This window comes from Agromyces arachidis (assembly GCF_052805135.1).
The window spans coordinates 1-111,389 of sequence record NZ_JBRBDK010000007.1 but is presented as its reverse complement, the minus strand read 5'-3'; the positions used below and the strand labels follow the sequence as shown (position 1 = coordinate 111,389).

The window sequence follows — 111,389 nt, the reverse complement described above, 5'->3', positions numbered from 1 at the left end:
GTGAGGATCCGGCGGAACCACGGATCCTCCCGTCCGCGGCGGACGCCGTGCACGACGTCCGCGTCCGTCGCGAGAGCGGCGCGCACGGCGCGGGCGAGGTCGATGCCGTGGAACTGGCCGTCGCCGTCGACGTGGACGATGAGGTCGGGCTCCAGCGCGAGGCCGGCCCGGTATGCGGCCAGGGCCGTCGGCCCGTGCCCCCGGTTCGCCTCGGCCTCGATGACGGTCAGGCCCAGAAGGCCGGCGGCCAGGTCGCGGAGCACCTCGACGGTGGCATCCGTCGACCGGTCGTCGACCACCACGAGGTCGAGTCGGGTCGCCAACGGCGACAGGGCACGGTGCAGCTCGTCGAGGAAGCCTGGGAGGCCCTCGGCCTCGTTGTAGGCGGGCATCACGACAGCGAGATGGTCCAGGTCCACGCAACCTCCCGGCGGCTCGGCTGCGCGGAAGGGGCGCAGGCTCGTGGAGTAGCGTAGTCGAGGTGTCCCACCATGCTCGATGGCGTCGCCTGGCCGGTCTCGGCGCGCGGTTCCTGACCGTCGGCGCGATCAGCACCCTGATCGAGATCGCGGTGTTCAACCTGCTCTACCTCGGCCTCGGCGTCGACGTCGTGACGTCGAAGATCGTCGCGTCGCTCGTGGCGCTGGTGAACGCCTACTTCGGCAATCGCGAGTGGACCTTCCGCGACCGCGGCGGGCACTCCCGGACGGTCGAGATCGTGCTGTTCGTGGTCGTGAACGCGGCCTGCACGGCGCTCGGAGCGCTCATCGTGTGGGGCGGCGTCATGGTCGCCTCCGCGCTGCTGGGCCGCGAGGCCGGTCCGTTCGCCGTCAACGTCGTGAACCTCGCGAGCATCGCCGTCGTCGTGGTCGTCCGGTTCCTGCTCTACCACTACGTGGTGTTCCGCGGGGTGCGGGCCCCGCGCGTCGAGCGCGTCGGTTCCAACTGACCGGCGGACGGGCGCCGAGGCCGACGCGCGCGCACGGGTCCGCGTCACTCCCCATGACCGCCGCGCGCGGCGGCGCTCGAGTCGGCCGGGCCGCGAGGGTCCGAGCGCGGAAGTGACCCCCTTCGGGGGAGGGTAACCGAGGATTACTCAGCAATACGATCGGCACAGGTCGGTTCGCGACCCTCTGGGGGGAGGGGTCATGTTCTGCATGCTGCGAGGACGGCGCGCCGCGAAGGCGACGCCGGAGATCCTCGAGATCCGGGTCCACGGCGTGCGAAACACGCCGCCGGCGGAGATGCTCGAGACCACGCCCGAGCGGATCATCCGCGACCGCGGGGACGACCTCGGGTCCTTCTGGCTGGGCCATCCGACACCGCCGCCGAGCCGCGGCGTGACGAGGACCGAGGCGTTCTCCTGGGGTGCGCAGGCGCGCACGGGCGGCGGAGCGCTGGCCGCCATCGGCCGGGCCGTCGTGCACGCCGGCTGGTTCCTGCTGCTGCCGTACGCCCTCGTCAACCTGGCGTACTGGACGCGGCGCATCGACCAGCAGCCGAGCGCCCACGCCCATCAGTGGGCCGGCGGGACCGGCGCCGCGACGGTGCGGGTGTTCGGACTGCTCCTCACGCTCGTCGCCGCCGCCGCGTTCTCGTCGGTGGCGGTCGACCTCATCGCCGTGCAGTGCTTCCGCGACGGCCAGGTGTGCGCGTCGCTGCCCGATGCGCTCGACGGGCTTCGCGATCTCGAACGCGATCAGCGCGCGACCCTCTTCGGCATCCTGCCCATCGCGACGATGCTCGTCCTCTACGTCATCGGGCGCAGGGGGCGAGTCAGCTTCGAGGAGCGCGTCAAGGAGTTCGGCTCGGATGTGCAGGGCGACGCCCCCGAGCCGGGCGTACCGCTTCTGGCCACCGGCGGCTTCTGGGCTCAGGCGCGCGTCGGCCCCACCTCCGAGTGGCTCCACCTCGCGGCATCCATCGCGCTGGTCCTGTTCATCCTCGCGTTCGATGCCGCATACCTCGCCGACGACACCGGATGCTGGCGCGGGGGTGAGTCCAAGATCGACGCGCAGTGCCTGATCAGCGGACTCGACCGTCCATTGCCAGCCGCCTTCGCCATCGGGTCGCTCTCGCTGCTCGCCGGCGTCGTGGTGCTCGTCGCCCTCGCCTCGCACGACCGGAGCGTCCGGCGCACCAACCGCAAGCGCGGCTTCGCCATGGCCGCACTCTCGATCGCGATCGCCGGCTACGCCGCCTGGACCGTCCTCACGTTCGCCGACGGCGGCGCACGGGTCGACGACGGACGGGGCATGCTCGGCCTCAAGGCGACGCCGATCGTGATCGTCGTCCTCGCGTTGTTCCTCGCGCTCGCCGGCATCGGTTGGAAGCGACCGAGGGACTGGCGGCGAGCGGCGAGCGGCGTCTTCCTGCTCGGCGGGGCGATCAGCCTCATCCTCAGCCATTGGGACGGAGAGCACCGCTGGATGCTCACCGCCGCGGCGGGCGGATTCGTGCTGCTGCACCTCGCCGTGGCGTTGAGCACCCCCGTCGATCTCCGCTTCCAAGCCTGGCGGGGTCACGGCGCAGCCGTCGCGATGATCCTCGCACTGTTCGCCTCGATGGCGCTCTCGAGCCTCCTCGTCCTCGGGGCCGCCTTCTGGTTGGGCACCCCGGCCGAGTCCGGCGAGGTCGTCGGCATCTGGCGGACGCCCGGTTCGGCGGCGAATGCGCTCGACATCCCCGACGCCTGGGAGCGTTTCGCGGTGCTCCTGACCGCGATCGTCCTTCTCATGATCCTGCTCGTCCTCGCAGCGCTCATCCGGAACGTCATCCGCTTCGTCGGCTTCACGCTGCCGACGCTGCGCCTGCCGGATCGCGACGAAGTCGACAACGCGAAGCTCGCCGGGGTCGATCGACCGAACCCCGCGACCTATGCCCCCCGACTCGATGGGCTCGCCGGCGGAATCCGCCGACGTGTCGGCATCCGCCGCGGCTCGCACCTCATGCATCGGGGCGAGCCCCTGTTCGGGTGGCTGGCCGGCTTCTGCGCCATCGGCTTCCTGAGCCTGTCCTCCGGGATCATCTTCGACACGGTCCGCGACGCCCTCGACGACGCGGCGCCCGGACTCCCCTCGGCCATTCGCGTCGGATCGAACGGAGTCCTCGTGCTGGTCGCGGTCGCAGCGGTCGGGGCCGTCGTGACGCACGCCGCAGCCAGCACCGAGCGACCGCTCGGCGTGTTCTGGGACGTCGTCGCGTTCTTCCCACGCGCCGGCCATCCGTTCGCGCCGCCGTGCTTCGGCGAGCGCGTCGTCCCCGAGCTCGCCGCACGCATCCGCGACTGGTTCCTGAAGGGCGACGGAGGCACCCCGCGCAGGGTGATCCTGACCGCGCACTCGATGGGATCCACCATCTGCGCCGCCACCATCCTCGCCCTCCGCGGCGAGAAGCTCGGGCACGGTCCCGACGCCGGCGACGAGATGACCGAGCATCTGGCGCTGCTGTCGTACGGCACCCAGTTGCGGGCCTACTTCAGCCGATTCTTCCCGTCGGTGTTCGGGCCCGAGATCCTCGGTGTACCCGGGCTCCTCGGGCCGTCACTCTGGCTGCGCGATCCGTGGCAACGGCAGGTGCTCGCCGAGTTCGCGAGGCCGACGCTCCCCGCGCCCCGCCACGACCGGCTGCGGACCCTCACTGGCCTGCTCGGCGCCGAGGGCACGACGGTTCCACGGTGGCGGAGCCTCTGGCGGCGCACCGACTACCTCGGCTTCCCGGTCTACGCGTACCGTGGCGACGGCAACCCGATCGATCTCGGAGCCACGGAATCGGCACCGGCGAGCTATCTCTGGCGGATCGCGACGCATAGCGACTACCTCGGCACGCCGCAGTTCCGCCAGGCGCGCGACGACCTCGTCGAGGGCCTCGGAGGACACGCGCGCCCCGAGGCGCCGGCGGTCAGTGCCGCCCGTTCAGCACGCCCCCGCTCTCCTGCAGGTAGCACACGCCGCACAACGACTCGTAGGTGACCTCGACGCCGTCGATCGCGACCTGGTCGCCGTCGAAGATGTAGCGGCCGTCGACGCGGCGACCGTTGAAGATCGCCTTGCGCCCGCACCGGCAGATGGTCTTCAGCTCCTCGAGGCTGTGCGCGATCTCGAGCAGGCGCCGACTGCCGCGGAACGCGACGGTCTGGAAGTCGGTGCGGATGCCGTACGCCAGCACCGGGACGTCGTCCAGCAGCGCGATCCGCAGGAGGTCGTCGACCTGCTCGCTCGTGAGGAACTGCGCCTCGTCGACCAGCAGGCAGCTCACGTCGCGACCGTGCGCCTCGATCACGGGGGTGCGGTGGCGCTGGAAGGCCTCGAACACCGGCTCGTCGGGCGCGATCGTGAAGTCGACCTGGCGCACCACGCCGAGCCTCGAGACGATGTCGCGGTCGCCCTTGGTGTCGACCGCGGGCTTGGCCAGCAGCACGCGATGCCCGCGCTCCTCGTAGTTGAATGCCGCCTGGAGCAGCGCCGTCGACTTGCCCGAGTTCATCGCGCCGTATCGGAAGTACAGCTTCGCCATCTACTCGAGCATCCCGTCCTCCGCCGCTCGGCGGATCAAATCGGCGCGACGGCCGGCCGGGCGGCCGACCTTCGCGTACTTGTCACGCGCGCGGCGCAGGTACGTCTTGGCGGTCTCGTAGCCGACGGCCATCCGGTCGGCGACCTCGGCCGTCGACAGCCCGTGCGCGTAGAGGGCGACGGCCCGCTGCTCGGCCGCGCTGAGCGCCGGGTCGGCGATGCCGATCGACGCCGTGGCGTCGCCTGCCGCGTCATCGGCCGGGACCGCCGGGCGGTCGCCCCGCGCCACGCGCCGGACCACCTCGATCACCTCGGCGACGGGAATGGTCTTCGGCACGAAGGCCACGGCGCCCGCCGACAGGCAGCGGGCCCGCGAATCGGCATCGTCGAGGGCGGTGACGACCACGACCTCCGCGCCGGCGGCGCGGCACGCCCTGATCCGGGATTCGATCGAGACGGACTCGGGAAGCTGCAGGTCCATCAGGACGATGTCGACGGGGAATGCCGGGTCGCGCACGAGGTCGAGCCAGCGCGTCGCCCGGACCGCCACGCTGACGTCGGCGGCGTTGTCGGCGATCCAGACGGCGATGCCGTCGACGATGACGGCGTGATCGTCGAGGATCCCGACCCGGATCGGCTCGGGGTCAGGTGTCATGGCGGAACTCCACTCGGACATTCTCCCCCGTCGACGACGACTCGCCGCGCAGCCCCACCGCCCGCGCGACGGCGACGAAGCGATCGAGGTCGCGGCGCTCCGGCGGCGTCGGCCCCGGGCGGGCCGCGATCGCGATCACGCGCCCGCCTCCGGCGACATCCGAGACGCCGACCGTGATCCATGAGGCGCGGCCGTCGTCGGCGAGCCAGGTCAGGAGGGCGGTGAGGGTCGTCCGCTGGTCGTCACGCAGCGCGCCGGCCGCCGCCGCGGGGTCGAGCACGCTCACCGGCACGCCGCGCGCGTCCTCGATCGACCGGGCGAGCTGGTCGAGCCACGTCGACTCGATGCCCGCCTTCAGCGCGCGGCGCAGCGCCTCCGCGAGGCCGCGGGCGCGGTCCGCGTCGGCGACGGTGATCCGGTCGGCGGTCATCACGTGGGCGAGGAACGGCAGGACCTCGCGGCTCAGTACCGAGACCCGGCCCTGCTGCACCGATCGGGCGATCCCGGTGTGGAGGATCGCGTCGCGCTCCAGGGCGGTGGCCATCGTCCGCCGCTGCCACGCCAGCGTCTCGTCGACCACCTTCGCCGAGTACACGGATGCCGCGGCCGTCGGGGCGAGGACCGCGACCGCGTTCACCACCGCGAACGAGAACGCCGGGGCATCGGTCTGGGCCTCGCCCGCCGCACCGACCGCGAGGATCGCGAGCACGGCCGCCGACAACCCGCCCGCGACGGCGAGGGACGCCCACGAGCAGAAGGGCGCGAGCACGAGCAGCAGGAGGCCGAGCGCGAGCGGCCCGAAGTCGTCGTACAGGTAGGCGTTGCGTCCCGCGGTGCTGAGGAACTCGGCCACCGCCGCGCCGAGGGCGAGCACGACCACGAGCCCGAGGCGCTCGACCGTGAACGGCGCCCGGCCGGGCAGCGCCGACAGCCACGCCGTCGCGCCCGCCGCGGCGACCAGCACGACGGCGACCGCGGCGGCGAACGGCGAGCCTACCTCGTCGAGGTGCCAGGCGGTGAGCGCGACCGACATCAGCGACACTGCCACGGCTGCCGCGCCGACGAGCGGCACCGCGGCGACGCCGCCCAGCGGGTCGACCTCCTGCTGCGTCATCCGGATCGTCCCGCTCACGCGTCACCGCCCGTCGGGACGGAGATCAGCACCGTGGTCCCCACGCCCGGCCGCGACCACACATCGACCCGCCCGCCGACCTGCTCGATCCGGCCGCGGATCGAGGTGCGCAGGCCGATGCGGTCCGGGGGCACGAGGGCCGGGTCGAAGCCCGCCCCGCCGTCGACGACCGCGACGGTGAGTTCGCCGTCGGCCGGTCCGATCGCGACCTCGGCCTCGTGGACCCCGGCATGCCGCACCACGTTCACGAGGCACTGGGCGACCGCGGCCTCGAGCGCGTCGCGACGGCTCGCGTCGAGCACGTCCACCGCCCCGGCGTCACCCGAGAGGCGGACGGTCACGCCCGCCTGCTCGGCGACGGCGAACGCATCGACGAACGGAGCGGCGTCGTCCTCGGGCGGAGGTCCGCCCGGATGGGGCGTCCCCGCCCGATCGTCGCGTCCGAGCGGGTCCGACTCGGGGTCGCCGGCGTGGTCGATCGCCCAGTCGCGGCCGACGATGAGCGCGAGGTCGTGGCGGATGCCCGTGCGCAGCCGCTCGGGCACGGGCCCGGAACCGGCTGCGGCGACCGCGACGAGGTGGCTGAGCGCGGTGTCGTGCAGCCGCGCGATCGCACGGAGCTCGTAGTCGTGCCGGATCGCGAGTTCGCGCGCCTGCTGGCTCGCGCGGTGCAGGCCGGCCTCGCCACGTGCCGCGCTCCGTCGGGAGATGCCGTCGAACGTGCGCGCGGCCACCACGATCACCAGCGCGGTCGCGGCACTCGCATTCGGAACCCAGTCGGCCGCCGCGGGTCCGCCCGGCTCGAGCGCGACGGCGAGCAGGCTGGCCGCCTCGCCCATGCCCCAGGCGAGCGCCGCCCAGGTGATCGCGATCCGCGACCCGATGCCCGCCCCGCCGAGCAGGATCAGCGCGATCCGGGGCAGCGCGACGATCACGTTGTTCGTGCTCTCGAAGTCGCTGCCGGGGAGCATGACGACCGCTGTGACGCCGAACGCGACTCCGGCGCCGACCACGAGCACGACGACCGTGATCGTCACGGACGGCCAGCGCATGAGCGCGACCTGGGCGACCGCCTGCACGGCGATCAGGGCGAGGACCAGCGCGGCCGAGACTCTGGGGTCGGGCACGCCCCAGGCGCGACCGTCGACGACGGATGCCGCGGCGATCGCCATGCCCGCGATCAGGCAGACGCCGGCGGCGCTGTGCCCGGCCAGCGTGATGGCCCGGCTCAGGGATTCCCGCGCGAGGTGCTCGGGGAGGCCCAGGGTCATCGTGCTCCGATCCGCTCGCGGCCCGATGCCGCTGAGGGGATTATGGCAGGCGTCAGAACAGCATCGCAGGGTTCGCCGCCGCCTCGGGGACGTCACGCGCGCCCGGACGCGCAGGGACGCGACGCGCCACGGCGGCGGACGAGGCCACGCCTCCGGTCACCACGTCTTCGCGGCCGCGCGCGAGCCCGTGCGAACGGAGCAGCGGCCGGATGCGTTCGGCGAGCCATGCGCGGTACTCCTTCGGGGCGTACGCACTCGTGCCGGGATACATGGCGCGGTATCGCGCGACGAGTTCCGGGCGCTCGCGGCCGAGCCAGTCGAAGAACCACGGCTTCACCGATCCGCGCAGGTGCAGCGCCGAGTACACCAGGTCGGTGGCGCCCGCCTCCTTCGCACGGCGGACGGCGTCGTCGAGGTGGGCGCGCGTGTCGGTCAGGTACGGGAGGATCGGCATGAGGAAGACGGAGCAGTCGAACCCGGCGTCCCTCACCGCCGAGACGGTCGCGAGCCGCGCCGCCGTCGTCGGCGTGCCCGGCTCGATCGAGCGCTGCAGTTCGTCGTCGTACACCGCGATCGACATGGCCAGGTCGACGGGGACGTGCTCGCGCGCCGCCTCGAGGAGCGGCAGGTCTCGTCGGAGCAACGTGCCCTTGGTGAGGATGCTGAACGGCGTGCCGCTGCCCGCGAGCGCCTCGACGATGCCGGGCATGAGCGCGTACCGGCCTTCGGCGCGCTGGTACGGGTCGGTGTTGGTGCCGAGCGCGACGGGCTCGCGCCGCCAGGAGGGCCGGGCGAGCTCGCGCTGCAGCACCTCCCCCACGTTGACCTTCACGATCAGCTCGCGATCGAAGTCCTCGCGCGGGTTCAGGTCGAGGTACTCGTGCGTCGGGCGGGCGAAGCAGTAGCGGCAGGCATGCTGGCAGCCGCGGTACGGGTTGATGGTCCATCCGAAGGGCACGTACGACTGGCCGGGCACCTTGTTCAGGGCCGACTTCGCGAGCACCTCGTGGAACGTCACGCCCGCGAACTCGGGCGTCTGCACCGACCGGACGAGGTTGTCGAGCCGCGCCAGCCCCGGCAGGGTGCCCTGCTGCTCGACGCCGAGCTCCTGTCCGTTCCACCTCACGGCATCATTCGAACACATGTTCGAACGATCGGCAAGCCGATCCCCCGCGCGCCCGGGTGCGCCGGCGCTCACCCGGTCACGTGCTCCGCTCCGCCGTACCACCGGAGATCCGCCGGTTCTCAGGATCCTACGCGTGGAATCGTCCTGCGTTCCGGCGGATCTCCGGCGAGCGGGCGGATCTCCGGTGAGCCGGCGGATCTCCGGCGAGCGGGGCGGATCTCCGGCGAGCGGGGCGGAGGTCAGGCGCGCGCGCCGCCGAACCTGCCCGTCAGGACCGCACCGCGGCGCCCGGCCGGGGCGAGCTCGAGCTCCTCCCCCTCCCATCGCCGTCGCAGCCAGCGATCGTGGCTCGCGACGATCACGGCGCCCGGGTAGGCGCCGAGCGCGTCCTCGAGCTCGTCCGCGAGCGCCAGCGAGAGGTGGTTCGTCGGCTCGTCGAGCAGGAACACGTGCGGCGGCGCCGCGACGACTAGCGCCAGCGCGAGGCGCCGCTGCTGGCCGATCGACAGGGTCCCGACCGGACGGTCGAGGTCGCGCGGGCCGATCAGCCCGAGGGCGGCGAGCGGCACGCGCTCAGCACGTCGCTCCCCCAGCACCCCGTCGTAGATCGAGCGCGGGCTGGCCGCCGGATCGCCGAATCGGACATCCTGCTCGAGCAGTCCGATCCGCAGGCCGCGGCGCCGCCGCACCGTGCCGCGGTCGGGTGCGATGCGCCCGGCGAGCACGGCGAGCAGGGTCGACTTGCCCGCACCGTTCGGCCCGGTGACCAGCAGTCGGCTCGAGGGGGCGACGTCGAGCCCGGCGAGGTCGAGGCGCCCCTCGACCGCGATCCCGGAGAGCTGCAGCAGCCGCGCCGCCTCCCCGTCGAGCGCGTGCGACCCCGGCGGGATGCCCGTGAAGGCCAACCGCCCCGGGGGCCGCGCCACCTGGGTCCGTTCGAGCTCGGCGAGCCGCAGTTCGGCGTTCCGCACCCGCCGCGAGACCGCCTGCTCGACGTTCTCGCGTTTGAAGTGCTTCAGGAACTTGTCCCGGTCGCGCGGGGCGCGACCGTGGGCGACCGATCGAGCCGACTCGGCCACGACGAGGCGCAGCCGGCGCAGGTCGGCCTGCTCGTCCTCGTGCTGCCGTTCCCATCGCGCCCGCTCACCGGCGCGCACCGAGAGGTACTCGGTGAACGACCCGCCGAAGACCGTGCCGACGGATGCCGCGCGCGCGAGCGCGTCGACTCCCGCGCGCGCCGGGTCGAGGTCGAGCAGCCCGGTGGCCACCCGATCGAGGAACTCGCGGTCATGGCTGGCGAAGACCACCGGTCCTCGCCAGGCCCGCAGCCGTTCCTCGAGGAACGCGGCCGCGTCGTCGTCGAGGTGGTTCGTCGGCTCGTCGAGCAGCAGGGCGTCGGGCGAGGACAGCAGCAGCGCGGCCAGCGCGAACCGGCTGCGTTGCCCGCCCGACAGCTCGTCGATCCGTCGCGAAAGACCGAGCCCGGACAGTCCGAGACCCTCGAGCAGCTCATCGCGACGCCGGTCGACCGACCAGACGTCGGCGCGTTCGGCCGCATCCAGCGCGGCCGCGTAGCGCTCCGCGGCGGCGACGTCGGGAGTTCGCGCCGACGGCCGGCTCGCGGCATCCGCCGGCGGTACGACGGCCGGGTCCGACAGCGCGAGCGCCGCCGCGTCGAGTTCGCGCTCGATGGCGCGCACCTGCGCCACCGCGGCCTCGAGGACTTCCGCGACCCGGTCCCCGGGCGAGAAGGGTGGTTCCTGGTGGAGCAGGTCCGTGCGGGCCGGGCGCGACACCCGTCCGGCGAGCACGGCCCCGGGCGGCGCGACGCCGGCGATCGCGCGCAGGAGCGTCGACTTGCCGGCACCGTTCTCGCCGATGAGGCCGAGACGCCGGCCGGGCGCGACCGTCAGGGCGAGGTCGGACAGGATGCGCCGGCCGCCGAACGAGACGGACACGCCGTCGGCGCGCAGATGGGAGGAGAAGGTGAGATCGAATGACATGAGGGCGGAACCCTTCGGGATGCCGCCCCGGGCCGCCGTGCGCCCGCGCGCTTCGGCGGGCGCGGACGACGCGTCGGACACGGCCCGACGACACGCGTGGACGGCGACGACGGCCCGGGAGCGGATGGTGGATCCCGCCGGGCATCTGCCGTCGCCCGGGTGCGCGCGAACACCGTCGCGATCAGTGGAACACGCACACCCCGGATGTCAACGGCGCCTCGGGCGCGGGACGATGGGATGTGCTCACTTCATAGCGGGGACGACTGTAGCAGACCCGCTTCGGGCCGTCGAGGGTCGAGCGCGGGCGCGGCCCTACCGCGCGGCGAGCTCCCTGCTGCCGGAGAGCTGCAGGGCGGCCGCGGTGCGCGCGAGCGAGGCCGCCGCGGCATCCGGGTCGTCGGAGAGCGAGGTGCCGAGCGACGGGATCATCTCGCGCAGCTTCGGCTCCCATTCGCCCATGCGGTCGGGGAAGCACTTGCCCATGACCTCGAGCATGATCGGCACCGAGACCGACGCGCCCGGCGAGGCGCCGAGCAGGCCCGCGATCGAGCCGTCGGCACCCGAGATGACCTCGGTGCCGAACTGCAGGATGCCGCCCTTCTCGGGGTCGTTCTTCATGACCTGCACGCGCTGACCCGCCGTGATGAGTTCCCAGTCCTCGGACTTCGCGGTGGGCATGAACTCCCGGAGCGCGGCCATCTTCTTCTCGCGCGAGGCCATGAGCTCGGAGACGAGGTACTTCACCAGGTCGAAGTTGCGCAGGCCCACCTGGAGCATCGGGATGATGTTGTGGAACCGGATCGAGAACGGCAGGTCGAACCACGTGCTCGACTTGAGGAACTTCGGCGTGAAGCCCGCGTACGGACCGAACAGCAGCGAGGTCTCGCCGTCGACGACCCGGGTGTCGAGGTGCGGGACCGACATCGGCGGAGCGCCGACGGCGGCCTTGCCGTACACCTTGGCCTGGTGCTGGGCGACGAGCTTGGGGTTGGTGGTCCGGAGGAACTGCCCGGAGATCGGGAATCCGCCGTAGCCCTTGATCTCGGGGATGCCGGAGTGCTGGAGCAGCGCCAGGGCGCCGCCGCCCGCGCCGACGAACACGAAGCGCGCCCGCACGGTCTCGGGGGTGTTGCCCACGAGGTTGCGGACCTTCAGCTTCCAGGTGCCGTCGTTCAGGCGGTCGAGCCACGTCACCTGGTGGTCGGTGCGGATCGAGGCGCCACGCGCCTCGAGGTCGCGGAAGAGCTGGACCGTCAGCGCGCCGTAGTCGACGTCGGTGCCCGACTCGATCCGCGTCGCCGCGACCTTCGCCCGACGGTTGCGCTTCTTCGCCAGCAGCGGAGCCCACTCGGCGATCGTGTCGAGGTCCTCGGTGTACTCCATGCCCTCGAACAACGGCTGCCCCTGGAGCGCTGCGACGCGCTTCTTCAGGTACTCGATGTTCGCCTTGCCGCGCACGAACGTCATGTGCGGGGTGGAGTTGATGAAGCTGCGAGGCTCGGGCAGCGCGCCCTCCTCGACGAGGTGCGCCCAGTACTGGCGGCTGACCTGGAACTGCTCGTTGATCTGCACGGCCTTCGCGGCGCTCACGCTGCCGTCGGGCGCCTCGGGCATGTAGTTGAGCTCGCAGAGCGCGGCGTGGCCGGTACCCGCGTTGTTCCAGGGGTTCGACGACTCCTGCGCCACGCGGCCGAGGCGCTCGTAGACGCGGATGGTCCAATCGGGCTGCAGCCTCGAGAGCAGGGAGCCGAGCGTGGCGCTCATGATGCCCCCGCCGATCAGCACGACGTCGACGGTCTCCTCGGAAGTCACGGGCTCCAGTCTAAGCGGCACGGGATGGACGCGCTGACCACTCGTCGTCGCACGGATGTACGCCGTGACCGGCCCTCAGAGCCCCAGCGCCTGCAGCTCGCCGTCCATCCGGCGGGCGATCTCGGCATACCCCTCGTCGTTCGGATGCAGCCCGTCGGACGCCATCCACTCGGGATGCCCCTCGAGCCACCTCGACGCGCCGTCGATGCGGTCGGCGTCGATGTCGGCCGCGGCCTCCGCGACCAAGGCGATGATGACGTCGACGGACGGCGGGCGCTCGTCGGTGTACCAGAACGGCTCGACCACGACGATCCGCGCGTCGGGAAGCTCGTCCCGCAACCGATCGAGGTCGCGTCGGATGGCGGAACGGATGTCGTCGGCCCGGTCCGGCATCGAGAAGTTGTCGTTCAGGCCCATCGTGACGAGCACGACGTCGGGCTCCGGTTCGAGGCCGACGATGCGTTCGACGAGATCGTCGCCGGGCGGCCGCAGGTCGCGGTTGTTGACGAATCCCAGTCCGTCGACGCTGGGGTTGAACTCCGCCCAGCCCCGGTCGGCGGACACGAGCGTCGACCACCGCAGCGAGAGGTCGGAGGCTCCGGTCCCGCGCGTGTAGGAGTCGCCGTAGAACGCCGCAACGGTCGCCGCCTCCCCCGCCGGGGGCGGACCTCCCGCGGCCCAGCCGTCGGCTCGGGTCGTCGTCGGCGTCCCTCCGGCGCAGCCCGCGAGCAGGGCGACGGATGCCGCGGCCAGTGCCACCACGGCCGTCCTCCGCCCGAACAGGCGGACGGCCCGCCCCGCGAGATGCGGGACGGGCCGTCCGAGTTCGGTCAAGCGGCTCAGCGACGCTTGGCGGCCGCGATGCGCGGGGCGGCGATGGCGCCACCCAGGGCGATCGCGCCGAGGCCCGCGAAGAGCAGCCAGCCGTTGTCGAAGCCGGTCTCGGCGAGCTCCTTGCCGTTGCCGTCGCCGCCACCGGCCGGCGGGGTGGTGTGCGTGGTCACCGGCGGGGTCGAGGGCGGCGTGGTCTCGGTGGTCTTCTTCTCGTACGAGAAGGAGTAGTGGCTGACGGCCTTGCCGGAGGAGTGCTCGATCTCGAGCTCCTCGACGGGCGGGTCGACCTCGAAGTACTCGGGGCCGTCGCCCTGGTTCGCCGAACCCGCCTTCACGCAGTAGCCGGTGATGACGTAGCCCTCGGGGGCCTCGATGACCACGGACTCGGGGTCACCGGTGGTGTCGATCTTGCCGGAGTCGAGGCCGTCGCAGACCTTCTCCTCGGCGACGGCCGCGACCTCGAGGTCCTCGGCGTAGGCGGGTGCGGAGAAGGCGACTGCGCCGCCGGCGAGCAGCAGCGCAGCAGCGAACACGCGGGATGACTTCATGATGGGGGCTCCTGGCGGTGGAAGATACGGTCTCGGATTGGTACTGCCCGACAGGCAGGGCGAGGTCGCGGCGGGGATTCCGGCGGCCACTGTCGGACGGATCAGCGACAGCCTATGCGTCGCGCGGACCGGAGGGAGCCCCCCGAAAGGGGACATGACCGGAGTTTTCGATCACGATTCGGTCACGGCCCATCGTCGGCCGGGTGGGACCGGCACGCGTCCTGCCCGGACGGGTCGCTCAGACCCGCGTCGGGAGCTCCGCGGCGACGAGCTCGGCGATCTGCACGGCGTTCAGCGCGGCGCCCTTGCGCAGGTTGTCGTTCGACACGAACAGCACGAGCCCGCGGTTCTCGGGCGCCGACTGGTCCTGCCGGATGCGGCCGACGAAGCTCGGGTCGGCGCCCGCGGCCTGCAGCGGCGTGGGTACGTCGCTGAGCTGGACGCCCGGCGCGTCGGCGAGCAGCTCGGTGGCGCGCTCGGGGGTGAGGTCGTTCGCGAACTCGGCGTGGATCGAGAGCGAGTGGCCGGTGAAGACGGGCACGCGCACGCACGTGCCCGCGACGCGGAGGCCCGGCAGCTCGAGGATCTTGCGGCTCTCGTTGCGCAGCTTCTTCTCCTCGTCGGTCTCGAGGTCTCCGTCGTCGACGATCGAGCCGGCGAGGGGGATCACGTCGAACGCGATCGGCCGAGGGAACTTGCGCGGCTCGGGCATGGTCACCGCCGAGCCGTCGTGCACGAGGCCGATGGCGTCCTGCTCGACGGCCGCCTTCGCCTGCTCGAGCAGTTCCTCGCCCCCGGCGAGCCCTGCGCCGGAGACGGCTTGGTACGTCGAGACCATGAGCCGCTCGAGCCCGGCTTCGTCGTGCAGCACCTTGAGCACGGGCATCGCAGCCATGGTGGTGCAGTTGGGGTTGGCGATGATGCCCTTCCGGGCCTCGGCGATCGCGTGCGGGTTGACCTCGCTCACCACGAGCGGCACGTCGGGATCCATGCGCCATCCGCTGGAGTTGTCGATCACGGTGACGCCGGCCGCCGCGAACCGCGGAGCCTGCGCCTTGGAGAGCGTGGCGCCCGCGGAGAAGATGGCGATGTCCAGGCCCGAGGGATCGGCGGTCGAGGCGTCCTCGACCACGATCTGCTCGCCCTTGAACGGCAGGGTGGTGCCGGCCGACCGCGCCGAGGCGAAGTAGCGGATCGTCGCGACGGGGAAGTCGCGCTCCTCGAGGAGGCGGCGCACGACCGCGCCGACCTGTCCCGTGGCGCCGACGACGCCGATGTTCACTCCCTGTGCCATGGTGCTCCCTCTCGTGGCGATCCAGTATTCAGGACGTGCCCGTGCGCCCGGTGCGAATGCGTCCCGGCGGCGCGGATCTGGCAGCGATCCCCTGTTATCCGGCAGTCGTTCGACGGATGCCGCGCGGCATCCGCTCGTCGGCCTAGCGACCCGTGCCCGCGTAGACGACCGCGTCGATGTCGCTGTCGAGCTCGAACGCGGTGTGCACGGCGCGCGCCGCGTCGTTCACCGAGTCGGCGCGGGTGACGACCGAGATGCGGATCTCGGAGGTCGAGATCATCTCGATGTTGATCCCGGCGTCGTAGAGCGCCTCGAACAGGCGCGCGGAGATCCCGGCCGCCGATCGCATCGCCGCACCGACCAGGGACAGCTTGCCGATCTGGTCGTCGTACTGCAGCGACTCGAAGCCCAGCGACTCCTGCGCCTCGGACAGCGCCTTGAGCGCGCGCTCGCCGTCGGACTTCGGCACCGTGAACGAGATGTCGGTGCGGCCGGTCGCCGCGGCGGACACGTTCTGGACGATCATGTCGACGTTCGCATTCGTCTTCGCGACGAGCTTGAAGATCTTCGCGGCGGCGCCGGGCACGTCGGGCACGCCGACCACCGTGATCTTGACCTGCGACAGGTCGACCGCCACTCCGGCGATGACGGACTCTTCCACAGTCTCTCCTTCGGGAAGACGCTCGGGGTCGTAGACGATCGTCCCCTCGCTGTTGTTGAACGACGAACGCACGTGCAGCGTCACGCCGTGGCGTCGTGCGTACTCCACGGCCCTGATGTGCAGGACCTTGGCGCCGGATGCCGCGAGCTCGAGCATCTCCTCGCTGGTGATGCGATCGAGCTTGTGCGCCTTCTTGACCACGCGCGGGTCCGACGTGAAGACGCCGTCGACGTCGGTGTAGATCTCGCACACGTCGGCGTCGAGCGCCGCGGCGAGCGCCACCGCCGTCGTATCGCTGCCCCCTCGGCCGAGCGTCGTGATGTCGCGGGACTCCCGGCTGAATCCCTGGAACCCGGCGACGATGACGATCGCGCCGTCGTCGAGCGCCTCGCGGAGCCGGACCGGCGTGACCTCGACGATGCGCGCGGCGCCGTGCGTGGCATCCGTGATCATGCCCGCCTGGCTGCCGGTGAACGAGCGCGCCTCGACGCCCATGCTCTTGATCGCCATCGCCAGCAGCGCCATCGAGATGCGCTCGCCGGAGGTGAGCAGCATGTCGAGCTCGCGCGGGGCGGGGATGGGGCTCACCTCATGCGCGAGGTCGAGCAGCTCGTCGGTCGTGTCGCCCATCGCGGACACCGCGACGACGACGTCGTTGCCCGCCTTGCGGGTGTCGACGATGCGCTTCGCGACCCGCTTGATGCTCTCCGCGTCGGCGACGGACGATCCGCCGTACTTCTGCACGATCAAGCTCACGTGGGCGCTCCCGGGGTGTCTGGGCCGGGGAGCTGTTCACCCGGCGCCGGAACGTCAATCATACGGCGGGCCGCATCCACGGCCCGCCATGTGACGGGCGCCGGATGTCAGCGATCGCGCTCCATGTACCACTCGGTGAAGCGGACGGCTCGCCCGTCCGGCGCGAGCCGGATGACCCAGAGGTTGTCGTACAGCTTCGCGGCGGGGTAGTCGGTGCGCCCCTGCACGACGACCAGGTCGTCGGACTCGACGAGCACCTCCCAGTCGAAGGTCCAGTCGTCGGGCTCGTCCTTCGAGTCGATCCATCCCGCGACGATGGCCTCGCGTCCGCGCATCGCGTCGGGGTCGTCGGGGCTGAACTCGTAGACGGCGTCGTCCGCGAACAGCGCGGCGATGTCGTCGGGATCGTTGGTCTCCCAGGCGCGGATGTACCCCTCGACCCAGTCCCTGCCAGCGCTCATGGGCTCCGTTGTAGCGGCAGCGCCCGGGCCCCGTCAACGGGTGGTGCGGCGGCCGCGATCGTGGTCAGCCGACGATCCGGCGGCCCTCGAACGCACGACCCAGGGTGACCTCGTCGGCGTACTCGAGGTCGCCGCCGACCGGCAGGCCGGAGGCGAGCCGGGTCACGCGGATCTCGAGGGTCGTGAGCAGCCGGCTGAGGTAGGTCGCCGTGGCCTCGCCCTCGAGGTTCGGGTCGGTCGCGATGATGACCTCGGCGACCGTGCCGTCGGCGAGGCGCTGCATGAGCTGGCGGATGCGGAGCTCGTCCGGGCCGATGCCGTCGATCGGGCTGATCGCACCGCCGAGCACGTGGTACAGGCCGCGGAACTCGCGCGTGCGTTCGATCGCGACGACGTCCTTCGCCTCCTCGACGACGCAGATCAGGCTCGCGTCGCGGCGGGGGTCGCGGCAGATCGAGCAGGTCGACTGCTCGGCGACGTTGCCGCAGATCTCGCAGAACTTCACCTTGTCGCGCACCTCGGTGAGGATCTCGGCGAGACGGGAGACGTCGAACTGCTCGGTCTGCACGATGTGGAACGCGATGCGCTGCGCCGACTTCGGCCCGATGCCGGGCAGGCGGCCGAGTTCGTCGATGAGTTCCTGGACGATGCCCTCGTACACGCGCTACCCCCGCTCGCCGAATCGCGGCGACGGCGGCGCTTCGACCTCTTCGAGGAACGTCGCGCCGAGGAGGTCGCGGACGACCGCCTCGCCGTAGCGCTGGATCGGGGCAGGACCAGACGAACCCGGAGCGGACGTGGGCGCCGGGCGGCGCCGGTCGGCCGCGCGCACCTCGTCGACGGGCTCCGGGCCCGGCTCGAACGGCGGCTCGTCATCTGGCGGCGGCGCATCGGCGTCGTCGGGCGGCGGCACTTCCTCGGCGGACGCCGGCGTCGGAGCGACCGGACGCTCGGCGAGCGCGGTCGCAGCCAGGCCTGCCCGTGCGACCTCCCGGCCCGCGGTCGTCGCGCCGTCGACGGCCGGGTCGGTCGTGGGGATGGCCACGGTCGCCCAGGAATCCACCGGGTCGGCGGCGGGCGCGCTCGCCGCCGCGGTCGTGCCGGCCGCCTCGACCCGCGAACCGCGCGAGCCGGAGGGGCCGGTGTCGCCGGTGGCGGGCGTCGCGGAGCTCGGGGCCGGCGCGTCGCCGCGCGAGTGGTCGCGCGGGGCGTCCGCCCCGCCCTCGGGCTGCCCGGGCGCCGACGGAGGCGGCGTCGCCGGGCCCATCACCCGCGGGATGAACTTGACCTGGACCCCCAGGACCTCGCCTATCGCGCGCCGGAGCAGCTCGGCCGGGCTCTGCGTGCCCGTGGCGCCGCGCAGCTCCTTCACGTCGTTCTCGCTCGGGAACCCGAGGATCAGCACGGCATCGTCGGTGCGGTAGTCGATGACCCTGGCGGTCAGCGCCGCCATCCACGCGGTGCGCTTGGTGCGCTCGAGGACACCGAGCACCTCCGGCCAGGCATCGCGGACCAGTTCGAGCGTCACCGGGCCGGCGGGCAGGGCGCGGGGCGCGGGCGCCCCGGCCTCGGACTCGGCGGGCGGGACCGGCAGCGGCGGGGCGCCGGACGCGCCGCCGGCGGGTGCGGCGGAGGCCGGCGCGGCGACGGGCTCGGTTGCCTCGGCGCGCGACGGAGCCGGCGCAGCCTGGGTCGACGCGGCCGGCCGCGCGGGCGCCGTGTCGTCTTCCGGGCGCGACGGACGCGGCGTCGTCGCGGCCGGAACGGCCCCGGCATCGGCCACGCCCACCCGGCGCTCGAGTCGCTCGACCCGGGCGAGCGCACCACGCTCGTTCGCGTCGCCGGCGGGCACCAGGACGCGGGCCAGCATGAGCTCGAGGTGGAGCCGCGGCGAGGTCGCGCCGGTCATCTCGGTGAGCGTCTGGTTCACGAGGTCGGCGACCCGCGAGAGCTCGGCCGGGCCGAAAACCGAGGCCTGCCCCGCCATGCGGGTGAGTTCGTCGGCCGGCACCCCGCGCAGCACCGCGGCCGCCGCTTCGGGTGAGGTCGCGGCGACCACGATCAGGTCTCGCAGTCGCTCGAGCAGGTCTTCCACGAAGCGGCGGGGATCCTGGCCGGTCTGCATGACCCGGTCGGCCGCGGCGAAGGCGCCCGCCGCGTCGGCGGCACCGACCGCGTCGACGACCTCGTCGAGGAGTGCGCCGTGCGTGTAGCCGAGCAGCGCGACGGCGCGCTCGTAGCCGACCGTCGACCCCTCGGAACCGGCGATCAGCTGGTCGAGCAGGGACAGCGTGTCCCGCGGCGACCCGCCGCCGGCCCGCACGACGAGCGACAGCACGCCCGGCTCGACCGAGACGCCCTCCTCGTCGCAGAGTTGCTGGACGTAGTCGAGCATCGGCGCCGGCGGCACGAGCCGGAACGGGTAGTGGTGCGTCCGCGACCGGATGGTGCCGAGGACCTTGTCGGGCTCGGTGGTCGCGAAGATGAACTTGACGTGCTCGGGCGGCTCCTCCACGAGCTTCAGGAGTGCGTTGAAGCCCTGCGGCGTCACCATGTGCGCCTCGTCGAGGATGAAGATCTTGTATCGATCGCGCGCAGGCGCGAACACGGCTCGCTCGCGGAGGTCGCGGGCGTCGTCGACGCCGTTGTGGCTCGCCGCGTCGATCTCGACGACGTCGAGCGATCCGCCGCCGGCGCGCGAGAGCTCGACGCAGCTCGGGCACGTGCCGCAGGGCGTGTCGGTCGGGCCCTCGGCGCAGTTGAGGCAGCGCGCGAGGATGCGCGCCGAGGTGGTCTTGCCGCAGCCGCGCGGGCCGCTGAACAGGTACGCGTGGTTCACGCGGTCGGTGCGCAGCGCCGTCATCAGCGGCTCGGTGACCTGCGACTGGCCGATCATCTCGGCGAAGGTCTCGGGCCGGTATCGGCGGTAGAGGGCGGTGACCACGCGTCAATCGTAGTCGCGCCGTCCGACACCGCCGCCGGGGCCGTCGACCGCGCCGCGGCGTCCGCGACGGGCCGTACGGCCCGGCCGTGACGTCGCCGGTCGGGCATAGGATCGGGGGACCGCACCGGTGCGGCCCTGCGGCATCCGCTCGCCCGGTGCACGACGACGGAGGTGGTCACGTGACGGGGATCCGCAGTGCCGAGCAGTTCGAGCGATTCCGCGAACTCCTGCTCGCCGAGCGCCGGGAGGCCGAGGAGCGCCTCGCCGAGCAGAGCGAGGGCATCACGGCGGTGCGCGAGGCGAGATCCGACGGTTCGGTCGACGACGAGCACGACCCCGACGGCCCGACGATGAGCCAGGAGTGGTCGCAGCGCACCGCGGTGCTGCACGACGTCGAGCACGAGCTCGTCGACGTCGACCACGCGCTGGCGCGCATCGACGACGGCACCTACGGCGTCTGCGAGCGGTGCGGGCAGAAGATCTCCGTCGGCCGGCTCGAGGCCAGGCCGACCGCGACGCTCTGCATCGACTGCGCGCGCAAGGTGCGCTGACGCGGCGGCTGCGCTCGTCAGTCCGCGACGACCGCCAGCGTCTGGCGTGCGATCTCGAGTTCCTCGTCCGTCGGGACGACGAGCACGTCGACCGCGGCGCCCTCCGGTGAGATCCTGCGGGATCCGCGCCCTCGCGCGGCGTTCCTCGCGGGATCGACCACGACGCCGAAGCCCTCGAGCCCGGCGAGGGCTCGGCTCCGCACGTCCGACGCGTTCTCCCCCACGCCGGCGGTGAACACGATCGCGTCGACCCGACCGAGCTGCGCGGCGTAGGCGCCGACGTAGGAGCGGATGCGGTGGGCGTAGACGTCGAGCGCGATGCCGGCCCGCTCGTCGCCCGACTCGGCCGCCGCGACGAGGTCGCGCATGTCGGCGTGGCCGCCGAGTCCGAGGATGCCGCTGCGCTTGTTGAGCAGGTCGTCGACCCCGTCGACGTCGAGGCCCGCCCGCCGCTGCAGGTGCAGGAGGACCGCGGGATCGAGGTCGCCGGAGCGCGTGCCCATCACGAGCCCCTCGAGCGGGGTCATCCCCATGCTCGTCTCGACCGAGCGCCCGCCGTCGACCGCACAGGCCGACGCGCCGTTGCCGAGGTGCAGCACGATCAGCTTCAGCTCCTCCACCGGGCGACCGAGGAAATCCGCGGCGGCCCGCGAGACGAAGCGGTGGGAGGTGCCGTGGAAGCCGTACCTGCGTACGCGATGGCGCGCGGCGACCTCGGCGTCGATGGCGTACGTGTATGCCTCCGGCGGCATCGTCTGGTGGAACGCGGTGTCGAACACGGCGACATGCGGCACCGATGGGAAGGCGCGCTCGGCCGCGACGATGCCGGCGAGGTTCGCGGGATTGTGGAGCGGGGCGAGGACCGCCAGCTCGTCGATGTTGATCTTCACGAGTTCCGTGACGACCGTCGGCTCGAAGAACCTGGCGCCGCCCTGCACGACCCGGTGCCCGACCGCGACGGGCGCCTGCGTCTCCAACGACGGGCCGTGCTCGGCGAACGCCTGCAGCATCCACGCGAACGCGGCGTCGTGGTCGGCGATCGCCACGTCGTCGCGGAACTCCCGGCCCGCGGCATCCGTGTGCGTCGCCCGGCCCGAGGGCTGGCCGATCCGCTCGACGAGTCCGGTGGCGAGCGCCTCGCCCCGCTCCACCTCGACGAGCTGGTACTTCATCGACGACGAGCCCGAGTTGACGACGAGTACCGCGGTCACGACGCCGCCGCCGCCTGGATCGCCGTGATCGCGACCGTGTTCACGATGTCCTGCACGAGCGCGCCGCGCGAGAGGTCGTTCACGGGCTTGCGCAGCCCCTGCAGCACCGGCCCGATCGCGACCGCGCCGGCCGAGCGCTGCACGGCCTTGTACGTGTTGTTGCCCGTGTTGAGGTCGGGGAACACGAACACCGTCGCCCGGCCCGCGACCTCCGATCCGGGCATCTTCGTGCGAGCCACGGCCGCGTCGGCGGCCGCGTCGTACTGGATCGGCCCGGCCACCGGGAGCTCCGGAGCCCGCTCCCGCACCAGCTCGGTCGCGCGTCGCACCTTGTCGACATCCGCCCCCGTACCCGACTCGCCCGTCGAGTACGACAGCATCGCCACGCGCGGCTCGATGCCGAACTGCGCCGCCGTCTGCGCCGACGAGATCGCGATGTCGGCGAGCTGTTCCGCGGTCGGGTCGGGCACGACCGCGCAGTCGCCGTAGACGAGGACCCGGTCGGCGAGCGCCATCAGGAAGACGCTCGAGACCACGTCGACGTCCGGACGGGTCTTGATGATCTCGAACGCCGGCCTGATCGTGTGCGCGGTGGTGTGCATCGCACCCGACACCATTCCGTCGGCCAGCCCGAGCTCGACCATCATCGTGCCGAAGTACGAGACGTCCTGCACGGTGTCGCGCGCCTGCTCGAGCGTCACGCCCTTGTGCGCGCGGCGGCGGCGGTACTCGTCGGCGAACCGGTACACGAGGACGTGGTCGTGGTTCGAGAGCACGGTCGCCTTCGAGATGTCGAGGCCGAGCCCGATCGCCCGGGAGCGGATCTCGATCTCCTCGCCGAGGATCGTGAGGTCGGCGACGTCGCGGGCGAGCAGGGTCGCGGCCGCCCGCAGCACCCGGTCGTCGTACCCCTCGGGGAGCACGATGTGCTTGCGGGCCGCGCGGGCCCGCGCGAGCAGGCCGTACTCGAACATGAGCGGCGTGACCACGTCGGTGCGCGCCACGTCGAGGCGGTCGAGCAGCTCGTGGCCGTCGACGTGGGTCTCGAACAGGGCCAGCGCGGTGTCGCGCTTGCGCTGCGACTCGGCGGCGAGCCGGCCGCGGGTGTGCGTGATCGCGAGCGCGGTCTCGTAGGTCGTCAGCTGCGTGCGGATGATCGGGAGGCCGGACTTCAGGCCCTCGATCAGGCGCTCGACCGTCTCGGAGACCGGGAAGCCGCCGTTCAGCACGATGCCGGAGATGGAGGGGAACGTGGCCGACGCGTGGGCGGTGAGGACCCCGAGCAGCACCTCGCTGCGATCGCCGGGCACGACGACGACCGAGCCCTCGATGAGCCGGGTGAGGACGTTCTCCATCGACATCGCCGCGATGACGGCGCCGAGCGCCTCGCGCTCGAGCAGCTCGGGGTCGCCGGCGTAGAGCTCGCCGCCGACCGCGTGCATGACGCTCCGCATGGACGGCGCCACGAGGAACGGATCCTCGGGCACGGCCCACACCGCGACGGATGCCGCGTCCCGCGCCGGACGTCCGTTGGAGACCGCCGCATCGGCCGCACGGCCCACCGCGCCGCGCACCGCCGCCACGACCTCGTCGATGCGGTCGGGGTCGGCACGGTTGGCGACGATGCCCACGAGCGTCGCGTGCTCGCGATCGAGCTCCTCGAGGGCGAGCTCGGTGAGCTGGGCGAGCTCGTCCGGCGTCCGCGCGTCGGTGTACCCGAGACGCTCGCTCGTGCCGCGTCCCTGCGGCACCCGGCCGCCGACGACGAGGAGCACCGGAGCCCCCAGGTTCGCCGCGATCCGCGCGTTGTAGGCCAGCTCGGTCGGGCTGCCGACATCCGTGTAGTCGGAGCCGATGACCACGACGACGTCGCAGCGCGACTCCACCGACTTGAATCGCCGGACGATGGTCGCGAGCGCGACCTCGGGGTCGGCGTGCACGTCTTCGTAGGTGACGCCGATCGCCTCGTCGTAGCCGAGGTCGATCACGCCGTCGTGCGCGAGCAGCAGCTCGAGCACGTAGTCGCGCTCCTGCGTGGACCTCGCGATGGGCCGGAACACGCCGACCCGCGTCGCCCGTCGGCTCAGCGTGTCGACCGTTCCGAGTGCGACGGTCGACTTGCCCGTGTTGCCCTCCGCGGAGCAGATGTAGATGCTGTGCGCCACGCCAGCCAGCCTATTGGGCGGCCCGGGCGCCCGGCTGGGAATCACTGGCGAGGGGCGCTCGGTTCGCGGTCCGGCCGCGCTCGGGTAGACTGTCCGAGGCTCCTCACGTGGCGCCATCCAGGCCAACTCCCCCAGGGCGGAAACGCAGCAAGGGCAACCGGGCTCTGGCGGGTGCGTGAGGGGTCCCAGGAGGATTCGCCTAGTGGCCTATGGCGCACGCTTGGAAAGCGTGTTGGGTGAAAGCCCTCGGGGGTTCGAATCCCCCATCCTCCGCCGGATCGAACGAGCGCCGCACCCGAAGGGTCGGCGCTCGTTCGCGTTCCGCGACGACCTCCGCCGCCGACCCGGCCGGGCCGCCTCCGGTCCCCCTTAATGCCGATAGCGGAGACCGTCTCGAGTACGGATCATTGACTCGATGTCTACAGCACCGACGAGCACGACGCGTGGGGACGCAGGGGACTCGTCCGTCGGTCCGGCATCGACGAGGGACGGGGGCCTCGGGGTGCTCACCCTGAGGCCCCGCCCGACCCTCGCGCGCAGCATCGGCTTCCCGGTACTCGCGCTCGCCGTGCCGTTGCTCGCGACGGTGGCGTGGGTCGCGAGCTCGCTCGGCCGGGCGGCGCTCGTCGCGACCGCGGGCGCGACGCTCGTGTTCCTCGGCCTCGCGGCGCTGACCTGGCACCGGTACCTGCGGACCCGCATCCAGGCGGGTCCGGACGGTCTCGTCGAGTGCGGGTTCTTCGGCCGCGTGCGACGAGTGGCACGGTCCGATGTCGCCGGAGTGCTGCGCATCCACACCTACCGCGGCGACACGCTCGAGACGGTCGCCCAGCTCTTCGTGGTGGATGCCGCGGGTCGCTGCCTCGTGCGGATGCGGGGGACCTTCTGGGACGACGCCGCGATGGATGCGATCGCACCGGCGCTGGGGGTGCCCGAGTGGCACCGCACCGAGCCGGTGACGCTCGCAGAACTCCGCGCGAGCGACGACGGCCTGCTGTACTGGTTCGAGGGGCGCGCGATCTCGTCTCCGATGTCGTCGCGCTGACCGCACCGGCGCGGCTCCGGCGTCCCGGCGCGAGGGCGCGGGGCTCAGGGGTTCGCGCCCTCCCGGCCCATCTTGTCCCGGGGCGCTGGCTTGACCTTCTTGGGCACGATCTCGTCGGGCGCCTCCTCGAGCTGCTGCGCGTTCGCGACCAGGGCCCGGTCGAACACGTTCTCGAGCAGCGCCGACATCCGGCTGTCGGAGTCCAGCCCGCCCACGAACGTCAGTGAACCGGCGCTGAACACGAACCCGCCGTTGGGGCGCTCCATGAACACCATCGACGAGGGCTTGGAGTGCTGGCCCTCGGCGAGCACCTCGCTGGTCGCCGCGTCGCCGCCGAGCCCGAGCCGGCCGTCGACCTCCCACCCGCTCGCCGGGCCGTTGTAGCCGCCGGCTCCGAAGGTGTCCCCCGCACGCAGCCCCGTGCCGGCGAAGAGGGGATGGTCCTGCGTGACCTTGAACGCGGCGTAGCTCCCCCACAGGCTCGGGTCGTACGCGACACCGAAGATCTGCGACTCGGGCAGCCCCGCGCGACGGTACTCGTCGCGGGCGCCGTCCGCGGCGCGGAAGGTCACGGCGTTCGCGGCGGCGTCGTACGTGACGCGTTCGTAGATGCCGTTGCCGCCAAGGTACAGGAGCCGTCCGCCTCCCTCGATCCACTGGATGAGCTTGGTGCGCATGGCCTCGGTCCAGTACTCGGGGTGGGTCGGGAGCACGAGCACCTGGTAGGCGTCCAGCCAGTCGCCGGAGACGTGCAGGTCCTGGTCCTCGTACAGGTCGTACGCGATGCCCCGCGCCGACATCCACCGGAGCAGCGTCACGTCGCTGTACCAGAGGTGGTCCAGGCGGCCGTTGGCGTCGAAGGGCACCCGGCCGTACGGGCTCAGCATGGTGAACGTGCGGCGGACGCCGCCCTGTCCGGTGGTGTACTGGTTGTGGCCGCCCCAGTGGTTGTACGACCGGTACGTCAGCGTCGGCATGAGCACGGCGATCGATGCGGTGGGCTGCGACGGCCGGACCGTGAACGGCACCTCCCTCGTCAGTCCGTCACCGGTCTGGAGCCGCACCGAGTAGAGGCCCGACGGCCATTCCGCCGGAACGTCGAACGACAGCGACACGGGCCAGTCGCAGCCCGCCGATCGGTAGTCGGACGGCAGCGTGCGGATGCCGCCGGCGAGGGTCACGGCGTTCCGCACCGTCTGCGGGGACGTACCCGGCGCGAGGCGCACGACCGAGGCCTGGTAGGTGTCGAAGCTCGTGGAGACCGCCACGGCGGCGGTGCCTCCCTGGCGCACGTCGAGCGTGGTCGCGTACCCCTGCAGGTTCGCCGTGGCCTCGAAGGTGAAGCCGCTGCCCACCTGCCGGCCGCTGCCGCTGTACCAGGCGCCACCCTTGGTGCCGGCGTTCGACCACGTGGTCAGGCGGTACGCCAGGAGCTTGTCGTCGAGGTCGGGAACCGTGCTGGTGTCGAGCTGCAGCCGGTACAGCGCCCCCGATCCCGTGCAGAGGGCGGTCTTCTGGGTGGTGTCGGACCAGCCGTTCCCGATGACCCGGCCACTCCCGCTGGCCCACTTGCTGCCGTCGTAGCGATACCACTTGAGGCTGCCGGCCATCGCGTAGATCACGCCGGAGGCGTCCGCCACGAGGTCGGTCATCACGTTCCAGCCGTTGCCGACCTTCTTGCCGCCCGTCCATGCGCCCGACCCGGCGGTGCCGTCGGTCTTCAGGTACCGGTAGTAGTAGAGGTCGCCGTTGCCGCGCACGCCCCAGATCACGCCGTCGTACCCGCCGAACAGTCGCGGGAAGATCGTGAACCCGGTGCCGATCCGCGAGCCGCTCCCTCCGGCCCAGTAGCCGGAGCCCGTGTTCCAGTCGCTCACCACGTACCGGTACCACAGCAGGTCGCCGTTGGGCTTCAGCGCGAACAGCGTCCCGTTCGACCCGCCGAGCACGGTCACGAAGCCGGCCCAGCCGTTGCCGATCTGCCGCCCGCTCCCGGAGGCCCACGAAGTGCCGGCCGTGGACCACGCCGCGTGCCGGTACCAGAGCAGCTTGCCGTCGGCCTGGATGGCGTAGATCACGCCGTTGCCGGCGCCGACCAGCTGGATGAAGCGCTGCCTGGGGTCGTACCCGCTGAGCGCCGAGGCGGCGGAGATGCCCACGCCGAGTCCTGTGCCGCCGACGATCGGGGCGGCGATGCCGAGTGCGGTACCGGCCTGCAGCACCGAGCGACGGCTCGGTCCGGACGGGTTCGCCACGGGCGAGCGGTTCGGGGTCTGGCGAGCGTGCATGGGTCCTCCTCGCCGTGACGGGTCCGGCGCGTCCCACCAGCCTCGCACTGCGACCCGCAGGTCAGGAGCCCCACGTCTGGGGGGTCCTCAGGCCGGGTGGAACGGGGAACGGTCGGCCGTCGAGATGCCCAGCAGCGGGGCGCGCGGGGTGCTCGAGCGCAGCTCGTGGAACCCGAGTCGGTCGTAGAAGGCGCGCGCGCCGACGTTGGCCGGATCGAGCCCGACGTGGAGTGCGGGCACGCCGCGCGCGCGCAGGTCGGCTCGCAGCGCGTCGACGAGCCGGCGCCCCAGGCCGCGCCCCTGGTGCTCGGGCAGCAGGTCGATGTGCAGGTGGGCGGGGTACGCGTCGAGCTCGGCGATCCGCATCCGCTCGGCGTCGCCGCCGTTGGCGACCAGCTGCGCCTCGGTGTACGCAGGGCGATGCGATGTCGGCGGTCCTGGGAACGGATGCCGCGCGCGGAACCCCGGCGCCCACTCACGGGCGTACCAGTCGATGAAGGCCGCGGTGTCGGCCACGCCGAGCACGTACCCGCCCACGCGGCCGTCGGCGTCGACCACGACGGAGGCGAGCTCGGGCGCGTACTCGACGTACGGCAGGGCGTAGACCTCGGGCATGAGCGCATCGTCGGAGTACACGCCCGTGGCATCCGCGCCCGCCGCCGCGGTCTTCAGGCACACGTCGGCGACGGCGGCCCGATCCTCAGGGCGGTAGCGACGGATCCGGGGCACGCGCGGCTCGGTCAGCGGCGCTTGGCCATGCCGAAGATGCCGGTGAGCACCTGGGTGATCGCCCGCTGGGTCGACTTGGAGCCGAGCACCTGCTCGAGCGTCGAGCGCTGCGGCGAGCGCGAGCGCGAGGACCCCGAGGTCTTCTTCAGGAGCCGGTCGTACTCGGCCTGCGCCTTCTTCTGCGCCTTCTCCTCCTCCGCGCGGATCTTCGCCTGCATCTTCCGGTATTCGGCCTCGGCCTCGGCCTGCGCCTTCGCCGCCTCCTCCGCGTCGGCGGCGGCCGCGGCATCCGCCATTCGCTTCGTCAGCAGCTCGTGCGCGGACTCGCGGTCGATCGCGGTGCCGTACTTCGCGGTGAGCGGGGATGCCGTGACGGCCTGCTCGACGACGTCGTGCGGGCTCGGCGACATCGACGCCTGCGGGGCGCGCAGGCGGGTCCACGCGACGGGGCTCGGCGCGCCCTTCTCGTTCATGACGGTGACGATCGCCTCGCCAGTGCCGAGCACGGTGAGGGTCTCCTCGAGGTCGTAGCCGGACTTCGGGTACGTCGAGACCGTCGCGCGCAACGCCTTCGCGTCGTCGGGCGTGAACGCCCGCAGCTGATGCTGGACGCGCGAGCCGAGCTGGGCGAGCACGTCGCCGGGCACGTCCTTCGGGGTCTGCGTGACGAAGAACACGCCCACGCCCTTCGAGCGGATGAGCCGCACGGTCTGGACGACCTGGGCGAGGAACTCCTTCGAGGCGTCGCGGAAGAGCAGGTGCGCCTCGTCGAAGAAGAAGACGAGCTTGGGCCGGTCGAGGTCGCCGACCTCGGGAAGGGTCTGGAACAGGTCGGCGAGCAGCCACATGAGGAAGGTCGAGTACAACGCGGGCTTGTCGGCCACGCCCGGCACCTCGAGCATGCTGATGACCCCGCGTCCGTCGGCCGCGGTGCGCAGGAACTCGGCCGTGTCGATCTCGGGCTCGCCGAAGAAGACGTCGGCGCCCTGGTCGGCGAACGCGATGAGCTCGCGCAGGATGACGCCCACCGTCGCCTTCGACAGCCCGCCGAGGCCCTCGAGCTCGGCCTTGCCGCCGTCGCTGACGAGGTACGCGAGCACGGCGCGCAGGTCGTCGAGGTCGAGGAGCGCGAGGCCGTTCTTGTTCGCGTAGTGGAAGACGAGCCCGAGGCTGGATTCCTGCGTGTCGTTGAGGCCCAGCACCTTGCTGAGCAGCAGCGGGCCGAAGCCCGAGATGGTGGCGCGGATCGGCACGCCCGAGCCGACGCCGCCGAGCGAGAAGAACTCGGTCGGGAAGCTCGCCGGGGTCCACTGCTGCCCGATGCCGGCGGTGCGCTTCAGGAGCTTCTCGCTCCCCTCGCCGGGCGTGGCGACGCCCGACAGGTCGCCCTTGATGTCGGCCGCGAACACGGCGACCCCGTTGGCGGAGAGTTGCTCGGCCAGCACCTGCAGCGTGCGGGTCTTCCCCGTTCCGGTGGCACCGGCGACGAGGCCGTGGCGGTTCGTCATCGCGATCGGGATGCGCACCGGCACCTCGGGCATCGCCTCGCCGTTCACGAGCGCCCCCATCTCCAGCGCCGCGCCCTCGAACGCGTAGCCGGCGCGGATCGCGTCGACCTCGGCGGCGTCGAGCGGGCCGACCGGCGCCGAGTCGGGAGGGGCCGCGGGTCGAGCGGATGCCGCGGCGGTCGGCGCATCCGTCGGCTGGCCCGCCTGCTGCGCGTCGAGCGCGGCCCTCGCGAGCGCCGCGGCCTCCTCCGCCTTCCGGATCGCCTCCGCCGCCTGTCGCTGCAACTCGGCCGCCGCCTTCGCCGCCTCGTCCGCCGCCTGCTGCGCCTGCTGGACCGCGTCATCCGCCATGGCGCGATCCTAGCCGCGGCATTCGTCACACGGTTGAGATCGGTTTGTTACATGCATTACATCTAGCGCGTTTGTAATGAGCGATGTAACGTGACGAGCACTCGATGACGAGAAGAGAAGAGGTCCCATGATCCCCCGCACCACCGCCACGATCGTCGCGGTCGCCGCCGCGAGCGCATGCCTCATCGCCGCCAGCCCCGCCGCTGCCGCACCCAGGACCGCCGCACCGACCGCCCCCGACGGCAGCCTCGTGCTCATCGGCGGCAACCTCAAGGAGGACGCCACGATCCTCCAGCGCATCGTCGACCTCGCCGATCCCGACGGCGTCGGCCCCGAGAAGGCGCGCATCGCGATCGTCACGGCCGCGGCATCCGCCGCGAAGACCGCCGAGGCGGCCGCCGACGACTCGCTCAACAACGCCTCGGCGAACGGGCTCTACTACTCGGCGCTGTTCGAGCAGTACGGCGCCGAGACCTACGCGGTGCCGATCGACACGGCCGTGAACTTCGCCGGCGACGCGTACAAGCCGTCGAACGCCAACGACCCGAAGGTGGCCCGCGAGGTCGCGAAGGCGACCGGCGTGTTCTTCGGCGGCGGCGACCAGATGCGCTACGTGCGCACGCTGTTCGACTGCAAGAACGCGGCCGACGAGGCGTTCACCTCGTGCTCCGACACGAAGGTCATGGCCGAGATCCGCGGCGTGCTCGACCGCGGCGGCGTGGTCTCGGGCGTCAGCGCGGGCCTGACCATCCAGCAGGGCGCCGACATGGTCACGGGCGGCGAGCCGTACCAGGCGTGGCGCGACGGCACCACGCCCGGCTACCTCGACGACGCCTCGGCGCTCGCGCACCTCCCCTACGGCGGATTCGGGTTCTTCCCCGAGGGCCAGCTCGACAGCCACTTCGGCACCTGGGGCCGTCAGGCGCGCATGATCAAGCTCGCCGACCAGACCGGTCACGACCTGGTGGTCGGCGTCGACGAGACCACCGCGCTCGTCTACGACCGCACCACCCGCCAGGGCGAGGTCATCGGCCGCAACGGCGTGTCGCTCCTCGACACGTCCGGCACGGACATCGACGGCTCGGTGGGGACCGGCACGACCTGGTCGTACCTCGTCTCCGGCGACCGCGTCGACTTCGCCACGGGCGAGATCACGCCCGGCTCCGAGCGCCGCACGGGAGCAGGCACGGATGCCGCGCCGGCGCCGGTCGCGGACGTGTGGGATTCGATCGACAACCCCGACGCGGGCGTGTACTCGCTCGTCGACCTCGGCGTCGCGCTCGTGGCATCCGTCGCCGACCGCGCTGAGGGCACCACCTACGAGACGGACCCGCAGTACCGCACGGTGCTCGACCGCACCGACGCGACGTCGTGGTGGGACGGCGGCTTCGAGGACCTCGCGATCACCATCTCCCCCGCCGCCGGCTGAGCGGGGGTCGCGCCCTGCCGCGACGACGATGGCCGGATCCGCAGGGGGTCCGGCCATCGCCGTGTCGCCGCCGGATCGAGCAGTCTCACTGCACGATCGGCAGCCCCGTGGCATCCGCGGCCTGCTGCATCGAGCCGGCGTCGGTGACCTCGAGGCCCGCCTGCTCCATGAGCTGGGTGGCCTGGGCCGAACGGTTGCCCGACTTGCAGTACACGACGTACTCGTCGTCGGCGTCGAGGGCGGGGATCTCGGCGGCGAGCTGGCCGGAGGTGAGGTCGAGGTTCACGGCGCCGTCGAGGTGGCCGGCGGCGTACTCGCCGGGCGTGCGGACGTCGACCACGACCGTGTCGGAGGTGAGCTCGATGGGCTCGGCGGAGGCGCAGCCGGTGAGGGCGAGCGCGGCGGCGCCGACGAGGGCGAGGAGCGGGGTTCGGAGCTTCTGCATGCCCCGATAATACCCCAGGGGTATCGTCTGCTAGAATCGGGGCATGGCTTCCGTGAACATCACCCACGACACCATCGAGTCCACCATCAAGGACAACGACATCGTGCTGCTCGACTTCTGGGCCGAATGGTGCGGCCCGTGCCGCATGTTCGGGCCCATCTTCGAGAGCGCCTCGGAGCAGCACACCGACGTCGTCTTCGGCAAGGTCGACACCGAGGCGGAGCAGGCGCTCGCCGCGGGCTTCCGCATCACCTCGATCCCCACGCTCGTGGTCTTCCGCCAGGGCATCATCGTCTTCGCCCAGCCGGGCGCCCTGAACGGGGCGCAGCTCGAGCAGGTCATCGAGGGCGCCAAGGCCCTCGACATGGACGACGTCCGCCGCCAGCTCGCGGAGCAGCAGGCCGCCCAGACGCAGCAGGCGTGAGCCGGCTCGCCCGATCGCTCACCGCGCGCTCCTGCGCGGTGAGCCGCGGCGAGCGCGGCATCCGCGCCGTCATCGCCGTCTTCCTCGGCGCCTTCGCGCTGGGCAACCTCGACAACCTCTGGTGCGCGATCCCCGCGGGGATCTGCGCCGCATTCCTCGCGATCGGCGCGATCACCGGATGGTGCCCCACCGACCTCCTCGCGCGGACGCCGGACGAGTCCGACGCCAACACGCTGGGCTACCCCGAGGCGAGGCAGCCGCTCGCCCGCTGAGCGCGCGTACGCTGGGCGCATGACGGATGCCCCGATCATCGGGCCGGTGACGGCGCCCGACGTGCACGTCATGTCCTTCAACATCCGTCGCCGGATGCCCGGCGCGCGCCCGGGGAGCCCCGACCGCTGGGCGACGCGGCGGCCGCTCGTCAAGCGCATCCTCGCCGCCGAGCAGCCCACGATCGTCGGCGTCCAGGAGGCGCTCGCCGACCAGGTCCACGTGATCGCGGAGGGGCTCGGTGCGCACTACCGGTGGATCGGCATCGGCCGCGACCCCTCGGGCCGCGGCGAGCGCTGCCCGATCTTCTACGACGCCCGCCGGCTCGAGCTCACCGCCTGGCGGCAGCGGGCGCTGTCGGCGACGCCCGACCTCGTCGGCTCGCGCACGTGGGGCAACGTGACCCGTCGGATCCTCGTCTCCGCCGCGTTCACCGATCGGGAGACCGGCGCGCGCATCGTCGCGTACAACACCCACCTCGACCACCTGTCGTGGCGCAGCCGCCTGCGCTCCGCCCGCTACATCGTGGAGCTCGCCGAGGCATCGCAGGCCGCCGATCCCGGCGCCGCCGTGGTCGTGACCGGCGACTTCAACGCCGACGAGCGCTCCGCCGCCTACCGCGACCTCACGGCCGACGGGAGCCTGCGCGACGCGTGGGAGGCGGCCGCCGAACAGCTGACCCCGCAGTGGGGAACCTACTCGGGCTACCGCAGACTGCGTCGCGGCGGGCCGCGCATCGACTTCGTGCTCGTGGGCCGGGGCGTCCGCGTCACGGGCGCAGCCATCAACGCCACGCGCTTCGACGGGCGCGCGGCATCCGATCACGAGCCCGTGCAGGCCGTTCTCCGGCCGCCGGCCGTCGACGCGGCCGAGGAGGGCTGATGCGCACGCTCTGGGACGGCATCCGACGACGCGCCGAAGGGCCCGGCGAGGTGACGGCCGACGTCATCCGGGTCATCGCGGCGCTGTGCATCCCGATCGCCGCCATCGGCTGGGGGCCGCTCGGAGGCGTGAGCCTGGCGTTCGCGACCGGCGGGATGGTGATCCCGCGCGCGCTGCGGCTGCGCCCGAGCGTCGACATCGCCTTCGGCATCGTCACGCTCGTCGCCGTGTGGAGCAGCGTGACCGACCTCTACGTGACGGTCCGCTGGTGGGACCTGCCGGTGCACTTCGCGCTCAACGGCTTCATCGCGGCGCTCGGGTACCTCGTGCTGCTGCACTTCCGGATCGTGGCGCCCGCCGACACGCTGCCGCGGCCGCGGCTGTCGACCACCGTCATCACCACCGCGCTCGGGCTCTCGTTCGGCGTCTGGTGGGAGATGTTCGAGTGGTACGGCAAGAACTTCATCGACAGCAGCATCTTCGTCGGGTACACGGACTCGATCGGCGACCTCCTGTGGGGCATGTTCGGGTCGCTCATCGCCGGATTCGCGATGCCGTTCATCTCCGCGCGCCCGTCGCGGGCGCGACGCGACGGCACCGAAGCGGATGGCGCCCGCGCCGACGAACCCGGGCCCGGCTCCGCGCCCGGGCGAGGCGTCAGCCGAGCCTGATCCCGACGGGCGCGCGGGACGCCCAGTCGCGCACGAGGTCCTGGCGCACGTCGACGCCCGTGCCCGCCGAGTCCGGAACGCGCAGCTGCCCGCGATGCGCCCCCTCGCCCAGCACGAACGGCTCGGTGAGATCCTCCGCGAAGTAGCGCGCCGAGGCCGACGTGTCGCCCGGGAGCACGAACCCGGGCAGCGCCGCGAGCGCCACGTTCGCCGCGCGGCCGACGCCGGTCTCGAGCATGCCGCCGCACCAGACCGGCACGTCGAGCGCGCGGCACGCGTCGTGCACGCGCAGCGCCTCGAGGAAGCCGCCCATGCGACCCGGCTTGACGTTCACGATGCTCGTCGCCCCGCGCTCGATCGCGTCCACTGCGGTCGTCACGTCGAGGATCGACTCGTCGAGGCACACCGGCGTCTCCATGGCTTCGGCCAGGCGCACGTGCGAGGCGAGGTCCTCCTCGGCGAAGGGCTGCTCGACGAGCAGCAGCTCGAACGGGTCGAGGCCGGCCAGCAGCGGGATGTCGTCGGCCGTGTAGGCGGTGTTCGCGTCGACCTGGAGCATCGCGTCGCGGCCGATGAGCTCGCGCACCGCCGCGACGGGCACGAGGTCCCAGCCGGGCTTGATCTTCAGTTTGATGCGCCGGTAGCCCGCCTCGAGGTACCCGGTCACCTCGTCGAGCAGCTCTTCGATGGTCGGCGCGATGCCGACCGAGACGCCGCAGTCCACCCACTCGCGCACCGCGCCGAAGCACTCGCCCATCGAGCGCCCCTGCGCGCGCAGCTCGGCGTCGAGGACGGCCGCCTCGAGGGCGCCTTTGGCCATGCGGTGGCCCGCGACGAACGCAAGGTCCGGGGCGACGGATGCCGCGAGCGGGACGCTCGCGATCGAGGCCGCCGCGCGGCCGCCCGCGGCATCCGTCGCCGCTGCGTCGACGTGCTGCTCGCGATCGTCGACCCAGACCCCCGCGGAGTGCGCCGGATCCTCGATGAGCACCGCCGACACGTGCCCGTCGTCACCGACCGGCGGCGCCGGGGGTCGCAGCAGCGCCGGTGCCAGGTAGCGTTCGATGACGGATGCCGCGCCGTCGACGTACTCCCCCGAGTAGAACGGGTCGCGACCCGCCACGCACTCGCCCCAGCCGTCGCCGCGGTCGGTGCGCACGCGCACCAGCAGCACCTCGCGGGCGGTCTCGCGGCCGAAGGAGGTCTCGAACGGGCGCACGAGCGGCACCTCGAGGCGGTGCAGCTCGATCGCCTCGATGCGGGGCGTGGTCTCGGTCATCGGGCCTCCCGGTCGGCGTCGTCGCGCCTCCAGTCTGCCGGACGACGTCGCGGGACGCTCCCGGCGTCCCGCCGTCAGGCCGCGCGGTCGGGGTCGTCGGCGGTGAACACGTAGTCGCCCGCCGCGTCGAGTTCCGGGCGCAGCCTGCCGTCGGCCAGTGCGGCGAATGCCTCGCGCGAGGCGCGGCGGAGCGCGGCGGCGGCGTCGGGGTCCTCCGCGCGCACGGCCTCGAAGTCGGGCACGAGCGCCAGCCCGGCATCCCCGCGCCACTCGGGCTGGGGCACCCGATCCAGCGCCCGCTCGACCCGCGGCGAGGTGAGCCGCCACCGCACCTCGAAGCGGTCGCTCCGGTCGCCGCCCGAGATCGCGTCGCGGAGCTCGCCGTAGAAGTCGGGGCGGTACGCGATCACCTCGGCGCCGAGCCGCACGAGGTTCATGCGGGCGTTGCGCCGGATGAGCGGGTCGTAGGTCCAGCGCACCTCGTCGATGCCGTGCTCGAGGCAGATCGCGCGCTGGCGCAGCTTCAGGGCGACGCCCACGCCCCGCCCCCTCGCCGCCGGGTCGACGGCGTTCATGTGCGAGTGCACGTGCAGTCCGTCGGCCCAGCCCAGGAAGCCGAGGGCCGCGCCGATCGGGGTCGCGACGGGTGCGGCGACCTCGGCGGGCTCGGCCGCGGCATCCGCTCGGCCCGGCTCGGGGACCGCGACGAGCACCGTGTTGCCGGCGTGCGCGATCGCCTTCAGCGACGCGAGGTCGACCGTGCGGCCGACCCCCCAGGTCGCGTCGAACCGGGCGAGCGCCCCGGCGAGCTCGTCGGGGCGCGCCTCGCGGGTGCGGATGCCGCTGCGCCGGTCGGCCTCGTCGGCGCGCGCCGTCGCACGGGCGAGGGTCGCGTCATCCGTCATGGCACCGGACCCTATCGCGCCGCGGCGCCCGCGCGCCCGCTCGCCGACGCCGCAGCCGCAGCCGCAGCCGCAGCCGACGGGAGGTTTCCGCGCCGGAGTGACGTACGGGAACGCACTCCAGCGCGGAAACCTCCCGGGGAGGTGAGCGCAGCGGCATCGAGGGCGAGGCGACGGATGCCGCGGGCCGGCGGCGCGCGCGGCGCGGCGCCGCGCGCGAGCGTCAGCGGGCCAGCCGGTCCTCCATGCCCCAGGGCTGCCCGTAGCCGCCGTCGGCCTCGGCGCGGGCCATGAGGTCGAGGAACGGCTTCGCGTCGAACGCCTCGGGGCCGAGCACGCCGCGGCCGGACCATGCCCCGGTGGCGAGCAGCTCGAGGGCCACCACCGGGTTCAGGGCGGTCTGCCACACGACGCACTGCGCCTCGTACTCGCGCATCGTCCACTCGTTGTCGCTCACGTGGTAGAGGTACACCTCGCGGGGCGCGCCGTCCGTGCCGGTGCCGGTGACCCAGAGCCCGGCGCACGTCTTGCCGGTCATGCGCGGGCCGATGGTGGCCGGGTCGGGCAGCGCCGCGGCGACGACGTCGCGCGGGGCGACCTCGACCGGGCCGTTCGCGCTGCGCACGCGGACCGGCGTGGTCGAGTCGAGCCCGAGCAGGTGCAGCGTCTTCAGCACGTTGATGAACTCGTCGCCGAGCCCGTACTTGAAGGTCACGCGCTTCGCGTCGACCCAGCGGGGCATGAGGAGCACCTCCTCGTGCTCGACGTTCACGCACTCGACCGGGCCGATGCCCTCGGGGAATTCGAACACCTCGGGCTCGCTGAACGGCGGAGTCGTGTACCAGCCGCGCTCCTTCTCCCACACGACGGGCGGGTTCAGGCACTCCTCGATCGTCGTCCAGATCGAGAACGACGGCGCGAAGACCTCGTTGCCCTCCTCGTCGCGCACGACGAGGTTCGCGCCGTCGCGCGTGCCGAGCTCGTCGATCTCGCTGAACAGGTGGTCGGCCGCGTAGCGCGCGAACACGTCGGAGAGCCCGGGCTCGACGCCCATGCCGACGAGCGCGAGGCGTCCGGCCTGCTCCCAGTCGTCGGCCTGCGCGAACTGGTCGTCGCCGAGCTTCACGCCGGTCTCGGCGTAGGGCTCGGACGGGTGCGGCTCGGAGAGGCTCATGGCCATGTCGAGGTAGTCGGCGCCCGCGGCGAGCGCGCCGCGGAAGATCGACGGCACGAACTTCGGCTCGACGGCGTTCATGACGTGGGTGGCGCCGTGCTCGCGGGCGACGGAGGCCACGACCTCGGGGTCGCTCGCGTCGACCTGCGCGGTGGCGAAGCGCGCGGCCACGGCGTCGCCGTGCTTCGCGGCGATCCAGTCGACCGTGCGCCGGGCACGGGATTCGTCGTAGTCGCTGACGATGAGGAGTTCGAAGAAGTCGCGGCGGGCGGCGACCTTGGCGATCGCATCGCCGACGCCCCCCGCACCGATGAGGAGGATTCGCATGCTGGGTACGGTAGCCCGGATCCGTCTAATTGTCCAGTTGGACAATCCAGTGGCGAGCGGCGGGCGGATCCGGCCGCGCCCCGCGGCGTAGACTCCGAGCAAGGGGGTGCGGATGCAGCACATCGTCGTGACCGTCAACGGCATCGACCGCTCGGACGGCCGGGTCGCCGCGCACGTGAACGCGCTCGACTGGCTCCGGGCGAAGGGTCTCACCGGCGCGAAGGAGGGCTGCGCCGAGGGCGAGTGCGGCGCCTGCTCGGTGCTGGTCGCCGCGCCCGGCGACGACGGCGGCACCGCCTGGACCGCGGTGAACTCGTGCCTGCTCCCGGCCGCCGCGCTCGACGGGCAGGAGGTGGTCACCGCCGAGGGCCTCGGCACGCCCGAGGCGATGCACCCCGTGCAGCGCGCCCTCGCCGCCGACGGCGGTTCGCAGTGCGGCTACTGCACGCCCGGGTTCGCATGCAGCATGGCCGCCGAGTTCTACCGGTCGGGGCGCGGCGACGGGTCGACGGCGGATGCCGCGGCATCCGCCCGCCCGCACGCACCTGCCGACCACGACCACGGGCCGAACGGCTTCGACCTGCACGCGCTCAGCGGCAACCTGTGCCGATGCACCGGCTACCGCCCGATCCGCGACGCCGCGTACGCGCTCGGCGTGCCCGAGGAGGGCGACCCGCTCGCCGTCCGGCGCACGCGCCCCGCGCCGGGGCCCCGGCCGACCGACGTGACCCATGACGACGAGCGGTTCGTCCGCCCGGCCGACCTCGGCGAGGCGCTGCGGATGCTGCGCGACGAGCCCGAGGCGACGGTGGTCGCCGGATCGACCGACTGGGGCGTCGAGGTGAACCTGCGCGGCCGCCGCACGCCCCTCACCGTCGCGATCGAGCACCTGCCCGAACTGCGCGAGGTGCGCGGCGACGACGCCGCGATCGAGATCGGCGCGGCCCTCAGCCTGAGCGAGGTGCAGCGACGGCTCGAGGGCCGGGTGCCCCTGCTCGACGCGCTCTTCCCCCAGTTCGCCTCGCCGCTCATCCGCAACCGCGCGACCCTCGGCGGCAACCTCGGCACCGCCTCGCCCATCGGCGACGCCGCACCGGCGCTGCTGGCCCTCGAGTCGCGCCTCGTGCTCGTCTCCGCCGACGGCGAGCGCGAGGTCGCCCTCGCCGAGTACTTCACGGGGTACCGGCAGACGGTCCGGCGCCGCGACGAGCTCATCCGCGCCGTCCGCATCCCGCTGCCGTCGGCGAACCTCGTCGCGTTCCACAAGGTGGCCAAGCGCCGATACGACGACATCTCGAGCGTGGCCGTCGGCTTCGCCGTCGACCTGGGCGACGACGGGACGGTCGCGGCGGCCCGCATCGGGCTCGGCGGGGTCGCGGCGACGCCGATCCGGGCGCACGCCACCGAGGCGGCGCTCACCGGGCGCCGATGGGACCTCGACACGATCCGCGAGGCGGCATCCGTCCTGGGCGACGAGGGCACCCCGATGTCGGACCACCGGGCGAGCGCGGAGTACCGCGCGCTCATGCTGAACCGGGCGCTGCTGAAGCTCTACCGCAGCACCGCACGCGAGGAGGTGACCGCATGAGCGAGCTCGCCGCGCGACCCGACCGCGCCGTGGTCGGCCGGCGGATGCCGCACGAGAGCGCCGCGCAGCACGCCACCGGCGTCGCGACGTACACCGACGACGTCGCCGCGCGCCGCGGCGACGTCCTCACGGCATGGCCCGTGCAGTCCGAGCACGCGCACGCCCGCGTGCGGATCGACACGGCGCCGGCGCTCGCGGTGCCGGGGGTGGTGCGCGTGCTCACCGTCGACGACGTGCCGGGCCTGAACGACGCCGGCACCAAGCACGACGAGCCGCTGTTCCCCGACGAGGCGAGGTACCACGGCCACGCGCTCGCGTGGGTGCTCGCGGAGTCCGCGGAGTCCGCGAGGCGCGGCGCGGCCGCGGTCCGCGTCGACTACGACCCGCTGCCGTCGATCATCACCATCGCCGAGGCGATCGAGCAGGGCTCGTTCCAGGGCTTCGCGCCGACCGTGCGACGCGGCGACGCGGCCTCCGCGCTGGCGGACGCGCCGCACGTGTTCGAGGGCGAGAGCGTCGTCGGCGGGCAGGAGCACTTCTACCTCGAGACGCACGCGTCGTTCGCGCACGTCGACTCCGAGGGCCAGGTCTTCGTCGACTCCAGCTCGCAGCATCCGTCGGAGACGCAGGAGATCGTCGCGCACGTGCTCGGCGTGCCCTCGCACCGCGTGACGGTGCAGGTCCTGCGGCTCGGCGGGGGGTTCGGCGGCAAGGAGATGCAGCCGCACGGGCTCGCGGCGGTCGCGTCGCTCGGCGCGGTGCTCACCGGGCGGCCGGTCCGGCTGCGGCTGACCCGCACCCAGGACCTCACGATGACCGGCAAGCGCCATCCGTACCACGCGGCCTGGCGCGCGGGCTTCGACGACGACGGACGCATCCTCGCCCTGGAGGCGACGCTCACGGCCGACGGCGGCTGGAGCCTCGACCTCTCCGAGCCCGTGCTCGGCCGCGCGCTGTGCCACGTCGACAACGCGTACTGGATCCCCGACGTCGCCGTGCACGGCCGCATCGCCAAGACGAACAAGACCTCGCAGACCGCCTTCCGGGGGTTCGGCGGGCCGCAGGGGATGTTCGTCATCGAGGACATCCTCGGCCGGGTCGCGCCCGCGCTCGGCATCGACCCGGCGACGCTCCGCGAGCGGAACCTCTACCGCCCGGGCCAGACGACGCCGTACGGCCAGGAGGTACGTCACGCCGAGCGGCTGCAGGAGATCTGGCGACGGGTGCGCGACGAGAGCGCGTTCGACGAGCGCCGCGCCGAGATCGCCCGCTTCAACGACGGCAGCCCCGACGTCAAGCGCGCGGTCGCGATCACGCCCGTGAAGTTCGGCATCTCCTTCACCTTCACGGCCTACAACCAGGCCGGCGCCCTCGTCCACGTCTACAAGGACGGCTCGGTGCTCGTGAACCACGGCGGCACCGAACTCGGCCAAGGGCTGCACACCAAGATGCTCCAGGTCGCCGCGACCGCGCTCGGCGTGCCGATCGGCGGCGTCCGCCTCGCGCCGACGCGCACCGACAAGGTGGCGAACACCTCCGCGACCGCGGCCTCGTCGGGCGCCGACCTCAACGGCGGCGCGGTCAAGCACGCCTGCGACCAGATCCGCGACCGGATGGCGGAGGTGGCGGCCGCGCACCTCGGCGGCGCCGTCGGCGACATCCGCTTCGCCGACGGGCTCGTCTCATCGACCGCCACCGGTCGCGAGATGCCGTTCGGCGAGCTCGCGGGCCTCTCCTACCACGAGCGGGTGCAGCTCTGGGCGGCGGGCTTCTACCGCACCGAGGGGCTCGGCTGGGACCCGGGGCTCATGCAGGGGACCCCGTTCAAGTACTTCGCCTACGGCGCGGCCGCAACCGAGGTCGAGGTCGACGGGTTCACCGGGGCGACGCGGCTGCGCCGCGTCGACATCGTCCACGACGTCGGCGACTCGCTCTCCCCCGGCATCGACCTCGGCCAGGTCGAGGGCGCGTTCATGCAGGGCGCCGGCTGGCTGATGCTCGAGGAGCTCCGCTGGGACGAGGGCGACGGCCCCGGTCGGGGACGGCTGCTCACCCAGTCGGCGAGCACGTACAAGCTGCCGAGCTTCTCGGAGCTGCCCGACGAGCTCAACGTCCACTTCCTCGAGCGCGCGACCGAGGACGGCGCCGTGTACGGCTCCAAGGCCGTGGGCGAGCCCCCGTTCATGCTCGCGTTCAGCGTGCGCGAGGCGATCCGCGAGGCGGTCGCCGCATTCGGCCCAGCCGGGCACGTCGTCGAACTGGCGTCGCCCGCGACGCCCGAGGCCACGTTCTGGGCGATCGAGTCGGCGCGCGGCGCGACCGGGGCCGCCGGCGCGCCGCGACCCGCGGACGCCGCGGCACCCGCCGCCGTACGGACCTGATCGGCGGCCGCATGGACTGGCTCGACGCCCTGCAGCGATTCCGGGAGGCCCGCACGCCGGCGGTGCTCGTCACGCTCGCGACCGTCCGGGGCCACGCACCGCGGAACGGAGGCGCGAAGATGGTGGTGTCCTCCGACGACGCCGTCGGCAGCGTCGGCGGCGGCAACCTCGAGGAGACGGCGGTCCGGCGCGCCCGCGAGATGCTCGACTCCGGCGCGTCGGAGCCCGAGCTGCTCACGCTGACGCTCAGCGATCGGGCGGTCGTCGACTACGGCGTGCAGTGCTGCGGGGGCGAGGTGACGATGCTGCTCGAGCCCGTGCCCGTGGTGCCGACGGTCGCGGTCTTCGGGGTGGGGCACGTGGGGTTCGAACTCGCGCGCGTCCTCGCGCGGCATCCGCTGCGGCTCGAACTGGTCGACTCGCGCGCGGAGATGCTCTCGCCCGACCGCCTCGGCGTGCCGGGTCGCACCGGGCCGTTCGCCGATGCGATCGCCGAACTCCGCCTGCACCACCTGCCCGTGCCCGAGTCGGCGCTCGCCGACCTTCCGGCCGGCGCGCACGTGCTCGTGATGACGCACGACCATGCCGAGGACCTCGCGATCTGCGACATGGCGCTCCGCACGACGGGCCTGGGGTCGATCGGACTCATCGGCTCGCGGTCCAAGTGGGCGCGATTCCGCACGCGCCTGCGCGAGGCGGGGCACGAGGATGCCGCGCTGGAGCGGATCACGACGCCGATCGGCATCGCCGGCATCCGCTCGAAGGAGCCCGCGGCGATCGCCGTGAGCGTCGCCGCGCGCGTGCTGCAGCTCGTCGAGGAGGCGGCGCGGCCCGCTCCCGCCGCGGTCAGCCCGCCGACGCGCGCTCGCGGGGCCTCGCCGGCGGGGTGACGTGCGCCTCGGCGTGCGCGCGATTGCGTTCGGCGATCACCGCGGCGCGGTCGAGGCGTTCTCGTTCGAGGCGACGCGCGAATGCCGTCCAGACGACCAGGGCGACCCCCGCACCGATGAGCGCCCCGCCGATGGTGTCGGTGACCCAGTGCACGCCCAGGTAGGTGCGGCTTACGGCCATGAGCAGCGTGTAGACGGCGCCGGTGATCCACACCCAGAGGCGCGGCACGATGATGCCGAGCGCGACGGCGATCGTCGCGGCGTTGGCGACGTGGCCGGAGGGGAACGAGCCGAAGTCCGACGCGACGAGCATGTCCTCGGGCCGGGCACGACCGAAGAGGTTCTTCAGCAGCTGCACGACCCCGGCGCTCGCCGCGGAGGCGACGACGAAGAACAGCGCCGCCCACGGGCGCCGGACCACCAGGAGGATCACGGTGATCGCGATCGGCACGACGAACACGCCGACGATCCCGCCGCCGAGCGCGTCCATGCCGAACGCGAACAGGTCGCCGATGCCGCCGCGGAGCACGAAGACGTCCTCCGCCCACTCCTCGTCGATCTCGAAGAGCGTGTCGGCCCTGAGCATGATGACCAGCCCGAGCAGCGCCGCGATGACCACCGCCGCGACGCCGGCCACGAACGGGACGAATCGCCCGACGTACTCGGTCCGCGCGGCGCGGGCCTCGGGATGGAGCTGGTCGGCGCGTGCCGCCGCCCGACCGTCGGCGCGGGCGGCGCCCTGCGCCCGCGGCCCATGGGGACGCGACTGGCTGACCTCTTCGTCGGAACGCCGCTCGCCGTCGGCCGATTCGCTCATCCCACCACGCTAGCCGCCGAACCGCGAACGACCTGAGAACGGATGCCGCGCGCCACGCGCCGTCGGGCGCGCGGGCTCAGAGCTCCCGCATGTAGAAGAGCATGCGGTAGTCGGCGCCCGGCTCGACGTTCACGAAGCCGTGCCGCTCGTAGAAGCGTCGGGTGTCGACGTCGACCTCGTCGACGTTGATGTGCATCTCGATGGCGTCGCGCTCGGCGACGGCGTCGAGGGCGGCGCCGAGCAGCCGGGTGCCGATTCCCCGGTCGCGGAGCTCCGGGCGCACGTACAGCTCCTCGAGTTGCGCGAGCGGGCCGTCGCCGTAGGGCGTCGGACGAAGGGTGAGGTAGGCGAAGCCCACGTCGTCCGCCGCCGACTCGGCGAGCAGCACGATCACGTCGTCGCGGTCGAGCAGCCGCTCGAACCGCCGCGAGAACTCCTGCGCCGAGGGGGTCGGCGACTCGAACTCGGTGTTGAAGTCGAACAGCATGCGCCCGACGATCGCCGAATCTCCGGCGGTCGCCCGCCGGATCCCGCTTCGCTCCACGTGCTCGCTCCGTCCCCCGACTGCGCGTTCGAACCAGTGCGTCCGAGCGTAGCCCAGGGTCGGGATCAGTCCGAGAGCGCCGGAACCGTCGAGGGCCGGACGAGCAGCCACACCGACGCGATCGCGACCACGGCTGCGCAGCCCATCAGCACCGCCATCGGCACCGCGGTGGCGACGCCGAAGGCGCCCGCCACCGGGGAGAGCGCACCGGCGAGCCCGAAGTTCAGGGCGCCGAGCAGGGAGGCCGCCGTGCCCGCCTCGGCACCGTGGTTGGCCAGCGCCAGCACCTGCACGGCGGGGAACGTGAAGCCGCACGCGGCGATGTAGATCCAGAGCGGGATGGCGGTGCCCCAGAACCCGGCGCCCGAGCTGTCGAGGACCACGATCGCCGCCGCCATGGCGACGTGCACGACCGTGGTGCCCGCGATGACGTACTGGGGCGGCACGGGCCCCCGGATGAGGCGGGACGAGACCTGCACGCCGACGATCACCCCGACCGAGTTGACCGCGAAGAGGATGCCGTACTCCTGCGGCGTGAAGCCGTACGCCTGCTGGAACAGGAAGGAGGAGGTCGAGAGGTAGGCGAACAGCCCCGTGAAGGTCATGCCGCCGACGAGGGCCGCGCCGAGGTAGACGCGATCGCGGAACAGCGCTCGATAGCGCTCCCGCATCGAGGCGTGGCCGGCCACGTGGCGCCGCGACTCCGGCAGGGTCTCGACGATGAGGAACGCGACGGCGAGCACGACCGCGAGGCCGTAGCCGCCGAGCACCCAGAACACGCCGCGCCAGTCCATGACCTGGAGCAGCTGCGACCCGACGACGGGCGCGATCACGGGGGCGAGACCGTTGACGAGGGCGAGTCGCGACAGCATCCGCACGAGCGGCTTGCCGCCGAAGAGGTCGCGCACCATCGCCATCGCGACGACGCCGCCCGCGGCGGCGCCGAACCCCTGCAGGAGTCGGAACACCGCCAGCCAGACGATGTCGGGTGCCAGCGCCGCGGCGACGGATGCCGCGATGTGCAGCGCCGTCGCGAGGATCAGCGGCAGCCGGCGGCCGACCTTGTCGCTCCACGGCCCGACGACGAGCTGACCGAGCCCGAATCCGACCATGGTCCCCGTGAGGGTGATCTGGATGGCGCTCGCGCTCACGCCGAGCTCGGCCTCGAGCGCGGGGAACGCGGGCAGGTACAGATCGATCGTGAACGGGCCGAGGGCCGTGAGGGAGCCGAGCACGAGGACGTACACGAGTCGCTGGCGTCGGCTGAGGAGGTCGCCGGGGTGACGTGCGGCGCCGACCTCGAGGTCGAGGTCGTCGGGCCGGACGACGGGGATGGAGGCGGTGGACATGGCGGTTCCCGGGGGCGTGCTCGAAGGGCGTGCGGAGGGCATGGCGCACGCCGTCGGGCGCCGGGCGGAGCGAACGCGGCGTCAGCGAACGCCGCGCTGGGGGATCTCGAGCGACCGAGGGCCGGCTCGAATCGATTCGACTCCACGACAGTCTAGCCCGCCGGTCCCCCTCCGCCGCAAGTCGCCACGACCTGCGCGCCCGATCGGCGGGGCCGCGTCAACCCTTGCCCGGCGCCGCTCCACGCCTGCGCCGAGCCCATGCGCAGCTCATTCGTCGGGCGTCGCGATCAGCGTGAGGAGGTTGCCGTCCGGATCGACGAGATGGCCCGCCCGAAGCCCCCAGTCCTGCCGGCGGACCTCATGGAGGCGGGGGAAGCCGGTCTCCTGCACGGGGACGCCGGCGGCCGCGACGGCCCCGGCGAGCTCATCGACGTCGCCGACGCGGATGGTGCAGCGCGAGGTGCTCGCCGCGGGATCGAGCTGCGCGTCGGGGAAGAACTCCAGCTCCAGTGCGCCCCGGCGCAGGATCATCCAGCCCTCGTCGCGGTACGAGCGGGTGAACCCGAAGCGGGCGTAGAACGCCTCGGTCGCGTCGAGGTCGCGGCACGGCAGGTTCGGGACCGTGCGGTCCCGGAGGGCGATGTCCGTCATGACCGGCATCATGCCCCGGATCTCGGACGGCGGCCAGACCGACGCCCCGAACCCGGGCGGCGACAGGACCATCGACCCGCGCGCGCCGGCCCGCGCCCGCCAGACTCGCGGCATGCCCCGTGCCCGCAACGTCGCGACGGCCGTGGTCGCCTCCCTCGCCGCGTCCGCCCTGCTCCTCCACCGCCTCGGCCGCACCTACGGCTCCACCGCAGCCGAACGGCGTCGACGACTGCCCGGCGACGAGGTCGTCTCACACCCCCGGATCGTCGCCACGCACGCCGCGACCCTCCCCGCCCCGCCCGAGCGGGTCTGGCCGTGGCTCGTGCAGGTCGGGTGGCACCGCGGCGGCTGGTACACGCCTCGGTGGGTGGACGTGCTGCTCTTCCCAGACAACTGGCCGAGCGCGAGCCGCATCCACGACGAGTTCCAGGACCTCGAGGCGGGCCACGTCATCCCGGACGGACCGCCCGAGACGATGTGCGGCTTCACCGTCCGCGAGGTCGCGCGCGCCGAGCACCTGGTGCTCGAGTCGACGACCCACCTCCCGCTCGCCTGGCGCCAGCGGGACCTCGCCCGCCTGCACTGGACGTGGAGCTTCATGCTGACGCCGGTCGACGGCGGCCACGCGACCCGGCTGGTGTTCCGCTGGCGCGCGCGAACCTCGCCGTGGTGGCTCACCCTCGGCGCCCACGCCGTGATCCTTCCGGCCGACTTCGTGATGTCTCGCGGGATGCTGCGGGGTCTCCCCGAGCGGGTGGCGACCCCCGCCGGGACCCCGTGACCCCGGCGGCGCCCCGGAGCCACGGCGTCCGGGCGCCGCTGTAGAGTCGGCGGGTGCTCACCCAGACGCCCGAGGCTGCGCGCGCCCGCCGGGTTGCGTCCCCGTCCGACGCGACGCGCGGCGCGGCGTGAGCGTCGCCGCGTACCTCACCGCGGCTACCCCGCCGCGCCTCGCCGTGGGCGGGATCACCATCGCGATCCCCGTCCTGGCGGTCGACCAGGGCGCCGGCGTCGCGGTCGGCGGGCTCCTGGCCTCCGCCGCGCTCGGACCGAGCATCGTCGCCGCGCCGATCGCCGGAGCGATGCTCGACCGCAGCCGCCGGCCCGGCGCGCTGATCGCCGCATCCGGCCTCATCATCGCGGCGGCCTACGCGTTCGCGGCGTTCCTGGGGCCGGTCCCCGCGTGGGCCGTCGCGGCAGCACTCGTCGTCGCCGGAACGGTCACCCCGTTCGTCTTCGGCGGTCTCTCGAGCTTCGTGACCGAGAGCATCCCCGACGAACGCCGCGCGTACGCGATCGACGCACTCGCCTACAACCTGGGCGCGGTCGCCGGTCCGGCCGCGGTCGCCGCAGCCGCCGCGCTCGGCTCGGCGCGCCTGGCCACGCTCGCGATGGCCGCGGCGGCGCTGCTCGGCGCCATCGGGGCAGGGCCCCTGCGGCTGCATCCCGCCGAGACGCCGGACGGCCGACCGCGGCCGTCGTTCCTCGGCACCATCGCCGCCGGGTTCCGCCACATCGCGACCCACCGGCCGCTCGCCGTGATCACCGCGAGCGGCACGCTCAGCCAGTTCGGCTCCGGCGGGCTCGCGATCGCCGCGGTCGCGCTCTCCGTCGCACGGACGGGCGACGCCGGCGAGGGAGCGATCATCGTCACGTCCTTCGCCGTCGGCGGACTGCTCGGGGCGCTGTGGAACTCGCGGCGCCCGCCGCGGCGCTCGCCCGAATGGGTGATGGGCTGGGGGTTCGCGGCCACCGGCGCGTGCACGGTCGTCGCCGCCGCCGACGTCGGGCCGGTGTGGGCGGTGATCGCGGTGGGAGCGTCCGGCCTGTTCACCGCCCCCAGCGCCGCGGCGATGCTCCTCATCCGCAAGCAGCAGAGCCCGCCGGCGCTCCGCTCGCAGGTGTTCACGGTGGGCGCCGGCCTGCGCGCCGCCGCCGCGGCCGCGGGCGCCGCCGTCGCGGGCCTCGCCGCGGGGGTCGGCGCCGAGGTGCTCATCATCGCGATCGGCGCGGTCTGGATCCTGTCCGGCGCCCTGCTCGCGGCCTACCCGGCGGGCGCCCCGGCCATCGACGGGACTAGCGGGGGACGTTCGTGAAGACGACCTGCTCGTACTGGAACGACGGGGCGGTCTGCATCGTCAGCGAGTCGGCGTCGGCCACCGACCACGCCTCGCGCCAGGTGATGGACTCGCCGGGGAGCACCGCGGTGGTCGGCGGGATGCCGACCTGACCGCCGTCGGCGCCGATGTCGATGATGCGGGTGGCCTCGGTGCCGTCCGACGAGAGCGTCGACAGCACCACCGGCTGCACGTTCTCGGACGAGTCGTTGGTGATGGTCAGCGTGAACACCAGGTCCTCCGCCTGGTCGGCGCCGGCTGAGAGATCGGACGGCGAGTACGCCTCGGGCTCCGACACCGTCATCGACACGCCGTCGTCCCAGACCATCGTGTCGCCGAACGCCAGTCCGTCGAAGGCCCCGGTCCCGGGCTCGTCGACCTCGGCGCCCTCGGTCGGCACCGGGGTGCCGAACTCCTCCTCGAGCTCCTGCTCGATCTGCTCCTGGATGACGCCCGAGTCGGCGATCTGCCCCAGGACGCCGAGCGTCACGAACGTGAAGACGAGGGCGCCGACGATCCCGCCCACGATCGACACGACGAGCGCCGTGATGGCCGGCCACTTCCGACCCTCGAGGAAGAGGGCGACGAGCGAGAGCACGAAGGCGATCGGGAGGACGATCCACGCGATGACCTGCACGAATGGAATGCACGCGAGCACGAACCCGATGCCGGCGGCGACCAGCGCGACCACGCCGAGCACGTTGACCTTGTCGGACGGCGGCGTGCCGGGGGCGCCGGGCGCACCCGCAGGGGTGCCGTACCCGGGCGACCCGGCCGGGGCGACCGCGTACTGCGTCGTCTCGGCGGCGCGATCGGTCGTGGTCCCGTACGGCAGGGTCTCGGTCCGGTCGGCGTCGGTCGCGGCCGTCGGCGCGCCGGCGCTCGCGAACGGCGCGGTGTGGTCGGTCCACCGGGTGCCGTCCCAGTAGCGCCGCTGCCCCCGCCCGTCGTCGTACCAGCCTGCGGGTGCGTTCGTGCCGTCGGTCATGCGTGCGATGGTTCCACCGGCCGGATGCCGCCGTGGGGTCGAAAGGCCCGTCGGCTCGATAGGCTGGATCGATGGCGTTCGAACCCCGCTCGATCCCGATCGACCCCGACGCGAAGGCGGCTCTGGCCGAGCGCGGCCTCGAGTACCGTCTCATCGATCCGGGCGACATCGCCTCGCTCGACGCCTGGATCGACGCCGACCACCGGGGCTTCCACCATGCGAGGCCCCGCGACGTCGGCCGCGAGTACGACCGTTCCGTGATGTCCGAGCGCCGGGTCCACGGGGTCTTCGACTCCACCATCGCCGAGCCCGCCGTCCCGGTCGCCACGGTCTCGAGCTGGCCCACCGGGCTGAGCGTGCCGGGCGGCCGCAGCGTCGACGGCTGGGCCGTGAGCTCGGTCACGGTCTCGCCCACGCATCGTCGCCGCGGCATCGCCCGCGCCCTCATGGAGGCCGAACTGGCGACCGCGAAGCGCGCCGGGGCCGCGGTCGCGATGCTGACCGTCACCGAGGCCACCATCTACGGGCGCTACGGCTACGCCCCGGCGGCGAGGTCGGCCACCGTCGAGATCGACCGGCGGCGGGCCAGGTGGGTCGGCCCCGACGCACCGGGCCGGGTCCACTTCGTGTCGCCCGAGAGCCTGCGCACCCAGGCACCCGCGATCTCCCGGCGTGCGGTGGCCCGCACCCCCGGCGAGATCGATCGCTGGCCGGGCGTGCTCGACCGCATGCTCGGGCTCGTCGACCCCGAGTCCGACTCGTCCCGGGCGCTGCGCGCCATCCGCTACGACGACGAGCACGGCCAGGCGCAGGGTTTCGCGACCTTCCGCGTGACGCGCGAGCCCAACCAGCCCGGCTGGGCCGAGTTCGACGTGCTCGCGGCGGCGACCGACGACGCGGAGCGGGCCCTGTGGCGGGTGCTCGTGGAACAGGACTTCGTCTCGGGGGTGCGCGGCCTGCTCCGGTCGGTCGACGAGCCGCTCGAGTGGATGCTGGAGGACCCGAGGGCGGTCTCCGTGCGCGACGTCGTGGACCACCTCTGGGTGCGCATCGTCGACCCGGCCGCGGCGCTCGCCGCACGGCGCTACGCCGCTCCCGGCGAGATCGTGCTCGACGTGACCGACCGGCTCGGGTACGCCGCCGGTCGCTACACGCTGCTCGCCTCGGCCGACGGCAAGGCCGTCGTGCACGTGCCCCGCGGAGACGCGGCGACCGCCGAACCGGCGCCCCAGCGCGAGCGGGCGAGGGCCCGCGCGGCCGGCGAGTCGGGCGGCCGCGCGGCGCGTGCCGCCGAGCCCCGCTCGATCCGGCTGGACGTGCGCGACCTCGCGTCGATCTACCTCGGCGGCGTGCGCCCCTCGGTCCTCGCCCGGGCGGGCCGCATCACCGAGACCTCGAAGGGCGCGATCGAGCTCGCCGACCGGATGTTCGCGTCGCCGCGGGCACCGCACCTCAGCATCTGGTTCTGATGGGCGGCCCGCCCGCGGTCACGCGGCGTCCTGCCTCGGGAAGATCACCTTCTCGACGATGATGATGAGCGAGGCGGCCACGGGGATGGCGACCAGCGCGCCCAGCACGCCGCCGAGCGTGCCGCCGGCGACCGCCGCGATCACGACGAGCGCACCGGGGACCGAGACGGCCCGGCTCATGATCCTCGGGCTCAGCACGTAGGCCTCGATCTGCATGTACACGAGGTAGTAGATCGCCGCGGCGATGCCCGTCTCGAACGACGCGGTGAGGCTGACTACGGTGATGATCACGGCACCCGTGAGTGTTCCGACGAGCGGCACCAGCGAGCAGAGGAACGCGACGAACGCGAGCAGGATCGGCACCGGCGCGCCGATGATCGTCAGGTAGATCAGGCTCAGCACGCCGTTGACCGAGGCGAGGCTCAGCTGGCCGATCACGTACCGGCCGACCGACCCGGTGATCTCCCCCGAGACCTCGAGGAACCCGTTCCGGGACGTGGCCGGGACGAACCGCGCGGCGTAGCGCTTCATCGAGTCCAGCGACGCGAGGAAGTAGAGGGTCAGGATGAGCACGATCGTGGCGCCCGTGAACCCGCCCAGGATGCCGGCGCCGACCGCGAGGATGCCGCCCGTGAGGCTGCCGATGTTCTTCGGGTCGCCGAGGAAGTCGCCGATCGAGGCGATGCCGTCCTGGATCCAGCTCGCCCCCCCGGCGAAGCCGCCGATCCACGCGACGATGTCGCTGTCCTCGATGTCCTTGACGATCTGGTCCCAGTTCTGCACGATCTCGGTGACCTGGGCCGCGAAGAGCGGGACGGCGGTCGCGATGATGCCGACGAACAGCCCGATCACGGCGACGAACACGAGCAGGATGGCGGCCCAGCGCCGCAGCCCCCGTCGCTGCAGCCAGCTCACCATCGGGTCGAGGCCGAGGGCGAGGAAGATCGCCAGTGCGATGTACAGGATGACCGTGCTGAGCTGGCTGAGGACGCCGCCGAGGAACAGTGCGACGAGCACGCCGAGGGCACCGACGAACCCCATGCGGAAGGCGCGGACGCGCACCTCGGGCGTGCCAGGGGCGGCATCGGCGGTGATCTCCGCCTGCACCGGCGCCTCGGGCTGCCGGACCGCCCCGGCGACTCGTTTCCACATATCAGCGAACCTACGCTCGCGCGTTCGCCACGCCGGATCGGCGCGCCGCCGACCCGGTCGACGGCGCGCTCAGCCGAACACCCCGGTCGCGGCCGCGATGCCGACGGCCATCGCGACGACGATGCCGGTGACGCCGACCACGAGACCACCCACGGCCAGCGCCATGCGGTTGCGCCGAGCGGATTCGTCGGCCTCCGACATGACCCGGAGCCACGACGGCGCCCGGCCCTTCCTGACCGCGCTCTGGGCGAGCATGATCCGGATGATGTCGCGCATGGTGCTGGACACGTCGTGGGCCGTGGGGCGGACAGCCGGGTCATCGGCCGTCATCGCGCCGAGGATCGCGCGCCACTCCGGTGAGAGGTGCTCCGGGATCTCCGGCGGGCGGTGGAGCCGTGCGAGCGCGGCCTCGATCGGCGTGCCGGTGTACTCGCGCTCGCCCTTCAGGGACTCGAGCAGCACCAGGCCGAGCGAGTAGATGTCGGTGGCGGGCCCGACCTCCTCGCCTCGCGCCTGCTCCGGCGAGATGTACGCGGCGGTGCCCATGATCGTGCCATGGCCCGTGAGGCGAGTACCGTCGACGAACTGCGCGACCCCGAAGTCGGCGAGCCGCGTGAGCAGCGTGTAGCCGAAGGTGGGGACCTCGGAGACGAGGATGTTCTCGGGCTTGATGTCGCGGTGGATGACGCCGCGGCCGTGCACGTAGCTGAGGACGTCGGCGACCTGCGCGCCGATGTCGGCCGCCTGGCGCGGCTTCAGCGGGCCGTCGGCGAGCTGGTGGGCGAGCGACAGGCCCTCCACGAGCTCCATGACGATGTAGCGGCGCTCGATGCCGGCGTGGATCAGGGTGCCCGCGTCGTAGACCGGCACGAGCCCGATGTGGTTGAGGCCGCTCAGCAGGTTGATCTCGCGTTCGCGGCGCTGATGGTCGGCGACGGTCTCCTCGCCCTCGCGGAACAGCTTGATCGCCACGTGGCGGCCGAGCTCGTTGTCGCGGGCACGGTAGACGTCGGCCATGCCGCCCGAGCCGATGTGCTCGAGGAACTCGTACCGCGGAGCGGTCGGGTCCGCACCCTCGTACCGGGCCTGCGCGGCGTACTCCTCGGCAGCCGTCGGGACGGGCGTCTGGGTGGGCGACGGCACGTACGGCATCGCCCGGGGATCGGTGCGCCGTGCGGGGTCGGACAGGAAGGGCGGGCCGGTCGTCGCGGCACCGTCGCCGCGTAGGGTCGGGTCGGTGCGGACTCCGACTCCGTGGACTCCGGCGGGACCCGGGCGGCGCGGTTCGTCAGGGGGTGACGCCTCGCTCATGGACGGCCTCTTCTCTTCGGCCGGGGGTGGGCCGATACCACGCCCGATGGTATCGTGGCGTCTTCCTAGTTTATCTAACTAGTTTCTTGCGAAACTGCTCAGGGGATGAGTCTTCCGAATACGGATATCCCAAGCAAGCCCGGATCTCGAGGCTTGACAGGGCACGCGCCCGATGGGCCGGGTGTGGATCAGGACGCCGAGCGGGCGGTCTCCATCTGCGACACGGTCGCAAGGCCTTCGGCGGCCGGCTCGGGGCTCGGCGCCGCGGCGGGAGGAAGCTCAGCGCCGGCGTGCTCGCTCACGCTGTCGACGGCGTCGCGCATGCGATCGAGGAAGTGCAGGACCGCGCCGGCCTCATCGGCCTCGAGCCCTTCGGCGACCTCGATCATGCGGCGGTGCATCTGACCGAGGGTCGCGCGCACCTCGTCGTCGCTCGCGATGGTCGGCGCGATGACCAGCGCCCGCCGGTCGGTGGGGTGCGGCCTGCGCTCGACGTGGCCGGAACGGACGAGCCGGTCGATCAGCACGGTGGTCGAGGCGGAGGAAATGCCGAGGTGGGCGGAGAGGTCCTTCGGGCTGACGTTGCGCCCCTCGCCCTCGCGCTTGAGCAGGAAGCGGATCGCGAGCAGGTCGGTCTCCCCCATCCGCATCGCCGTGCGCGTACGGCGACGCATGGCCGCCTCAGCCGCCCGGTAGTCGCGCAGCGCGTTGAGCACTGCGACCCCCCGGCGGGTGCGGTCGTCGGAATACCAGTACCCCGAAGCGCGCTCGTCACCCATGTTTCGACCCTACACGAACTGGTATCTAGATCGTCTAGGTATCCGCTGGGAATGGGTTGCGCCCCCGGAGCCGGGTCAGAACGACCGCTCGTACACCCACGGGAGGCGGTCCATCAGGAGTCGATGCCGCGCTCCGCCCGTCTCGTCGGCCGCCCCCGGCTCGAACGCGGCATCCTCACGCCAGTAGAGCGCCCGCCGACCCTCGCCGAAGCGGCCCGTGTACACCTGCAGCCCCGCGGCGCCCAGCGCCTCGAGTGCACCCCCGACGGATGCCGCGCCCAGGAGCCCGTGCAGCGTCACCCACGTCGGCGGATAGAGGAGCATGTCGGCCGCGGCGTGCCGCTCAAGGGCCTCCTCCGGCCGCAGCCACTCCGCCCGCACCAGTTCCTCCGCCGCGGGAGCCGGCTCGCCGTCGGGCGCGGGCGCGGCGAAGAACCGGGTGCGCATGCGCTTGGGCACGCCCTCCGGGGGGTTCCACAGCGCGAAGCCCAGCAGCGCGGCGGGGTCGACCTCGAGGCCCACCTCCTCGAGCGTCTCGCGTGCGGCGGCCCGTCGAGCCGCCGGTTCCGAGTCGATCGCGTCGCCCGCGGCATCCGCCTCGTCGACCGCACCGCCGGGGAACACCCAGGCCCCCGCGAACGAACCGCGGTCGCTCGGCCGCTCCCCGAGCAGCACCTCGACGCCGGCGGCGCCGTCCCGGAGCAGCACGACGGTGGCGGCGGAGGCATCCATGCCGGCCAGCCTAACCCCGCGACTACACTGCCGAACGTGCCATCCATCGCCGATCCCGCCTCCGCCGAGGACGTGCGCCCGCCCGCCGCGGCGACCCTCGTGCGGGCCCCGAACGCTGGGCCGATGACCCTCGACGGGACGAACTCGTGGGTGCTTCGCGCCCCCGGAGCGGAGACCGGCTCGGTCGTCGTCGATCCGGGACCGGCGGATGCCGCGCACCTCGCGCGCCTCGCAGAGGGCGGCGTCGAGCTCGTCCTCATCACCCACCGGCACCCCGACCACACCGAGGCGGTCGACGCGTTCGCCGAGATCACCGGTGCACCGGTGCGGGCGATCGACCCGGAGTGGTGCCGCGGCGCCGAGCCACTCGCCGACGGCGAGCGCATCGCCGCCGGCCGGATCGAACTCGAGGTGCTTGCGACGCCGGGGCACACCTCCGACTCGGCATGCTTCGCACTGCGCGGACCCGACCGCGCGACCCCGGTCGCGGTGCTCACCGGTGACACCGTGCTCGGTCGCGGCACCACGATCATCGCGCACCCCGACGGCGCGCTCGGCCCGTACCTCGACGCGTTGCATCGCCTGCGCCGACTGGGCGCGAGCGAGGGCCCCGTGGTGGTGCTCCCCGGCCACGGCCCCGTGCTCGGCGACCTCGAAGCGATCTGCGACGCCTACCTCGCGCACCGCGCCGAACGGCTCGACCAGGTCCGCGACGCCCTCGCGCGCCTCGGCGCGGACGCCTCGCCCGACGCCGTGACCGACGACGTCTACGGCGACGTCGACGCGGGGGTGCGGTTCGCCGCCGAGGCGTCGGTGCGGGCGCAACTGGCGTACCTGCGGGGCGAATGACCGAGGGGGCGGATGCCGCGCGGCACCCACCCCCTCCATCGCACCCGGCGGATCAGCGCTCGACCGGCTGCACCTCCTTGACGGTGCCGGTGTCGTCGACGTACTGCTGGTGCAGGTGCACGGGCTCGCTCGCGACCGCCTGGGCGCGCTTGCGCTTGCGGGCGGCGGCGGCGAGGTTCAGCAGCTCGACGAAGATGGCGAACGCCATCGGCATGTAGATGAGCGCCTTGTCGATCTTGAAGCCGAACCCGTCGGCGATGAGGAACACGCCGATGAGCAGCAGGAACGACAGCGCGAGCATCTTGACGGTGGGGTGCTTGTTCACGAAGGCGAAGATGTAGCGCGCCGCGAAGAGCATGATGCCGAACGAGAGCACGACGACCGTGATGATCACGATCATGTTCTCGGTCATGCCGACCGCGGTGATCACCGAGTCGAGCGAGAAGACGATGTCGAGCACCAGGATCTGCGCGATGACCGCGCCGAACGTGGCGGTGCCGGCACCGGTCGTGTGCTCCTCGTCGCCCTCGAGCTTGTGGTGGATCTCCGACACGGCCTTGTAGACCAGGAACAAGCCGCCCGCGATCAGGATCAGGTCGCGACCCGAGAAGCCCATGCCGAACAGCTCGAACAGGTCGGTCTTCAGCGAGATGACCCAGCCGGCGGCGAACACGAGGCCGACGCGCATGAGCATGGCGAGGGTCAGGCCCAGGTTGCGCGCCTTCGCCTGCTGCTCCACCGGCAGCTTGGCGGCGAGGATCGAGATGAAGATGACGTTGTCGACGCCGAGCACGACCTCGAGCACGAACAGGGTGAGGAACACGGCCAGGAGGTCCGGCGTGAACTCGAGTGAGAAGTCCATGGCGGACATTCTGACGTACCGGAGGGCGTCAGCGCGTATCGGTGCGGCCGTTCACGATCGGCGGCACCGCGATGCCGAGCGGATGCCGCATCCACACGTTCCCCGTCCGGCGGCGCTCGTCGCGCGTGGCGAACGTGAAGAGCTCGGTGCGCGCCCGGACCGAGCGTGGTCGGCGACCGTCGAACGGGTCGTGGGCGAGGAGCCGCAGCGTCGCGGCATCCGCTCGGAGGAGCTGCTCGAGCAGGCGCGGGAACCACTCCTCGTGCATTCGTCCGAGCGGGAGGAACCACATCAGCCAGTCGAGCCGCAGGTGATACGGCGCGAACTGCCGCGGGACGCGCTTCGGGTCGCCCGGCTTGCCCTTGAAGCCGTACTCACGCCATTCCGCCCCGGGGTCGCGCGGGTCGTCGAGCGTGCCCTCGACGATCACCTCGACGCGCTCCCTCGTCACGGTGCCGAACGCGCCGTAGGCGTTCACGAGCATGAACCGGTCGAAGCTCGCGTTCATGAGCTGGCGTCTCGAGAACAGGTTCATGAGCGGATGCCGGCTGAGCCAGAGGATCAGCGCCGCGACCGCGAGCACGATCGCGATCCACCACGGCGGGCTCGCGGCCCCTGCCGGGTCAGCGATCGCGTCGAGCGGCAGCCATGGGAGGAGCCACCCGACCACCCCGTCGCCGACCGCGCCGAACGCGAGCACGATCGTGATCCAGTTCAGCCAGGCGAAGTTGCCGGTCGCCACGAGCCACGACTGCGTCGCGATGATCACCGCCGCGGCCGCGGTGCGGACCGGCTGCGGCGCGAAGAGCAGGAACGGCACGACGAGCTGCGCGACGTGGTTGCCGATGACCTCGAGCCGGTGGAACCACTTCGGCAGCAGGTGCGCCTGCCGGCTCAGCGGGCCGGGCATCGGCTGGGTCTCGTGGTGGTAGTACAACGCCGTCAGGTCGCGCCATTCGCGGCCGCCGCGGATCTTGATCATGCCCGCGCCGAACTCGAGCCGGAACACGAGCCACCACACGAGCGCGATGGTCGGCAGCGGCGGCGGCACCTGGCTCGATCCGAGGAAGGCGACGAGGAACCCGGCCTCGCACAGCAGCATCTCCCATCCGAAGCCGTAGAACGTCTGCCCGACGCTCACGATCGACAGGTAGAGCCCCCACAGCCCGAGGAAGGCGAGCATCGGCACCCACGGCGGGCCGAGCTGGGGCAGCCCGACCACGACGGATGCCGCGAGGCCGATGCCGGCCGCGCACACGGCCACGAGCCGCGCGTCGCGATAGGCCCAGCGCCGGAACAGCGTCGGGCCGAGGTAGCCGCGCCGCCGCGTGCGGCGGAGGACGCCGACGCGCTCGCCGCCCTGCTGCTCGCGTTCGCGTGCACGGCGCTCCGCAGCCTCGACCGCGGTAAGCAGCTCGGGCACCGGCAGGAGCCCGTGCTCGCCGAGCAAGGGCCGGAACTGGTTCAGCGTCGAGGCGAACGCGACGAGGAAGAGCGCGGCGATCCCGCGCTGCAGGATCTCGCGCGCCAGGTACGCGTCGCGAGCGTCGAACCACGAGAACCAGGCGGCCCAGTCCACGTCGCCACGCTAGCCGGGCCATGCCGAGGGGCACGGGCCGTTCGGCCCGCGCCCCTCGCGGTTCGGCATGCGCCGGTTCAGGCCGGCGGATTGTCGGGATCGACGGTCTCGATCGTCTCCTGCTCGACGGGGTTGTCGGCTTCGAGGTCGTTGGCGTCGGGGTCCGGGTCGGTGTCGCGGTCGGTGTCCTCGCGCGCTCCCGGGGTCGGCTCGGGGCCGGTGTCGCCGACGCCGCCTGCGGCGGTCTGCCGTGCGTCCTGCGCCTCCCGGTCGGCGGTCTCGGGATCGAGCATCGCGTCGCCGTGCCCGCCGATGCCGAGGCCGCTGCCGACGGTGTTGATGACTCCGGTCAGGTCGGGGGTCCTGGGGTTGAGGTCGCCCGCCGGGCCGAGCCGGTCCTGGTTCTCCCACGGGTTCAGCGGATCGCTCATGTGCTTCGCATCTCCTCCTTCGATCCCGGATGCGGCGCCGGTGCGCAGCCGCGGTCCGATCGGGTTCCACGTTCCTCCGAGCCGTGCGCCCGGTCAACGGGTTGACACCCCGAGCGCCTCGCGCCGTCACGCCGATGCGCCCCGAGCCGGTCTGCTCGGGGCGCATCGGGAGGGGTCGGCGGATGCCTACGCGACGAGCGCGACGCCGGCGTTCCAGCCGACCTTCTCCTGCACGGCGAGCGTGAGCTGGAGGAAGCCCACCGACTCGAGCTCGCGGGCGCGGGCGAGCCGCCCGGCGTCGACCGCGTTCAGGCCGCCCGCGCGGACGACGTCGATCAGGGCCTGCTTGGCGAGGTCGTCGTCGCCGGCGACGAGCACGGTCGTCGGCTGCGCGCCGCCGACCGTCTTCGCGGCGAGGGTGGCGGCGAAGTTGGTGTTGAACGCCTTGAGCACGCGCGACTCGGGCAGCGCGACCGCGAGCTCCGCGGCGGCGGACGCATCGGCGGGGACGACGAGCGAGTCGAAGGTCTCGAAGTCCAGCGGGTTGGTGATGTCGACGACGACCTTGCCCGCGAGCTGCTCGCGGCGGGCCTCGACGATCCCGGCGACCGAGGGGTACGGCACGGCGAGGACGACGATGTCGCCCGTGACCGGCTCGGATGCGTCGCGGCCGACGTACTCGACGGTGTTGCCGCCCGCTGCCACGATGCCGCCGATGGCGGTGCCCATGTTGCCGTTTCCGATGATGCTGACCGTCGTCATGATGTCCTCCCCGCGTCATCCGACGCGATTACTTGTTGCGACAACCAACACTGTAGCCCTATTCAGTTGTCGCGTCAACCTTGTGTGCGAGAATAGGGGCATGACGGATGACACGCGCTGGCTCGACACCGAGGAATCCGCCGCCTGGGTGCGCCTCGTCGCGCTCACCGAGCTGCTGCCCGGCGTGCTCGACCAGCAACTGCTGAACGACGTGCAGCTCACCCACTTCGAGTACGCCACGCTGATGGCGCTCGCCGCCGCGCCGGACCGCACCATGCGCATGACGGCACTCGCCGGCCGCACCAACGCGACGCTCCCCCGCCTGTCGCACGTGGCCCGACGCCTCGAGGAGCGCGGCCTCATCCGCCGCTTCCCGTGCCCGGAGGACCGCCGCGCCACGAACGCCACGATCACCGACGCCGGGATGGCGCTCATCGACGAGGCCGCCCCCGGCCACGTCGAGACCGTGCGCCAGTACGTGCTCGACGCACTCAGCCCCGAGCAGCTCCGACAGCTCTACGAGATCGCGGGCGCCGTGCTCACCCGACTCGACCCCGACGAGCGACTCACCGCGACGGCCTGCCAGTTCAGCGAGGGCCCCGCGATCGCGCGCGCCGGCTGACCGGGCGTCGTCCCCGGCGGCCGCCCATCCGCCGAGGGCGGATCTGCCGTCGGCAGCGCCCGCCCCACGGCATCCGCTCGCGACGCAGGCTGGGGGAATGACCGATCGCGAGAGCCCACCCGTCCAGCCCATCGACGCCGAACTGACCCGGCGGCTCTTCCACGAGCGCATCATCGTGCTCGGCGATGAGCTCGACCAGGCCGGCGGCAACCGCATCTGCGCGCAGCTCGTCGCGCTGGCCGCCGACGACGCGCGCCGCGACATCCGCTTCTGGATCAACTCGCCCGGCGGGTCGGTGCCCGCCATGCTCGCCATCCACGACGTGATGCGCGCCATCCCGAACGACGTCGCGACCATCGCGGTCGGCATGGCCGCGAGCGCCGGGCAGTTCCTGCTCACCGCGGGCACGGCCGGCAAGCGCGCCGCGCTGCCGCACTCGCGGATCCTGCTGCACCAGGGCTCGGCCGGCATCGGCGGCACCGCCGTCGACGTCGAGCTGCAGGCCGACGACCTGCGTCACACGCGCGACACCGTGCTCGGCCTCATCGCCCGCTACACCGGCCAGACCGTCGAGCGCATCGCGCACGACTCCCTGCGCGACCGCTGGTACACCGCCCGGCAGTCCGTCGAGTACGGCTTCATCGACCACGTCGTCGACCGGCTCGACGAGCTGTTCCCGCTCGAGCCGCGCGCGGTCGCGGGGCTGGGGGTGTTCGCGTGAGCTCGTACGCGATCCCGTACGTCACCGAGCGGCGCGGCAGCACGGAGCGCACGCTCGACGTGTACAGTCGCCTGCTCTCGGAGCGCATCGTCTACCTCGGCACCGAGATCGACGACGGCGTCGCGAACGTGCTCATCGCCCAGTTCCTGCACCTCGCGGCCGACTCGCCGGACTCGCCCGTCAGCCTCTACGTCAACTCCCCCGGCGGCTCGCCGAGCGCGGCGCTCGCGGTGTACGACACCATGCGGCACATCGGCCCCGAGGTCGCGACGACCTGCGTGGGGCGGGCCGGCGGACCGGCGGCGGTCCTGCTCGCCGGCGGCGCGCCCGGACGCCGCGCGATGCTGCCGCACAGCACCGTCACGCTGCACCAGCCTTCGACGCAGGGCCGCGGTGCGGTGCCCGACCTGATCCTGCACGCCGACGAGGTGCTGCGGGTGCGCGCCGAGCTCGAGGCGGCACTCGCCGCAGACACCGGGCGCCCGGCGGAGGCGATCCGCCTCGACACCGATCGCGACCTCGTCCTGCCCGCGCCGGCCGCGGTCGCGTACGGGCTGGCCGACCACGTGCTCGCCGACGCGACGGCGCCCGCGCCGGTCCGAGCAGGCCGCTGACGGGCGGACCCGTCTCCCGGTGGACGCGGGCCGGCGTCAGGCGGCGAGCGCGAGCACCTGCGCCCCGGACTGCGGCGTCCGCTCCGCCAGGCGGTCGGCGACGCGCCCGACGACGGCGGCGAGGTCGAGCCCCAGCGCCTCCCCCACCGCGCCGACGACCTCGGAGGACGCCTCCTTGCGACCGCGCTCGACCTCCGAGAGGTACTGCGGCGACACGCCGGCCGCCTGCGCGACCTCGGTGAGGATCCGCGCCTGCTCGAGTCGTTCCCGGCGGAGCACCTCGCCGAGTTCGCGCCGCCAGAGCGGCCTCGCCGGTCGCGGCGTCTCCGCCTGCGGGAACACGATCACCCTGCCCATGCCGAGAGGCTACGCAGCGGACGCCGCGACCGACAGGCGGATCCGCTCACAGCAGAACGGGAGGCACCCCTCGGCGCCGGCGCCGCTAGCGTCGGAGCATGTCCGCTCCGATCGTCCGCCCTGCCCGAGTCGCCGACGCCCCCGGCATCGCCGACGTGCACTGGCGCAGCCACCAGAGCACCTACGTCGAGCCCGGCCGGGTGTCGCGCGAGGCCGTCGAGGCGTGGACCATGCGCGATCGCATCCAGGCCTGGATCGCGTACGCCGCGATCTCGGAGGGCCTGCTGCCCCCTCCCGAGGGCTTCCACGCCGTCGACGTCACCGTCGCGGTCGACGGCGACCGCGTCGTCGGCTGGGCGATCACGAGCGGCGGTCGCGACGCCGACGCCCCGCGGCCGCTCGAGCTCGAGGGCCTCTACGTGCTCGACGAGTTCCACGGCCGCGGGGTCGGCCAGGCGCTGCTCGACGCGGCGGTGGGTGACCGGCCGGCCTACCTCTGGGCGCTCGAGGACAATCCCCGGGCGCACGCGTTCTACCGCCGGAACGGCTTCGTCCTCGACGGCGGCGACAAGTGGGACGAGCGCTGGCGGGTGCGCGAGGTGCGGATGACGCGCTGAGCCCCCGGCAACGATCCGGGCGGCGTCAGAGCAGCCAGGGGTCGATGCCGAAGTCGTCGGCCCTCGGCGGATCGGGTATCGCCGGAGGCGGCGGCATCCGGCGCCGCGTCGCCGAGGCGGCGCGTGCCTGCATCGCGCCGCTCGCCCCGGTCGCCCCGGCGCCCAGGCGGACGAGGTCTCGCCGTCGCGGTCCGGTCGGGATGTCGCGCGGGAGCGAGCCGGCGGCGACGATCCAGCGCGGCAGCCCGAGCAGGTCGAGCACGCGGGCGAGCCGCTCCGACTCGTAGACGCTGTCGGTGTCGAGTTCCTCGCCGAGCACGTCGGCGAGCTCGTCGGCGGCATCCGCCCGACCGGCGGCCTCCGCGAACGCGGCCGCGTGCTCGGCGCCGAGCGGTTCGGCGAGCACGTCGCGGTCGGCGTCCCGCTCGCGCGACGGGTCGCTGGAGTACCGGCCGAGCTCGTCGCGGCCTCGCCAGGCGGCGAGCACGAGCTGCCGGTCGAGCACCACGCGGGCGACCAGCACGACCGTGTCGAGCGCCGCCGCGATCGCGCCGCCGACCTCGATCACGCCGCTGCGGCCCGTGGCGACGGTGCCGTCGCCGGGGTCGCCGAGCGCCACGGTCCAGCCCGATTCGGCGGGCGCGACCCAGCCGGTGAAGCGGATGCCGCGCAGCGCCTCGACCACGCGCGCGGTGTCGTCGTCGCGGACGATCACGGCGCCGTAGGTCTCGCCGATGGGGCCGCCGCCCTCGGGCGTGCTGCCCGGGATCGCGTACGTCACGTCGTCCTCCTCAGTACACGAGCACGTGGCTCGCGTGCGAATGGGTCACCTCGTAGCCGAGGCCCTCGTAGAGCCCGAGGGCGCCGGTCGGGTTCTCGGCGTCGACGTCGAGCGTCGAGCGCTCGAGGCCGGCGTCGGCCGCCGCCGCCAGGTGACGGGCGAGCAGGTCGCGGGCGAGGCCCCGCCCGCGATGCTCGCGCACGACGCCCACGAGTCGCACGTACGACGACGTGAAGCCCTGGCCGGGCCAGTCCTGCTCGTTGCGCAGCGCGACGACGAAGCCGACCACGCGCTCCCGGCCGCCGTCCGCGTCCGGCGCGAGCGCGAGGAACGACAGCGACGGCGCGAACGCCGACTCACGCGTCATCGCCGCCCAGCTCTCGGCATCCGTCGACTGGCTGCCCCAGTGGTCGGCGAAGGACGCGTTGCGTGCGAGCCGCGCCGACTCCGCCCACTCCTCCGCCCACGGCACCGCCCGCACGCCGTCGGGCAGCGCGCGGGGTGCGTCGATCGGGGCGGCGAGGTCGCGGGCGAGCGAACGGAAGTGGCGCGCGACGCGCATCCCGTTGCGCTCGAGGAGGGACGCGGCATCCGGCACGCCCTGCTCGACGTAGGCCATGATCCAGCCGGGCAGCCGCTCCCCGCTCTCCGCGAGCTGCTCGCGTGCCCGCGCGAGCTGCCAGCCGAGCAGCGCCCGCCCGATGCCGCGCCGCCGCCAGTCGGGGTGCACGTCGCCGAGCACGAGCGAGCGCACCATCGTCTCCCGGCCGGGCGGGCACATCACCAGCCCGTGCGCGAGCAGTCGTCCGTCGTGGCCGACGGCCACGAGCCCGTCGCGCTCGACGTCGACGTGCGGGAGGCGGAAGGCCTCGCCGAGCTCGTCACGGTGCGGGGTCCAGTGCGGGTGGTCCGCCGCCGAGACCACGGCATGCAGCTCGACGAGCGCGTCGAGGTCGGAGGGCACCGCGGGCCGCCAGTCGGCGACGTCGGGATGCGGCACGGCGGCGGGCGCGACGGTCGGGCCCACCCGCTCGGCCAGCGTCGGCGTGGTCGGGTGCTCCATGGATCGATGGTGGCACGGATGCCGCCGCCGCGTCTCCCGCGCCGGCTCAGCGGGCGACGAGTTCGAGCACCACGGCGCTCTCGGGGGCGAGCAGCGGCATCGGCAGGCCGACCACGTCGAGCACGCGCCCCGGGAGCCGGATGTCGCCCGCGGCGAACCACGGCGGATCGGCGTCCTGCACGGTGCGCACCGGGCCGAGGTCGAGCACGCGCACGTCGTAATCCGCATCGGGATCGAGTCCGGGCAGCCGCACGGCGGGCGGGAGCGCCTCCGACGGGTCGGCGAGCATCGCCACCGAGAACACCGCATGCCGCCGGTCGCCCGCGACGACGCCGTGCACGGCCTGGGCCGGGTCCGCGGCATCCGCTCGCACCACCCGGCCCGAGTGCAGCAGCCCGCGCAGGCGACGGTACTCGGCGGTCCAGGCGGCGACGGCGGCGAGCTCCTCCTCACCGGCGGTGGCGAGGTTCCACTCGATCCCGGCGCTGCCGAACAACGCCGTGGCCAGCCGGAACGAGAGCGCCGACGTGCGGCCGGTCGTGTGCGCCCGGGCGGCGCCGAGGTGCGCGCCGAGGTACTCCGGCGGCACGACGAGGCTCGTGGCACGGTGGATCCCCTGCCGTCGGACCGGGTCGTTGGTGTCGCTCGCCCATACCCGGTCGACCCGCGGGAGGATGCCGAGGTCGATGCGCGCACCGCCCGAGGCGCACGACTCGATCTCGACGCCGGGATGCGCCGCGCGCAGCCGGTCGACGAGCGCGTACAGGGCCGCGGTCTGCGCGTGGGCCGACCCGGCGAGCAGGTCGCGGTTGTGGTCCCACTTCAGGTAGCGGATGTCGTTGTCGGCGAGCAGCGCGTCGAGCCGGTCGAACACGTGGTCCGCGGCCCCCGGCGCGGTCAGGTCGAGCACGCGCTGCCAGCGCCACTCGGGGTCGCCGTCGCGGCCGAGCACCCAGTCGGGGTGCGCGCGGGCGAGGTCGGAGTCGGCGCTGACCATCTCGGGCTCCACCCACAGGCCGAACTCCATGCCCGCCGCCTGCACGCGGTCGATGAGCGGGGCGAGGCCGTCGGGCCAGACGCGCGGGTCGACGGTCCAGTCGCCGAGCGCCCGCCGGTCGTCGCGGCGGCCGAGGAACCAGCCGTCGTCGAGCACGAATCGCTCGACGCCGACCCGGGCCGCGGCATCGATCAGCGGTTCGAGCCGCTCGAGCGACTGGTCGAAGTAGACGGCCTCCCAGGTGTTCAGCACGACCGGGCGCGGCCTGCCCGCGACCGTCGACCACGAGCGCACCCAGGGGTGCAACCGGTCGGACAGCCCGTCGAGTCCGCGGGCGGAGTGCACCGCGACGGTCCACGGCGTCTCGTGGGCGCCGCCGGGCGCGAGCACGATCTCGCCGGGGGCGAGCAGCTCGCCCGCGCCGAGGGTGGAGGGCCCGAGGGCGGAGCGCTCGGCCCACAGTTCCGTGTCGCCGGACCAGGCCGCGTGGACGGCCCACACCTCGCCCGACCGATGGCCGAAGCCCGGAGTGCCGGCGGCGAGCAGGAACGCGTCGTCGTGGCCGCCACGGCCGTGGCGCGACTCCCTGGCGTGCACGCCGTGGTCGAGCCGCCGGCGACGGGGCCGCCGCTCGTCGGCCCAGAGGCCGCTGAAATCGAGCAGTTCGCTCGCGCGCGCCGGCACCGGGAGCACGGCGGCCACCCGCGACAGGCCGAGCGGGGACGATCCGCGATTGGCGATCCGGTGACGCACCCGGAGCACGCCCTCCGGCGTCAGCTCGAGTCGCGTCGCGATCGAGACGGCGGCGGCCTCGTCGGCGAGTTCGAAGTCGAGCGAACCGCCGGCGCCATCCGCCGCCCCGCCGGCCGCACCGGTCGCGCCGGTCGCGGAGACCGATCCGGGCACGAGTCCGAGGCGCGGCGCCTGCAGGGCCCGGGCCGCGGCCGGACCGTCGGCGCCCGCAGGATCGCGGAACGCCTCGAGGCCCGGCCGCCCCGACCACCCCTCGCCGAGGGTGGGCACGAGGCTCAGCCGGAGCGGCGCGTCGATGGACGACGGCGGCACGGCCGGAACGGAGACGGCGGCGACCGCCTCGAGCGCCTGCTCGTCCAGCGGTCCGAGGTCGGCACCCCAGTGCAGGACGGCGGGCACGGCCGTGCCGCGGGCGTCGACGACGACGCTGACGCCCGCGGCACGGAGGTGATGGATCACGGGGTGAGGCTACTCCGCGACCGGGATCGACTGCGCCTCGAGGGCGTCGACGGTCGACGTCTGGCCCTTCTCGAGCGCCTCCATGAGCGTGCTGCTGCCGGAGGCGGCGGCCTTGAAGCCGTCGGACACGTCAGCGTAGGTCTGCGTCATGGTCGGGCCCCAGACGAAGTCGGGGTTGACCTGCGCGGACGCCTCGGCGAACACGTCGTAGATGGCCTGGCCGCCGTAGAACTCGACGCCCTCGGTCAGGGTCGGCAGCTCGAGGCCCGCCTCGGTCGCCGGGTAGATCGCGGCCTCCTGGTTGAGGATGGTGAGCGCCTCGTCCGAGGTGTTCAGCCACAGCGCGAACTTCGCCGCCTCGTAGAGGTGGTCGGTGCCCTTGAAGACCGCGATCGACGAGCCGCCCCAGTTGCCGGCGGCGGCGCCGCCCGACTCCCACTGCGGTGCGAGCGCGACCGACCAGTTGCCCGCCGTGTCGGGCGCGCCCGACGCGATCGAGTTGGCGCCCCAGACGGCCGAGTTCCAGGTCCAGACCTCACCCGAGTTGTAGGCGTTGTTCCACTCGTCGGTCCAGGCCGGGTACGTCGACACGAGGTCGTTCTCGATGAGGTCCTGCCAGTACTCGGCCACCTGCATCGACTCGTCGCTCGTCAGCTCGACGGTCCAGTTGTCGCCGTCGTTGGCGAACCACTGCCCGCCGGCCTGCCAGACGAAGCCGGCGAACTGGTTGATGTCGGTCTGCGAGAAGTTGGTGATGTAGCCGCCGGCCTCGCGGACCTTCACGGCCGCCTCGCGGTACTCCTCCCACGTGGTCGGCACCTCGATGCCGTTCTGCTCGAACAGGTCGCTGCGGTAGAACAGCGCCATCGGACCCTGGTCCTGCGGGATGCCGTAGACCTCGTCCTCGGTGCCGAGCGAGACCTGGCCCCACGTCCACTCGAGGAACTGGTCCTGGGCCGCGACGACCTCCTCGCACGCGGCGAGGTTCTCGAGGCCGTCCTGCACGCGGAAGTTCGGCAGCGCGTCGTACTCGATCTGGCCGAGGTCGGGGGCGTTGCCCGCCTCGAGCTGGTTGAAGAAGTTCTGGTACGTGCCCGAGTTGCCGTTCGGGCCGGTCTGCACCTCGACCTGGATGTCGGCGTTCTGCTCGTTCCAGACCGCGACGGCCTCCTCGATGCCGGGGATCCAGCTGGTGAACTCGAGGGTGACGTCCTCGCCGGCGGGCTCGCAGGAGGCCGCGGCGTCGCCGCCGCCGGATCCGGAGTCGCCCGCGGCACAGCCCGTGAGGGCGAGCGCGGCGGAGGTGAGCAGGGCTGCGGTGACCGCTCGTTTCGTGTGACGCATGGGATTTCCTCTTCTCGGTGGGGTGGTCGCCCGGATGCCTCCGGGCGGGGTGCCTACTTCAGCGAGCCGGAGCCGAGGCCCGTGCGCCAGTAGCGCTGAAGCAGCAGGAACGTGATGATCAGGGGGATGATCGACAGCATCGAGCCGACGAGCACGTACGTGCGCAGCTCGGGGAACTGGTTGATCGTGGAGTTCCAGGCGTAGAGCCCGTAGGTGACCGGGAACAGCTCCTCGCTGCGCAGCATGATGAGCGGCAGGAAGAAGTTGTTCCAGATGGTCACGAACTGGAACAGGAACACCGTGATGAGCGCGGGGAACATGAGCCGGATCGAGACGGTGAAGAACGTGCGGAGCTCGCCCGCGCCATCCAGCCGGCTCGCCTCGAGCAGTTCGTCGGGCACGGATGCCTCGGCGAAGACCCTCGAGAGGTACACGCCGAACGGGCTGACCACGCTCGGCAGGAACACGGCCCAGAACGTGTCGGTGAGCTGCACCCGGCTGAACAGCAGGAACAGCGGCAGGGCGAGCGCCGTGGCGGGCACGAGCACGCCGCCGAGGACGACGTTGAAGATCGTCTCCCGACCCGGGAAGCGGTACTTCGCGAGCGCGTACCCGCACATCGCGGCGACGATCGTCGCGACGACGGCGCCGAGGCCCGCGTACAGGAGGCTGTTGAGGATCCAGCGGAAGTACACGCCGTCGCGGTAGGTGAGCAGGTCGCCGATGTTCTCGAACAGCTGGAAGTCGGCGAACCACAGCGGGTTGGTGCTGAACAGGTCGCCGCGGCTCTTCGTGGAGGCCACCACGAGCCACCAGATGGGCACGAGGAAGTACAGCGTGAAGACCGCCATGACGAGCATTGCGCCCGTGCGCGACAGGATGCTCTCGCGGGGGCCGCGCCCGGCGGGGACGTTGCCGGCGCCGCGGGCGAGGCCGCGCGGGTTGACGGCCGGCGAGGCGGTCGTGGCGTCAGGTCCGGTCGCGGTGCTCATGCGTCGGCCCCCTTCCGGCGGGTGAAGCGGAGGAACGTGAAGGAGAGGATGAACGTGGCGAGGGCCAGGACCACCGAGAAGGCGGCGGCGAGCGACACGTTCGGGATGGCACTGGTGGCGTAGATCGTCATGTTCGGCGTGTACGTGCTCGTGACGGCCGAGCTGAACGAACGGAACGTCTGCGGCTCCGCGAGCAGCTGCAGGGTGCCGATGATCGACAGCACTGCGGTGAGGACGAGCGCGGGCCGGACGAGCGGGATCTTGATCGACCAGGCGATGCGGGCCTGCCCGGCGCCGTCGATGCGTGCCGCCTCGTAGATCTCCTGCGGGATCGCGAGCAGCGTCGAGTAGATGATCAGCATGTTGTAGCCGACGAACACCCAGGTGACGACGTTCGCGATCGCCCAGAGGACGAAGTCGGCCGACAGCAGGTTGACCTGGCTCGTGAGCGCCTCGAACGGCGACAGGTTCGGCGAGTACAGGAAGCCCCACATGATCGCCGCGATGACGCCGGGCACGGCGTACGGGGCGAAGAAGGCGAGCCGGAAGAACTTCTTGCCGCGGATGAGCGGCGAGTCGAGCAGCAGCGCGAACAGCAGCGCCAGTGCGAGCATCACGGGCACCTGCACGATGCCGAAGAGCAGGACGCGCCCGACCGAGGTCCAGAACGCCTCGTTCTGGAAGACCAGCGCGTACTGCTGGAAGCCGCCGAACACCTCGGTCGCGGCGCCGTACGTGCCCTCGCGCTCGACGACGAGCATCGACTGCCACACCGCGACCCCGATCGGGATGAGGTAGAACGCCGTGAACATGACGGCGAACGGGGCGACGAAGGCGACGATCGCCCAGGGGTGCTGCACGCGACGGCGGCGCGTCGGGCGCCGCCGGCCCGTCTCCTCCTGCGCGGCGAGCCGCGAGGCGGTCGGCGTGGTCGCGGATGCACTCATGCCGCGGCCTCCTCTCTGATCACCCGGACCGCGCCCGCGGGCACCGCGAGGCGCCCGTCGACGTCGGTTCCGGTCACGAGTTCGGTGCCGCGCGCGTCGACGTCGACGTCGACGTCAGCGGAACCGTGGTTCACGACGAAGCGCCAGATGCGCTCGCCGTCGGTGCGGCGCGTGATCTCGACATCGGCCGAGGCTCCGGGGTCGGGGGCGAGCCCGGCGCGCTCGACCGCGAGCCCGACGAGGCGCCGCAGGTCGTCGCGCTCCAGGAGCGTGCCGAGGTACCACGCGTCGCCGGCCCCGTCGGCGCCGTCGCGGCGCGTGATGGCGGGGCGCCCGGCGGCGGGGCCGTCGGCGAAGCGGTCGAGCACCGCGGCATCCGTCGCCTCGAGGCGCTCGGCCCAGAGCGACGCGGCCGCGCCGGACTCGAGCGCGATCGGCGTGCCCGCCAGCACGGGCGCGAACTCCTCGACGCGGATGCCGAGCAGGTCGCGCCAGGCGCCGGGGTACCCGCCGGGCCGCACCCGGTCGTGCTCGTCGACGATGCCGCTGTAGAAGGTGACCAGGGCATGGGCACCGGATGCCACGGCCGCGTCGAGCGCGGCGGCATCCTCATCGGACACCAGGTAGAGGCCGGGCACCACGACGAGGCGGTACCCCGAGAGGTCGGCGCCGGGACGCACCACGTCGACGCTCACGCCGAGGTCGTGCAGGGCGCCGTACATCGCGTGGACCTGGTCGAGGTACTCGATCTCGTGCGTGGGGCGGTTCTCGGCGTCGGAGGCCCACCACGACTCCCACGAGAAGAGCAGCGCCACGTCGGCCTGGACCCGCGAGCCGGCGACCTCGTCGAGCGCGCCGACGATGCGGCCGAGCTCGAGGACCTCGCGCCACAGCTCGGAGTCGGTGCCGGCGTGCGGCACGAGCGCCGAATGGAACTTCTCGGAGCCCTGCAGCGAGGCGCGCCACTGGAAGAAGCAGACCGCGTCGGCGCCGCGCGCGACGTGCGCGAGGGAGTTGCGCAGCAGCTGGCCGGGCTCCTTGGCGAGGTTCACGGGCTGCCAGTTGACCGAGCCCGTCGAGTGCTCCATGAGCAGCCACGGCTCGCCGCCCGCGAGGCCGCGGGTGAGGTCGGCCGCGAAGGCGAGCTCGGTGCGCGGCTCGGCCAGGCGGTGGTCGAGGTAGTGGTCGTTGGCGATCACGTCCATGTCGGGCGCCCACGACCAGTAGTCGAGGTTGCGGATGTGGGCGGTCACCATGAAGTTCGTGGTCACCGGGACGTCGCTGTGGCGGCGGATGACCTCGGTCTCGGCTCGGTAGTAGTCGAGCAGCTGATCGGACGAGAAGCGGTGGAAGTCGAGCACCTGGCCCGGGTTGCGGCTCGAGAGCGTGAGCTTCGGGGTGAGGATCTCGTCCCAGTCGGTGTAGCGCTGGCTCCAGAAGCTCGTGCCCCAGGCGCGGTTGAGCTCGTGGATGGTGCCGTGACGGGCGCGCAGCCAGCGGCGGAAGGCGCGCGTGCTCGCGTCGCAGTGGCAGAGGGCGTTGTGGCAGCCGAGCTCGTTCGAGACGTGCCACAGCGCGACGGCGGGGTGCCGGCCGTAGCGGGCGGCGACGGCCTCGACGAGCTCGAGCGCGGCACGACGGAACGTCGGCGAGCTCGGGCACCAGGCCTGGCGCCCGCCGGGGAAGCGGGTGGTGCCGTCGGCGACGACCGGCAGGATCTCGGGGTGGCGGGCGGTGAGCCACGGCGGCGGCGACGAGGTGCCGGTGCCGAGGTTGACGCGGATGCCCGCATCGTGGAGGAGCCCGATCACCTCGTCGAGCGCGTCGAAGTCGAAGGACCCGTCGGGCCGCTGCAGCGCGGCCCAACCGAAGATGTTGATGGCGACGAGGTCGACGCCGACCTCGCGCATGAGGGCGACGTCCTCGCGCCAGACGGCGGGCTCCCACTGCTCCGGGTTGTAGTCGCAGCCGAAGGCGATGCCCTGGTGCTGGAATCGGGGGCGGGGAGCATCGGGCGCAGGACGGGCCTGCGGCGGCCGAGTCGGCGCCAGCGTCGTCGCGTGGGGGTCCACGGTGCTCCCGGTGATCGTCGTTGATTCTGTGAACGTGCACAGTCTCGCGTGGGCGAAGCGCCGCTGCGATTTCTGTGAACGTACACAGAATGGCACTGCGCGCCATCCGTGTCAACACCCCCGCGGGACTACAGTGAGTCGCATGACGACGAGGCCGGCCCGCCCCAAGCGCGCCACGGTGCACGACGTCGCCGTGGAGGCCGGCGTCTCGCGGGGCACCGTGAGCCGCTTCGTCAACGGCGAGCGGTACGTCTCCGCAGCCGCTCGCGAGGCGATCGAGGCCGCCATCGAGAAGGTCGGGTACGTGCCCAACACGGCCGCCCGCAACCTCGTGATGCAGCGGACGCAGGCGGTCGGATTCATCGTCCACGAGCCGCACTCCCTGTTCGTCGAGGACCCGAACATCGGCGAGATCCTCCTCGGCGCGAACGCCCGGCTCTCCGAGGCCGACCACCAGATGGCGGTCCTGATCGTCGACACCGAGCGCGACACCGACCGGGTCGCCAGGTACCTGTCCGGCGGCCTCGTCGACGGCGTCATCATCGTCTCGGCCCGGGCCGACGACCCGATCACGCGCGTCGTCGAACGGCTCCAGATGCCGGCCGCCTACGTCGGCCATCCCCCGGGCGCCGCGAGCACGGCCTCCTTCGTCGTCATCGACAACCGGGGCGCCGCTCGCGCCATCACCGAGCGCCTCGCCTCGACCGGGCGACGGCGCATCGGCATGGTCGCCGCCGCGCTCGACCGCGACTCGGGGGCCGACCGGCTGGCCGGCTTCGCCGAGGCGCTCGGCGACCGCTTCGACGAGTCGCTCGTCGAACCGGTCCCGCTCTACGCGTACTCGGCCGGTCGCGACGGCATGCGCCGCCTGCTCGAGCGCGCACCCGACCTCGACGGCGTGTTCGCGGCATCCGACGCCGTGGCCGCCGGCGCGATCGAGGCGCTCAAGGAGGCCGGCCGCCGGGTGCCCGACGACGTCGGCGTCGTCGGGTTCGACGACAGCGCGTGGGCACGGCGCACGACGCCGCCCCTCTCGACCGTGCGGCAGCCCGCGTCGGGGCTCGGGGCCGGCGCGGCGGAGCTCGTGCTCGCCCGCCTCCGCGGCGAGGACCCGCCGGCCGAGCGCCGGCTCGACTGCGAGATCGTCTGGCGCGACTCGGCCTGACAGCGGCCGCCGCCCCGCCGCCGCCGTCGCCGACATCGACGACGACGACGACGACGATCGCATCGACGGGAGGTTTCTGCGCCTGAGGAAATGTCCGAAGCTCACTCGGACGCAGAAACCTCCCGTCGAGCGCACGGGGGTGCGCGTCACGCGCGCGGCGCACGGGGGTGCGCGTCAGGCGCGCGGCGCACGGGAGCGCGCGTCAGCCGCGCAGCGCCTCGGCGATCGGGGTGTCGCCGTTGTTGAACCGGATGGTGCGGCGGATCGTCGCGGGCTCGGCGAGGGCCGCGACCACCACCGCGGCGACGTCCGCTCGGTCGACCTGGCTGCTCTCCTCGCCGGTCGCGTCGATGAGGCCGGTGCCCGGGCCGTCGGCGAGCGTCGACGGGCCGAGGATCGTGTAGTCGAGCGCCGTGCCGCGCAGGTGCTCGTCGGCCTCGGCCTTCGCGTCGGCGTAGTGCCGGAACGCGCTGTCGGCCGGCACCCGGTGATCGGTGCGCGACCCGAAGTACGACACCATCACGTAGCGGCGGACCCCGGCGCGCTCGGCGGCGTCCATCGACCGCACGGCCGCGTCGTGGTCGACGGCCCGCGTGCGCTCCGGGTCGCCGCCGCCGGCGCCGGCCGACCACACGACGGCGTCGTGCCCGGCGACGAGGCTCGCGAGCCCGTCGACGTCGAGCGTCTCGACATCCGCCACCACCGGGTTCGCCCCCGCCGCCTCGACGTCCGCGGCGTGCTCGGAGTTGCGGATCACCGCATCGACCTCGTCGCCGCGCTGCGCCAGCAGCCGCTCGACCTGCAGCGCCACCCGTCCGTGCCCCCCGATGACCAGCACCTTCGACATCCGTCGCCCCCTCCGTCGGTTGCTCCGAGCGTACCCACGGATGCCGCCGCGGCAACCCCCGCGGCCGATCCTGCATCGGGGGCTGGTCACCGGCCGACCCGCCCGGGCAGAATGGTCGCATCGGACATGGAGGTGCGGATGACCATCGAGACGGTGCTCTGGCTCGCGATCGCGGGCGTCGTGGCGGTGGGCGGCATCCTCGGCGGTGCCGCGCTGTGGTCGTTCATCAAGCCCTCGAAGTGAGCCCGGTGCGCCCGTGCCGGTGACGAGCGCGGGTGTGCTGCTGTTCCGCCGCGCCCCCGCGTTGCAGGTCTTCGTGGCGCACATGGGCGGGCCGTTCTGGGCGCGCCGACACGAACGCGCCTGGTCGATGCCGAAGGGCCTGCTCGAGCCGGGCGAGGAGCCCCTCGCCGCGGCGCTGCGCGAGTTCGCCGAGGAGATCGGGGTGGCTGCGCCATCCGTCGACTACGTCGACCTCGGCACCGTGCGCGCGTCGTCGAGCAAGGTGCTGCACGTGTTCGCGGGCGAGGCCCCCGACTTCGAGGTCGGCGAGCTGCGGCCCGGCACGTTCGAGATGGAGTGGCCGCCCCGGTCGGGCCGGATCGCGGAGTTCCCCGAGGTCGACGACGCCCGGTGGGCGGATGCCCCGGAAGCCCGCACCCTGCTCGTCGCCGGGCAGGTCGAGGCGATCGACCGCCTCTCAGCGCGGCTCGCCGGCGGCGTCTGACCCGGCCGCCCGCGGTTCGTCCCATCCGGTCTGCGGCGTCCGGCAGGTCTCGCGGAAGACGACCTGCGACGGGAGCTTGCGCTCGTGGCTGACCCAGTCGATCGCGGGGCGCCGCTGGTCGACGGGCACGTACCCGAGCCGGTACACGGCCATGAGCTCGAGCTCGTCGGGAACCTCGAGCAGCCGCACGATCTCCTCCCAGCGACCCGGCACCTCCATCGGGAACGAGATGAACTGGATGCCCATGCCGAGTTCGACGGTGGTCAGCCACACGTTCTCCATCGCCGCGCCCATGCTGAACACCGAGTAGAACGACGAGAGCTGTCCCGGCCGGTACTCCGATCGGTCGAGCATCACGCCCATGAGCAGCGGCGAGCCGGCCACGAGCTTGCGGTTCTCCTCGCCGAGGGTCTTCGGCACGCCGAACGTGTTCATGAGCTTCTGCCCGCGCTTGGTGAACACCTGCGAGGTGAAGGGGCGCAGCGCCGCGGGCAGCTTGTCGAAGAGCATGCCCGAGCGCTTCTCCTCCATCTCGGCCTGGCTGAAGCGGAAGTAGGGCTTGTAGCGCTCGAAGAAGGTGCCGTTGGACATCGCCTCGGTCATGCTCTCGCCCGAGATGCGGGCGATCGCCTCGATCGTCGAGCGGTCCTCGATGAGCACGAACCGCCACGGCTGGCTGTTCAGCTGGCTCGGCGCGCGCCCGGCCGCCTCGATGAGCGTGCGCTGGTGCTCCTCCGAGACCGGGTCGGGCAGGAACGGGCCGTTCGTGGTCTTCCGTCGCCGGATGGCGTCGAGCAGTTCCATGCGGTTACCTCCTGGACCGGATCGCGGCGGCGACGATGAACGGCGCCGCCGTCAGGGCGATGATCGGGTGCCGCCGGGTGTGCGTTCCCGCGTACGGGATGACGGCCAGTGGAACGAACGCGGGGGCGAGCGTGGCGGCCGCCGCGCCCGCGGCGTCGCGGCGCCGACCCCACCAGGCGCTGGAGAACGCGGCGGCGGTCAGCGCGAACGTGGCGATGTAGAGGGCGTGGTGCACCCAGCGGAAGTCGCGCGTGTCGACGAGCCGCAGGGCGACCGAGGCGCCGAGGGCGCCGTTCGCCGCGTAGCTCGCGGCGGCCGCCGTGAACAGGGCCGGCGCGACGTCCCGCCCGTCGCCGCCGCTCGGGCGACGCCCGTCGCGGCTCACGCGACCGTCGCCCCGCCCGCCGAGTCGGCCTTCAATTCCTTCACCCGGCGGCGCCGGATCCGAAGGGGCCTGCGCTCGTCGATCGAGGGGTCGTCGGCGTCCCAGACCTTGATGATCGCCCAGCCCACGGCTGCGAGCGGCACGGCGAGCACCGCGCCGGCGATGCCGCCGAGGATGGTGCCGGCGGTCAGGGCGATGAGCACGACGAGCGGGTGCAGCTTCAGCGACTGCGCCATCACCACGGGCTGCAGGAGGTCGCCCTCGAGCTGGTTCACGAGGATCACGATCGCGACGACGATGAGCGCCACGACGGGGCCGTTGGCCACGAGCGCGACGAGGGCCGCGAGGATGCCGGCGACCGTCGCGCCGACGAGCGGGATGAAGGCGGTGAGGAACACGATGACGGCGAGGGGAAGCGCGAGCGGCACCTGGAGGATCGCGAGGCCGATGCCGATGGCGACCGCGTCGACGAAGGCGACGATCGCGGTGCCGCGGACGTACCCGCCGAGGACCTTCACGCTGGTGGTGCCGACCCGTCGGCCGCGCTCGAGCCGCTCGCCGCGGAAGGGGCGCAGGAAGAACGCCCAGATGCGGTCGCCGTCCTTCAGGAAGAAGAACAGCACGACGATCATGAGCACGAGGCCGGTGAGGAACTCGGTCGCGCGCGACACCCCGGTCAGCGCGGTCTGGCCGAACTCGGCGCTCGTGACGAAGTCGACGATGGCGTTCCGGGCGTCGTCGATCTGCTGCTGGTCGATGGGGATCGGCAGCTCCTGCACCCAGCTGAGGAGGTCGTCGAAGCCCTCGGTCGCCGACTCGACGAGGCTCGCCCACTGCCCGCGGACGGCGAACACGATGAGCGTGACGACCCCGCCCAGTACGAGGATGCCGCCGAGGAGCGTCGTCCACGCGGCGAGCATGGGCGACCAGCCCTTGCTCCGCAACCAGGCGACCAGGGGCGCGGCGGCCGCCGCGAGGATCAGCGCGATGAGCACGGGGATGACGAGCAGGCGCACCTGCAGCAGCGCCCAGACGGCGACCGCGCCGAGCGCCGCCACCAGCAGGATCTGCACGCTGCGGATCGCCCAGCGCCCGAGCCGGTCGTTCCAGATCGGGCCGCCGGCACCGCGCCGCACGTCGTCGGCGGCGTTCTCGTCGGTCTCCGGGCCGGCCGACCGACCCCGTCCTGTGCCGAAGATCATGGATCGACCCTAGGACGGCGCGGCGGCGTCGCGCAGCCCCCCGCGCCGCACGACGCTTCTGCGATACAGTCCGGGCGGGCGTCCGCACCTTCTCTGCGGGCGCCCGTCCTCGTCTCCGCCGGCGCGCCTAGGCCGAGCCGCTCCACGGCGCCGGGACCAGCACCCACACGATCTCCGCGGGTGCGTCGTCGTCGGCGGCCCAGGTGTGCGGCTCCCGCCCGGGGAAGGTGAGCGCATCGCCGGCCTCGAGGCGCACGGTCCGGTCGGCGAACCGCACCTCGACCGCGCCGGAGACGACGTGCATGATCTCGACGTCGCAGTTCACGGTGTAGAGCTCGCGGCCGCCGTGCGCGCCGGGGGCGAGCGAGGACCGGAGCAGCTGGACGCGCTCCTCGCCCCTCGGCGACATGAGGTGCTCCTCGACGTGGACGCCGCCGAGGTTGATGCGCGGCGCGTCGGCCCGGGTGATCCGCTGGATCTCGGGTTCGGCGAAGAGTGCGCCGACCGGCAGCGAGAGCACCTGGCAGAGCTGCACCAGGGTGGCGACGCTCGGCGAGGTCTCGTCCCGCTCGAGGCGGCTGAGGAAGCCCTTGCTGAGTCCGCTCGCCTCGGCGACGTGGGCGAGGGTCAGGCCCTGCGCCATCCGGGTGCTGCGGAGCTTGGCGCCGATTGGCGGTCCGCCGGTGGCGGAGGGGTGGATGGGTCGCACGACGGGCTCCTCTCGTGCCGGCTCGCGACGCGGCATCCCCCCGAAGGCCCTTGACGGGCTCGAGCGCGGCAGCGTACGGTGTGACCAAGTTTCGTCAACAGTATCGGAAGTTTCGTAATATGCAACCCTCCTCGGAATCGTCGCCGGTCGGCCCAGTCGACGCGAGCGTCGTGCCCCGCTTCGCGGGCATCGCCACGTTCGCGCGGCTCCCTCGGCTCGACGAGGTGGGGCGGGCGGATGTCGCGATCGTGGGCGTCCCGTTCGACTCGGGGGTCAGCTACCGGCCCGGGGCGCGGTTCGGTCCGGCCCACGTGCGCGAGGCCTCCCGCCTGCTCCGGCCGTACAACCCGGCGCAGGACGTCTTCCCGTTCGGCGCGCAGCAGGTCGCCGACGCGGGAGACATCGCGGTGAACCCGTTCGACATCGCCGAGGCCGTGCGCCAGGTCGAGGCCGGGGCGCGGGAGCTCCGGACGAGCGCCACGAGGCTGCTCGCGATCGGCGGCGACCACACCATCGCGCTGCCGCTCCTCCGCGCGGTCCACGCGCAGCACGGGCCCGTCGCCGTCCTCCACTTCGACGCGCACCTCGACACCTGGGACACCTACTTCGGCGCGCCCACGACGCACGGCACGCCGTTCCGCCGGGCGAGCGAGGAGGGGCTGATCGACCTCACCGCGAGCATGCACGTCGGCATCCGGGGCCCGCTCTACGCCAAGGGCGACCTCGAGGACGACGAGCGGCTCGGCTTCTCGATCGTCACTAGCGAGTACCTCGAGGAGCACGGGCTCGCGAGCGCGATCGAGCGCATGCGCGCCCGCATCGGCGACGCGCCGCTGTACATCTCGATCGACATCGACGTGCTCGACCCCGCCCACGCTCCCGGCACCGGCACCCCCGAAGCCGGCGGCCTCACCAGCCGCGAGCTGCTGCGCATGCTGCGCGCCCTCGCCGACCGCGACATCGTCGGCGCCGACATCGTCGAGGTGGCCCCCGCCTACGACCACGCGCAGCTCACCGGCGTGGCCGCGAGCCACGTCGCGTACGAACTGCTGAGCGCCATGGCGCCCCGCGACTGACCCGACCCCGAACACGAACACGACCGGCGAAGGAGCCACGTGATGACCGAACCCCGTACCCCGTCCGTCGAGGAGGTCGAGGCCGCGGCATCCGCCATCGTCGACGCCTTCGCCGCGACCGACGGCGCGCGCTACTTCTCGACCTTCGCGCCCGACGCGTCGTTCGTCTTCCACTCCGAGCCCGCCAGGCTCGACGACCGGGCGGCGTACGAGCGGCTCTGGGCCGAGTGGGTCGAGGGCGGATGGCGCGTCGCCTCGTGCGAGTCCACCGACCGGCTCGTGCAGCCGTTCCCCGGCGGCGCCGTGTTCACCCACTCGGTCGCCACGGCCGTCGAGACCCCCGACGGCCCGGACGCGTACCGGGAGCGCGAGACCATCGTCTTCCGCACCGATCCCGTCCGCGGCCTCGTCGCCGTGCACGAGCACCTCTCCCCCGCGCCGTCCGCACCCGACGCGGCCTGACCCCCACCCCGATCCCCGAGGAGTCCACAGCAATGTCGCTCTACACCCGCCTCGAACAGCGCCTCGAGCGCAACTCCGACGACGCCGGCCCGGTCCGCGGCGAGCTCTCGCTCGTCCGCATCGGCCTGATCTGGCTCGCGGCGAACCTCGTCGTCACCACGCTGCTCACCGGCACCCTGTTCGTGCCCGGGATCGACTACGGCTTGGCGATCCGGCTCATCATCGTCGGCACCCTCGTCGGCGCGGTGGTGCTCGTCACGGTCGGCAACATCGGCACCCGGACGGGCCTGCCCACGATGGCCCTGACCCGCGGCCCGTTCGGCACCCGCGGCAGCCTCCTGCCCGTGGCGGCCAACGTCGTGATCCTGATGGGCTGGAGCTGGGTGCAGGCGATGCTCGCCGGCATCGCGCTCGACTTCATCGTGGCCTCGGTGACCGGCGTCTCGATGCCGGTCGTGTGGGCCGTCGTCTGCCAGACGATCGTGGTGATCCTCGCGATCCTCGGCCACGAGGGCATCGCGCGCATCGAGCCGTGGCTCGCCGCGGTCATGCTCGCGATCATGGCGTACATCTTCATCGCGGCCTTCACGACGTTCACGCCGGCCGAGTTCCAGTCGATCCCGGTCGACGAGTCCATCGGGTACACGCCGATCCTCGTGCTCGACGTCGTGATCGCCACCGCGATCTCGTGGAACGTGCTGTCGGCGGACTTCAACCGCTTCGCGAAGACGAGCAAGGCCGGCATCATCGGCTCGGGCGTCGGCTACAGCCTCTCGACGATCATCGCCATGTCGCTCGGCGCGACCGCGATCTCGTACGTGATCCTCTCCGGCGGCGAGGCGATCCCCTTCGACCCGGTGACCATCGTCGAGCCGTTCGGCTGGCCGCTGGCGATCGTGATCTTCACCTCGGTGATGGCGACGAACACGATGGTCGTCTACGGGATGGTCACGTCGGTCGTGAACGCCATCCCCGGGTCGCGCGTGAAGTTCCTGCCGACCGCGCTGATCCTCGGTCTCATCTCGATCATCGGCGCGACGTTCTTCGGGCTCCTCGAGCAGTTCACCACGTTCCTCGTGACGATCGGGGCCCTGTTCGCGCCGGTGTTCGCGATCATGATCGCCGACTACTACATCGTCAAGCGCGGCGCCTACACGCCCGACATCCTGAACGCGAAGGGCGGGCGCTACTGGTACCTCGCGGGCGTCAACTGGTTCGCCGTCGCGGCCTGGGCGATCGGCGCGGTCGCCGTCTACCTCATGACGTACGAGTGGCCGACGCCCATCGGCGCGACGATCCCCGGGTTCGCGCTCACCTTCGTGCTCTACCTGGTGCTGTCGCTGCGCGAGCGGTCGGCGCACCCGGCCGAGCCGAGCCGGCACCTGAGCCGCACCGGCGCGGGCGCCTCGGACGCGTGACGACCAGCGCGATGCGCGACCTCAGCCACCCCATCGCGGACGGCATGATGGTGTACCCCGGCGACCCCGGGGTGCACCTCGCGCCGGCCCTCGAGCTCGAGCGCGACGGCGCGGCCGTGACGGCGCTCGAGCTCGGCTCGCACACGGGCACCCACGTCGACGCGCCGTCGCACACCGTCGCCGGCGGGCGCACCATGGCCGAGGTCTCGCTCGACGAGCTCGTCGGCGACGCGCTCGTGCTGCACCTCGACGGGCTCGCCGACGGCGAGACGTACGGCCTCGACCGGATCGGCGACCTGCCCGACCGGGTGCCGCCGATCGTCGTCGTCGACACCGGTTGGTGGGGTCACTTCGGAACGGACCGCGCGCTGCGGCATCCGTCGATGTCGGCGGATGCCGCCCGCGAGCTCGTGGCGCGGGGCATGCGCGTGCTCGCGGTCGACACCCTGAGCCCCGACCCGACGGATGCCGCGGGCACGACTGCGTTCCCCGTGCACGAGGTCGTGCTCGGCGGCGACGGGCTCATCGTCGAGAACGTCGCGAACCTCGGCGGGTTGCCGTCGCGGGTGCGGGTCGGGTTCTTCCCGCTGCGCCTGGCGGACGACGGCGCGCCCGTGCGGGCGGTCGCGTTCGACGGCTGAGGGCCGGTCGCCCCGGCGTGCGGGGCACGAGGGGGTGCGGCGGTCGGCGGCCCCCGGCAGACTTGGGCCATGGACCCGGTGCAGGCGCTCGAGGAGATCGCGACCCTGCTCGAGGTGCAGCTCGCCTCGCCGTTCAAGGCGAGGGCGTTCCGGCGCGCGGCCGGCGCGATCGGCCCGCTGTCGGCGGAGGAGCTCCGGGCCCGCGCGGCGGACGGCCGGTTGAAGCGCACGCCCGGCATCGGCGACTCGAGCTTCGGGGTCATCGTCGAGGCCCTCGAGGGGCGGGTGCCGGGCTACCTCGCCGACCTCCGCGAGAGGGCCGGAGCGGGGTCGGCGTCGGGCCTGCGGGCGCGGCTCCGCGGCGACCTGCACGCCCACTCCGACTGGTCGGACGGCACGACGAGCATCGCCGCGATGGCCCGCGCCGCGGCATCCGCGGGCCTGGAGTACTTCGCGCTCACCGACCACTCGCCGAGCCTGCGCGTGGCCAACGGGCTGTCGCCCGAGCGGCTCGAGTCGCAGCTCGAGATCGTCGGGGCGCTGAACGCCGGGCTCGGCGAAGCCGGACGCGGGGAGGACGGCGAGCCGGACGCGCGCTCGCGCGGCGACCTCGGCGTGCGGATCCTCACGGGCATCGAGGTCGACATCCTCGAAGACGGCACGCTCGACCAGCGACCCGACCTGCTCGCCCGCCTCGACGTGGTCGTGGCGAGCGTGCACTCGAAGCTGCGCTCGCCCCGCGACGAGATGACGAAGCGGATGCTGCGCGCCATCCGCGACCCGCACGCGAACGTGCTCGGCCACTGCACCGGCCGGCTCGTCGCTGGTTCGCGGGGCACGCGCCCGCAGTCGGAGTTCGACGCCGAGGCGGTCTTCGCCGCATGCGCCGAGCACGACGTCGCCGTCGAGATCAACTCGCGCCCGGAACGGGAGGATCCGCCCGACGACCTCATCGCGATCGCCCTGGCCGCCGGATGCCGCTTCGCGATCGACAGCGACGGCCACGCCCCCGGCCACTTCGGGTTCCTCGCGCTCGGCGCCGCGCGCGCGGAGGCGGCGGGCATCCCGCCCGACCGGATCGTCACGACGTGGCCCGCGGATCGCCTCGTCGAGTGGGCGGCGGCGAAGCGGCGCTGATCGAGGCGGCCGGTCAGGCGGCGGAGCGCTCGACGAGCCAGTCGAGCACGTCGCCGGCCGCCTGCAGCACCGCGACGTGTCCCTCGTCGAGCCGCATCCAGAGCCGCGCCTGCGGCAGCGCGGCGAGGAGGCGGACGGCGTGCGACCGCGGGATGACGCGGTCCTGCTCGCCGTGCACGAGCAGGGTCGGGACGCGCACGTCGCCGAGGTCGAGCCCCCAGGGGCGCGTGAACGCCACGTCGTCGTCGATAAGCCCGCCCGGTCCGTTCGCCTCCGCGCGCTGCGCGTCGCGGCCGAGCGCGCCCCACTCGCCGCCGAGGGCCGCCCAGTCCGCGTCGATGAACTGCCCGGGATCGAACTCGTCGGTCGCGGCGAAGCGCTCGCGCGCAGATCGGGATTCCGCCGCAGCGCGCAGCGCACCGGGTGCGTGCATCCCCGCGAACCAGTCGTCGCCGGGCGCGATGGGCGCGAGCCCGGCGATCGAGGCCGCCGCCGTCACGCGTTCGCCGAGCAGGGCCGCGCAGGCGAGGGCGTGCGGACCGCCGCCGGAGTATCCGAGCACCGCGAACCGCTCGATCCCGAGCGCGTCGGCGATCGCGGCGACGTCGCCGGCAGCGGATGCCACGTCACGACCGGGATGCGGCGTCGAGCCGCCGTAGCCGGGTCGGGCGTAGGCGACCAGTCGGATGCCGCGCCCGGCCGCCGCGACGCGGAGCGGCTCGATCGGCTCGCCCGTGTGGGGCGAGCCGGCGTGCCACACCACGGTGGGCGCCTGCGGGTCGGAGACGCCCGCCACGACGGCGCGGACGACGCGCCCGTCGGGGAGGCCGACGTCGAGGTCGTGGACCGCCACTGCCTCCTCCGACGACGCGCTCAGCGCTCGATCTCGGAGCGCCCGCCCACCCGGGAGAGCCAGGAGCGCAGCAGGAAGAACACCGCCACGGCGACGACCGCGACGATGACGAGCTTGACGACGAACCAGAGCACGCTGAAGACGAAGTCGACGAGGATCCAGGCGATCACGACGGAGGCGATGACGCCGATGACGATCCAGAGGGTGCGGGTCACCGTCCGAGCCTACCGACGACGACCGAGCGCGTCAGCCCTGCACCCGGCCGGACTTCGCGGCGATGCGCTTCAGCCGCGGCGGCGTCGCGAGCAGCCATGCGGCGACCATCGCGACGACCGACACGGCGAAGACGGCGAGCCCGAGCCAGTCGTCGGCGTCGCGCGCCGTGTACATCTGGTTCAGCTTGCGCAGGGCGCCGGTGGTGAGGACGAGCACCACGTGGACGAACGTGAAGGCGAGGAAGAAGAGCATGACCGGGTAGTGCACGGCGCGCGCCATCCGCTCGCCCGACGGCGCCGCGAGGCGCCCCTCGACGGGCCAGACCGACGACAGCCGGAGCCCCGTGAGGATGGCGAGCGGCGACGCGACGAACACCACCGTGAAGTACGCCAGCTGCTGCAGCGCGCTGTAGACGACCCACGAGTCCTCGGTGGGCCAGTCGAGCGAGGCGTACTGCAGCGCCGCGGAGATCGCGTTCGGCACGACCGCCCAGTCGGTCGGCACGATCCGCAGCCACTGGCCGGTCGCGAACAGCAGCACGACGTAGGCGACCCCGGTGAGCACCCAGAGCGCGTCGAGCCACAGGTGGAACCACAGCCAGATCCCGAGCCGCCGCGGCGAGCGCTGCGTGCGGGGCCACCGGGTGTTGTCGCGGGTCCAGAAGCCCGGCGGCCGGCGCTTCGACCGCAGCTCCAGCCCGGTCTTGACGAGGAGCACGAGGAAGAACGCGTTGAGGAAGTGCTGCCAGCCGAGCCAGGCCGGGATGCCGACCGGCGTGCCCTCGGGCGGCGGCACCACGCCGGGGTACTCGGCGACGAACGCCTCGACCTCGGGCAGCCCGCGGAGCAGCCGTGCCGCGACGACGGCCGCGGCGAGCGCGACGAGGGCGATCGCCGCGCCGACGAGCACGAGCCGGCGCCGAGCGCGCCACCATTCGGCGACGCGGGAGGGGTTGGTCGTGGTCACGAGCAACGACCATATCGCCGTCGGCTGGGATGGCGCGCACACCACGGCCGCGCCGCGGGTCCCGACCGCGCGACGCGACCTATGCTGGGCCGATGCTGAGGGATGTCGCCGCGGGAGCGCGCACGCTGCTGCGCGGCTTCGGGTTCTGGCGGGTCGATCCGGGCGTGATGCTGCTCGGGCTCGTGCCGGCCGCCATCGTGTTCGCCGGACTGGTGTGGGGACTCGTCGCGCTGGGGGTCGGGCTCCCCGGCCTCGTCGACTGGGCGACGCCCTTCGCCGACGGCTGGGACTCGTTCCTGCAGGGCGCGTTCCGGGCGCTCGTGGCCGTCGTCGTGTTCGCCGGGGCGGCGGTGCTCGCGTTCGTGACCTTCACCGCGCTCACGCTCATCGTGGGCGACCCGTTCTACGAGCGGATCTGGAAGGCCGTGGAGGGCCACCTCGGCGGCGACGCCCCCGGCGAGGGCCCGAGCTTCTGGAGCGGCGTGCGCGGCGGGCTCGTCCTGCTGCTGCAGGGTGCGCTGTCCGCGCTGGCGGTCGCGGCCGTGGGCTTCGTCCCGGTGGTCGGTTCCGTGCTCGCGGCCGTGCTCGGCGCGGTGCTGACCGGGAGGATCCTCGCCCGCGAGCTGTCGGCGCGCGCGCTCGACGCCCGCGGACTCACCGGGGCCGAGCGTCGCGCGCTCTACCGCCGGCACCGCTGGCGCCTGCTCGGCTTCGGCGTCGCGACGCAGCTGTGCTTCCTCATCCCGCTCGGCGCGATCGCCACCATGCCCGCCGCGGTGGCCGGGGCGACGATGCTCGCCCGGTCGATGCTCGCCGACGACTGAGCCCGACCGCGCAGGGGAGTCGGTTCCGGGAATTCCCGGCGCGGGTGCATCCGATCGGGCCGCTCGGCCGGAAGTAGGTGGTGAAGGCGGTTCCCGGTCCCTTCGGGGGATCGGACCGGGAACCCCGCCGACCCCGCGCTCGGGTCTCGGGGGTGACCCGAGCGCGAACAGCCGCGGATGCCGCGGGTCGAGACGAGCGGCCCGCGGCATCCGCTCGTTCAGGCCGGGCCGACCAGCTCATCGACCCAGGCCGGCACGAGTTCTCCCGCCGGGCCCAGCCGCCGCTCGGCGAAGAACTCGGAGACCTCGCTCTCGGCCAGGTTCAGCTCGAGCGTCGCCGCGCCGAACGCCCCGGCGGTGAGCACGAACGCGGCCGCCGGGTGCACGGCCCCCGAGGTGCCGATCGCCACGAACCGCTCGCATCCGACGAGCGCCGCGTCGATCTCGTCGAGGCCGTAGGGCATCTCGCCGAACCAGACCACGTCGGGGCGCAGCATCCGCTCGCCGCACGCCGGGCACGGCGGCCCGTCGACGAGGTCGCCATCCGCCGCGGACCGCTGGTCGCAGGCCAGGCACCGCGCGGGCCCGAGTTCGCCGTGCATGTGGAGCACTCGGGTCGAGCCCGCGCGCTCGTGCAGGTCGTCGATGTTCTGCGTCACGACGAGCAGGTCGTCGCCGAGCACGGCCTCGAGGCGCGCCAGCGCGAGGTGCGCCGGGTTGGGGGCGACGGATGCCACCGCGCGGCGACGGGCGTCGTAGAAGCGCTGCACCGTGACGGGGTCGCGCTCGAACGCCTCCGGCGTCGCGACGTCCTCGACGCGGTGGCCCTCCCAGAGCCCGCCCGCGTCGCGGAAGGTGGGGACGCCGGACTCCGCCGAGACGCCGGCCCCGGTCAGCACGACGATGCGCGGCGTCGCGATCACGCGCCCGGCTCCGCGCCGTCGGTCGCGTGGCCGGCGAACATGAGCACGCGCGTCGGGCCGAACGGGAAGGACGGCACCCGCACGAGCCGTGCCTCGTCGGCGTGGAACCCGGCCGCGGCGAGCGCGCCGCCGGTGTCGCGGTCCCAGTGGCAGTTGTGGCAGAAGCGCGCGCTGATCGGGGTGACCGCGCGCTGCACCGCGCGCTTGACCGTGTGCGGCGGTGCGGCGACGTGGTCGACGAAGACAACGAGCCCGCCGGGCTTCAGCACCCGGCGTACCTCGGCGAGCGCCGTCCGCTGGTCGTCGACCGAGCAGAGCACGTACGTGCCGACGACGGCGTCGACCGACGAGTCGGGCAGTGGGATGCGCTCGGCGACGGCGTCGAGCACGTCGGCCGGCCGGCCCCACTCGCGGGCGCGCGCCGCGAGCTCGCCGCGGCGGTCGTCGTCGGGCTCGAGGCCCACCCACTCGACGTCGGGATGGAACGCGCCGAAGTTCTCGCCCTCGCCCGCGCCGATCTCGAGCACCCGTCCGCGGACGCGCGCGATCGCCTCGCGCTCGAGGTCGTCGAGCTCGTCGTCGGAGACGAGCTCCGGCTTGCCGGCATCCACCCGGCCATGCGACCACGCGGCGGGCCGAGCGTCAAGCGGCCCCGCGCCCCGCGCCATCCGCGCCATCCCCGCCGGCTCGACGGGAGGTTTCCGCGCCAGAGTGAGCGTTCGAAGTCCACTCAGGCGCGGAAACCTCCCGCGGCAGCGGCCGTCAGGGCCCGCGGCACGATGCGCGGGCCGGGGTCAGCGGTACCAGACCGTGGTCTCCGCGGGCACGACCGCCGGGTCGTCGATCGGGCCGCTCGCGAGCGCCGCCTCGCGCCCCGCGAGCGCCGCCGGGAGGGCCGCGGACGTCGATCCGAAGTTCGTGGCGACGGTCCAGCCCCCGGGGCGCTCGAAGACGAGCAGCGACGGGTCGCCCCCGTCCACCCAGGCGAGCTCCTCCGCGGCCTGCAGCTCGTGCCGGAGGGCGAGCGCGCGCCGGTACATCGACAGGGTCGAGTGCGGGTCGGCGGCCTGCACGTCGACCGCGTACTCGCCGAACCACTCCGGCTGCGGCAGGTGCGCGGCATCCGTCGGCCCGAACCCGAAGGACGGGGCGCCGGCGACCCAGGGCAGCGGCACGCGGCATCCGTCGCGCCCGACCTCGACGCCGGCGTTGCGGACGAATGTGGGGTCCTGGCGCTCGGACGCCGGGATCTCACCGACCTCGGGCAGGCCGAGCTCCTCGCCCTGGTAGAGGTAGGCGCTGCCCGGCAGCCCGAGGAGGAACAGCGTCGCGGCCCGGGCACGGCGCAGCCCCAGCGCCCGGTCGACCTCGTCGGGCGACCCGCCGCGCAGCAGCCAGTCCCTGCCGACCTCGCCCTCGTGCCCGCGATCGGCCGGCAGTCCGTAGCGGGTCGCGTGCCGCACGACGTCGTGGTTCGAGAAGACCCACGTGTTCGATGAGCCCGTCTCGGCCGAGAAGGCCACGTTGCGGTCGACGATCTCGTGGAACTCGGAGGCCTCGAAGTCCGCGCGCAGCAGGTCGAAGTTGAACGCCTGGCCGAGGCTCGTCGGCGCCGCGTAGCGGTGGCGGCGGGTGGGCGCCACCCACGCCTCGGCGACCGCGATGCGCGGCGGGTCGTACTCGTCGAACACGGCCCGCCACTCGGCGTAGATCTCGTCGAGCTCCTCGCGGTCCCAGAGCGGGTGCGAACCGTCGGTCGCGAGCTTGGTGGCCTCGAGCTCGGCGTGCGAGCGCAGCGGGTACGTGAGGTCCTTCGCGAGCGCGTGCGCCACGTCGACGCGGAACCCGTCGACGCCGCGATCGGCCCAGAAGCGGATGGTGCGCAGGAAGTCGTCGCGCACCTCGCGGTTCGCCCAGTTCAGGTCGGGCTGCTCGGGCGCGAACAGGTGCAGGTAGAACTGCCCGTCGCCGACGGGCTCCCACGCCGATCCGCCGAAGATCGACTGCCAGTCGCTCGGCGGCTCCGTGCCATCCGGACCCTCGCCGTCACGGAAGATGTACCGCTCACGCGCCGCCGACCCGCGCGGCGACGCCAGCGCCTCGCGGAACCACTCGTGCCGGTTCGACGAGTGGTTCGGCACGATGTCGGCGATGAGGCGGATGCCGGCGGCGTGCAGCGCCACGATCATCTCGTCGAAGTCGGCGAGCGTGCCGAGCCTCGGGTCGACGTCGCGGTAGTCGTCGACGTCGTAGCCGCCGTCGGCGAGCGCCGACGGGTAGAACGGCGACAGCCAGACGGCGTCGACCCCCAGCTCGACCAGGTACGGGATGCGCGACGTGATCCCGCGGAGGTCGCCGATGCCGTCGCCGTCCGCGTCGGCGAAGCTGCGCGGGTACACCTGGTACACGGCGGCCTGGCGCCACCAATCGGGATCGGCGGCGAGGACGGTGGCGTCGTGGCGGGCGAGGAGGTCGGTCATCGGGCTCCTGTCGGAATCGCTCGGGGGGATGGCGTTCGGGTGCGCGCGCATGGCGGGTGCCGGGGTCCTGGCGGTCACCCCTTGACCGCGCCCTGCGTCACGCCCTCCATCACCCAGCGCTGGGTGAACAGGTAGACGATGATCGCCGGGGCCATGGCCATCAGGTACGACGCGAACGACACGTTGTAGTTGTTGCTGAACTGCGTCTGGAAGATCGACTGGACCACGGGCAGCGTCTGCTGGGCGGAGTCGGCGATGATCAGCGACGGCATCATGAAGTCGTTCCACGAGGCGAGGAACGCGAAGATCGCCACCGTCGCGCTCATCGGCGCGAGCAGCGGGAAGATCAGCTGCCGGAACGTCTGCCACGTCGTCGCCCCGTCGATGCGCGCGCTCTCCTCGAGCTCGAGCGGGATGGAGCGGAGGAACGCGGTGAACAGCAGGATGCTGAACGAGAGCTCGAACATGATCTTCAGGATGATGACGCCGACCGGGTTCGCGAGCCCGACCATCCCGGTGAGCTGGATCTGCGGGAGTGCCACCACCGGGAACGGCAGGAAGAGCGCCGTGAGCAGGTAGAAGAACGACCAGCGGAAGAGCCGGTGATCCCAGTTCCGCACGATCGCGTACGAGGCGAGGGCACCCAGCACGACGGTGCCGACCACCGTGCCCGCGGTGATGAACAGCGAGATCATGAAGGCCACGGGGAAGTTGGTCAGCTCCCACGCCTGCGCGAACCCGGAGAAGTCGATCGGGGCCGGGAGCGAGAACGCGTTGCCGTCGACGGCCTGCGCGGTCGACTTCAGCGACATCGAGATCGTGACGTAGAGCGGCAGGAGCACGGTCAGGGCGCAGAGGAGCAGGATGACCAGGGTCGTCCAGTTCGTCCGTTCCTGTCCGACGCGGCCGCGCCGCCGGGAGGCGCCCGTCGGGGCGGAGGCGTCGCGCGTGCGCGTGGTGGAGACGGAAGCGGGAGGCCGCTTCGCTGCTGTCTGGGTCATCAGATCGCCGCCCTTCCGCGGGAGATTCGGAGCTGGAGGATCGAGATGGCGACGGCGATGATGAAGAAGAGCGTCGCGTTGGCCATCTGGTAGGCGTAGTCGCCGCCGGTGAAGCCGGTGAAGATCGTCATCGCGATGCTGCGCGTGGCGGTGCCGGGACCGCCGTTCGTCAGGCCGACGATGACCTCGTACACGTTCAGGTAGTTCTTGAAGCCGATGATGATGTTGATCACGACGTATCCCGCGACGAGCGGGAGCGTGACCGACCAGAGTCGGCGCGCCGCGCCGGCCCCGTCGATGTCGGCCGCCTCGTACACCTCGCCGGGGATCGAGAGCAGCCCGGCGATGTAGATCAGCAGGGTGGCCGGGATGGACTGCCATGCGGTGACGATCACGATCGACACCCAGGCGAGGTCGGGGTTCGCGAGGATCGACTCCGACAGCCACGGGATGCCGGCGGCCGCGCCGAACGCCGGCAGCGAGTTCGAGAACAGGAAGTTGAAGACGTAGGCGATCACGATGCCCGAGATCACCATCGGGATCACGAACACCGCGCGCAGCGGCGTCTTCAGCTTGATGCGCGACGTGAGCCCCACCGCGAGCAGGAACGCGATGACGTTCACGAGCAGCACCGTCACGATCGCGAACCCGAAGGTGAAGCCGTAGCTGCTGAGGATCGCGGGGTCGGAGAACACCGCGACGTAGTTGGTGAAGCCGATGAACTGCCAGTCGCCGAAGCCGATGAAGTTCGTGAACGAGTAGAAGATGCCGAGCACCGCCGGGACCGTGATCGCCAGGGTGAACAGCACGAGGGTGGGGATCAGGAACCAGTAGTAGACCGGGTCGACCCGGAGCCGGCCGCGCCGGTCGTGGGCGGACCCCGCGAGGTGGTCGACGGTGCCGTGCTCGGCCTCGTCGACCAGCGCCCCGGCGGAGGCCGCGGCGGGAGTGATGGGTGTGCTCATGTCGTTCGTCCTCTCGGTTCGCCGCGTCAGCCGCGCAGGGCCAGTCGCGCCCAGTCGGCGTCGATCTTGGCGAGCGTCTCGGGGATGTCCGCGCCGGTCGCCATGGCCTGGAGGTAGTTGTCGATGGGGATGGTGAGCGGGATGGACCGCGACAGGCCCTGGTAGAAGGCCCCGTCGTCGTAGTACTCCTGCATCGGGATGATGCGCTCGTCCGTGACATCCGCCGCCTCGGTCGTCGTTCCGAAGCCGAGGAAGGCCGCGTTGTACTCGTCCATCACCTCCTGCTGCATGAGGTAGGAGACGAAGTCGCGCGCGGCCTCCTTCTGGCGGCTGGCCTCGGGGATCCACAGCGCGAGGTCGAGGTTCACGCGCACCTTCAGGTCGTCGGGGTCGTCGGACGACGGCAACGGGAAGGTGGCGAGCTCGAGGTCGGGGGCGGTCTTCGCGATCTCGCCGAGCGCCCACGGTCCCTGCAGGTACATGGCGGCCTCGCCGTTGGCGAAGGCGACGTTGCCGTCGCCGTAGCCCCGGCTCTCGGCGTCGTCGTTGGAGTAGTCGGCGAGCTGCTTCATCTTCTCGGCCGGCTCGAGGATCGTCTTCTGGAAGGAGACCTCCGAGTCGGGGCCGACCTCGGTCCCGAGCTCCTCCATCTGCTCGAGGAACTCCGGGACGTCGATCAGGCCGCCGACGGAGTAGTCGAAGTGACCCTGTCCGATGGTCCACGGGTCCTTGAACGTGCTGTAGATCGGGGTGATCCCCGCGGCATCGAGCTGGTCGCACACCGCGATCAGCTCGTCCCAGGTGGTGGGGACCTCGAGCCCGTTCTCCTCGAAGATCTCGACGTTGTAGATGACGGATGCCGCGGCCACCGAGTACGGGAGGACGCTGGTGCGACCCGGATAGGTGGCGTACTGGTCGACGAGCTCCTGCACCTCGGGGCGGATGCGGTCGGCCTCGGGCATGTCGGAGAGGTCGGAGAGCGCGCCGCGCTCCATGAACCGAGCCATCTCGTAGTTGTAGTTCAGCAAGCCGACGTCCGGCGGGTTGCCGCGGAGGAAGCCGGCCGAGAGGTTCGACGCGGTGTCGAGGGTGACGCGCACGTCGGACTGCTCGCTGTTGTATTGCTGCACGAGTTCGCGGAAGAACGGGATGGCCTCGGGCTTCGACATGTGGAAGGTGATGTCGGTCGGGCCGTCTCCGTCGGGGCCGGCGCAGGCCGAGAGGGCGAGCGCCGCGCCGAGTGCGGCGGCGACCGCGGCGACCGCCCGGCGGCGCGGCCGGGGCCGGGGCCGGGCGGGGTTCGTGCGGCGGGGTGGTGGATGCTGAGGCACGTCGTCGTCTCCTCCTCGTCGATGCCGCCCGCATCTTCAAGACTCGACGCCGACGGAACTAAATATAGAGTGTAGATTTAGTTGTTGTCGTAAATAATGGCGGAGCACTGAGGAAAGGTCAAGAGGTGGACAGAAGCGGCGCGGCCACGTCACCACAGGTGCTCCGCCGAGTGAACGCGCAGCGAGTGCTCGAGCACGCGTGGCGGACGGGACCCTTCACGGCGAGCGACGTGATGGCCGCGACCGGGCTGACCCGCTCGACCGCGATCGGGGTCTGCGACGACCTCGTCGCCCAGGGCTGGCTGGAGGAGCTGCACGATGCGCGCGCGGCGGGCGACTACACGAAGGGCCGCCCCGCCCGCCGCTACGCGCTCCGGGAGCGGGCGGCGCTGGTGGCCGCGATCGACGCGGGCTACGACCACGTCGCCGCGACCGTCTCCGACCTTCGCGGCGTCGCGCTCGGTCGCAGCCGTGCGGAGATCCCCTCCGCAGCCCCCGGCGACGTCGAGCGACTCGCGGATGCCGGTCAGCGGCGCGAACTGGCCGCGACGGCCCTGCGCGACGCGATGGCGGAGGCGGCCGCGGCCGGCGCCGGCGACGCCGGCCTCCTCGCCCTCACCATCGCCGTGCCGGCGCCCGTCGACGCCGCGGGCCGCTCCCCCGGCGACAACCCGTACTGGCGCCTCGCCAACCCGGACTACGCGCAGGAGTTCGCCGCGGCGGCGCCCATCGTCACGATCGAGAACGACGCCAACCTCGCCGCGATCGCCGAGGCGTTTGCGCCCGACGGAGGCGGACAGGACACCGATTCGTTCATCGCCCTGATCGTCGGCGAGGGGATGGGCGCCGGGTTCATGATCGACCGGCGCCTGATCCGCGGCCGCCGCGGCGGCGCCGGCGAACTGCGCTTCCTCGACCACGTCGACGGGGTGCGCTCCGCAGACGGACTCGCGCTGCTCGCGCGTCGCTGGGCCGTGAACGCGATCCGCGAGGGGCTGCCGACGGACAGCCCGCTCGGTGCGCTCGACCCGGCGACGCTCGGGGAGGCGGATGTCTCGCGCGCCGCCCTGGCCGGCGATCCGGCGGCCGAGGCGATCATCGACCGCCTCGCCGATCGCCTCGCGCGCATCTGCCTGGTGCTCGGCGACCTGCTCGACGTCGAGCGGATCATCGTCAGCGGCGCCGCGGCCTCGTCGCTGCCCGAGGTGATCGCGCGGGCGGCGGGGATCCTCGACCGCAGCGACGATCCCTCGGCGCCGGAGCTTCGGACCTCACGCCTCGGCGAGGCCTGCGTCACCGTCGGCGCGATCGCGCACGCGCTCGACCTCGTCCGCGAGCGCGCCCTCGAGATCCGCCCGTCGCGTCGCAGCGCCACCTGACCCTTCCCCGGCATGCGGCCGCCCGGCAGGATGGACGGCATGCCGCGACCCGACGACCTCGCCGCCCTCATCCGCGCGTTCGCCGACGAGGCCGAGACGACCGATCCCGCCGCCCCGGTGCGGTCGACGATCTGGCCGACGGCCGGCGACCTCGTCGACCACCTCGGCCAGATCCAGCGCTGGGCCGCCGAGCAGGTGCGCACCGGGTCGCCCGCGGTCCGGGGCGCCTTCCGGCGACCGGATGACGCGGACCGCGTCGACTGGTTCCGCGAGGGCGCCGAGCGCCTGCTCCGCGCACTCGCCGACGCCGACCCCGACCGGCCCGTGCCGGCGCTCTACGGCGCGAGCGGCACCGCGGCGTGCTGGCAGCGGCGGATGGCGCACGAGGGCGCGAAGCACCTGTGGGACCTGCGCACGGCGGTCGACCCCGACCCGCGGTTCCCCGCCGAGGTGGGCGCGGCCGGCCGGGCCGACGCCGTCGACGAGTTCGGGGAGGTCTTCATGGCGGAGGCGCGACGCCGCGGCATCCGCGCGCTTCCCGGGTCGGTCGGGCTCACCGCCGTCGACTCGGACGACGCGTGGCTCGTGTCGCCCGACTGGGTGCTCGGCCGGGCGAACGGCGGCGACGCGACGCCCGCCGCCTCGATCGTCGGCGAGGTGGGCGACCTGGCCCTGCTGCTCTGGGAGCGCGCCGAGCTGTCGACCCCCGGGCGCTTCGTCGTCGAGGGCGACGTCGCCGCCGCGACGGAGCTCGCCACGACGCCCGTGCACCTCTGACCGCCCGGGACCCGTCGGCCCGGCCGGCGGCGACCCGGGGCGGCTACGCGGCCGGCCCGAGGCCCACCCGGTCGGGCACCGCCCTCACCACGCCGGGCAGCCACTCGTGCACGTCGGGCCACGCCCGCGCGGTCGGCAGCCCGTGGATCAGCGCGGCGGGCGAGGCCGCCCCCGGCGCCCACGGGATCACGCGATTCGGCGAGGCCGCCGCGAGCACGCCCAGCCACCAGTGCCGCCAGGTGCCGCGGATCGCCTCGGGCTCGACGACGACGTAGTAGTCGGGCACGCGGATCTCGTGCCGGTCGATCGCGTCGACGAGGTGCTCGATCTCGAGCTGCAGCACGCCGAGGGTGGCGCGTTCGTCGTAGAACTCGACCCAGGCGGATGCGACGTGGCCGAGCGGGTCGCGGTCGTGCACGACGTACGGTGCGTCGGAGGTGGTGGTCCACGTGACGACCTCGGCGTCGGTGGCATCCGTCATCGCGGCGAACGACGCGGTCTCGACGTTCGGCAGCCCGGCGAGGGACGTGATCGCGGTCGTCGCCTCCTCGCCGACGACGACCAGGGTGGTGCTTCCCGGTGCCTCCATTTCCGGATCATACGTCCGGACCGACCCCGCTCGGCCGGGAGGCTCCCAGCGCGTCGCGCTCCGGCTCGCCGCCTCAGCCGGCGAGGCGCACGAGGTCGGCGGCCGCGTCGAGGCCGTCCCGCACCTCGGCGAAGGGCGCGCCACCCACGGTCAGCACTTCCCACGCGGCATCCGCGCGCTGCAGCTCGGACATCGAGAGGTTGTCGAGCCGCGGGTAGTGGCGAGCGTCGTGGCCGCTGATCTCGGCCAGCACGTGGCGGACCAGCGTGCCGTGGGCGACGGCGAGCACCCGGGCGCCGGCGTGCTCCGCCGCGACGCGCTCGAGCCCGCGCAGGCCGCGGGGCCCGACGTGCTCGTCGGCCTCCTTGCCGGGGAACGCGCGGCCCGGCCAGCGGGCGTCGATCTCGGCGACCAGCGTGCCCTCGGCCGCGCCGAAGTCCTGCTCGACGAGGTCCTCGTACGTACCGCCGAGGGGCAGGTCGAGCCCGCGGGAGAGGATCTCGGCGGTCTCGCGCGCGCGCGGCCGAGCGTCGAGCTGACGACGACGTCCCACTCCGTCCGGACGAGGCGCGCCGAGGCGGCGGCGGCCTGCGCACGGCCCGTCGCGTTCAGGGGGATGTCGGTGCGCCCCTGCCTCAACCCGTCGAGGTTCCAGTCGGTCTGTCCGTGGCGGACGAGGGCGAGGCGCATGGTTTCCAGCCTAGGTCGCGGCCGCTGAGCGGATGCCGGATGCGCCACGTTCGCGCCCTCGACGCCGCATCCGGGTCCCGATAGCGTGGCCCCGAGGAGAGGGGCGGCCGTGGGAAGGCTCGAGGTCGATCTGTTCACCACACTCGACGGCGTGTACCAGGCACCGGGGTCGCCGGAGGAGGACCCGTCGGGTGGGTTCGAACACGGCGGATGGCAGGCGCCGTACATCGACGAGGTGTCGGGGGCGGTGATCGGTGCCGGGATCGAGCGCCTCGACGCCCTGCTGCTCGGACGCACGACGTACGACATCTTCGCCGGGTACTGGCCGGATCACGCCGACACCCCGATCGGCGCGACGTTCGAGCGGGTGCCCAAGTTCGTCGCCTCCCGCACGCTCGCCGAGCCGACGTGGACCGGGACGACGGTCGTGACGGATGTCGCGGCCGAGGTCCCCGCGCTGAAGGAGCGGTTCGACGAGATCCACGTCATCGGCAGTGGCGCGCTCGCGCGATCGCTGCTCGCCGCCGGCCTCGTCGACCGGCTGAACCTGTTCGTCTACCCGATCGCGTTCGGCACGGGCAAGCGGCTGTTCGACACGGGCGCGGTGCCGGCCGCGTTCACCCTCGCGCAGGCTCCCGTCGCGTTCCCGAAGGGAGCGATCTCGCTCGTCTTCGAGCCGGCGGGCGCGCCGGTCACCGGCCTCCGGATGGGCGACTGAGCCCGATCAGTCGAGCTCCTGGAACAGGGTGAGCTGCAGCCCGGCGGGCCCGCGCAGGCGCGCGTTCACCGACCGCCACGGCGTCTCGCGGGCCGTCGCCTCGAGTTCGGCGCCGCCCTCGACCAGCTCGTCGGCCACCGATGCCGCGTCGTCGACCTCGAGCGCCACCCGCAGCCGGTCGCTCCGACCGCCGTCGGTCTCGACCCGGTCGATGAATCGGACCTGCGCGGGATTCGACAGCTCGAGCGTCGCGCGCCCCGCGTCGAGGATCACTACCTCGGCGCCGTCGGGCCCGCTGTACGCCTCGGCCTCGGGCATGCCGAGCACGTCGCGGTAGAACCGCAGCGCCTCGTCGAAGTCGGCGGCCTCGACGACCAGCCGCAGCTGTCGCACCCGGCCCCGTTCGTCGCCCATGGAGCACTCCCCTCGTTCAGCCGCGCAGGAGCCCGCGCAGCGCCTGGATGGTGTCGGCCTCGCCGGCCGGCTTGTCGTCGCGGTAGCGCTTGACGCGCGCGAACCGGAGCGCGACGCCGCCCGGGTACCGGCTTGAGCGCTGCACCCCGTCGATGGCGATCTCGACGACGGTGACCGGCTCGACGAACACGGTCGACGCGGTGCGCCGGGTCTCGATCTCGGGGAACCGCTCGGTCTGGAATCGCAGCAGCTCGTCGGTGAGCCCCTTGAACGTCTTGCCGACCATCACGAACCCGCCGGGCTCGCCGAACTCGCCTTGGGGGTCGCGTGCGCCGAGGTGCAGGTTCGACAGCCAGCCGGTGCGGCGCCCCGACCCCCACTCGGCACCGAGCACCACGAGGTCGTACGTGTGGACCGGCTTCACCTTGATCCAGCTCGACCCCCGGCGCCCGGCCGCGTAGGCGGAGTCGATGCCCTTCACGAGCACGCCCTCGTGCCCGGCGGCGAGCGCCTCGCGGGAGACGCGTTCGGCGGCCTCGGGGTCGGCCGTCACCTCGCCCGGGATGCGGTGCGGCCCCGCAACCCGCTCGAGTTCGGCCAGCCGGGTCGAGAGCGGCTCGTCGAGCAGGTCGCGCCCGTCGACGTGCAGCACGTCGAAGAACCACGGATGCAGCAGCACCTCGCGCTCCACCTCGGCGCCGAAGCGCGCCATCGTGTCCTGGAACGGCCGCGGCGCGCCGTCCTCGTCGAGGGAGAGGGTCTCGCCGTCGAGGATCACGTCGCGCACCGGGAGCGCCCGCGCGACCTCGACGACCTCGGGCACGCGGTGGGTGATGTCGGCCAGGTTGCGCGTGAAGACGCGAACGTCGTCACCCGAGCGGTGCACCTGGATGCGCGCGCCGTCGAGCTTGTACTCGACCGACGCCTCGCCCACCTGCTCGACGGCGGCCGCGGCCGTGGGGGCGGATGCCGCGAGCATCGGCTGCACGGGCCGCCCCACGACGAGCCCGACCGCCTCGAGCTCGCCGGGTGCGCCGGTGAGCGCCATGCGGGCGGTCTCGCCGAGGTCGCCGGAGAGCATCGCGGCGCGGCGGACCACGTCGCCGGATCGGTCGGCGGCGCGGGCGATCGCGTCGGTCACGACCCCCTCGAGTGCCCCCGTGCGGACCTCGCCGAGCAGCACGCGGGTGACGAAGTCCTGCTCCCGCGCGGTCGCCCGCGACCCGAGCCGACGCAACGTCTGCGCCCGGGCGGCGCTCGATCCCGCCCCGGATGCCGTCGCGAGCTCGTCGAGGGCGGCGTCGAGGTCGCCGACGGCGAGCGATGCGACCTCCGCGGGCTCGCCGAGCGCCCCGGAGAGTCCGCGCCATCCGACGCCGACCCGCCCCTGTCGGGCCCGACCGACGAGGAACCCGACGGCGGGCGCGACCTCATCGGGCTCGAGTCGCACGAGCAGCTCGGCGAGCGCGTCGACCTTCGCCAGGCGCGACCGCGTCGCGGCGACGCGTTCGGCGGTGGCGACGAGCTCTTCGAGCAGCACCCGCTCATCCTCGCACCGGCCTCCGACAGCCGCCTCCGATCGAGCGCCGGCCGCCGACGAGGCGCCGCCCCGCGGCTACGACATCATCGTGCGCCCGTCGGAGAGCACCGGTGAGATGAGCCCGAACGGGTTGCCCTCGGGGTCGGCAAGATAGGCGACCCGGCCGACGCCCTCCATGTCCTCCGGCGGCTGGATGGCGCTGCCGCCGAGTTCGGTCGCGCGGGCCGCCAGGTCGTCGATGCTGCCGTCGACGCCGATGACGACGTTGCACCCGTTCACCGGCGATCCCGGGGCGGGCGCCGGGCCCTCGCGCTGCGTGAGGCCGCCGTTGATGCCGAGCCCGGGCGCCTCCGTGACGTTGTCGATCGCACCGTCGCCGGTCTCGATCGTCCAGTACGGCATGTCGCCGAACTGCGCGAATCGCCAGCCGAGCAGGTCGGAGTAGAAGTCGATGAGCCGCTGCGGCTCGCTCGCATGGATCTCGAAGTGCACGACGAGGTTGGCCATGGTCCCCCCAGGGTTCGCGTTCGAGCGTCGGCGCCCGGTCGAGCGGATGCCGCGCTCCGGATGTCCACACCGTACGGCCGGTCGCCGGCATCCGCGACCCCCGCAGGCTGATGCGAGCGCCACCTCGCTCGGCACTTGACGGAGGCCGTGGCATCCGCTGCAATATATTGCATGCCGCTGCCCGACCAGGCTCGCGCCGAACGCCCGGCGTCGCTGCGCGACTACGCGTACACGCAGCTGCGCGACGCGATCGTGGCCGGCCGTCTGGCCCCCGGCGAACGGCTCCGCGATCCCGAGCTCGAGCAGTGGCTCGGCGTCAGCCGCACGCCCATCCGCGAGGCCATCGCCCGTCTCGAGACCGCCGGCCTCGTGCAGACGCGGCGGGCGAAGCAGACCGTCGTGGCGCCCCTCGACGTGCGGACGGCGCTCGCCGCGCAGCGCATCGCCGCGACGCTGCACGCGCTCGCCGTCCGCGAGGCGGTGCCGCAGCTGACCGCCGCCGACCTCGCGGCCATGCGCGAAGCGAACGCCGCCTTCGCCGCGGCCCTACGGGCCGACGACGTCGACGCGGCGATCGCCGCCGACGACGCGTTCCACGGCATCGCGGTGCGCGCGAGCGCCGACCCGCTGCTGCCCGGCCTGCTCGAGCAGGTCACGCCCCTGCTGCGCCGCCTCGAGCGCGCGCGGTTCGGCTCCCTCGCCGGTCGTGGGTCGGTCGCCGACCACGATCGCATCATCGAGCACTGCGCCGCCGGCCGGGCCGACGAGGCGAGCCGCGCCACCCACGACAACTGGTCGACCCTCGGCCGGTTGCTCCACCTCGACGACGAGGCCCACTCCCCCATCACCGAAGCAGGAGCACCATGACCCTCGCCGACTTCCCCCGTCATCAGCTGACGTTCGGGCCGAGCCCGATCCACCCCGTCGACCGCCTCAGCGCCCACCTCGGCGGCGCCCGCGTCTGGATGAAGCGCGAGGACGTGAACAGCGGCCTCGCCTTCGGCGGCAACAAGACCCGCAAGCTCGAGTACCTCGTGCCCGACGCGCTCGCGAAGGGCGCCGACACGCTCGTCTCGATCGGCGGCGTGCAGTCGAACCACACGCGGCAGGTCGCGGCGGTCGCCGCGCACCTCGGCATGAAGGCCGTACTCGTGCAGGAGCACTGGGTCGATTGGCCCGACGCCGTCAACGACCGGGTCGGCAACATCCTGCTCTCGCGGCTCATGGGCGCCGACGTGCGGCTCTCCCCGGCCGGCTTCAGCATCGGCTTCCGCGACTCGTGGAAGCAGGCGATCGCGGATGTCGAGGCCGCGGGCGGCACGCCCTATCCGATCCCCGCCGGCGCATCCGACCACCCGCTCGGCGGCCTCGGCTTCGCGAACTGGGCCCACGAGGTGGCGGCGCAGGAGGAGGCGCTCGGCGTGTTCTTCGACACGATCGTGGTGTGCTCGGTGACCGGTTCGACACACGCGGGCATGATCGCGGGCTTCGCCGACCTCGAGCAGAACTTCGGCGGACGCCCGCGCCGCGTGATCGGCATCGACGCGTCGGCGAAGATCGACGAGACGCGCGACCAGGTGGCGCGCATCGCGCGGAACACCGCGTCGACCATCGGCCTCGGCCGCGACCTGCGCGACGACGAGATCACCGTGCTCGAGGGCTGGGCGGGCGAGCTCTACGGCATCCCGGTCGAGTCGACCGACGAAGCGATGCGGCTCACGGGCAGCCTCGAGGGCGTGATCCTCGACCCGGTCTACGAGGGCAAGTCGATGGCCGGGCTCATCGAGCTCGTCTCCTCGGGCGACATCCCGAAGGACTCGAACGTGCTCTACGCCCACCTCGGCGGCCAGCCCGCCCTCAACGCGTACTCCGGCCGCTACCACTGAGACGGATGTCACCGGCCGGCGGTACGGTCAGCGCATGGATGCACGCACCCGGGGGCGCGAGCGCCTCGCCACGGCCGCGGCCGACCTGGTCGATCGGGCCGACGTGTCGGTCGGCCGCATGTTCGGCTCCGAGGGGTACTCGGTCCGCGGCAAGCTCTTCGCCTTCGTCGCCGGCGACGGCGACCTCGTGGTGAAGCTCCCCGAGGCTCGCATCGCCGAACTCGGACTCGGCCCGATGGTCATGCGCGGCCGACCGATGCGCGAGTGGGCGGTCGTGCCCCTCTCGCGCGACGAGGAGTGGGCCGCGATCACCGCCGACGCGCTCGCGTTCGTCGACGAGACCACGCCCTGACCGGGCGACGCGGGTCCGCCTCGACGTCGACGCCTATCCTCGACGGGTGACCTCCGCCGCTCCGACCCGCGACGCCGACGTGCTCGACGCCGTCGAGTGGCGCGCCCGTGAGGCGGCGCACGCCGAACGGGCCGACGCGCTGACCTCCGCTCATCGGTCCCGCAGGGCGCGCGGCGAGGCGCACCCCATCGAGGACTTCCTCTTCACCTACTACTCCTACTCGCCCGGCCTGCTGCGCCGGTGGCACCCGGGCGCGGGCGTCGAGCTGGCGGATGCCGCGGGCACGCCGCGCGCCGAGTGGCGGTGGTACGCCCCGGGCGCCGCATCCGGCAGCCTCGTCGTCGACGCCGAGGGGATGCGGCGCGAGAAGGGCGCGATGGTCGGGCTCGTCGAGCGGATCCTCGCCCGCACGGCCGCGCGCCCCGGGCAGTTCGGCTGCTTCGGCCTGCACGAGTGGGCGATGGTCTACCGCCAGCGCGAGCACCGGCACCCCGTGCCGCTCCGGCTCGGGCAGGCGGCCACCGACGAGGTCGTCGAGGCGCACGACATCCGCTGCACCCACTTCGACGCGTTCCGGTTCTTCACGCCGGATGCCGCGCCCCGCAACCGCTTCGCCCCCACCCGCGAGACGCAGCCCGACCTCGAGCAGCCCGGCTGCCTGCACGCCGGCATGGACGTCTACAAGTGGGCGGTGAAGCTCGGCCCGCTCGCTCCGGGCGAGGTGCTGCTCGACGCGTTCGAGCTCGCACGCGACATCCGGTACCTCGACATGCAGGCGTCGCCGTACGACATGGCGCCCTGGGGCGGCGAGCCGGTGCGCATCGAGACGCCCGAGGGCAAGGCCGAGTACGTGCGGCGGCAGCGCGGCTTCGCCGAACGGGCGAACCTGCTCCGCGCACGGCTGCTCGCGGCGGCGGGTCCCCGGCCGGGGCCGGCCACTCGCGGAGCCTAGGCTCTGACCATGGAACGCGTGCTGCCGGGCGTGCTCGCGCTGATCGTCGGCGCGGCGGTCATCGTGCTCGCCATCGTTCCGATCGTCGCGGCCTCGTACCGACGACGGGAGGGGTTCTCGGCCGCACGGCTGGTCGCGTGGCTGGCGCTCATCGTCTACCTGGTCGGGCTGTGGGCCTACACGCTCACGCCGATCCCCGCGACGACGGCGTACGCGTGCGTCGGCGCGGAGCTGAACCCCTTCGCCGACGTGGCCGAGATCTTCCGGCTCGCCGACGGCGGCAACCCGCTGCGCAACCCCGCGGTGCAGCAGATCGCCTTCAACGTGCTGCTGTTCATGCCGCTCGGCGCCTTCGTCGTGCTGCTCAGCCGACGCGGCGTGGTCACGGCGACCGTCGTCGGACTCGGCGGCTCCCTCCTCATCGAGCTGACGCAGCTCACCGGGGTGTGGGGCCTGTTCCCCTGCGCCTACCGCCTCTTCGACACGGGCGACCTGGTCACGAACACCCTCGGGGCAACCCTCGGCGCCCTGGCCGCCCTGCCGTTGCGCGCACGCCGCCGTGGCCGCGAGGGAACCGGAGCCGCGCCGGCTCGCGTCACCGCCGGCCGCCGCCTCATGGGGATGCTGATCGACGTGATCGTGGTCGCGACGACGCAGGCCGTCGTCGAACTGGTGATCCTGGTCGCGTCCGAACGGCTCGGCGACGGGCTCCCGGAATGGACGACGCCCGTCGGAGTGCTCGCGTCGCTGCTTCCCCAGGCGGTGTCGGTGGGGGCGACGGCCTCCACGTTGGGCGAGCACGTGGTGCTGGTGCGCGGGCGCGAGCGCCGCATGCCCGCCTGGCTGGCGCGGCCGATCCGATTCGCGGCGGGCATCGGCGGCTTCGTCGCCCTCTCGACGCTGGGCGGCCCATGGGCCGACCTGTTCGCGGTCGTGTCGATCATCGCCGTGTTCGCCTCGCGCGGTCGCCGCGGGCTGGCGTCGACGCTCTCCGGCATGGACGCGGACGTCGTGGCGGCGCGCGCTCCCGGCCGCGAGCCCGCCCGCGGCTAGTCTCCTGCCATGACGACTCCCGAAACCTCCCCCGCCCCGGCCACCGAACGGTGGAACGTCTAGGCCATCGTCGCGTTCATCACCGTGTGGTTCACCGGCATCCTCGGCCTCGTCTTCGGCTACATGGCGCTCTCGCAGATCAAGCGCACCGGCGAGCGCGGGCACGGTCTCGCGCTGGCGGCCGTGATCCTCGGGTGGATCGGCGTGCTGATCGGACTGGCGATCCTGATCCTGGTGCTGGTCACCGGCGGCCTCTACATCGCCAACTCTCAGGGCTGACCGGGGCGGCGCGTGAACGCCGTGCTCGTCGGCGCGATCTCGGTCGTGCTCCTGAACGTCTACGCGCTGCTGCTCATCGTCCTCCGCGCCCGCGTGTACCGGGTGCCGCTCTACCGGCCGATGGTGCTGAACGTCGGCCTGTCGTTCCTTCCGGTGATCGGGGCCGTCGGGGCGTTCGCCCTCCTGCTCGCGCTCGTCCCGCTGTTCGCCGCGCTCCCCGTGGCGGTGTCCGGCGCGGCGCCGGCACTCGAGTGGACCTACCTCGTCGTCGCGACGGCGCTCTGGGTGCTGTTCTTCCCGAACTCGATCTACCTCATCACCGAGCTGAACTTCAGCCACCGCGGTGCCGACGACCCGGTGCCGTTGTGGTTCGACATCGTCCAGACGCTGACCCTGACCCTCTCCGGCATCGCGAACGCCGTCTTCAGCCTCGCGTTCGTGCAGACCGCCTTCATCGTGATCGTCGTCGACCCGGCATCCGTGTCGTCGGGCCCTCCGGCCGGCAGCTGGTGGTTCGCCGCCGCCGTGATCGTCCTGGGCGCCGTGGGCGTGCACCTCGGCCGGTACCTCCGGTTCAACAGCTGGGACGTGCGGCATCCTGCGTCGATGGTCGCGAAGACGCGCGAGTACTTCTCGGGCGACGGCCGGATCGCGGAGGCGGCCGGGTTCATCGCCTCGCATGCGGTGCTGCTCGCGCTCGTGTACGTGCCCGTGTACCTCGCCGCGTACGAGGCGCTGGGGACGAGCGTCGGATGACTCCGTGGCTGGGCGGTGCCCGTGCACCCGCTCGGGGCACTGCGCGAACGGATGCCGCGGTGCTAGCCTCGCCACGAGTACGCCCGTCGCCCGCGCGGCGGGCGTGAGTGGGCCCGAGGGCCGCACGCTCCGATCGAACGGGAGGCACCATGCCCGGATCCGACGACCTCGTCGCCGGCGCACCCGCCTGGGTGGACGTCAGCACGACCGACCTCGATGCGACCGTCGCGTTCTACGGCGACCTGTTCGGCTGGGAGGCCGAACGCGGCGACGAGGAGCGGTACGGCGGGTACGTGACGTTCCGGCACGAGGGGAAGCGGGTCGCCGGCGCGGCGCGGCGGCAGGAGGGCGATCCGGCTCCCCCGCACTGGACGGTCTACCTGCTGTCGTACAACGCGGCGGCGACGTCGCGCACGATCGCCGAGGCCGGCGGCACGGTGCTGTTCGACCCCCTCGACATCCCCGACCTGGGCGTGATGGGCCTCGCGATCGACGCGACCGGCGCGGTGGTCGGGTACTGGCAGCCGGGCGGTATGGCCGGCTTCGAGGCGTTCGGCGAGGTCGACACCGCCACGTGGTTCGAGCTCGCGGCGAGCGACTTCGACGCGGCCGAGCGGTTCTACGCGCACGCGTTCCACTGGGAGATCGAACGGGGCGAGGGCGAGCCCCGCTACGCCGTCTACCGCCACGGGGGGCGCAACCACGCCGGCATCCTCGACGCGGGCGGGCTGGTCGGCGACGACCTTCCGCCCTCGTGGAGCGTGGCCTTCGGGGTCGCCGACGTCGAGGCCGCGGTCGAGCGCGCGGTCGCCGCCGGCGCGCGCCTCGTGGTGCCGCCGGGCGACCTGCCGGGAGGGCGCCGAGCGGCGCTCACCGACCCGACGGGCGCCGAGTTCGCGGTGGCAGCGCGGGCCGTCGAGGCCTGACGGGTCGGGCCGGAGCCGGGCGGGCGGGCGGGCGTCGCGCCTACCCGAGCAGGTGCGCCTCCCCGGCGACCCGCACGGCCGAGACCTTGTCGCGCACGCCGAGCTTGCGGTACGCGTGCTCGAGGTGCTTCTCGACCGTCCTCGGCGAGATGCCGAGCTTCGCACCGATCGCCGAAGAGGTGAGGCCGCGCGCGACGCCCGCGAGGATCGCCAGCTCCCTCGCCGAGAGGCTCCCGTGCAGGAGCGCCTCGGTCTCGCGGGCACGACGGCTGCGCGCGTGGCGGTCCAGCGCGCGCAGCAGCGGCTGGAGGCGCCTCGCGAGCTCGAGGTCGTCGTCCGAGTAGGCATCGGCCGCAGGCCGTCCGATCACGAGCATGCGCTGCCGACGCCGCGACGACTCGACGGGGATGCAGAGCTCCTCGACGAGGTCGATCCGGCGGAGCACGTCGAGCACCTCGAGCGCGGCAGCGCCGCGACGGAACTCGGACGGCAACTCGGTGAGCGAGACCGGGTCGGCGGACCCCGTGGCCGCGTACCACGCGGCGACGGGATGCGCGTCGAGCAGCGGCGTCTGCATCGAGGGCCGCAGCAGCTCGAGCGCTTCGTCGAGCGGGCGTCCGGCGAACTCCGGCTCGCCGCGGGCGGTCCCGTCGGCGACCACCAGTCCCGAGGCGTCGCGCGCGCAGACGATCACGACCCCCGAATCGAAGGCGGTCATCAGGTGCCCGTGGAGCGTCGCATCCAGCCCGGTCCCGTCGAGCCGACCCTGCGCGATCAGCTCGGCGACCACGGCGACCCAGTCCGCGACGCGCGCGTCGACTGAGCGCATGCCCGTCAGGCTAGTCCCGCGCGCCCGCGCCCGGTGCGGATTCCGCGCATTCGTCCCCCGCGAGGGGTGCGTGGATCTGCGTATCGACCGGCGCAGGGCGCCGAGCGTAGATTCGAGGCGACCCGGCAGGGCACGCGGAGCGCACCATGGACCTCGCCAACGACTTCACCGCGAATCGGACGCAGTACGGCGGAGACGTCTGGCTGCAGCGCGACCTCGAACGGCGGCGCATGGTGCTCGAGCGGCAGGACGCCGCGCATCCGCCCGCACGGCACCTCGAGGAGCACCGGTTCCGCCTGCACATCCACCGCCTGCACTGGCCCCACCGCCACGCGCACGCCATGGTGCCGATCGGTCGCTGACCCGCCGCGTCGTCCGGGCGGCGTCGTGCGGCGCCGGACCCCCGAGTTGAGGTTCGGGCGGCCTTCGCGCATGCTCGACTGATGCGCCCGACCGCCGCGTCCGCCCGCCGACGCCGACTCCGCCCGGCCCTCGTCGCCTCCGCGTTGGTGCTCGCCCTGGGCGCACTGGCCGGATGCGCCACGCCGTCACCGTCGACGCCGCCCGCCCCGCTCACCGACGCGGAACGCGAGCAGGCGCTGCAGGACGGCATCGCGGAGCTCGACGGCGTGGCCTCGGTCGACATCGGCGGCGTCGAGCCGCGCGACGAGAACCCGCGGTTCACGACGGTGACGATCGAGCCGGATGCCGCGCCGAAGGCCGTGCTCGCGGCATCCGACGGCATCGCCCTGCTCGCCGACGACCTCGAGTGGGAGGACCCGATCACCATGCGGGCGGATCCCCCCGTCGATGGCGCGACGACGGGCGCGCCGGTGAGCGCCGACCCCTGGTGGTCGATCGAGGTGCATCCGACGACGGATGCCGCCGTGACCCGCGGCGCGCTCGCCGGGCTGCTGCTCGCCTCCGAGGTCGACGGCGTCGTCGGGCTCTCGTTCGTCGACGGCTGGCCGTACGCCGTGCTGCTCGAACCCGACCGGGTGACCGAGCGCTTCGACGAACTGCGCCGGACGCCGCTGTTCGAGCGCGGCGGCACGTTCACGCTCCGCGACGACCAGCGGTGGCTGAAGTTCGCCTACGCCGAGGGGCTCACCTCGCCCGAGCTGATCGACGAGCTGGCCGCGATCTCGGAGGAGTACCCGCACGCCGAGGTGCTGCTCGAGGGACCCGGACGCCCCGCGGTGCTCGTCGCGAAGGTGACGACGGCGGAGGCGGAGGCGATCGCCGCCCGCCTCGCCGACCCCGCGCTCGTCGCGGGTACCGAGGCGGGCGCGCCCGCCATCGCGTGGCAGGTCACCTCGCCTGATGGGGACGGTCCCGGCCGGTGGGAGGGCGTGGTCGGCGCGGCCTGACCCCGGCGGCCCGGCCCCGCGGGATCACCGCCCGATGATCGCGTTCACGCGGTCGGGACCGACTGCCGCGACCGCCGCCGGCAGCCGAGCGCGGAGTCCCCGGTCGGCGGTGACGACGAGCACGCGTTCGCCCCGGCCGACCGCGTCGACGGCCGCCTCGACGATGGCGCTGTCGCCGTCGGCGGGTGCGGCGACCACCTCGACGCCCACGGGCGCCGTCGCCTCCCGCGCCCGGCCCTCCACGACGGCGACGACCCGGGCGACGGTGACCGACTCGCCGTCGAGCTCCATCGCCGCACCGTCGAGGCGCGGCATCCGCTCGAGCAGGCGCGTCGCCGCGGCGGCGCGGTCGCGCCACCATCCGTCGGGCCTCGACCCCATCACGTTGGCCACGTCGACGACGACCGTGATCGGCCGAGCGGATGCCGCGTGCCCGCCCGCCACGCTCACTCCAGCTTGAGCGGCAGCAGCTCGCCGCCGGTCTGGCAGTCGGGGCAGTACTGCGCGGTGGTGCTCCCGAACGTGAAGTCGCGGATCGTGCCGCCGCACTCCCCCGGACACGGCTCGCCCGCCCGCCCGTGCACGCGCATCGCGGCGACCTTCGCCGCCTTGAGCTCGGCGATCGGGATGCCTCGACGCGCCTCGATGGCCGAGCGGATGACGCCGACGGTCGCCTCGTACAACCGGTCCAGCGCGTCGCCGTCGAGCGCGGCCGCGTGCACCACGGGCGAGAGGCGCGCCGCGAACAGGATCTCGTCGGAGTAGGCGTTGCCGATGCCGGCGAGCGACTCCTGCTCCTGCAGCACCGCCTTGACCTGCTTGCGGCGCCCCCGGAACGCGCGGTCGAAGTCGGCGCGGGCGAACGACGCATCGCCCGGGTCGGGACCGAGCTTCGCGACGGCGGGCACCTGCGCGGGATCGTCGACGACCCAGGCGCCCAGCGAGACCCATCCGCCCGCGTCGGTGAGCTCGAGCGTGCGGTCGTCGTCGAACCGGATGGCGGCGAGCGCCGGGGGCGGGGCGGCGTCGGCGCCGGCCGAGCCGGGGCCGGCCGCAACGGTTCCGGCCGCGCCGGTCCCGGCCGCGCCGCTGCTGGCCGCGCCGGGGTCGGCCGCGCCGGTTCCAGCCGCGCCGGGATCGGCCGCGCCGGCGTTCGCCGCGCCGGGATCGGCCGCGCCGGCGGCATCCGGGTCGCCATTCTCGACCACCCACCGCGCCCACCCGTGCCGGCCGAGCGTCACGACGAGATGGGAGCCGCCATCGACGGCGACATCGATGAGCTTGCCCCGGCGGCGGACGGCCGCGACGCGCCGGCCGATGAGCGTCTCGAGTGGTCGGGCCCGGGTCTTCTGCACGCGGAACTCGACGACGTCGACCTCGGCGACGGCGCGCCCGCGCAACTCCGCATCGAGCTCGTCGGCGAGCGCCTGCACCTCGGGCGATTCGGGCATGCCGCCAGCCTCCCAGACCGCGCCGCCCCCCAACACCCCTCACGGCGCACCTCCTCACGCCGCTCCTCCTCACCCCCTCACCCTCCCGCCCCACGCCCCACGCCCCACGCCCCACGCCCGCCCTTCTCGCGCACAAACGGTGCCTTCGCACCGCGCGAGAGCCCCCATTACTCCACGAAACCCACCGTCGCCCCCGGTCGCAGTCCACGCCGCCGCGCGGGCCCCGCGGGGGCGGCACCGCCCGCCCCGGCGCCGTTTCGTGCAGTAATGGGGCCTTCGCGGCGTGCGAGAACCCCGATTACTGCGCGAGAGGTGAGTCCCTTCCGCTGGCGCTGTACGGTGTGACAGGATGCTGGACATGCGTACAGCATCCGAGGCAGAGCGTCCTGCGGCGAGCGACCTCACGGCTCGCGCCCGCATCGTGCAGAGCGCGTTCGACCGCTTCGCCGCGCACGGCTTCGAGGGCGCGACGGTGCGCGACATCGCCCGGCACGCCGGCGTCAGCACGGCGCTCGTGACCCACCACTTCGGCACCAAGCAGGCGCTGCGCGAGGAGTGCGACGCGCGCGTCGCCCGCTTTATCGCCGAGAAGCAGGACGCCGCCGCGGCATCCGACGTGCTCGGCGAGGTGCTCGGCACGTACGGACCGTACCTCGCGCGCATGCTCGGCGACGGCGGCGCGGCATCCGACGCCCTGTTCGCCCGGCTGCTCGAGGTGGCGCGCGCGATGGTCGCCGACGGCTCGGCGAGCGGATGGCTCCGCGCATCGCGCGACCCCGAAGCGCAGGCGGCGACCCTGGTCGTGCTCGGCGTCGCCCCGTTCCTCATGCTCGGTCCGCTCACGGCGTGGGCCGGCGGCGACCCTGGCGCGGCGCTCGGTCGGCTCTCGGTGCCGCTCGCCGAGCTCTACTCGCACGGGCTCACGACCGACGAGCGGCTGCTCGATGCGACCGGCGCCGACACGACCGCTGCCGCCTCCTCGGCCACCCCCACGGCCACCCCCACTGCCGCCACCGCCACTCCCACCACCACCGAGGAGACGACCCGATGAGGATGCTCCTGGTCACCGCCGGATCCCGCGGCGACGTCGAACCCTTCGCCGCGCTCGCGCGCCGGGCAGCGGCATCCGGACACGAGGTGCACCTGGCGGCGCCCGATCACTCGGGCGTCGACCTGTCGGGCATCGACGTGCGCAGCCTCGGAGTCGACTTCTCGGCGATGATCCAGTCGCAGGGCGTGTCGCCGATGGCGGCGATGCGCAACCTCCGCGAGGTGGTGCGCCCCGTGATGCGCGGCGTGATCGTGAACGCGGCGAAGGCGGCGGCCGACCTCCGGCCCGACGTCATCGTGTGGCATCCGAAGGTGCTCTCGGCGCCCGTGGCAGCCGACGCGCTGGGCGTGCCGCACGTGGTCGTCGAGCCGGTGCCGGCGATGACGCCGACGCGCGAGTTCTCCACGATGACCGCGCGAGATCTCGGTCCGGTGCTGAACCGGCTGAGCTACCGCGCCGCCGCGGGGGCCGGGGCGATGTTCGGCCGCGAGGTCGACGAGGCGGCGGCGGTCTTCGGCTCGCGCCGGCCGCGGCACTCCTCGCCGCCCGCGGCCCGCCTGATCCCGATCAGCCCCGCCATCCTCGGACGCCCCGCCGACTGGCCCGACACCGTCGCGCTGACCGGCCCGTGGCGGTCGCCCGCCGGGTGGACGGATGCCGCGGCCCCGATCGACGCCGACCTCGACGCCTTCCTCGCCGCCGGCTCGGTGGCGTACGCCGGTTTCGGCTCCATGGCGGCGGGCGACCCCGCGGCGCGCGGTCGCGAGCTCGTCGGCGCCGCGCGCGCCCGCGGCATCCGCCTGCTCGTCGCCACCGGGCTCGGCGGCATCGACGTGCCGCGCGACGTCGACGGCGACGACGTGCTCGTCCGCCCCTCGGTCGACCACGCGTCGGTGCTGCCGCGTACCGTCGCCGCCGTCCACCACGGGGGCGCCGGCACGGTGCACGCGGCGATGGCGGCGGGCAGCGTCTCGGTGATCGTGCCGTTCATCGCCGACCAGCCGTTCTGGGGCGCGCACCTGCACCGTCGGGGGCTCGGCCCGGCCGCCATCCGGCCGAAGCGGCTGACCGCCGAGCGCCTCGCCGCAGCGCTGGTCGAGGTGCCGCGGTACGGGGCGGCCGTGGCATCCGTGGCCGAGCGGATGTCGCACGAGGACGGCGCCGGCGAAGCGGTGCGGGTGCTCGAGCGCGTCGCCTGAGCTCGGTGCCGGGCCCGATCGGGCGCGAAATCCGGGCGCGCGGACGCGAACAGGGGCATGCTGGACCCATGAACGACCGCGAGGAGTTCCTGAACTGGGTGTACACGTCGCTCGCGCAGGCCGAACGGGCGCTGTTCGACGGCGATGCCGGCCCGCGCAAGCGGATCTGGTCGAGCGAGGAGCCGGTGAGCGTGCTCGGGGCGTGGCGCACCGCGTCGAACCGGCCCGAGCTGGTCGAGGCGTTCGAGGTGCTCGCGACGAGCTTCTCGGACTGCACGAACTACGCGATCGAGCTCGTCACGTGGGACGTGCGCGGCGACCTGGCGTACACCGTCGGGTACGAGCGCGTGTCGACCACGATGGATGGCACGAAGCGCGACTTCACGATTCGGGCGACCCAGGTGTACCGCCGCGAGGCGGACGGCTGGAAGGTCGTGCACCGGCACGCCGACGCGATCTCGTCGGCGGTCTGACGGCCCGGGCCGGCGCGCGCGCCCGCGCGCGTGCGTGCGGCGCCCTGCGGCGGCATCTCGTGCAGTATCCGAAGCATCTCGTGCAGTATCGGACGGTTTCCATGCGAGCGAATGCCCCGTTTCTGCACGAGATCCCGCGCGTGCGTGGGGCGGGTCAGCGCGAACGGGCGGCACGCCGGAGCCGGGACTGCGGGCGCGCGGGCGACGTCGAAGGTCAGCAGGGTGCCCAGACCCGGGACTCACGAACGGGCACACCCATGGGCCCTCCGACCCGGTCGGCGCGCGGGCCGGGCACTAGCGTCGCGCCATGACCGATTCCGCACCCGCCCCGCAGACCGAACGCTGGAACACCTTCGCGATCATCGCCTTCGTGACCGTCTGGTTCACCGTCATCCTCGGCCTCGTCTTCGGCCACCTCGCGCTGTCGCAGATCTCGAAGACCGGCGAGCGCGGACGAGGGCTCGCACTGACGGCCGTCATCGTCGGCTGGCTCGCCGTGGTGACCGGCGCGCTCGTGCTGATGTTCTTCCTGATCTGGGGCGGTCTGGCGCTCTCCAGCACCTCCGGCTGAGCCCTGCGCCCGCCGGTCGCCGCCGCCGCGCCCCGGCCCCGGCCCGCGCCCCGCCCGCCGCGCCCCGCCCCGCCCGGGCGGGATCTCGTGCAGCAACGGACGTTATCCGGCGTGCCAGAGGCCCATCTTCTGCACAAGATCGGCGCGGGAGGAGGGGTGTGGCGTGGGGCGGGGCGGGGCGGGAGGAAAGGCCGCAGCGTCAGGCGGCGGCGCGGTCGGACTCCGAGGGGCGTGCGGCGTCGG

Annotated in this window: 112 protein-coding genes, 1 tRNA gene, 1 other RNA gene and 1 pseudogene (1 of these 115 running past the window's edge); 47 read left to right on the top strand and 68 right to left on the bottom strand. The window is 73.1% G+C overall.

The features are described from left to right. Positions 1-419, bottom strand: the 5' portion of a protein-coding gene (locus ACUY4T_RS11030) for a glycosyltransferase family 2 protein (protein WP_446018986.1). It extends 346 nt beyond the left edge of the window; 419 of the gene's 765 nt are visible here — the first part of the coding sequence; its start codon is at positions 417-419; its stop codon lies beyond the left edge, outside the window. 62 nt (positions 420-481) lie between these two features. Here ACUY4T_RS11030 and ACUY4T_RS11025 point away from each other — a divergent pair, with 62 nt between their 5' ends. Continuing rightward, positions 482-949 carry a GtrA family protein gene (locus ACUY4T_RS11025; protein WP_446018985.1) on the top strand — a complete coding sequence of 156 codons (468 nt, stop codon included), beginning with the start codon at positions 482-484 and terminating at the stop codon, positions 947-949. A gap of 199 nt (positions 950-1,148) precedes the next feature. Then, positions 1,149-3,971 carry a hypothetical protein gene (locus ACUY4T_RS11020; protein WP_446018984.1) on the top strand — a complete coding sequence of 941 codons (2,823 nt, stop codon included), beginning with the start codon at positions 1,149-1,151 and terminating at the stop codon, positions 3,969-3,971. Here the strand turns inward: ACUY4T_RS11020 and ACUY4T_RS11015 are convergent. The 14 genes from ACUY4T_RS11015 to ACUY4T_RS10950 form a co-directional block, all read right to left on the bottom strand. Further along, positions 3,901-4,515, bottom strand: a complete 615-nt coding sequence (locus ACUY4T_RS11015; protein ID WP_446018983.1) for a thymidine kinase — start codon at positions 4,513-4,515, stop codon at positions 3,901-3,903. The genes ACUY4T_RS11020 and ACUY4T_RS11015 overlap by 71 nt on opposite strands. Beyond that, positions 4,516-5,169, bottom strand: a complete 654-nt coding sequence (locus ACUY4T_RS11010; RefSeq protein WP_446018982.1) for a response regulator transcription factor — start codon at positions 5,167-5,169, stop codon at positions 4,516-4,518. It abuts the gene before it with no gap. After that, positions 5,159-6,283 (bottom strand): hypothetical protein, encoded by a 1,125-nt coding sequence (locus ACUY4T_RS11005; RefSeq protein ID WP_446018981.1) that lies wholly within the window; start codon positions 6,281-6,283, stop codon positions 5,159-5,161. The genes ACUY4T_RS11010 and ACUY4T_RS11005 overlap by 11 nt, the downstream gene beginning before the upstream one ends. A 14-nt stretch (positions 6,284-6,297) precedes the next feature. Beyond that, positions 6,298-7,572, bottom strand: a complete 1,275-nt coding sequence (locus tag ACUY4T_RS11000) for a sensor histidine kinase (RefSeq protein ID WP_446018980.1) — start codon at positions 7,570-7,572, stop codon at positions 6,298-6,300. Positions 7,573-7,624: 52 nt separating this feature from the next. Next, positions 7,625-8,698, bottom strand: a complete 1,074-nt coding sequence (locus ACUY4T_RS10995; protein WP_446018979.1) for an Rv2578c family radical SAM protein — start codon at positions 8,696-8,698, stop codon at positions 7,625-7,627. A gap of 239 nt (positions 8,699-8,937) precedes the next feature. Next, positions 8,938-10,701: an ABC-F family ATP-binding cassette domain-containing protein gene (locus ACUY4T_RS10990; RefSeq protein ID WP_446018978.1), complete on the bottom strand. Its 1,764-nt coding sequence runs from the start codon at positions 10,699-10,701 to the stop codon at positions 8,938-8,940. A 312-nt stretch (positions 10,702-11,013) separates the two neighbouring features. Then, positions 11,014-12,465 carry a malate:quinone oxidoreductase gene (locus tag ACUY4T_RS10985; RefSeq protein WP_446019034.1) on the bottom strand — a complete coding sequence of 484 codons (1,452 nt, stop codon included), beginning with the start codon at positions 12,463-12,465 and terminating at the stop codon, positions 11,014-11,016. A 123-nt stretch (positions 12,466-12,588) separates the two neighbouring features. Next, positions 12,589-13,275, bottom strand: coding sequence for an SGNH/GDSL hydrolase family protein (locus ACUY4T_RS10980; protein WP_446018977.1), 687 nt, complete (start codon positions 13,273-13,275; stop codon positions 12,589-12,591). A gap of 77 nt (positions 13,276-13,352) precedes the next feature. Beyond that, positions 13,353-13,895 (bottom strand): LPXTG cell wall anchor domain-containing protein, encoded by a 543-nt coding sequence (locus tag ACUY4T_RS10975; protein WP_446018976.1) that lies wholly within the window; start codon positions 13,893-13,895, stop codon positions 13,353-13,355. Positions 13,896-14,133: 238 nt separating this feature from the next. Continuing rightward, positions 14,134-15,189, bottom strand: a complete 1,056-nt coding sequence (locus ACUY4T_RS10970) for an aspartate-semialdehyde dehydrogenase (RefSeq protein ID WP_446018975.1) — start codon at positions 15,187-15,189, stop codon at positions 14,134-14,136. A gap of 142 nt (positions 15,190-15,331) precedes the next feature. Continuing rightward, entirely contained in the window at positions 15,332-16,606 is a 1,275-nt protein-coding gene (locus tag ACUY4T_RS10965; protein ID WP_446018974.1) for an aspartate kinase, read from the bottom strand. A gap of 107 nt (positions 16,607-16,713) precedes the next feature. Then, the gene (locus ACUY4T_RS10960; protein WP_446018973.1) at positions 16,714-17,067 is read right to left on the bottom strand and encodes a nuclear transport factor 2 family protein; all 354 of its coding nucleotides are present in this window, start codon (positions 17,065-17,067) and stop codon (positions 16,714-16,716) included. Positions 17,068-17,131: 64 nt separating this feature from the next. Beyond that, positions 17,132-17,728 (bottom strand): recombination mediator RecR, encoded by a 597-nt coding sequence (gene recR, locus ACUY4T_RS10955; RefSeq protein ID WP_446018972.1) that lies wholly within the window; start codon positions 17,726-17,728, stop codon positions 17,132-17,134. A 3-nt stretch (positions 17,729-17,731) separates the two neighbouring features. Next, entirely contained in the window at positions 17,732-20,011 is a 2,280-nt protein-coding gene (locus tag ACUY4T_RS10950) for a DNA polymerase III subunit gamma and tau (RefSeq protein ID WP_446018971.1), read from the bottom strand. Between the two features lie 155 nt (positions 20,012-20,166). Here ACUY4T_RS10950 and ACUY4T_RS10945 point away from each other — a divergent pair, with 155 nt between their 5' ends. Further along, positions 20,167-20,562: a TraR/DksA family transcriptional regulator gene (locus ACUY4T_RS10945; protein ID WP_446018970.1), complete on the top strand. Its 396-nt coding sequence runs from the start codon at positions 20,167-20,169 to the stop codon at positions 20,560-20,562. Positions 20,563-20,579: 17 nt separating this feature from the next. On the opposite strand, the gene ACUY4T_RS10940 is transcribed toward ACUY4T_RS10945, so the two are convergent. Next, the gene (locus tag ACUY4T_RS10940; RefSeq protein WP_446018969.1) at positions 20,580-21,773 is read right to left on the bottom strand and encodes an acetate/propionate family kinase; all 1,194 of its coding nucleotides are present in this window, start codon (positions 21,771-21,773) and stop codon (positions 20,580-20,582) included. Beyond that, complete coding sequence (gene pta / locus ACUY4T_RS10935; protein ID WP_446018968.1) at positions 21,770-23,938, bottom strand: phosphate acetyltransferase; 2,169 nt, start codon at positions 23,936-23,938, stop codon at positions 21,770-21,772. Before pta ends, ACUY4T_RS10940 begins: the two co-directional genes overlap by 4 nt. Positions 23,939-24,032: 94 nt before the next feature. Between pta and ffs the strand changes: the two genes are divergently transcribed. The 3 genes from ffs to ACUY4T_RS10920 all read left to right on the top strand — a co-directional run bounded on the left by ffs (position 24,033) and on the right by ACUY4T_RS10920 (position 24,983). Next, positions 24,033-24,129: signal recognition particle sRNA small type (gene ffs / locus ACUY4T_RS10930), an RNA gene on the top strand. Further along, a tRNA-Ser gene (locus ACUY4T_RS10925) sits at positions 24,127-24,211 on the top strand. The genes ffs and ACUY4T_RS10925 overlap by 3 nt, the downstream gene beginning before the upstream one ends. A 229-nt stretch (positions 24,212-24,440) precedes the next feature. Next, entirely contained in the window at positions 24,441-24,983 is a 543-nt protein-coding gene (locus ACUY4T_RS10920; RefSeq protein ID WP_446018967.1) for a hypothetical protein, read from the top strand. Positions 24,984-25,027: 44 nt separating this feature from the next. On the opposite strand, the gene ACUY4T_RS10915 is transcribed toward ACUY4T_RS10920, so the two are convergent. The 3 genes from ACUY4T_RS10915 to ACUY4T_RS10905 form a co-directional block, all read right to left on the bottom strand. Next, on the bottom strand, positions 25,028-27,271 hold the full coding sequence (locus ACUY4T_RS10915; protein ID WP_446018966.1) for a N,N-dimethylformamidase beta subunit family domain-containing protein: 2,244 nt from the start codon (positions 27,269-27,271) through the stop codon (positions 25,028-25,030). Between the two features lie 87 nt (positions 27,272-27,358). Continuing rightward, positions 27,359-28,000, bottom strand: coding sequence for a GNAT family N-acetyltransferase (locus ACUY4T_RS10910; RefSeq protein ID WP_446018965.1), 642 nt, complete (start codon positions 27,998-28,000; stop codon positions 27,359-27,361). An 11-nt stretch (positions 28,001-28,011) separates the two neighbouring features. Further along, a complete protein-coding gene (locus ACUY4T_RS10905) occupies positions 28,012-29,859 on the bottom strand; it encodes a helicase HerA-like domain-containing protein (protein ID WP_446018964.1) in 1,848 nt (615 codons plus the stop codon). A gap of 127 nt (positions 29,860-29,986) precedes the next feature. Here ACUY4T_RS10905 and ACUY4T_RS10900 point away from each other — a divergent pair, with 127 nt between their 5' ends. After that, the gene (locus tag ACUY4T_RS10900) at positions 29,987-31,288 is read left to right on the top strand and encodes a cyanophycinase (protein WP_446018963.1); all 1,302 of its coding nucleotides are present in this window, start codon (positions 29,987-29,989) and stop codon (positions 31,286-31,288) included. Between the two features lie 85 nt (positions 31,289-31,373). On the opposite strand, the gene ACUY4T_RS10895 is transcribed toward ACUY4T_RS10900, so the two are convergent. Then, positions 31,374-31,733, bottom strand: coding sequence for a rhodanese-like domain-containing protein (locus ACUY4T_RS10895; protein WP_446018962.1), 360 nt, complete (start codon positions 31,731-31,733; stop codon positions 31,374-31,376). 43 nt (positions 31,734-31,776) lie between these two features. Between ACUY4T_RS10895 and trxA the strand changes: the two genes are divergently transcribed. The 4 genes from trxA to ACUY4T_RS10875 are packed head-to-tail and all read left to right on the top strand — an operon-like array spanning position 31,777 to position 33,980. Beyond that, positions 31,777-32,157 carry a thioredoxin gene (gene trxA, locus ACUY4T_RS10890; protein ID WP_446018961.1) on the top strand — a complete coding sequence of 127 codons (381 nt, stop codon included), beginning with the start codon at positions 31,777-31,779 and terminating at the stop codon, positions 32,155-32,157. Beyond that, positions 32,154-32,429 carry a YgaP family membrane protein gene (locus tag ACUY4T_RS10885; protein WP_446018960.1) on the top strand — a complete coding sequence of 92 codons (276 nt, stop codon included), beginning with the start codon at positions 32,154-32,156 and terminating at the stop codon, positions 32,427-32,429. Before trxA ends, ACUY4T_RS10885 begins: the two co-directional genes overlap by 4 nt. A gap of 19 nt (positions 32,430-32,448) precedes the next feature. Then, complete coding sequence (locus tag ACUY4T_RS10880; RefSeq protein ID WP_446018959.1) at positions 32,449-33,309, top strand: endonuclease/exonuclease/phosphatase family protein; 861 nt, start codon at positions 32,449-32,451, stop codon at positions 33,307-33,309. Further along, entirely contained in the window at positions 33,309-33,980 is a 672-nt protein-coding gene (locus ACUY4T_RS10875; protein ID WP_446018958.1) for a DUF2238 domain-containing protein, read from the top strand. Before ACUY4T_RS10880 ends, ACUY4T_RS10875 begins: the two co-directional genes overlap by 1 nt. On the opposite strand, the gene menC is transcribed toward ACUY4T_RS10875, so the two are convergent. The 3 genes from menC to ACUY4T_RS10860 all read right to left on the bottom strand — a co-directional run bounded on the left by menC (position 33,967) and on the right by ACUY4T_RS10860 (position 37,662). Further along, positions 33,967-35,259: an o-succinylbenzoate synthase gene (menC, locus tag ACUY4T_RS10870; RefSeq protein ID WP_446018957.1), complete on the bottom strand. Its 1,293-nt coding sequence runs from the start codon at positions 35,257-35,259 to the stop codon at positions 33,967-33,969. The two genes, ACUY4T_RS10875 and menC, sit on opposite strands and share 14 nt — an antisense overlap. Before the next feature lie 74 nt (positions 35,260-35,333). Beyond that, entirely contained in the window at positions 35,334-36,164 is an 831-nt protein-coding gene (locus tag ACUY4T_RS10865; protein ID WP_446018956.1) for a GNAT family N-acetyltransferase, read from the bottom strand. Positions 36,165-36,384: 220 nt separating this feature from the next. Beyond that, a complete protein-coding gene (locus tag ACUY4T_RS10860) occupies positions 36,385-37,662 on the bottom strand; it encodes a saccharopine dehydrogenase family protein (RefSeq protein ID WP_446018955.1) in 1,278 nt (425 codons plus the stop codon). Between the two features lie 112 nt (positions 37,663-37,774). On the opposite strand from ACUY4T_RS10860, the gene ACUY4T_RS10855 reads away from it, so the two are divergent. From ACUY4T_RS10855 to xdhC, 3 genes are read left to right on the top strand one after another with little or no spacing between them, the layout of a single operon-like run. Then, entirely contained in the window at positions 37,775-39,250 is a 1,476-nt protein-coding gene (locus ACUY4T_RS10855; protein ID WP_446018954.1) for a xanthine dehydrogenase small subunit, read from the top strand. Continuing rightward, the gene (xdhB, locus tag ACUY4T_RS10850; RefSeq protein ID WP_446018953.1) at positions 39,247-41,631 is read left to right on the top strand and encodes a xanthine dehydrogenase molybdopterin binding subunit; all 2,385 of its coding nucleotides are present in this window, start codon (positions 39,247-39,249) and stop codon (positions 41,629-41,631) included. Before ACUY4T_RS10855 ends, xdhB begins: the two co-directional genes overlap by 4 nt. Before the next feature lie 11 nt (positions 41,632-41,642). Continuing rightward, entirely contained in the window at positions 41,643-42,521 is an 879-nt protein-coding gene (gene xdhC / locus ACUY4T_RS10845; RefSeq protein ID WP_446018952.1) for a xanthine dehydrogenase accessory protein XdhC, read from the top strand. Here the strand turns inward: xdhC and ACUY4T_RS10840 are convergent. From ACUY4T_RS10840 to ACUY4T_RS10825, 4 genes are all read right to left on the bottom strand, one after another. Then, positions 42,478-43,338, bottom strand: coding sequence for a phosphatase PAP2 family protein (locus ACUY4T_RS10840; RefSeq protein WP_446018951.1), 861 nt, complete (start codon positions 43,336-43,338; stop codon positions 42,478-42,480). The genes xdhC and ACUY4T_RS10840 overlap by 44 nt on opposite strands. Before the next feature lie 76 nt (positions 43,339-43,414). Next, positions 43,415-43,825, bottom strand: a complete 411-nt coding sequence (locus ACUY4T_RS10835; RefSeq protein WP_446019033.1) for a GNAT family N-acetyltransferase — start codon at positions 43,823-43,825, stop codon at positions 43,415-43,417. Between the two features lie 122 nt (positions 43,826-43,947). After that, positions 43,948-45,231: a multidrug effflux MFS transporter gene (locus ACUY4T_RS10830; protein ID WP_446018950.1), complete on the bottom strand. Its 1,284-nt coding sequence runs from the start codon at positions 45,229-45,231 to the stop codon at positions 43,948-43,950. A 267-nt stretch (positions 45,232-45,498) separates the two neighbouring features. Then, on the bottom strand, positions 45,499-45,882 hold the full coding sequence (locus ACUY4T_RS10825; RefSeq protein WP_446018949.1) for a DUF8817 family protein: 384 nt from the start codon (positions 45,880-45,882) through the stop codon (positions 45,499-45,501). On the opposite strand from ACUY4T_RS10825, the gene ACUY4T_RS10820 reads away from it, so the two are divergent. Both ACUY4T_RS10820 and ACUY4T_RS10815 read left to right on the top strand, forming a co-directional pair. Next, positions 45,881-46,663, top strand: a complete 783-nt coding sequence (locus ACUY4T_RS10820) for an SRPBCC family protein (RefSeq protein ID WP_446018948.1) — start codon at positions 45,881-45,883, stop codon at positions 46,661-46,663. The genes ACUY4T_RS10825 and ACUY4T_RS10820 overlap by 2 nt on opposite strands. Before the next feature lie 127 nt (positions 46,664-46,790). Then, a complete protein-coding gene (locus ACUY4T_RS10815; RefSeq protein WP_446018947.1) occupies positions 46,791-47,978 on the top strand; it encodes an MFS transporter in 1,188 nt (395 codons plus the stop codon). On the opposite strand, the gene ACUY4T_RS10810 is transcribed toward ACUY4T_RS10815, so the two are convergent. After that, on the bottom strand, positions 47,959-48,987 hold the full coding sequence (locus ACUY4T_RS10810) for a DUF2510 domain-containing protein (protein ID WP_446018946.1): 1,029 nt from the start codon (positions 48,985-48,987) through the stop codon (positions 47,959-47,961). The two genes, ACUY4T_RS10815 and ACUY4T_RS10810, sit on opposite strands and share 20 nt — an antisense overlap. A 71-nt stretch (positions 48,988-49,058) precedes the next feature. Between ACUY4T_RS10810 and ACUY4T_RS10805 the strand changes: the two genes are divergently transcribed. Beyond that, positions 49,059-50,456: a GNAT family N-acetyltransferase gene (locus ACUY4T_RS10805; RefSeq protein WP_446018945.1), complete on the top strand. Its 1,398-nt coding sequence runs from the start codon at positions 49,059-49,061 to the stop codon at positions 50,454-50,456. 18 nt (positions 50,457-50,474) lie between these two features. Here the strand turns inward: ACUY4T_RS10805 and ACUY4T_RS10800 are convergent, their stop codons facing one another. The 4 genes from ACUY4T_RS10800 to ACUY4T_RS10785 all read right to left on the bottom strand — a co-directional run bounded on the left by ACUY4T_RS10800 (position 50,475) and on the right by ACUY4T_RS10785 (position 54,430). Next, positions 50,475-51,608: an AI-2E family transporter gene (locus tag ACUY4T_RS10800; RefSeq protein WP_446018944.1), complete on the bottom strand. Its 1,134-nt coding sequence runs from the start codon at positions 51,606-51,608 to the stop codon at positions 50,475-50,477. A gap of 69 nt (positions 51,609-51,677) precedes the next feature. Next, positions 51,678-52,760 (bottom strand): serine/threonine-protein kinase, encoded by a 1,083-nt coding sequence (locus ACUY4T_RS10795; protein WP_446018943.1) that lies wholly within the window; start codon positions 52,758-52,760, stop codon positions 51,678-51,680. A gap of 347 nt (positions 52,761-53,107) precedes the next feature. Next, entirely contained in the window at positions 53,108-53,698 is a 591-nt protein-coding gene (locus tag ACUY4T_RS10790; protein WP_446018942.1) for a MarR family winged helix-turn-helix transcriptional regulator, read from the bottom strand. A gap of 75 nt (positions 53,699-53,773) precedes the next feature. Continuing rightward, positions 53,774-54,430 (bottom strand): NUDIX hydrolase, encoded by a 657-nt coding sequence (locus ACUY4T_RS10785; protein WP_446018941.1) that lies wholly within the window; start codon positions 54,428-54,430, stop codon positions 53,774-53,776. Positions 54,431-54,466: 36 nt separating this feature from the next. Between ACUY4T_RS10785 and ACUY4T_RS10780 the strand changes: the two genes are divergently transcribed. After that, positions 54,467-55,279, top strand: coding sequence for an MBL fold metallo-hydrolase (locus ACUY4T_RS10780; protein ID WP_446018940.1), 813 nt, complete (start codon positions 54,467-54,469; stop codon positions 55,277-55,279). A gap of 52 nt (positions 55,280-55,331) precedes the next feature. Here the strand turns inward: ACUY4T_RS10780 and ACUY4T_RS10775 are convergent, their stop codons facing one another. From ACUY4T_RS10775 to ACUY4T_RS10760, 4 genes are all read right to left on the bottom strand, one after another. Beyond that, positions 55,332-56,141 carry a TerC family protein gene (locus tag ACUY4T_RS10775; protein ID WP_446018939.1) on the bottom strand — a complete coding sequence of 270 codons (810 nt, stop codon included), beginning with the start codon at positions 56,139-56,141 and terminating at the stop codon, positions 55,332-55,334. A 28-nt stretch (positions 56,142-56,169) separates the two neighbouring features. Further along, a complete protein-coding gene (locus ACUY4T_RS10770; protein ID WP_446018938.1) occupies positions 56,170-57,720 on the bottom strand; it encodes a lipase maturation factor family protein in 1,551 nt (516 codons plus the stop codon). Positions 57,721-57,797: 77 nt separating this feature from the next. After that, entirely contained in the window at positions 57,798-58,151 is a 354-nt protein-coding gene (locus tag ACUY4T_RS10765; RefSeq protein WP_446018937.1) for a hypothetical protein, read from the bottom strand. A gap of 186 nt (positions 58,152-58,337) precedes the next feature. Further along, positions 58,338-58,913: an NADPH-dependent F420 reductase gene (locus ACUY4T_RS10760; protein ID WP_446018936.1), complete on the bottom strand. Its 576-nt coding sequence runs from the start codon at positions 58,911-58,913 to the stop codon at positions 58,338-58,340. Between the two features lie 100 nt (positions 58,914-59,013). Here ACUY4T_RS10760 and ACUY4T_RS10755 point away from each other — a divergent pair, with 100 nt between their 5' ends. The 3 genes from ACUY4T_RS10755 (at position 59,014) to ACUY4T_RS10745 (ending at position 60,870) form a co-directional block, all read left to right on the top strand. Beyond that, positions 59,014-59,535: a MarR family winged helix-turn-helix transcriptional regulator gene (locus tag ACUY4T_RS10755; RefSeq protein ID WP_446018935.1), complete on the top strand. Its 522-nt coding sequence runs from the start codon at positions 59,014-59,016 to the stop codon at positions 59,533-59,535. Positions 59,536-59,632: 97 nt separating this feature from the next. Next, positions 59,633-60,256, top strand: coding sequence for a ClpP family protease (locus tag ACUY4T_RS10750; protein WP_446018934.1), 624 nt, complete (start codon positions 59,633-59,635; stop codon positions 60,254-60,256). Continuing rightward, positions 60,253-60,870, top strand: a complete 618-nt coding sequence (locus ACUY4T_RS10745; RefSeq protein WP_446018933.1) for a ClpP family protease — start codon at positions 60,253-60,255, stop codon at positions 60,868-60,870. The genes ACUY4T_RS10750 and ACUY4T_RS10745 overlap by 4 nt, the downstream gene beginning before the upstream one ends. A gap of 36 nt (positions 60,871-60,906) precedes the next feature. Here the strand turns inward: ACUY4T_RS10745 and ACUY4T_RS10740 are convergent, their stop codons facing one another. Beyond that, positions 60,907-61,227, bottom strand: coding sequence for a helix-turn-helix domain-containing protein (locus ACUY4T_RS10740; protein ID WP_446018932.1), 321 nt, complete (start codon positions 61,225-61,227; stop codon positions 60,907-60,909). Positions 61,228-61,325: 98 nt separating this feature from the next. Here ACUY4T_RS10740 and ACUY4T_RS10735 point away from each other — a divergent pair, with 98 nt between their 5' ends. Next, positions 61,326-61,844 carry a GNAT family N-acetyltransferase gene (locus ACUY4T_RS10735; protein WP_446018931.1) on the top strand — a complete coding sequence of 173 codons (519 nt, stop codon included), beginning with the start codon at positions 61,326-61,328 and terminating at the stop codon, positions 61,842-61,844. 25 nt (positions 61,845-61,869) lie between these two features. Here the strand turns inward: ACUY4T_RS10735 and ACUY4T_RS10730 are convergent, their stop codons facing one another. Genes ACUY4T_RS10730 through ACUY4T_RS10700 form a run of 7 tightly spaced genes read right to left on the bottom strand, consistent with a single transcriptional unit; the run spans position 61,870 to position 71,252 of the window. Then, the gene (locus ACUY4T_RS10730) at positions 61,870-62,625 is read right to left on the bottom strand and encodes a hypothetical protein (protein WP_446018930.1); all 756 of its coding nucleotides are present in this window, start codon (positions 62,623-62,625) and stop codon (positions 61,870-61,872) included. Between the two features lie 10 nt (positions 62,626-62,635). Continuing rightward, the gene (locus tag ACUY4T_RS10725; protein ID WP_446018929.1) at positions 62,636-63,688 is read right to left on the bottom strand and encodes a GNAT family N-acetyltransferase; all 1,053 of its coding nucleotides are present in this window, start codon (positions 63,686-63,688) and stop codon (positions 62,636-62,638) included. Between the two features lie 46 nt (positions 63,689-63,734). Next, entirely contained in the window at positions 63,735-65,897 is a 2,163-nt protein-coding gene (locus ACUY4T_RS10720; RefSeq protein ID WP_446018928.1) for an alpha-galactosidase, read from the bottom strand. A 9-nt stretch (positions 65,898-65,906) separates the two neighbouring features. Next, positions 65,907-67,241: an ABC transporter substrate-binding protein gene (locus tag ACUY4T_RS10715; RefSeq protein WP_446018927.1), complete on the bottom strand. Its 1,335-nt coding sequence runs from the start codon at positions 67,239-67,241 to the stop codon at positions 65,907-65,909. Positions 67,242-67,294: 53 nt separating this feature from the next. Then, on the bottom strand, positions 67,295-68,233 hold the full coding sequence (locus tag ACUY4T_RS10710) for a carbohydrate ABC transporter permease (protein WP_446018926.1): 939 nt from the start codon (positions 68,231-68,233) through the stop codon (positions 67,295-67,297). Continuing rightward, positions 68,230-69,180, bottom strand: coding sequence for a carbohydrate ABC transporter permease (locus ACUY4T_RS10705; RefSeq protein ID WP_446018925.1), 951 nt, complete (start codon positions 69,178-69,180; stop codon positions 68,230-68,232). The genes ACUY4T_RS10710 and ACUY4T_RS10705 overlap by 4 nt, the downstream gene beginning before the upstream one ends. Then, the gene (locus ACUY4T_RS10700; protein ID WP_446018924.1) at positions 69,177-71,252 is read right to left on the bottom strand and encodes a beta-galactosidase; all 2,076 of its coding nucleotides are present in this window, start codon (positions 71,250-71,252) and stop codon (positions 69,177-69,179) included. Before ACUY4T_RS10700 ends, ACUY4T_RS10705 begins: the two co-directional genes overlap by 4 nt. A gap of 142 nt (positions 71,253-71,394) precedes the next feature. Here ACUY4T_RS10700 and ACUY4T_RS10695 point away from each other — a divergent pair, with 142 nt between their 5' ends. Beyond that, entirely contained in the window at positions 71,395-72,417 is a 1,023-nt protein-coding gene (locus ACUY4T_RS10695; RefSeq protein ID WP_446018923.1) for a LacI family DNA-binding transcriptional regulator, read from the top strand. A gap of 202 nt (positions 72,418-72,619) precedes the next feature. On the opposite strand, the gene ACUY4T_RS10690 is transcribed toward ACUY4T_RS10695, so the two are convergent. Beyond that, complete coding sequence (locus ACUY4T_RS10690; protein WP_446018922.1) at positions 72,620-73,264, bottom strand: SDR family oxidoreductase; 645 nt, start codon at positions 73,262-73,264, stop codon at positions 72,620-72,622. A 256-nt stretch (positions 73,265-73,520) separates the two neighbouring features. Between ACUY4T_RS10690 and ACUY4T_RS10685 the strand changes: the two genes are divergently transcribed. Continuing rightward, positions 73,521-73,991, top strand: a complete 471-nt coding sequence (locus ACUY4T_RS10685) for an NUDIX hydrolase (protein ID WP_446018921.1) — start codon at positions 73,521-73,523, stop codon at positions 73,989-73,991. Here the strand turns inward: ACUY4T_RS10685 and ACUY4T_RS10680 are convergent. From ACUY4T_RS10680 to ACUY4T_RS10665, 4 genes are all read right to left on the bottom strand, one after another. Next, positions 73,965-74,795 carry a nitroreductase family protein gene (locus ACUY4T_RS10680; protein ID WP_446018920.1) on the bottom strand — a complete coding sequence of 277 codons (831 nt, stop codon included), beginning with the start codon at positions 74,793-74,795 and terminating at the stop codon, positions 73,965-73,967. The two genes, ACUY4T_RS10685 and ACUY4T_RS10680, sit on opposite strands and share 27 nt — an antisense overlap. A 4-nt stretch (positions 74,796-74,799) precedes the next feature. Continuing rightward, complete coding sequence (locus ACUY4T_RS10675; protein ID WP_446018919.1) at positions 74,800-75,180, bottom strand: hypothetical protein; 381 nt, start codon at positions 75,178-75,180, stop codon at positions 74,800-74,802. Beyond that, positions 75,177-76,382 (bottom strand): AI-2E family transporter, encoded by a 1,206-nt coding sequence (locus ACUY4T_RS10670; protein ID WP_446018918.1) that lies wholly within the window; start codon positions 76,380-76,382, stop codon positions 75,177-75,179. Before ACUY4T_RS10670 ends, ACUY4T_RS10675 begins: the two co-directional genes overlap by 4 nt. A gap of 127 nt (positions 76,383-76,509) precedes the next feature. Beyond that, positions 76,510-77,091 (bottom strand): helix-turn-helix domain-containing protein, encoded by a 582-nt coding sequence (locus ACUY4T_RS10665; RefSeq protein ID WP_446018917.1) that lies wholly within the window; start codon positions 77,089-77,091, stop codon positions 76,510-76,512. A gap of 119 nt (positions 77,092-77,210) precedes the next feature. Between ACUY4T_RS10665 and speB the strand changes: the two genes are divergently transcribed. The 5 genes from speB (at position 77,211) to ACUY4T_RS10640 (ending at position 81,825) form a co-directional block, all read left to right on the top strand. Then, positions 77,211-78,167, top strand: coding sequence for an agmatinase (gene speB / locus ACUY4T_RS10660; protein ID WP_446018916.1), 957 nt, complete (start codon positions 77,211-77,213; stop codon positions 78,165-78,167). A gap of 42 nt (positions 78,168-78,209) precedes the next feature. Continuing rightward, positions 78,210-78,629 (top strand): YybH family protein, encoded by a 420-nt coding sequence (locus ACUY4T_RS10655; protein WP_446018915.1) that lies wholly within the window; start codon positions 78,210-78,212, stop codon positions 78,627-78,629. Positions 78,630-78,661: 32 nt separating this feature from the next. Beyond that, the gene (locus ACUY4T_RS10650) at positions 78,662-80,047 is read left to right on the top strand and encodes a purine-cytosine permease family protein (protein ID WP_446018914.1); all 1,386 of its coding nucleotides are present in this window, start codon (positions 78,662-78,664) and stop codon (positions 80,045-80,047) included. Beyond that, complete coding sequence (locus ACUY4T_RS10645) at positions 80,044-80,688, top strand: cyclase family protein (RefSeq protein ID WP_446018913.1); 645 nt, start codon at positions 80,044-80,046, stop codon at positions 80,686-80,688. The genes ACUY4T_RS10650 and ACUY4T_RS10645 overlap by 4 nt, the downstream gene beginning before the upstream one ends. A gap of 69 nt (positions 80,689-80,757) precedes the next feature. Continuing rightward, positions 80,758-81,825, top strand: coding sequence for a PHP domain-containing protein (locus ACUY4T_RS10640; protein ID WP_446018912.1), 1,068 nt, complete (start codon positions 80,758-80,760; stop codon positions 81,823-81,825). Positions 81,826-81,838: 13 nt separating this feature from the next. On the opposite strand, the gene ACUY4T_RS10635 is transcribed toward ACUY4T_RS10640, so the two are convergent. Genes ACUY4T_RS10635 through ACUY4T_RS10625 form a run of 3 tightly spaced genes read right to left on the bottom strand, consistent with a single transcriptional unit; the run spans position 81,839 to position 83,860 of the window. Then, positions 81,839-82,678, bottom strand: coding sequence for an alpha/beta fold hydrolase (locus ACUY4T_RS10635; protein ID WP_446018911.1), 840 nt, complete (start codon positions 82,676-82,678; stop codon positions 81,839-81,841). 20 nt (positions 82,679-82,698) lie between these two features. Next, entirely contained in the window at positions 82,699-82,893 is a 195-nt protein-coding gene (locus ACUY4T_RS10630) for a hypothetical protein (protein WP_446018910.1), read from the bottom strand. Positions 82,894-82,924: 31 nt separating this feature from the next. After that, entirely contained in the window at positions 82,925-83,860 is a 936-nt protein-coding gene (locus ACUY4T_RS10625; RefSeq protein ID WP_446018909.1) for a cytochrome b/b6 domain-containing protein, read from the bottom strand. Between the two features lie 92 nt (positions 83,861-83,952). Here ACUY4T_RS10625 and ACUY4T_RS10620 point away from each other — a divergent pair, with 92 nt between their 5' ends. Beyond that, a complete protein-coding gene (locus ACUY4T_RS10620) occupies positions 83,953-84,684 on the top strand; it encodes an EI24 domain-containing protein (RefSeq protein ID WP_446018908.1) in 732 nt (243 codons plus the stop codon). 218 nt (positions 84,685-84,902) lie between these two features. Here ACUY4T_RS10620 and ACUY4T_RS10615 read toward each other — a convergent pair whose 3' ends face one another. The 6 genes from ACUY4T_RS10615 to ACUY4T_RS10590 form a co-directional block, all read right to left on the bottom strand. Continuing rightward, entirely contained in the window at positions 84,903-85,607 is a 705-nt protein-coding gene (locus ACUY4T_RS10615) for an NAD-dependent deacylase (RefSeq protein ID WP_446018907.1), read from the bottom strand. Next, a complete protein-coding gene (locus tag ACUY4T_RS10610) occupies positions 85,604-86,218 on the bottom strand; it encodes a class I SAM-dependent methyltransferase (RefSeq protein ID WP_446018906.1) in 615 nt (204 codons plus the stop codon). The genes ACUY4T_RS10615 and ACUY4T_RS10610 overlap by 4 nt, the downstream gene beginning before the upstream one ends. 183 nt (positions 86,219-86,401) lie before the next feature. Continuing rightward, complete coding sequence (locus ACUY4T_RS10605; protein WP_446018905.1) at positions 86,402-88,087, bottom strand: glycoside hydrolase family 13 protein; 1,686 nt, start codon at positions 88,085-88,087, stop codon at positions 86,402-86,404. 74 nt (positions 88,088-88,161) lie between these two features. After that, entirely contained in the window at positions 88,162-89,088 is a 927-nt protein-coding gene (locus ACUY4T_RS10600; RefSeq protein WP_446018904.1) for a carbohydrate ABC transporter permease, read from the bottom strand. Continuing rightward, a complete protein-coding gene (locus tag ACUY4T_RS10595; RefSeq protein WP_446018903.1) occupies positions 89,088-90,053 on the bottom strand; it encodes a carbohydrate ABC transporter permease in 966 nt (321 codons plus the stop codon). The genes ACUY4T_RS10600 and ACUY4T_RS10595 overlap by 1 nt, the downstream gene beginning before the upstream one ends. A gap of 26 nt (positions 90,054-90,079) precedes the next feature. After that, positions 90,080-91,384 carry an ABC transporter substrate-binding protein gene (locus tag ACUY4T_RS10590; RefSeq protein WP_446018902.1) on the bottom strand — a complete coding sequence of 435 codons (1,305 nt, stop codon included), beginning with the start codon at positions 91,382-91,384 and terminating at the stop codon, positions 90,080-90,082. A gap of 170 nt (positions 91,385-91,554) precedes the next feature. On the opposite strand from ACUY4T_RS10590, the gene ACUY4T_RS10585 reads away from it, so the two are divergent. Together ACUY4T_RS10585 and ACUY4T_RS10580 are read left to right on the top strand one after the other, a co-directional pair. Further along, positions 91,555-92,763, top strand: a complete 1,209-nt coding sequence (locus ACUY4T_RS10585; protein ID WP_446018901.1) for an ROK family transcriptional regulator — start codon at positions 91,555-91,557, stop codon at positions 92,761-92,763. 39 nt (positions 92,764-92,802) lie between these two features. Continuing rightward, positions 92,803-93,540, top strand: a complete 738-nt coding sequence (locus ACUY4T_RS10580) for a maleylpyruvate isomerase family mycothiol-dependent enzyme (RefSeq protein WP_446018900.1) — start codon at positions 92,803-92,805, stop codon at positions 93,538-93,540. Positions 93,541-93,583: 43 nt separating this feature from the next. Here the strand turns inward: ACUY4T_RS10580 and ACUY4T_RS10575 are convergent, their stop codons facing one another. The 3 genes and pseudogenes from ACUY4T_RS10575 to ACUY4T_RS10565 form a co-directional block, all read right to left on the bottom strand. After that, positions 93,584-94,129, bottom strand: coding sequence for a hypothetical protein (locus ACUY4T_RS10575; RefSeq protein ID WP_446018899.1), 546 nt, complete (start codon positions 94,127-94,129; stop codon positions 93,584-93,586). 73 nt (positions 94,130-94,202) lie between these two features. Further along, positions 94,203-94,682, bottom strand: a complete 480-nt coding sequence (locus tag ACUY4T_RS10570; protein ID WP_446018898.1) for a histidine phosphatase family protein — start codon at positions 94,680-94,682, stop codon at positions 94,203-94,205. A gap of 32 nt (positions 94,683-94,714) precedes the next feature. Beyond that, positions 94,715-94,819: pseudogene (locus tag ACUY4T_RS10565) on the bottom strand (histidine phosphatase family protein); the annotation flags it as partial. A gap of 109 nt (positions 94,820-94,928) precedes the next feature. Here ACUY4T_RS10565 and ACUY4T_RS10560 point away from each other — a divergent pair. Further along, positions 94,929-95,537, top strand: coding sequence for a dihydrofolate reductase family protein (locus tag ACUY4T_RS10560; protein ID WP_446018897.1), 609 nt, complete (start codon positions 94,929-94,931; stop codon positions 95,535-95,537). Between the two features lie 6 nt (positions 95,538-95,543). Here the strand turns inward: ACUY4T_RS10560 and ACUY4T_RS10555 are convergent, their stop codons facing one another. The 3 genes from ACUY4T_RS10555 to ACUY4T_RS10545 form a co-directional block, all read right to left on the bottom strand. Beyond that, positions 95,544-95,951 carry a VOC family protein gene (locus ACUY4T_RS10555; RefSeq protein ID WP_446018896.1) on the bottom strand — a complete coding sequence of 136 codons (408 nt, stop codon included), beginning with the start codon at positions 95,949-95,951 and terminating at the stop codon, positions 95,544-95,546. A gap of 16 nt (positions 95,952-95,967) precedes the next feature. Continuing rightward, positions 95,968-97,491 carry an ATP-dependent DNA ligase gene (locus tag ACUY4T_RS10550; protein WP_446018895.1) on the bottom strand — a complete coding sequence of 508 codons (1,524 nt, stop codon included), beginning with the start codon at positions 97,489-97,491 and terminating at the stop codon, positions 95,968-95,970. Positions 97,492-97,566: 75 nt separating this feature from the next. After that, positions 97,567-97,998, bottom strand: coding sequence for a VOC family protein (locus tag ACUY4T_RS10545; RefSeq protein ID WP_446018894.1), 432 nt, complete (start codon positions 97,996-97,998; stop codon positions 97,567-97,569). A gap of 135 nt (positions 97,999-98,133) precedes the next feature. On the opposite strand from ACUY4T_RS10545, the gene ACUY4T_RS10540 reads away from it, so the two are divergent. The 8 genes from ACUY4T_RS10540 to ACUY4T_RS10505 all read left to right on the top strand — a co-directional run bounded on the left by ACUY4T_RS10540 (position 98,134) and on the right by ACUY4T_RS10505 (position 104,202). Further along, entirely contained in the window at positions 98,134-98,865 is a 732-nt protein-coding gene (locus tag ACUY4T_RS10540; RefSeq protein ID WP_446018893.1) for a GntR family transcriptional regulator, read from the top strand. Continuing rightward, complete coding sequence (locus tag ACUY4T_RS10535) at positions 98,862-99,884, top strand: 1-aminocyclopropane-1-carboxylate deaminase (RefSeq protein WP_446018892.1); 1,023 nt, start codon at positions 98,862-98,864, stop codon at positions 99,882-99,884. Before ACUY4T_RS10540 ends, ACUY4T_RS10535 begins: the two co-directional genes overlap by 4 nt. A 34-nt stretch (positions 99,885-99,918) precedes the next feature. Then, positions 99,919-100,236, top strand: coding sequence for a hypothetical protein (locus tag ACUY4T_RS10530; protein ID WP_446018891.1), 318 nt, complete (start codon positions 99,919-99,921; stop codon positions 100,234-100,236). Between the two features lie 46 nt (positions 100,237-100,282). Further along, entirely contained in the window at positions 100,283-101,188 is a 906-nt protein-coding gene (locus ACUY4T_RS10525) for a 3-methyladenine DNA glycosylase (protein ID WP_446018890.1), read from the top strand. A gap of 9 nt (positions 101,189-101,197) precedes the next feature. Next, positions 101,198-102,241, top strand: a complete 1,044-nt coding sequence (locus ACUY4T_RS10520; RefSeq protein WP_446018889.1) for a VanZ family protein — start codon at positions 101,198-101,200, stop codon at positions 102,239-102,241. A 66-nt stretch (positions 102,242-102,307) separates the two neighbouring features. Further along, positions 102,308-102,520, top strand: a complete 213-nt coding sequence (locus ACUY4T_RS10515) for a DUF4190 domain-containing protein (RefSeq protein ID WP_446019032.1) — start codon at positions 102,308-102,310, stop codon at positions 102,518-102,520. Between the two features lie 12 nt (positions 102,521-102,532). Beyond that, entirely contained in the window at positions 102,533-103,276 is a 744-nt protein-coding gene (locus tag ACUY4T_RS10510) for a DUF1361 domain-containing protein (protein ID WP_446018888.1), read from the top strand. A gap of 149 nt (positions 103,277-103,425) precedes the next feature. Beyond that, positions 103,426-104,202, top strand: a complete 777-nt coding sequence (locus ACUY4T_RS10505; RefSeq protein WP_446018887.1) for a VOC family protein — start codon at positions 103,426-103,428, stop codon at positions 104,200-104,202. A 40-nt stretch (positions 104,203-104,242) separates the two neighbouring features. Here ACUY4T_RS10505 and ACUY4T_RS10500 read toward each other — a convergent pair whose 3' ends face one another. Then, on the bottom strand, positions 104,243-105,031 hold the full coding sequence (locus ACUY4T_RS10500; RefSeq protein WP_446018886.1) for a helix-turn-helix transcriptional regulator: 789 nt from the start codon (positions 105,029-105,031) through the stop codon (positions 104,243-104,245). 146 nt (positions 105,032-105,177) lie between these two features. Here ACUY4T_RS10500 and ACUY4T_RS10495 point away from each other — a divergent pair, with 146 nt between their 5' ends. After that, positions 105,178-105,393 carry a hypothetical protein gene (locus ACUY4T_RS10495; protein WP_446018885.1) on the top strand — a complete coding sequence of 72 codons (216 nt, stop codon included), beginning with the start codon at positions 105,178-105,180 and terminating at the stop codon, positions 105,391-105,393. Between the two features lie 81 nt (positions 105,394-105,474). Next, a complete protein-coding gene (locus ACUY4T_RS10490) occupies positions 105,475-106,401 on the top strand; it encodes a hypothetical protein (RefSeq protein WP_446018884.1) in 927 nt (308 codons plus the stop codon). Positions 106,402-106,425: 24 nt separating this feature from the next. On the opposite strand, the gene ACUY4T_RS10485 is transcribed toward ACUY4T_RS10490, so the two are convergent. Next, positions 106,426-106,845 carry a hypothetical protein gene (locus ACUY4T_RS10485; protein ID WP_446018883.1) on the bottom strand — a complete coding sequence of 140 codons (420 nt, stop codon included), beginning with the start codon at positions 106,843-106,845 and terminating at the stop codon, positions 106,426-106,428. Between the two features lie 2 nt (positions 106,846-106,847). After that, positions 106,848-107,852 carry a DNA-formamidopyrimidine glycosylase family protein gene (locus ACUY4T_RS10480; protein ID WP_446018882.1) on the bottom strand — a complete coding sequence of 335 codons (1,005 nt, stop codon included), beginning with the start codon at positions 107,850-107,852 and terminating at the stop codon, positions 106,848-106,850. A gap of 358 nt (positions 107,853-108,210) precedes the next feature. Between ACUY4T_RS10480 and ACUY4T_RS10475 the strand changes: the two genes are divergently transcribed. From ACUY4T_RS10475 to ACUY4T_RS10460, 4 genes are all read left to right on the top strand, one after another. Further along, positions 108,211-108,903, top strand: a complete 693-nt coding sequence (locus ACUY4T_RS10475; protein WP_446018881.1) for a TetR/AcrR family transcriptional regulator — start codon at positions 108,211-108,213, stop codon at positions 108,901-108,903. After that, positions 108,900-110,102, top strand: coding sequence for a glycosyltransferase (locus ACUY4T_RS10470; protein WP_446018880.1), 1,203 nt, complete (start codon positions 108,900-108,902; stop codon positions 110,100-110,102). The genes ACUY4T_RS10475 and ACUY4T_RS10470 overlap by 4 nt, the downstream gene beginning before the upstream one ends. Positions 110,103-110,170: 68 nt before the next feature. Continuing rightward, a complete protein-coding gene (locus tag ACUY4T_RS10465; protein ID WP_446018879.1) occupies positions 110,171-110,575 on the top strand; it encodes a YybH family protein in 405 nt (134 codons plus the stop codon). A 307-nt stretch (positions 110,576-110,882) separates the two neighbouring features. Beyond that, positions 110,883-111,146, top strand: a complete 264-nt coding sequence (locus ACUY4T_RS10460) for a DUF4190 domain-containing protein (RefSeq protein ID WP_446018878.1) — start codon at positions 110,883-110,885, stop codon at positions 111,144-111,146. The last annotated feature ends 243 nt before the right edge of the window (positions 111,147-111,389 follow it).

Excerpts from the sequence above, each read along its gene's own strand:
- ACUY4T_RS11020 (WP_446018984.1), top strand. The coding sequence starts at position 1,149 with ATGTTCTGCATGCTGCGAGGACGGCGCGCCGCGAAGGCGACGCCGGAG.
- ACUY4T_RS11015 (WP_446018983.1), bottom strand. The coding sequence starts at position 4,515 with ATGGCGAAGCTGTACTTCCGATACGGCGCGATGAACTCGGGCAAGTCG.
- ACUY4T_RS11010 (WP_446018982.1), bottom strand. The coding sequence starts at position 5,169 with ATGACACCTGACCCCGAGCCGATCCGGGTCGGGATCCTCGACGATCAC.
- ACUY4T_RS11005 (WP_446018981.1), bottom strand. The coding sequence starts at position 6,283 with ATGACGCAGCAGGAGGTCGACCCGCTGGGCGGCGTCGCCGCGGTGCCG.
- ACUY4T_RS11000 (WP_446018980.1), bottom strand. The coding sequence starts at position 7,572 with ATGACCCTGGGCCTCCCCGAGCACCTCGCGCGGGAATCCCTGAGCCGG.
- ACUY4T_RS10990 (WP_446018978.1), bottom strand. The coding sequence starts at position 10,701 with ATGTCATTCGATCTCACCTTCTCCTCCCATCTGCGCGCCGACGGCGTG.
- ACUY4T_RS10985 (WP_446019034.1), bottom strand. The coding sequence starts at position 12,465 with ATGAGCGCCACGCTCGGCTCCCTGCTCTCGAGGCTGCAGCCCGATTGG.
- ACUY4T_RS10975 (WP_446018976.1), bottom strand. The coding sequence starts at position 13,895 with ATGAAGTCATCCCGCGTGTTCGCTGCTGCGCTGCTGCTCGCCGGCGGC.
- ACUY4T_RS10970 (WP_446018975.1), bottom strand. The coding sequence starts at position 15,189 with ATGGCACAGGGAGTGAACATCGGCGTCGTCGGCGCCACGGGACAGGTC.
- ACUY4T_RS10960 (WP_446018973.1), bottom strand. The coding sequence starts at position 17,067 with ATGAGCGCTGGCAGGGACTGGGTCGAGGGGTACATCCGCGCCTGGGAG.
- ACUY4T_RS10915 (WP_446018966.1), bottom strand. The coding sequence starts at position 27,271 with ATGCACGCTCGCCAGACCCCGAACCGCTCGCCCGTGGCGAACCCGTCC.
- ACUY4T_RS10905 (WP_446018964.1), bottom strand. The coding sequence starts at position 29,859 with ATGGCGGATGACGCGGTCCAGCAGGCGCAGCAGGCGGCGGACGAGGCG.
- ACUY4T_RS10900 (WP_446018963.1), top strand. The coding sequence starts at position 29,987 with ATGATCCCCCGCACCACCGCCACGATCGTCGCGGTCGCCGCCGCGAGC.
- ACUY4T_RS10895 (WP_446018962.1), bottom strand. The coding sequence starts at position 31,733 with ATGCAGAAGCTCCGAACCCCGCTCCTCGCCCTCGTCGGCGCCGCCGCG.
- trxA (WP_446018961.1), top strand. The coding sequence starts at position 31,777 with ATGGCTTCCGTGAACATCACCCACGACACCATCGAGTCCACCATCAAG.
- ACUY4T_RS10880 (WP_446018959.1), top strand. The coding sequence starts at position 32,449 with ATGACGGATGCCCCGATCATCGGGCCGGTGACGGCGCCCGACGTGCAC.
- ACUY4T_RS10875 (WP_446018958.1), top strand. The coding sequence starts at position 33,309 with ATGCGCACGCTCTGGGACGGCATCCGACGACGCGCCGAAGGGCCCGGC.
- menC (WP_446018957.1), bottom strand. The coding sequence starts at position 35,259 with ATGACCGAGACCACGCCCCGCATCGAGGCGATCGAGCTGCACCGCCTC.
- ACUY4T_RS10865 (WP_446018956.1), bottom strand. The coding sequence starts at position 36,164 with ATGACGGATGACGCGACCCTCGCCCGTGCGACGGCGCGCGCCGACGAG.
- ACUY4T_RS10860 (WP_446018955.1), bottom strand. The coding sequence starts at position 37,662 with ATGCGAATCCTCCTCATCGGTGCGGGGGGCGTCGGCGATGCGATCGCC.
- ACUY4T_RS10855 (WP_446018954.1), top strand. The coding sequence starts at position 37,775 with ATGCAGCACATCGTCGTGACCGTCAACGGCATCGACCGCTCGGACGGC.
- xdhB (WP_446018953.1), top strand. The coding sequence starts at position 39,247 with ATGAGCGAGCTCGCCGCGCGACCCGACCGCGCCGTGGTCGGCCGGCGG.
- xdhC (WP_446018952.1), top strand. The coding sequence starts at position 41,643 with ATGGACTGGCTCGACGCCCTGCAGCGATTCCGGGAGGCCCGCACGCCG.
- ACUY4T_RS10840 (WP_446018951.1), bottom strand. The coding sequence starts at position 43,338 with ATGAGCGAATCGGCCGACGGCGAGCGGCGTTCCGACGAAGAGGTCAGC.
- ACUY4T_RS10835 (WP_446019033.1), bottom strand. The coding sequence starts at position 43,825 with ATGCTGTTCGACTTCAACACCGAGTTCGAGTCGCCGACCCCCTCGGCG.
- ACUY4T_RS10830 (WP_446018950.1), bottom strand. The coding sequence starts at position 45,231 with ATGTCCACCGCCTCCATCCCCGTCGTCCGGCCCGACGACCTCGACCTC.
- ACUY4T_RS10820 (WP_446018948.1), top strand. The coding sequence starts at position 45,881 with ATGACCGGCATCATGCCCCGGATCTCGGACGGCGGCCAGACCGACGCC.
- ACUY4T_RS10825 (WP_446018949.1), bottom strand. The coding sequence starts at position 45,882 with ATGACGGACATCGCCCTCCGGGACCGCACGGTCCCGAACCTGCCGTGC.
- ACUY4T_RS10810 (WP_446018946.1), bottom strand. The coding sequence starts at position 48,987 with ATGACCGACGGCACGAACGCACCCGCAGGCTGGTACGACGACGGGCGG.
- ACUY4T_RS10805 (WP_446018945.1), top strand. The coding sequence starts at position 49,059 with ATGGCGTTCGAACCCCGCTCGATCCCGATCGACCCCGACGCGAAGGCG.
- ACUY4T_RS10800 (WP_446018944.1), bottom strand. The coding sequence starts at position 51,608 with ATGTGGAAACGAGTCGCCGGGGCGGTCCGGCAGCCCGAGGCGCCGGTG.
- ACUY4T_RS10795 (WP_446018943.1), bottom strand. The coding sequence starts at position 52,760 with ATGCCGTACGTGCCGTCGCCCACCCAGACGCCCGTCCCGACGGCTGCC.
- ACUY4T_RS10790 (WP_446018942.1), bottom strand. The coding sequence starts at position 53,698 with ATGGGTGACGAGCGCGCTTCGGGGTACTGGTATTCCGACGACCGCACC.
- ACUY4T_RS10785 (WP_446018941.1), bottom strand. The coding sequence starts at position 54,430 with ATGGATGCCTCCGCCGCCACCGTCGTGCTGCTCCGGGACGGCGCCGCC.
- ACUY4T_RS10775 (WP_446018939.1), bottom strand. The coding sequence starts at position 56,141 with ATGGACTTCTCACTCGAGTTCACGCCGGACCTCCTGGCCGTGTTCCTC.
- ACUY4T_RS10765 (WP_446018937.1), bottom strand. The coding sequence starts at position 58,151 with ATGAGCGATCCGCTGAACCCGTGGGAGAACCAGGACCGGCTCGGCCCG.
- ACUY4T_RS10760 (WP_446018936.1), bottom strand. The coding sequence starts at position 58,913 with ATGACGACGGTCAGCATCATCGGAAACGGCAACATGGGCACCGCCATC.
- ACUY4T_RS10755 (WP_446018935.1), top strand. The coding sequence starts at position 59,014 with ATGACGGATGACACGCGCTGGCTCGACACCGAGGAATCCGCCGCCTGG.
- ACUY4T_RS10750 (WP_446018934.1), top strand. The coding sequence starts at position 59,633 with ATGACCGATCGCGAGAGCCCACCCGTCCAGCCCATCGACGCCGAACTG.
- ACUY4T_RS10740 (WP_446018932.1), bottom strand. The coding sequence starts at position 61,227 with ATGGGCAGGGTGATCGTGTTCCCGCAGGCGGAGACGCCGCGACCGGCG.
- ACUY4T_RS10735 (WP_446018931.1), top strand. The coding sequence starts at position 61,326 with ATGTCCGCTCCGATCGTCCGCCCTGCCCGAGTCGCCGACGCCCCCGGC.
- ACUY4T_RS10725 (WP_446018929.1), bottom strand. The coding sequence starts at position 63,688 with ATGGAGCACCCGACCACGCCGACGCTGGCCGAGCGGGTGGGCCCGACC.
- ACUY4T_RS10715 (WP_446018927.1), bottom strand. The coding sequence starts at position 67,241 with ATGCGTCACACGAAACGAGCGGTCACCGCAGCCCTGCTCACCTCCGCC.
- ACUY4T_RS10710 (WP_446018926.1), bottom strand. The coding sequence starts at position 68,233 with ATGAGCACCGCGACCGGACCTGACGCCACGACCGCCTCGCCGGCCGTC.
- ACUY4T_RS10705 (WP_446018925.1), bottom strand. The coding sequence starts at position 69,180 with ATGAGTGCATCCGCGACCACGCCGACCGCCTCGCGGCTCGCCGCGCAG.
- ACUY4T_RS10695 (WP_446018923.1), top strand. The coding sequence starts at position 71,395 with ATGACGACGAGGCCGGCCCGCCCCAAGCGCGCCACGGTGCACGACGTC.
- ACUY4T_RS10690 (WP_446018922.1), bottom strand. The coding sequence starts at position 73,264 with ATGTCGAAGGTGCTGGTCATCGGGGGGCACGGACGGGTGGCGCTGCAG.
- ACUY4T_RS10680 (WP_446018920.1), bottom strand. The coding sequence starts at position 74,795 with ATGGAACTGCTCGACGCCATCCGGCGACGGAAGACCACGAACGGCCCG.
- ACUY4T_RS10670 (WP_446018918.1), bottom strand. The coding sequence starts at position 76,382 with ATGATCTTCGGCACAGGACGGGGTCGGTCGGCCGGCCCGGAGACCGAC.
- speB (WP_446018916.1), top strand. The coding sequence starts at position 77,211 with ATGCAACCCTCCTCGGAATCGTCGCCGGTCGGCCCAGTCGACGCGAGC.
- ACUY4T_RS10655 (WP_446018915.1), top strand. The coding sequence starts at position 78,210 with ATGACCGAACCCCGTACCCCGTCCGTCGAGGAGGTCGAGGCCGCGGCA.
- ACUY4T_RS10650 (WP_446018914.1), top strand. The coding sequence starts at position 78,662 with ATGTCGCTCTACACCCGCCTCGAACAGCGCCTCGAGCGCAACTCCGAC.
- ACUY4T_RS10640 (WP_446018912.1), top strand. The coding sequence starts at position 80,758 with ATGGACCCGGTGCAGGCGCTCGAGGAGATCGCGACCCTGCTCGAGGTG.
- ACUY4T_RS10620 (WP_446018908.1), top strand. The coding sequence starts at position 83,953 with ATGCTGAGGGATGTCGCCGCGGGAGCGCGCACGCTGCTGCGCGGCTTC.
- ACUY4T_RS10605 (WP_446018905.1), bottom strand. The coding sequence starts at position 88,087 with ATGACCGACCTCCTCGCCCGCCACGACGCCACCGTCCTCGCCGCCGAT.
- ACUY4T_RS10600 (WP_446018904.1), bottom strand. The coding sequence starts at position 89,088 with ATGACCCAGACAGCAGCGAAGCGGCCTCCCGCTTCCGTCTCCACCACG.
- ACUY4T_RS10595 (WP_446018903.1), bottom strand. The coding sequence starts at position 90,053 with ATGAGCACACCCATCACTCCCGCCGCGGCCTCCGCCGGGGCGCTGGTC.
- ACUY4T_RS10580 (WP_446018900.1), top strand. The coding sequence starts at position 92,803 with ATGCCGCGACCCGACGACCTCGCCGCCCTCATCCGCGCGTTCGCCGAC.
- ACUY4T_RS10575 (WP_446018899.1), bottom strand. The coding sequence starts at position 94,129 with ATGGAGGCACCGGGAAGCACCACCCTGGTCGTCGTCGGCGAGGAGGCG.
- ACUY4T_RS10555 (WP_446018896.1), bottom strand. The coding sequence starts at position 95,951 with ATGGGCGACGAACGGGGCCGGGTGCGACAGCTGCGGCTGGTCGTCGAG.
- ACUY4T_RS10545 (WP_446018894.1), bottom strand. The coding sequence starts at position 97,998 with ATGGCCAACCTCGTCGTGCACTTCGAGATCCATGCGAGCGAGCCGCAG.
- ACUY4T_RS10535 (WP_446018892.1), top strand. The coding sequence starts at position 98,862 with ATGACCCTCGCCGACTTCCCCCGTCATCAGCTGACGTTCGGGCCGAGC.
- ACUY4T_RS10530 (WP_446018891.1), top strand. The coding sequence starts at position 99,919 with ATGGATGCACGCACCCGGGGGCGCGAGCGCCTCGCCACGGCCGCGGCC.
- ACUY4T_RS10520 (WP_446018889.1), top strand. The coding sequence starts at position 101,198 with ATGGAACGCGTGCTGCCGGGCGTGCTCGCGCTGATCGTCGGCGCGGCG.
- ACUY4T_RS10505 (WP_446018887.1), top strand. The coding sequence starts at position 103,426 with ATGCCCGGATCCGACGACCTCGTCGCCGGCGCACCCGCCTGGGTGGAC.
- ACUY4T_RS10500 (WP_446018886.1), bottom strand. The coding sequence starts at position 105,031 with ATGCGCTCAGTCGACGCGCGCGTCGCGGACTGGGTCGCCGTGGTCGCC.
- ACUY4T_RS10495 (WP_446018885.1), top strand. The coding sequence starts at position 105,178 with ATGGACCTCGCCAACGACTTCACCGCGAATCGGACGCAGTACGGCGGA.
- ACUY4T_RS10490 (WP_446018884.1), top strand. The coding sequence starts at position 105,475 with ATGCGCCCGACCGCCGCGTCCGCCCGCCGACGCCGACTCCGCCCGGCC.
- ACUY4T_RS10480 (WP_446018882.1), bottom strand. The coding sequence starts at position 107,852 with ATGCCCGAATCGCCCGAGGTGCAGGCGCTCGCCGACGAGCTCGATGCG.
- ACUY4T_RS10475 (WP_446018881.1), top strand. The coding sequence starts at position 108,211 with ATGCGTACAGCATCCGAGGCAGAGCGTCCTGCGGCGAGCGACCTCACG.
- ACUY4T_RS10470 (WP_446018880.1), top strand. The coding sequence starts at position 108,900 with ATGAGGATGCTCCTGGTCACCGCCGGATCCCGCGGCGACGTCGAACCC.
- ACUY4T_RS10465 (WP_446018879.1), top strand. The coding sequence starts at position 110,171 with ATGAACGACCGCGAGGAGTTCCTGAACTGGGTGTACACGTCGCTCGCG.
- ACUY4T_RS10460 (WP_446018878.1), top strand. The coding sequence starts at position 110,883 with ATGACCGATTCCGCACCCGCCCCGCAGACCGAACGCTGGAACACCTTC.